At 56.0% G+C, this 115,343-nt stretch carries 102 protein-coding genes and 4 pseudogenes (2 of these 106 cut by a window edge); 72 read left to right on the top strand and 34 right to left on the bottom strand.

Annotation, left to right across the window (positions count from 1 at the left end; all coding sequences use genetic code 11):
- The 3 genes from dapF to bhsA (D4100_RS07595) all read right to left on the bottom strand — a co-directional run.
- A protein-coding gene (gene dapF / locus D4100_RS07605; RefSeq protein WP_119803879.1) for a diaminopimelate epimerase crosses the window boundary here: on the bottom strand, positions 1 to 839 show its 5' portion. 34 nt of this gene lie to the left of the window's left edge; 839 of the gene's 873 nt are visible here — the first part of the coding sequence; the start codon lies at positions 837 to 839; its stop codon lies off the left edge, out of view.
- Between the two features lie 113 nt (positions 840 to 952).
- A complete protein-coding gene (bhsA, locus tag D4100_RS07600) occupies positions 953 to 1,210 on the bottom strand; it encodes a multiple stress resistance protein BhsA (RefSeq protein ID WP_006316815.1) in 258 nt (85 codons plus the stop codon).
- Positions 1,211 to 1,412: 202 nt separating this feature from the next.
- Positions 1,413 to 1,670, bottom strand: a complete 258-nt coding sequence (bhsA, locus tag D4100_RS07595; protein ID WP_119803877.1) for a multiple stress resistance protein BhsA — start codon at positions 1,668 to 1,670, stop codon at positions 1,413 to 1,415.
- Positions 1,671 to 1,845: 175 nt separating this feature from the next.
- Here bhsA (D4100_RS07595) and D4100_RS07590 point away from each other — a divergent pair, with 175 nt between their 5' ends.
- Positions 1,846 to 2,490, top strand: coding sequence for a TetR/AcrR family transcriptional regulator (locus D4100_RS07590; RefSeq protein WP_006316813.1), 645 nt, complete (start codon positions 1,846 to 1,848; stop codon positions 2,488 to 2,490).
- Between the two features lie 51 nt (positions 2,491 to 2,541).
- On the opposite strand, the gene D4100_RS07585 is transcribed toward D4100_RS07590, so the two are convergent.
- From D4100_RS07585 to D4100_RS07565, 5 genes are all read right to left on the bottom strand, one after another.
- A complete protein-coding gene (locus D4100_RS07585; protein WP_418346463.1) occupies positions 2,542 to 3,363 on the bottom strand; it encodes a MetQ/NlpA family ABC transporter substrate-binding protein in 822 nt (273 codons plus the stop codon).
- Between the two features lie 17 nt (positions 3,364 to 3,380).
- Entirely contained in the window at positions 3,381 to 4,049 is a 669-nt protein-coding gene (locus D4100_RS07580; RefSeq protein ID WP_119803875.1) for a methionine ABC transporter permease, read from the bottom strand.
- The gene (locus D4100_RS07575) at positions 4,042 to 5,067 is read right to left on the bottom strand and encodes a methionine ABC transporter ATP-binding protein (protein ID WP_006316810.1); all 1,026 of its coding nucleotides are present in this window, start codon (positions 5,065 to 5,067) and stop codon (positions 4,042 to 4,044) included. Before D4100_RS07575 ends, D4100_RS07580 begins: the two co-directional genes overlap by 8 nt.
- A 250-nt stretch (positions 5,068 to 5,317) precedes the next feature.
- Positions 5,318 to 5,761, bottom strand: coding sequence for an acetyltransferase (locus D4100_RS07570; protein ID WP_006316809.1), 444 nt, complete (start codon positions 5,759 to 5,761; stop codon positions 5,318 to 5,320).
- 166 nt (positions 5,762 to 5,927) lie between these two features.
- Positions 5,928 to 6,818: a LysR family transcriptional regulator gene (locus D4100_RS07565; protein ID WP_119803873.1), complete on the bottom strand. Its 891-nt coding sequence runs from the start codon at positions 6,816 to 6,818 to the stop codon at positions 5,928 to 5,930.
- A gap of 121 nt (positions 6,819 to 6,939) precedes the next feature.
- On the opposite strand from D4100_RS07565, the gene D4100_RS07560 reads away from it, so the two are divergent.
- The 4 genes from D4100_RS07560 to D4100_RS07545 all read left to right on the top strand — a co-directional run bounded on the left by D4100_RS07560 (position 6,940) and on the right by D4100_RS07545 (position 10,801).
- Positions 6,940 to 7,911, top strand: a complete 972-nt coding sequence (locus D4100_RS07560) for a quinone oxidoreductase family protein (protein WP_119803871.1) — start codon at positions 6,940 to 6,942, stop codon at positions 7,909 to 7,911.
- A 49-nt stretch (positions 7,912 to 7,960) separates the two neighbouring features.
- Positions 7,961 to 8,833 (top strand): oxygenase MpaB family protein, encoded by an 873-nt coding sequence (locus D4100_RS07555; RefSeq protein ID WP_006316806.1) that lies wholly within the window; start codon positions 7,961 to 7,963, stop codon positions 8,831 to 8,833.
- Positions 8,834 to 9,142: 309 nt separating this feature from the next.
- Positions 9,143 to 10,246, top strand: coding sequence for a suppressor of fused domain protein (locus D4100_RS07550; protein WP_119803869.1), 1,104 nt, complete (start codon positions 9,143 to 9,145; stop codon positions 10,244 to 10,246).
- A 27-nt stretch (positions 10,247 to 10,273) separates the two neighbouring features.
- Positions 10,274 to 10,801, top strand: a complete 528-nt coding sequence (locus D4100_RS07545; RefSeq protein ID WP_006316804.1) for a cysteine hydrolase family protein — start codon at positions 10,274 to 10,276, stop codon at positions 10,799 to 10,801.
- Between the two features lie 131 nt (positions 10,802 to 10,932).
- On the opposite strand, the gene D4100_RS07540 is transcribed toward D4100_RS07545, so the two are convergent.
- The gene (locus tag D4100_RS07540) at positions 10,933 to 11,529 is read right to left on the bottom strand and encodes a hypothetical protein (protein ID WP_119803867.1); all 597 of its coding nucleotides are present in this window, start codon (positions 11,527 to 11,529) and stop codon (positions 10,933 to 10,935) included.
- 87 nt (positions 11,530 to 11,616) lie between these two features.
- On the opposite strand from D4100_RS07540, the gene D4100_RS07535 reads away from it, so the two are divergent.
- On the top strand, positions 11,617 to 12,294 hold the full coding sequence (locus D4100_RS07535) for a helix-turn-helix transcriptional regulator (protein WP_006316801.1): 678 nt from the start codon (positions 11,617 to 11,619) through the stop codon (positions 12,292 to 12,294).
- Positions 12,295 to 12,363: 69 nt separating this feature from the next.
- Here D4100_RS07535 and D4100_RS07530 read toward each other — a convergent pair whose 3' ends face one another.
- Complete coding sequence (locus D4100_RS07530) at positions 12,364 to 13,722, bottom strand: MFS transporter (RefSeq protein ID WP_081304004.1); 1,359 nt, start codon at positions 13,720 to 13,722, stop codon at positions 12,364 to 12,366.
- 206 nt (positions 13,723 to 13,928) lie between these two features.
- A complete protein-coding gene (locus D4100_RS07525; protein ID WP_065506061.1) occupies positions 13,929 to 14,834 on the bottom strand; it encodes a GntR family transcriptional regulator in 906 nt (301 codons plus the stop codon).
- A 140-nt stretch (positions 14,835 to 14,974) separates the two neighbouring features.
- Between D4100_RS07525 and D4100_RS07520 the strand changes: the two genes are divergently transcribed.
- The 14 genes from D4100_RS07520 to urtE all read left to right on the top strand — a co-directional run bounded on the left by D4100_RS07520 (position 14,975) and on the right by urtE (position 32,755).
- Positions 14,975 to 16,000 (top strand): zinc-binding alcohol dehydrogenase family protein, encoded by a 1,026-nt coding sequence (locus D4100_RS07520; protein ID WP_065506062.1) that lies wholly within the window; start codon positions 14,975 to 14,977, stop codon positions 15,998 to 16,000.
- Positions 16,001 to 16,140: 140 nt separating this feature from the next.
- Positions 16,141 to 16,974 carry a phosphonate ABC transporter ATP-binding protein gene (gene phnC, locus D4100_RS07515; RefSeq protein ID WP_065506063.1) on the top strand — a complete coding sequence of 278 codons (834 nt, stop codon included), beginning with the start codon at positions 16,141 to 16,143 and terminating at the stop codon, positions 16,972 to 16,974.
- Positions 16,975 to 17,009: 35 nt separating this feature from the next.
- Positions 17,010 to 17,942, top strand: coding sequence for a phosphonate ABC transporter substrate-binding protein (gene phnD, locus D4100_RS07510; RefSeq protein WP_065506064.1), 933 nt, complete (start codon positions 17,010 to 17,012; stop codon positions 17,940 to 17,942).
- Positions 17,943 to 18,000: 58 nt separating this feature from the next.
- The gene (phnE, locus tag D4100_RS07505) at positions 18,001 to 18,864 is read left to right on the top strand and encodes a phosphonate ABC transporter, permease protein PhnE (protein WP_119803865.1); all 864 of its coding nucleotides are present in this window, start codon (positions 18,001 to 18,003) and stop codon (positions 18,862 to 18,864) included.
- Complete coding sequence (phnE, locus tag D4100_RS07500; protein ID WP_119803863.1) at positions 18,861 to 19,760, top strand: phosphonate ABC transporter, permease protein PhnE; 900 nt, start codon at positions 18,861 to 18,863, stop codon at positions 19,758 to 19,760. Before phnE (D4100_RS07505) ends, phnE (D4100_RS07500) begins: the two co-directional genes overlap by 4 nt.
- Positions 19,761 to 19,980: 220 nt before the next feature.
- Positions 19,981 to 20,445, top strand: a complete 465-nt coding sequence (locus tag D4100_RS07490; protein WP_006324267.1) for a YehS family protein — start codon at positions 19,981 to 19,983, stop codon at positions 20,443 to 20,445.
- Between the two features lie 203 nt (positions 20,446 to 20,648).
- Positions 20,649 to 22,505 carry an allophanate hydrolase gene (atzF, locus tag D4100_RS07485; RefSeq protein ID WP_119803859.1) on the top strand — a complete coding sequence of 619 codons (1,857 nt, stop codon included), beginning with the start codon at positions 20,649 to 20,651 and terminating at the stop codon, positions 22,503 to 22,505.
- A 92-nt stretch (positions 22,506 to 22,597) separates the two neighbouring features.
- Positions 22,598 to 26,221: an urea carboxylase gene (gene uca, locus D4100_RS07480; protein ID WP_119803857.1), complete on the top strand. Its 3,624-nt coding sequence runs from the start codon at positions 22,598 to 22,600 to the stop codon at positions 26,219 to 26,221.
- A 73-nt stretch (positions 26,222 to 26,294) separates the two neighbouring features.
- On the top strand, positions 26,295 to 26,984 hold the full coding sequence (locus D4100_RS07475) for a GntR family transcriptional regulator (RefSeq protein WP_119803856.1): 690 nt from the start codon (positions 26,295 to 26,297) through the stop codon (positions 26,982 to 26,984).
- 247 nt (positions 26,985 to 27,231) lie between these two features.
- Entirely contained in the window at positions 27,232 to 28,500 is a 1,269-nt protein-coding gene (urtA, locus tag D4100_RS07465; RefSeq protein WP_119803852.1) for an urea ABC transporter substrate-binding protein, read from the top strand.
- An 87-nt stretch (positions 28,501 to 28,587) separates the two neighbouring features.
- Positions 28,588 to 30,168, top strand: coding sequence for an urea ABC transporter permease subunit UrtB (urtB, locus tag D4100_RS07460; RefSeq protein ID WP_065506071.1), 1,581 nt, complete (start codon positions 28,588 to 28,590; stop codon positions 30,166 to 30,168).
- Positions 30,168 to 31,244 (top strand): urea ABC transporter permease subunit UrtC, encoded by a 1,077-nt coding sequence (urtC, locus tag D4100_RS07455; RefSeq protein WP_065506072.1) that lies wholly within the window; start codon positions 30,168 to 30,170, stop codon positions 31,242 to 31,244. The genes urtB and urtC overlap by 1 nt, the downstream gene beginning before the upstream one ends.
- Positions 31,241 to 32,047 (top strand): urea ABC transporter ATP-binding protein UrtD, encoded by an 807-nt coding sequence (gene urtD / locus D4100_RS07450; protein ID WP_065506073.1) that lies wholly within the window; start codon positions 31,241 to 31,243, stop codon positions 32,045 to 32,047. The genes urtC and urtD overlap by 4 nt, the downstream gene beginning before the upstream one ends.
- Before the next feature lie 9 nt (positions 32,048 to 32,056).
- Positions 32,057 to 32,755: an urea ABC transporter ATP-binding subunit UrtE gene (gene urtE, locus D4100_RS07445; RefSeq protein WP_065506074.1), complete on the top strand. Its 699-nt coding sequence runs from the start codon at positions 32,057 to 32,059 to the stop codon at positions 32,753 to 32,755.
- Between the two features lie 48 nt (positions 32,756 to 32,803).
- Here urtE and D4100_RS07440 read toward each other — a convergent pair.
- Positions 32,804 to 33,194 (bottom strand): annotated as a pseudogene (locus D4100_RS07440) (Tn3 family transposase); the annotation flags it as partial.
- Here D4100_RS07440 and D4100_RS07435 point away from each other — a divergent pair.
- A pseudogene (locus D4100_RS07435) lies at positions 33,181 to 33,249 on the top strand (recombinase family protein); the annotation flags it as partial. The pseudogenes D4100_RS07440 and D4100_RS07435 sit on opposite strands and share 14 nt — an antisense overlap.
- Here the strand turns inward: D4100_RS07435 and D4100_RS25585 are convergent.
- Positions 33,245 to 33,658: a hypothetical protein gene (locus D4100_RS25585; protein WP_147417745.1), complete on the bottom strand. Its 414-nt coding sequence runs from the start codon at positions 33,656 to 33,658 to the stop codon at positions 33,245 to 33,247. The pseudogene D4100_RS07435 and the gene D4100_RS25585 overlap by 5 nt on opposite strands.
- Positions 33,659 to 33,980: 322 nt before the next feature.
- Between D4100_RS25585 and D4100_RS07430 the strand changes: the two genes are divergently transcribed.
- From D4100_RS07430 to D4100_RS07335, 22 genes and pseudogenes are all read left to right on the top strand, one after another.
- The gene (locus tag D4100_RS07430) at positions 33,981 to 34,157 is read left to right on the top strand and encodes a DUF2165 family protein (protein WP_119803850.1); all 177 of its coding nucleotides are present in this window, start codon (positions 33,981 to 33,983) and stop codon (positions 34,155 to 34,157) included.
- A 427-nt stretch (positions 34,158 to 34,584) separates the two neighbouring features.
- Complete coding sequence (locus D4100_RS25670; RefSeq protein ID WP_158586336.1) at positions 34,585 to 34,746, top strand: hypothetical protein; 162 nt, start codon at positions 34,585 to 34,587, stop codon at positions 34,744 to 34,746.
- 15 nt (positions 34,747 to 34,761) lie between these two features.
- Positions 34,762 to 35,829, top strand: coding sequence for a phage tail sheath family protein (locus D4100_RS07425; protein WP_119803848.1), 1,068 nt, complete (start codon positions 34,762 to 34,764; stop codon positions 35,827 to 35,829).
- Positions 35,830 to 36,094: 265 nt separating this feature from the next.
- On the top strand, positions 36,095 to 36,544 hold the full coding sequence (locus tag D4100_RS07420; RefSeq protein WP_119803847.1) for a phage tail protein: 450 nt from the start codon (positions 36,095 to 36,097) through the stop codon (positions 36,542 to 36,544).
- A 14-nt stretch (positions 36,545 to 36,558) separates the two neighbouring features.
- Positions 36,559 to 37,629: a phage tail sheath family protein gene (locus tag D4100_RS07415; protein ID WP_119803845.1), complete on the top strand. Its 1,071-nt coding sequence runs from the start codon at positions 36,559 to 36,561 to the stop codon at positions 37,627 to 37,629.
- A gap of 20 nt (positions 37,630 to 37,649) precedes the next feature.
- Complete coding sequence (locus D4100_RS07410; RefSeq protein ID WP_119803843.1) at positions 37,650 to 38,741, top strand: phage tail sheath family protein; 1,092 nt, start codon at positions 37,650 to 37,652, stop codon at positions 38,739 to 38,741.
- Positions 38,742 to 38,776: 35 nt separating this feature from the next.
- Complete coding sequence (locus D4100_RS07405) at positions 38,777 to 39,973, top strand: phage tail sheath family protein (RefSeq protein ID WP_119803841.1); 1,197 nt, start codon at positions 38,777 to 38,779, stop codon at positions 39,971 to 39,973.
- 46 nt (positions 39,974 to 40,019) lie between these two features.
- Positions 40,020 to 41,252: a phage tail sheath family protein gene (locus D4100_RS07400; protein ID WP_119803839.1), complete on the top strand. Its 1,233-nt coding sequence runs from the start codon at positions 40,020 to 40,022 to the stop codon at positions 41,250 to 41,252.
- Positions 41,252 to 41,704, top strand: a complete 453-nt coding sequence (locus tag D4100_RS07395; RefSeq protein ID WP_420876394.1) for a phage tail protein — start codon at positions 41,252 to 41,254, stop codon at positions 41,702 to 41,704. Before D4100_RS07400 ends, D4100_RS07395 begins: the two co-directional genes overlap by 1 nt.
- The gene (locus D4100_RS25665) at positions 41,701 to 41,868 is read left to right on the top strand and encodes a DUF5908 family protein (protein WP_158586335.1); all 168 of its coding nucleotides are present in this window, start codon (positions 41,701 to 41,703) and stop codon (positions 41,866 to 41,868) included. The genes D4100_RS07395 and D4100_RS25665 overlap by 4 nt, the downstream gene beginning before the upstream one ends.
- The gene (locus tag D4100_RS07390) at positions 41,865 to 42,557 is read left to right on the top strand and encodes a CIS tube protein (protein WP_119803835.1); all 693 of its coding nucleotides are present in this window, start codon (positions 41,865 to 41,867) and stop codon (positions 42,555 to 42,557) included. Before D4100_RS25665 ends, D4100_RS07390 begins: the two co-directional genes overlap by 4 nt.
- Positions 42,550 to 44,133, top strand: coding sequence for a phage baseplate assembly protein V (locus D4100_RS07385; protein WP_158586334.1), 1,584 nt, complete (start codon positions 42,550 to 42,552; stop codon positions 44,131 to 44,133). The genes D4100_RS07390 and D4100_RS07385 overlap by 8 nt, the downstream gene beginning before the upstream one ends.
- 22 nt (positions 44,134 to 44,155) lie before the next feature.
- Positions 44,156 to 44,578, top strand: a complete 423-nt coding sequence (locus D4100_RS07380; RefSeq protein ID WP_119803831.1) for a GPW/gp25 family protein — start codon at positions 44,156 to 44,158, stop codon at positions 44,576 to 44,578.
- Positions 44,575 to 44,994, top strand: a complete 420-nt coding sequence (locus D4100_RS07375) for a hypothetical protein (protein WP_119803829.1) — start codon at positions 44,575 to 44,577, stop codon at positions 44,992 to 44,994. Before D4100_RS07380 ends, D4100_RS07375 begins: the two co-directional genes overlap by 4 nt.
- A gap of 67 nt (positions 44,995 to 45,061) precedes the next feature.
- On the top strand, positions 45,062 to 47,704 hold the full coding sequence (locus D4100_RS07370; protein ID WP_119803827.1) for a baseplate J/gp47 family protein: 2,643 nt from the start codon (positions 45,062 to 45,064) through the stop codon (positions 47,702 to 47,704).
- Complete coding sequence (locus tag D4100_RS07365; protein ID WP_119803825.1) at positions 47,697 to 50,609, top strand: hypothetical protein; 2,913 nt, start codon at positions 47,697 to 47,699, stop codon at positions 50,607 to 50,609. Before D4100_RS07370 ends, D4100_RS07365 begins: the two co-directional genes overlap by 8 nt.
- A gap of 30 nt (positions 50,610 to 50,639) precedes the next feature.
- The gene (locus D4100_RS25765; RefSeq protein ID WP_199685658.1) at positions 50,640 to 52,265 is read left to right on the top strand and encodes a tail fiber protein; all 1,626 of its coding nucleotides are present in this window, start codon (positions 50,640 to 50,642) and stop codon (positions 52,263 to 52,265) included.
- Positions 52,266 to 52,295: 30 nt separating this feature from the next.
- Entirely contained in the window at positions 52,296 to 53,963 is a 1,668-nt protein-coding gene (locus tag D4100_RS07355; RefSeq protein ID WP_119803823.1) for a contractile injection system tape measure protein, read from the top strand.
- 8 nt (positions 53,964 to 53,971) lie between these two features.
- A complete protein-coding gene (locus D4100_RS07350; RefSeq protein ID WP_119803821.1) occupies positions 53,972 to 56,050 on the top strand; it encodes an ATP-binding protein in 2,079 nt (692 codons plus the stop codon).
- 47 nt (positions 56,051 to 56,097) lie between these two features.
- Positions 56,098 to 57,009: a Pvc16 family protein gene (locus D4100_RS07345; RefSeq protein ID WP_158586333.1), complete on the top strand. Its 912-nt coding sequence runs from the start codon at positions 56,098 to 56,100 to the stop codon at positions 57,007 to 57,009.
- A 303-nt stretch (positions 57,010 to 57,312) separates the two neighbouring features.
- Entirely contained in the window at positions 57,313 to 63,756 is a 6,444-nt protein-coding gene (locus D4100_RS07340; protein WP_119803817.1) for a hypothetical protein, read from the top strand.
- Between the two features lie 525 nt (positions 63,757 to 64,281).
- Positions 64,282 to 64,536, top strand: a pseudogene (locus D4100_RS07335) (transposase); the annotation flags it as partial.
- Positions 64,537 to 64,640: 104 nt separating this feature from the next.
- Here the strand turns inward: D4100_RS07335 and D4100_RS07330 are convergent.
- Positions 64,641 to 65,140: pseudogene (locus D4100_RS07330) on the bottom strand (transposase); the annotation flags it as partial.
- Positions 65,141 to 65,636: 496 nt separating this feature from the next.
- Here D4100_RS07330 and D4100_RS07325 point away from each other — a divergent pair.
- From D4100_RS07325 to acpA, 3 genes are all read left to right on the top strand, one after another.
- Positions 65,637 to 74,324, top strand: coding sequence for a hypothetical protein (locus D4100_RS07325; protein WP_119803815.1), 8,688 nt, complete (start codon positions 65,637 to 65,639; stop codon positions 74,322 to 74,324).
- 161 nt (positions 74,325 to 74,485) lie between these two features.
- Positions 74,486 to 74,863 carry a DUF2165 family protein gene (locus D4100_RS07320; RefSeq protein ID WP_244941642.1) on the top strand — a complete coding sequence of 126 codons (378 nt, stop codon included), beginning with the start codon at positions 74,486 to 74,488 and terminating at the stop codon, positions 74,861 to 74,863.
- A 170-nt stretch (positions 74,864 to 75,033) separates the two neighbouring features.
- A complete protein-coding gene (acpA, locus tag D4100_RS07315; RefSeq protein WP_119803813.1) occupies positions 75,034 to 76,746 on the top strand; it encodes an acid phosphatase in 1,713 nt (570 codons plus the stop codon).
- 22 nt (positions 76,747 to 76,768) lie between these two features.
- On the opposite strand, the gene D4100_RS07310 is transcribed toward acpA, so the two are convergent.
- The 3 genes from D4100_RS07310 to D4100_RS07300 all read right to left on the bottom strand — a co-directional run bounded on the left by D4100_RS07310 (position 76,769) and on the right by D4100_RS07300 (position 79,193).
- On the bottom strand, positions 76,769 to 77,281 hold the full coding sequence (locus D4100_RS07310) for a GNAT family N-acetyltransferase (protein ID WP_119803811.1): 513 nt from the start codon (positions 77,279 to 77,281) through the stop codon (positions 76,769 to 76,771).
- Positions 77,282 to 77,322: 41 nt separating this feature from the next.
- Positions 77,323 to 78,540 carry an FAD-dependent oxidoreductase gene (locus D4100_RS07305; RefSeq protein WP_119804121.1) on the bottom strand — a complete coding sequence of 406 codons (1,218 nt, stop codon included), beginning with the start codon at positions 78,538 to 78,540 and terminating at the stop codon, positions 77,323 to 77,325.
- 71 nt (positions 78,541 to 78,611) lie between these two features.
- The gene (locus tag D4100_RS07300) at positions 78,612 to 79,193 is read right to left on the bottom strand and encodes a DUF4865 family protein (protein WP_119803809.1); all 582 of its coding nucleotides are present in this window, start codon (positions 79,191 to 79,193) and stop codon (positions 78,612 to 78,614) included.
- Between the two features lie 105 nt (positions 79,194 to 79,298).
- On the opposite strand from D4100_RS07300, the gene D4100_RS07295 reads away from it, so the two are divergent.
- Complete coding sequence (locus D4100_RS07295; RefSeq protein WP_073439246.1) at positions 79,299 to 80,168, top strand: LysR substrate-binding domain-containing protein; 870 nt, start codon at positions 79,299 to 79,301, stop codon at positions 80,166 to 80,168.
- Here the strand turns inward: D4100_RS07295 and sseA are convergent.
- Positions 80,165 to 81,010 (bottom strand): 3-mercaptopyruvate sulfurtransferase, encoded by an 846-nt coding sequence (gene sseA, locus D4100_RS07290; protein ID WP_065506078.1) that lies wholly within the window; start codon positions 81,008 to 81,010, stop codon positions 80,165 to 80,167. The genes D4100_RS07295 and sseA overlap by 4 nt on opposite strands.
- A 102-nt stretch (positions 81,011 to 81,112) precedes the next feature.
- Between sseA and D4100_RS07285 the strand changes: the two genes are divergently transcribed.
- Positions 81,113 to 81,529 (top strand): NUDIX hydrolase, encoded by a 417-nt coding sequence (locus tag D4100_RS07285; protein WP_119803807.1) that lies wholly within the window; start codon positions 81,113 to 81,115, stop codon positions 81,527 to 81,529.
- Here D4100_RS07285 and D4100_RS07280 read toward each other — a convergent pair.
- The 4 genes from D4100_RS07280 to D4100_RS07265 all read right to left on the bottom strand — a co-directional run bounded on the left by D4100_RS07280 (position 81,526) and on the right by D4100_RS07265 (position 85,332).
- Positions 81,526 to 82,026 carry a 2-thiouracil desulfurase family protein gene (locus D4100_RS07280; protein ID WP_119803805.1) on the bottom strand — a complete coding sequence of 167 codons (501 nt, stop codon included), beginning with the start codon at positions 82,024 to 82,026 and terminating at the stop codon, positions 81,526 to 81,528. The genes D4100_RS07285 and D4100_RS07280 overlap by 4 nt on opposite strands.
- Positions 82,027 to 82,098: 72 nt before the next feature.
- Positions 82,099 to 82,773, bottom strand: a complete 675-nt coding sequence (locus D4100_RS07275) for a Rossmann-fold NAD(P)-binding domain-containing protein (RefSeq protein ID WP_199685673.1) — start codon at positions 82,771 to 82,773, stop codon at positions 82,099 to 82,101.
- Positions 82,773 to 83,795: an AraC family transcriptional regulator gene (locus D4100_RS07270; protein WP_119803801.1), complete on the bottom strand. Its 1,023-nt coding sequence runs from the start codon at positions 83,793 to 83,795 to the stop codon at positions 82,773 to 82,775. Before D4100_RS07270 ends, D4100_RS07275 begins: the two co-directional genes overlap by 1 nt.
- A gap of 82 nt (positions 83,796 to 83,877) precedes the next feature.
- Positions 83,878 to 85,332 (bottom strand): aminotransferase-like domain-containing protein, encoded by a 1,455-nt coding sequence (locus D4100_RS07265; RefSeq protein ID WP_119803799.1) that lies wholly within the window; start codon positions 85,330 to 85,332, stop codon positions 83,878 to 83,880.
- Between the two features lie 176 nt (positions 85,333 to 85,508).
- Between D4100_RS07265 and D4100_RS07260 the strand changes: the two genes are divergently transcribed.
- The 3 genes from D4100_RS07260 (at position 85,509) to D4100_RS07250 (ending at position 87,701) form a co-directional block, all read left to right on the top strand.
- Positions 85,509 to 85,697, top strand: a complete 189-nt coding sequence (locus D4100_RS07260; protein ID WP_065506825.1) for a YjiS-like domain-containing protein — start codon at positions 85,509 to 85,511, stop codon at positions 85,695 to 85,697.
- Between the two features lie 12 nt (positions 85,698 to 85,709).
- The gene (locus tag D4100_RS07255; RefSeq protein WP_065506084.1) at positions 85,710 to 86,333 is read left to right on the top strand and encodes a glutathione S-transferase family protein; all 624 of its coding nucleotides are present in this window, start codon (positions 85,710 to 85,712) and stop codon (positions 86,331 to 86,333) included.
- Between the two features lie 237 nt (positions 86,334 to 86,570).
- The gene (locus D4100_RS07250; protein ID WP_119803797.1) at positions 86,571 to 87,701 is read left to right on the top strand and encodes a Gfo/Idh/MocA family protein; all 1,131 of its coding nucleotides are present in this window, start codon (positions 86,571 to 86,573) and stop codon (positions 87,699 to 87,701) included.
- A gap of 219 nt (positions 87,702 to 87,920) precedes the next feature.
- Here D4100_RS07250 and D4100_RS07245 read toward each other — a convergent pair whose 3' ends face one another.
- A complete protein-coding gene (locus D4100_RS07245) occupies positions 87,921 to 88,466 on the bottom strand; it encodes an antibiotic biosynthesis monooxygenase (RefSeq protein WP_065506086.1) in 546 nt (181 codons plus the stop codon).
- Between the two features lie 45 nt (positions 88,467 to 88,511).
- Positions 88,512 to 89,132, bottom strand: a complete 621-nt coding sequence (locus tag D4100_RS07240) for a hydrolase (protein ID WP_119803795.1) — start codon at positions 89,130 to 89,132, stop codon at positions 88,512 to 88,514.
- Between the two features lie 139 nt (positions 89,133 to 89,271).
- Here D4100_RS07240 and D4100_RS07235 point away from each other — a divergent pair, with 139 nt between their 5' ends.
- The 8 genes from D4100_RS07235 to D4100_RS07200 all read left to right on the top strand — a co-directional run bounded on the left by D4100_RS07235 (position 89,272) and on the right by D4100_RS07200 (position 96,544).
- Positions 89,272 to 90,183, top strand: coding sequence for a LysR substrate-binding domain-containing protein (locus D4100_RS07235; RefSeq protein WP_119803793.1), 912 nt, complete (start codon positions 89,272 to 89,274; stop codon positions 90,181 to 90,183).
- Positions 90,184 to 90,222: 39 nt separating this feature from the next.
- Complete coding sequence (locus D4100_RS07230) at positions 90,223 to 90,699, top strand: OsmC family protein (RefSeq protein WP_119803791.1); 477 nt, start codon at positions 90,223 to 90,225, stop codon at positions 90,697 to 90,699.
- An 88-nt stretch (positions 90,700 to 90,787) separates the two neighbouring features.
- On the top strand, positions 90,788 to 91,855 hold the full coding sequence (locus D4100_RS07225) for a fatty acid desaturase (protein ID WP_119803789.1): 1,068 nt from the start codon (positions 90,788 to 90,790) through the stop codon (positions 91,853 to 91,855).
- A gap of 29 nt (positions 91,856 to 91,884) precedes the next feature.
- The gene (gene osmF / locus D4100_RS07220) at positions 91,885 to 92,817 is read left to right on the top strand and encodes a glycine betaine ABC transporter substrate-binding protein OsmF (RefSeq protein WP_119803787.1); all 933 of its coding nucleotides are present in this window, start codon (positions 91,885 to 91,887) and stop codon (positions 92,815 to 92,817) included.
- 73 nt (positions 92,818 to 92,890) lie between these two features.
- On the top strand, positions 92,891 to 94,051 hold the full coding sequence (locus tag D4100_RS07215; protein ID WP_065506092.1) for an ABC transporter permease: 1,161 nt from the start codon (positions 92,891 to 92,893) through the stop codon (positions 94,049 to 94,051).
- Positions 94,048 to 94,983 carry an ABC transporter ATP-binding protein gene (locus D4100_RS07210; protein ID WP_065506093.1) on the top strand — a complete coding sequence of 312 codons (936 nt, stop codon included), beginning with the start codon at positions 94,048 to 94,050 and terminating at the stop codon, positions 94,981 to 94,983. Before D4100_RS07215 ends, D4100_RS07210 begins: the two co-directional genes overlap by 4 nt.
- The gene (locus D4100_RS07205; protein WP_065506094.1) at positions 94,980 to 95,756 is read left to right on the top strand and encodes an ABC transporter permease; all 777 of its coding nucleotides are present in this window, start codon (positions 94,980 to 94,982) and stop codon (positions 95,754 to 95,756) included. The genes D4100_RS07210 and D4100_RS07205 overlap by 4 nt, the downstream gene beginning before the upstream one ends.
- A 5-nt stretch (positions 95,757 to 95,761) precedes the next feature.
- Positions 95,762 to 96,544, top strand: coding sequence for a phosphate/phosphite/phosphonate ABC transporter substrate-binding protein (locus D4100_RS07200; RefSeq protein WP_119803785.1), 783 nt, complete (start codon positions 95,762 to 95,764; stop codon positions 96,542 to 96,544).
- A gap of 28 nt (positions 96,545 to 96,572) precedes the next feature.
- Here D4100_RS07200 and D4100_RS07195 read toward each other — a convergent pair whose 3' ends face one another.
- Complete coding sequence (locus D4100_RS07195) at positions 96,573 to 97,304, bottom strand: SDR family oxidoreductase (RefSeq protein ID WP_119804120.1); 732 nt, start codon at positions 97,302 to 97,304, stop codon at positions 96,573 to 96,575.
- Positions 97,305 to 97,432: 128 nt separating this feature from the next.
- Between D4100_RS07195 and D4100_RS07190 the strand changes: the two genes are divergently transcribed.
- Positions 97,433 to 98,344: a LysR family transcriptional regulator gene (locus tag D4100_RS07190; RefSeq protein WP_065506096.1), complete on the top strand. Its 912-nt coding sequence runs from the start codon at positions 97,433 to 97,435 to the stop codon at positions 98,342 to 98,344.
- On the opposite strand, the gene D4100_RS25760 is transcribed toward D4100_RS07190, so the two are convergent.
- The 4 genes from D4100_RS25760 to D4100_RS07175 form a co-directional block, all read right to left on the bottom strand.
- A complete protein-coding gene (locus D4100_RS25760) occupies positions 98,332 to 98,508 on the bottom strand; it encodes a hypothetical protein (protein ID WP_167669653.1) in 177 nt (58 codons plus the stop codon). The genes D4100_RS07190 and D4100_RS25760 overlap by 13 nt on opposite strands.
- Positions 98,509 to 98,600: 92 nt before the next feature.
- Complete coding sequence (gene yedA / locus D4100_RS07185) at positions 98,601 to 99,512, bottom strand: drug/metabolite exporter YedA (RefSeq protein ID WP_065506097.1); 912 nt, start codon at positions 99,510 to 99,512, stop codon at positions 98,601 to 98,603.
- Positions 99,513 to 99,648: 136 nt separating this feature from the next.
- Complete coding sequence (locus D4100_RS07180) at positions 99,649 to 100,140, bottom strand: DUF2878 domain-containing protein (protein WP_065506098.1); 492 nt, start codon at positions 100,138 to 100,140, stop codon at positions 99,649 to 99,651.
- 34 nt (positions 100,141 to 100,174) lie between these two features.
- Positions 100,175 to 100,828 carry a helix-turn-helix transcriptional regulator gene (locus D4100_RS07175; protein WP_119803783.1) on the bottom strand — a complete coding sequence of 218 codons (654 nt, stop codon included), beginning with the start codon at positions 100,826 to 100,828 and terminating at the stop codon, positions 100,175 to 100,177.
- A gap of 104 nt (positions 100,829 to 100,932) precedes the next feature.
- Here D4100_RS07175 and D4100_RS07170 point away from each other — a divergent pair, with 104 nt between their 5' ends.
- The 6 genes from D4100_RS07170 (at position 100,933) to D4100_RS07145 (ending at position 105,509) form a co-directional block, all read left to right on the top strand.
- Positions 100,933 to 102,384 (top strand): MFS transporter, encoded by a 1,452-nt coding sequence (locus D4100_RS07170; RefSeq protein WP_119803781.1) that lies wholly within the window; start codon positions 100,933 to 100,935, stop codon positions 102,382 to 102,384.
- Positions 102,385 to 102,417: 33 nt separating this feature from the next.
- Positions 102,418 to 103,263 (top strand): AraC family transcriptional regulator, encoded by an 846-nt coding sequence (locus D4100_RS07165; protein ID WP_119803779.1) that lies wholly within the window; start codon positions 102,418 to 102,420, stop codon positions 103,261 to 103,263.
- A gap of 70 nt (positions 103,264 to 103,333) precedes the next feature.
- Positions 103,334 to 104,044, top strand: coding sequence for an AzlC family ABC transporter permease (locus D4100_RS07160; protein WP_119803777.1), 711 nt, complete (start codon positions 103,334 to 103,336; stop codon positions 104,042 to 104,044).
- Entirely contained in the window at positions 104,041 to 104,349 is a 309-nt protein-coding gene (locus D4100_RS07155) for an AzlD domain-containing protein (protein ID WP_119803775.1), read from the top strand. The genes D4100_RS07160 and D4100_RS07155 overlap by 4 nt, the downstream gene beginning before the upstream one ends.
- Before the next feature lie 69 nt (positions 104,350 to 104,418).
- Complete coding sequence (locus D4100_RS07150; RefSeq protein WP_065506104.1) at positions 104,419 to 104,988, top strand: helix-turn-helix domain-containing protein; 570 nt, start codon at positions 104,419 to 104,421, stop codon at positions 104,986 to 104,988.
- Between the two features lie 2 nt (positions 104,989 to 104,990).
- On the top strand, positions 104,991 to 105,509 hold the full coding sequence (locus D4100_RS07145; RefSeq protein ID WP_119803773.1) for a GNAT family N-acetyltransferase: 519 nt from the start codon (positions 104,991 to 104,993) through the stop codon (positions 105,507 to 105,509).
- A gap of 171 nt (positions 105,510 to 105,680) precedes the next feature.
- Here the strand turns inward: D4100_RS07145 and D4100_RS07140 are convergent, their stop codons facing one another.
- The 3 genes from D4100_RS07140 to ompC all read right to left on the bottom strand — a co-directional run bounded on the left by D4100_RS07140 (position 105,681) and on the right by ompC (position 108,699).
- Positions 105,681 to 106,496 carry a 5'-nucleotidase, lipoprotein e(P4) family gene (locus D4100_RS07140; RefSeq protein WP_065506107.1) on the bottom strand — a complete coding sequence of 272 codons (816 nt, stop codon included), beginning with the start codon at positions 106,494 to 106,496 and terminating at the stop codon, positions 105,681 to 105,683.
- A 36-nt stretch (positions 106,497 to 106,532) separates the two neighbouring features.
- Complete coding sequence (locus D4100_RS07135; protein WP_065506108.1) at positions 106,533 to 107,381, bottom strand: GNAT family N-acetyltransferase; 849 nt, start codon at positions 107,379 to 107,381, stop codon at positions 106,533 to 106,535.
- A 220-nt stretch (positions 107,382 to 107,601) separates the two neighbouring features.
- On the bottom strand, positions 107,602 to 108,699 hold the full coding sequence (ompC, locus tag D4100_RS07130) for a porin OmpC (RefSeq protein ID WP_065506109.1): 1,098 nt from the start codon (positions 108,697 to 108,699) through the stop codon (positions 107,602 to 107,604).
- A 392-nt stretch (positions 108,700 to 109,091) separates the two neighbouring features.
- On the opposite strand from ompC, the gene D4100_RS07125 reads away from it, so the two are divergent.
- The 3 genes from D4100_RS07125 to dinG all read left to right on the top strand — a co-directional run bounded on the left by D4100_RS07125 (position 109,092) and on the right by dinG (position 112,072).
- A complete protein-coding gene (locus D4100_RS07125; protein ID WP_004942194.1) occupies positions 109,092 to 109,409 on the top strand; it encodes a carboxymuconolactone decarboxylase family protein in 318 nt (105 codons plus the stop codon).
- A gap of 4 nt (positions 109,410 to 109,413) precedes the next feature.
- The gene (locus D4100_RS07120; RefSeq protein WP_119803771.1) at positions 109,414 to 109,806 is read left to right on the top strand and encodes a tautomerase family protein; all 393 of its coding nucleotides are present in this window, start codon (positions 109,414 to 109,416) and stop codon (positions 109,804 to 109,806) included.
- A gap of 67 nt (positions 109,807 to 109,873) precedes the next feature.
- Positions 109,874 to 112,072 (top strand): ATP-dependent DNA helicase DinG, encoded by a 2,199-nt coding sequence (dinG, locus tag D4100_RS07115; protein ID WP_065506111.1) that lies wholly within the window; start codon positions 109,874 to 109,876, stop codon positions 112,070 to 112,072.
- Here the strand turns inward: dinG and D4100_RS07110 are convergent, their stop codons facing one another.
- Positions 112,073 to 112,507 carry an Lrp/AsnC family transcriptional regulator gene (locus tag D4100_RS07110; RefSeq protein ID WP_013812106.1) on the bottom strand — a complete coding sequence of 145 codons (435 nt, stop codon included), beginning with the start codon at positions 112,505 to 112,507 and terminating at the stop codon, positions 112,073 to 112,075. It abuts the gene before it with no gap.
- 137 nt (positions 112,508 to 112,644) lie between these two features.
- Here D4100_RS07110 and D4100_RS07105 point away from each other — a divergent pair, with 137 nt between their 5' ends.
- Positions 112,645 to 113,568 carry a DMT family transporter gene (locus tag D4100_RS07105; RefSeq protein ID WP_119803769.1) on the top strand — a complete coding sequence of 308 codons (924 nt, stop codon included), beginning with the start codon at positions 112,645 to 112,647 and terminating at the stop codon, positions 113,566 to 113,568.
- 101 nt (positions 113,569 to 113,669) lie between these two features.
- Positions 113,670 to 114,299 carry a LysE family translocator gene (locus D4100_RS07100; protein WP_065506114.1) on the top strand — a complete coding sequence of 210 codons (630 nt, stop codon included), beginning with the start codon at positions 113,670 to 113,672 and terminating at the stop codon, positions 114,297 to 114,299.
- Positions 114,300 to 114,301: 2 nt separating this feature from the next.
- On the opposite strand, the gene D4100_RS07095 is transcribed toward D4100_RS07100, so the two are convergent.
- Positions 114,302 to 115,138: a helix-turn-helix transcriptional regulator gene (locus D4100_RS07095; protein ID WP_119803767.1), complete on the bottom strand. Its 837-nt coding sequence runs from the start codon at positions 115,136 to 115,138 to the stop codon at positions 114,302 to 114,304.
- Positions 115,139 to 115,236: 98 nt separating this feature from the next.
- On the opposite strand from D4100_RS07095, the gene D4100_RS07090 reads away from it, so the two are divergent.
- Positions 115,237 to 115,343 carry the 5' end (the start) of an MFS transporter gene (locus D4100_RS07090; RefSeq protein ID WP_119803765.1) on the top strand. 1,315 nt of this gene lie beyond the right edge of the window, so the window shows 107 of its 1,422 coding nt (coding positions 1-107); it begins with the start codon at positions 115,237 to 115,239; the stop codon falls past the right edge of the window.

Genomic DNA, 115,343 nt, shown 5'->3' with positions numbered 1-115,343 from the left:
CCGCCAATAAAGCAGTCTTCGTCCAGCGTCAGGCTGGCGATTTTATGCACCGGCCCGCGCATGCGGACGTGAAAATCCCCGCTAAAGCTAATCTGCAACTGGCCGCCCGGCATCCGAACGCTGACGTTGTCATCGACCCGATTCAGCTTGCGCATCACGCTGGCGGCCGCGCAGCTGCTGCTGCCGGAGGCCAGGGTAAAACCGGCGCCGCGTTCCCAAATGCCGATATGCAGCGTCTGGCGATCTATCACTTCCACCAACTGTACGTTGGTTCTTTTGGGAAACAGCGGGTGATTTTCTATCTGTGGCCCCAACCGGTGAACCTGCGCCAGATCCAGCGTGTTCACCGGCACCACGCAGTGCGGGTTACCCATGGATACCAGCGATACGCTGAGCGTTTCCTTTGCCAGCGGCAGCGGATAGTTGAGCGCTTCGGGCAAGTCGATTAGTGCCGGCAGCGCTGCCGGATTGAAATTGGCGCGGCCCATATCCACGCTGACCTGGTGTTTATCTTCATCGACCCGGCACTGCACGTCGCCGCCGGCGGTATGCACCAGAAAAGGCAGATGGCTGACGCGGCCGATATCAAACAGATAGCGGGCATAAATGCGCAGGCCGTTACCGCTTTTCTCAGCTTCCGAGCCGTCCGGGTTAATGATGCGTAGCCTGGGATTGATGCTGTCGCCGCTGTCGATCAGCAGGCCATCTGAACCTATGCCGTAATGGGGGTGACACAGTATGCGGATTTGCTCGTTGCTCAGCCGCGCAGCGACCGAACGGTGGCACACCAGGTAATCGTTACCCAGCCCGTGATATTTATGGAACAGCAGAGGAGTCATGGCGTTGTCAGATTCGCTGTAAGAGGAAACCACAGCTTACAACAGATTTTTGGCGGGGGAATAAAACAAAAGGCGGCTTAAGCCGCCTCTTTGCTCAACTACTGATTCAGCAATTAATTATAGATGATCGCAGTACCGTGCAGCTTGTTGTCGCCGGTGGTTGAGATGATCTGGAATGATTTGGCGCCGGCTTCATCCGCTTTGGCGGCCAGTTTGTTTTCCAGGCTGGTCAGGTCGGAAGCGCCGCTGACGGTGATCACGCCGGTTTTTTGCAGGTCGGACGGTTGAGCGTTAACCAGTTCGGCTGCGAAGCTACCGAAAGAAGCAGAAGCCAGTGCGATGGCTGCGAGGGTGATTTTCAGGTTTTTCATGGTCTTATTTCCTATCTCTATTCTGTACGATGTTTGTTTAGTAGCTCGTTAAATTGATTAACGATCGATAATTTAATGTTAGACGCCTGTTCGGCGTATTGCAACTATTTTTTTAATGTTCGTTAATTAATTTTCTTTTCACCGTCGTCCACGGGGGAGGAAACTGCCGTCACCGGCCCCGTAGAAAACGATTAACTTATTGTTATTTATAAATTACTGCGGTGCCGTGCAGTTGATTATCGCCACTGGCACCAATGATGCGGAATGATTTCGCACCGGCTGCGTCAGCTTTTTCCGCCAAACTGGCTTCCAGTGAGGTAATATCGGAAGCGCCGCTGACGGTGATCACGCCGGTTTTTTGCTGGCCTGTCGGTTGGCTGTTAACCAGATCGGCAGCGAAGCTCCCGAAGGAAGCAGAGGCCAGGGCGATGGCAGTAAGAGTAATTTTTAAGTTTTTCATGATATTAGTTCCTATCCGAGAAGCGTAAATTGGGTTTTCAATGTCTGTCGTCAAAGATTACTTAACGATCGATAACTAAATGTTAATCGCTTCTCGACGAGAGCGCAATATTTTTTTATAATGATCGTTAATTTAATTGTGAAGCCCTGCTGCGGGGCGGGATAAGAGAGGGTCTATGAGTATCAATGAAGAGGTCTGCACCAAAAAAACTCGCGGCAGACCGAAGCAGTTTGATCGCGACCGTGCGCTGGAAAGCGCACTCGATCTGTTCTGGCGGCACGGTTATGAGTCGACGTCGCTGGCCGATCTGGTCGAGGTGACCGGTGCCAAGGCACCCACGCTGTACGCCGAGTTCGGCAACAAAGAAGGGCTGTTCCGCGCTGCGGTGGAACGTTACCTGCAAAAATACACCACCTGCACCAATCAACTGTTGGAGCAGGATCTGCCGATTGCGGAAATCGTAGAGGCTTACGTCCGATCTTCAGCGCAGGTGTTTACCGATCCGGACACGCCGTCCGGTTGCTTTATGGTGTGTGCGTCCGCCGCGCTGTCATCTTCTTCTGACGAAGTCGCCATGATGCTGCGTAAAAAGCACCATTCGCAGGAAACCAGCCTGAAGGCCTGCTTCGACCGTAAAGTGCAGCAGGGCGAGTTGCTGGCAAAAACCGACACCGGGTTGCTGGCGAAGTACATTATTTGCACCATTGAAGGCATGTCGGTGCAGGCGCGTGAAGGGGCAAGCCGCGAGGAGTTGTTCCGTCTGCTCGATGCGCTGATGCTGGTTTGGCCGCGTCTCAGCCAGGTGGGGAATAAAGTTTAGGGAAGGTATCGGGATAAGATAAGGCCGCATCGCTGCGGCCTTGATTCTGAATTACTGATTAACCGGGATCACCGCGCCTTTGTATTTTTCGCGGATAAAGTCCTGAATTTCTTTGGAATGCAGCACTTTTACCAGCGCCACAATCTCCGGCTTGTTCACGTCGGCCTTATGCACGGTGATGATGTTGGCATAGGGGTTATTTTCACCGCTTTCGATAGCGATCGGATCCTTCGTCGGGTTCAGCCCGGCGTCAATGGCGTAGTTGGCGTTAATCACTACCGCGTCGCCCTCATCATTGTTGTACATCTGCGGCAGCAGCGCGCCTTCGACGTTAGCCAGGAATTTCAGGTGTTTCGGGTTTTCCACCACGTCGGTGATACGCGCATCCACCTTGCTCACGCCCGGCTTCAGCTTAATCACGCCTTCTTTTTCGAAGATGGACAGAATGCGGCCTTCTTCCGCCACCGCGTCACGCATGATGATTTTGCCGTTGTCCGGCAGATCTTTCAGGCTTTTATACTTCTTGGAATAAATGCCGATCGGTTCGATATGGATGGCGCCTGCGCTGACGAAGTCATAGGTCTTATCGCCGGCATGGTCCTTCAATACCGAATTCAGATACGGCACGTGCTGGAAATAGTTGGCGTCAATATCGTGGCTGGCCAGCGCCGTGTTCGGCAGAATGTAATCCTGGAAAGGTTTGATTACCAGATCGATGCCTTCCTTTGCCAGAATCGGTTTTGCCTGCTCGAGGATCTCGGCATGGGGTACGTTGGACGCGCCGACCACCAGCTTGGTTTCCGCCGCCGCACCAAAGGACGCCAACGCGGTCAGAGAGGCGAAGGCCAGCATCATCATTTGCTTTTTCATCATCATTATTCCTGAGTTATTTATCGTTTATCGAGCGTTCTTGTCATGGTGTCGCCAATGAACTGGATAACGAAAACGATCACCAGGATCGTCAGCGTCGCCGCCAGCGTCACGTCACCGTGGTTGCGTTGAAACCCTTCCAGATAGGCCAGATTGCCCAGCCCGCCGGCGCCGATCACCCCGGCCATCGCGGTGCAGCTCACCAGCGCGATCAGGGTAACGGTAATGCCGGAAACCAGCGCCGGAGAAGACTCCGGCAGCAGCACGCGGAAGATAATGGTGCTGGTTTTGGCGCCCATGGAGCGCGCCGCTTCGATCACGCCTTTGTCCACCTCGCGCAGGCCAATCTCGACCAGCCGGGCATAGAAAGGCGCGGCACCGATAATCAGCGCCGGCAGGGCGGCATCGGCCCCCAAAATAGTGCCAATCAGCGCCTTGGTGAACGGGATCAGCAATACGATCAGAATGATGAAGGGTATGGAGCGGAACACGTTGACCAGCACCGAAATCAACGAATAGACCGCGCGGTTCTGCAACAGTTGGCCCCGGGAGGTCAGAAACAGAATCACCCCCAACAAAATGCCGAGCACCAGCGTTGCCAGCCCGGCGATACCCGTCATATAAAGGGTTTCCCAGGTGGCGTTCAGCAACTGATCAATACGCAGGTGAGGGAACAGTGACTCAATCATGTTTGATGACCTCAACGGCGATATCGCGTTCTTTCAATAATTTCAGCATGTTGTCGATTTGCAGGTCGTTGCCTTCCGCGTGGATATACAGCTCGCCGAACGACCCGTTAAGGGTGTGGCTGATCTTGCCGTGCAGGATATTGATGGTCACCCGATAGCGCTGGATCACATCGGAAATTACCGCCTGATGGGTTTGCATGCCGACAAAGGTCAGCTTGAAAATGGCGCCCGGCAGATGTTGGGCCAGCAGCGGATTGAAACTTTCCTCGGTTTCCTGATACCGGGAAACCTGCTTGACGAACTGCCGGGTAATCGGCTGTTGCGGCTGGGTAAAGACGTCAATCACCGGGCCTTCCTCCACGATGCGGCCGTTTTCCATCACCGCCACCCGGTGGCAGATTTTGCGCACCACGTGCATTTCATGGGTGATCAGCACAATGGTCAGGTTCAGCTTGCGGTTGATATCCAGCAGCAGCTCGAGAATCGAATCGGTGGTCTGGGGATCGAGCGCCGAGGTGGCTTCATCGCACAGCAGTACGCCAGGGTTATTGGCCAGTGCGCGGGCAATGCCGACGCGCTGCTTCTGCCCACCGCTGAGCTGCGAAGGATAGGCATCTTCGCGGCCCTGCAGGCCAACCAGCGCGACCAGCTCCGCCACCCGCTGCTTGATTTGCGCCTTGGGCACGCCGGCGATTTGCATGGAGAAGGCAATATTTTGGCTGACGGTGCGCGACCACAGCAGGTTGAAGTGCTGGAACACCATGCTGATTTTCAGCCGCGCCTGGCGCAGTTGATCGCCTTTGGCGCGCGCGATATCGAAGCCATCGACCTGAATACTGCCGCTGGTAGGGGTTTCCAACCCGTTAAGCAAACGAATCAGGGTGCTTTTACCGGCACCGCTGTAGCCGATGATGCCGTAGATTTGCCCGGCCTCCACGGCCAGGTTGACATCATCAACCGCGACAACGCGGCCTTGCGCGCTGTCAAAAGTTTTGCAAACGTTCGAAAGAACGATCATAGAACAGCCAATCCTTATCAAAACATCACAGCATTCCGCCCGGAGCGAGTCACGCCGGACAGGGGCGGCTTCTGGGGATAAAAGGCAGGCGGAACTTCTGTTTCTGGTGAGTACGGGCCAATCCTACCGGGGGTTTATAGTGACAGGAAGAATGTAAAATCTATTAGTTATTCTGATTCGGTATATCAAATCATGAGAGGAAGTGATGACAAAAAATCGACCAAGGTAAACCTCGGTCGATTTGTTTTATTTAACGTTTGTCGAGCTTCATATGAAGCAGCGGGAAGGGATTGCCCTGGCCGTCTAGCGCGGAACGGCCGGTGATCTCAAAACCGTAGTGGCGGTAAAATCCACTGGCCTGCGGGTTTTGCTCATTAACGTCCAGCAACAGCTCATCGTGCAGCGTTTCAGCGTGCGCCAGCAGCGCTTTGCCGACCCCTTTGCCGCGTTGTTCCGCATCGATAAACAGCATTTCCACCTTGTTGCCGCTCAGCCCGATAAAACCGCAAGGGTGGCCGGGGCGATCTTCCGCCACCCAAACGTCGACCGCCGGCAGGTAATGGTTCAACACCAGCGGGAACAGTTGGGCAATGTTATCTTCGGTAAGAAAGTGGTGGGTGGCGCGTACCGAACGCTGCCAAATCTCTGCCAGTTGCGCGTTGTCTTCCGCCGCGCGTGCTCTGAGGATAATCATCGAAGTCTCTGCTATCTAAGTTGAAGAAAAACAAAAATTAGATAGAGGTTTTGTGGGGTTAATGCCGAATTAACGTGGGTTAACGCCCTGCAAAAACGCCTCTGCAGTGAGTCGGACAGAAAATGTAATTCAGTGCGGTGTCAGTTACAACCGCCACATTGCGCATTTATGCGCGCCCCCACAGTCTGGCAACGGTCAGGGCGATAAAGGCTTCCAGCTTGGGCGATTGCCGCCGTTCGGGCAAATAGACCAGATGCATCGGCCGCGGCAGCGGCGAATAGTCCGGAAGCACGCGCAGCAGCCGGCCGGCGGCGATATCCTCATCCAACAGCATAGCGGCATGCAGCGCAATGCCGAAACCGGCCAGCGCCGCACGGCGCACCCCTTCGCCGGAGTCCATCCGCAGCCGTGGCCTGACCGGCACGCTGATTTCCCCCAGAGCGCCTTGCAGCCGCCAAAAATGATTGCCATCCCACTGACTAAAGCCAAAGCAGTTGTGCTCGCGGAGCTGTTCCGGCCGCGTTGGGGCGCCATGCTGCGCCAGATAGGCGGGAGAGGCCGCCAGCGTCATGCGGTAATCGGGCAGGGCACGCGCCACCAGGCCGTCATCCGCTACCGGCCCGATGCGAAACGCGGCTTCGTACCTTTCTTCAATCAAATCCACCTTGCGATCCGACAGCACCACCTCCGCTTCTACGTCCGGGTGTTGTTGCAGGAATTCGGTGAGGATCGGCGTCAAAACGCGATTCCCGAAGGTGACCGGCGCGCTGATGCGCAACAGCCCGCTGGGCGAGCTCAACAGCGCCCTTGCGCTGGCTTCGGCGGCGTCGGCATCGGCCAGCAGGCGACGGCAGCGTTCGTAAAATACCCGGCCGGCTTCGGTCAATCCTTGCCTGCGGGTGGTACGGTTCAGCAATGGCGCGTTCAGCCGCTGCTCCAGATAGCGAATATGCTTGCCGACCATCGTGGGGGAAATCGCCATCTCTTCGGCGGCGGCGACAAAACTGCCTTTTTCCACCACTCGTACAAACACCGCCATGCTGGTTAAACGATCCATTATAAACCCCTGGTGTTTTCTGAACGCCCTTTTGGCTACTTTTCGGCAGTATAACGCTCTGGGATACTGGATAGTAACGACCATCAGTGCGTTATTGGCGAAAAATTACCGGAGTAACACCATGCAGGCATTAACCTTTGAACGATTTGGCGGGCCAGAGGTGCTCGAATACCTTGAGCTGCCGACACCACCGGTACCGGCAGGCTCAGTGCAGGTACGGATGGGGGCGGCCGGGCTGAACTTCGCAGATATCTACCGCCGCAAGGGCAATTATGTGCTGCACGGCAAGCCGCCGCATATCGGCGGTTACGAAGGCGTGGGCACCATCATCGCCGTGGGCGAGGGCGTTAACGGTTGGCAGGTGGGGGATCGGATTGGTTTTGCCGACGTGCCTTTCTGCCACGCCACGCGCATCAACGTGCCGGTGGATCACGCGTTGCGGCTGCCGCAGGCGTTGAGCGACGTCGAGGCCGCCTCGATTTTATTGCAGGGGTTGACGGCGCAGTACCTGATTAACGACAGCGTGCAGGTGCAGGCGGGCGATCGTGCGCTGGTGCATGCGGCCGCCGGCGGCGTCGGGCAAATATTGACCCGTATGTTGGTGGCGCGTGGCGCGCAAGTCTATGCGCTGGTGTCTTCGGCGCATAAACAGCAGATTGCGCTGAAGAATGGCGCGGCGGCGGCCTTTACCTATCAGCAGGACTGGGTGGCGCAAATCGCCGCGTTGACCGACGGCGGTGTCGAGTACGCTTTTGATTCGGTTGGCATCACGCTACAACAAAGTATTGACGCGCTGCGCCCCGGCGGCCGGGTGGTGACTTTCGGCATGGCCGGGGGTGAGGCACCGGCGATCTCGGCTTATCACCTGATGATGGATTCCAAGGGCGTGGTGGGCGGCGATCTCTGGACCTACCTCAATAGCGGCGAGGCGCGCCGCGAGCGGGCAGAACGTTTGTTCGCCAGTTGGCAGAACGGCGAATTTACTCTGCCGCATATCGAGACTTTCCCGTTGAGCGAAGGCGCGGCTGCCCACCGCCGGTTGGAGGATCGCAGCTTTGCCGGCAAGATTGTTTTGCTCAACGATCGGGACTAAAACCGCCGCGTGATACACTGGCCACCGGATAATAAAGGGGCCGGGCAGGATGGAAGCACTACGCGCAGCGATAGAAAAACAGGTGATCGGCCTGACCGGGCTGGCGCTCGGTGGCATAGATTTCGAAAATCCGGCGGGTGACCCCGGCCTGTTTGGCCCGCAGTCGGTCATTTGGCGGGTACACTGCGATTTCACCTCAATGCTGTGCGGCGGCGTCAGCGCCTTGCTGTTGCAAATGCTGCACCCGCTGGCGTTGGCCGGGGTGTGGGATCACTCCAATTTTCGCGAAGACATGCTTGGCCGCCTGCGCCGCACCAGCCAGTTTGTCTCCGTCACCACCTTTGGCCCCACCGCAGAAGCCGAACGGCTGATCGACAAAGTGCGGGCTATTCATTTGCGGGTCACCGGGGTCAGCAATGACGGCAGGCCCTATGCCGCCAGCGATCCCGATTTGCTCACCTGGGTACACGTGGTGGAAAGCAGCTGTTTCCTGGCGAGCCACCTGCGCTACCGCAACCCGCATCTTTCCCCCGAACTGCAAGATCGCTATTACCAGGAGACGGCGCGTGTTGCCGCCGCTCTGGGCGCGCGCGATATTCCCACTTCCTGCGCGGCGGTGGCCGACTATCTGCAACGGATGCGGCCGCAACTGGTGTGCGATGAACGCACGCGGGAAGTGGCGCGCATTCTGCTGGCCGCTCCGGCACCGAGCGCATTGGCACGGCCCTTTGGTTGGCTGGTGATGCAGGCGGGCATCGATCTGCTGCCCGACTGGGCGCAGCAGCAGTTTGATTTTTATCCCGGCAGGCTGCGGCGGCGCCTGGTGAGAGTGGGCGCAGGTGGCGTCGGTAAAGTGTTGCGCGCGTCGATGCGCAACGGCTCCTATCAGCGTGCCGTACGGCGAATTAACAAACCGGCGTAAGCCTCTGCCGCCACAAGCGCTATACCCAAAATAATTGGAGTTGCATCTAGGCGGCAAGGCCGTTCATCCCCGGAAGCTTAGTAAACTAAGTGACTGGGGTGCACGGGTGCAGCCAACACAGATGCAGCTTCAAGTATGACGGGTATATAGTTATTACCAATAACCCAATGTTTTATCCCCGTTTATGGCCATTTTTGAGACTTTTACGGGTGATCCGGCCACGGATGCGCTTTACACTTGGGAAAAGCCGAATTCCAATTTATTAGTGCGCAGCATTATTCTGCGCCGTGACCCCATTATTGAGGTGATATGAACGAGTCATACGTACTTGCTGAAGTCAGTAATGAGAATCAGACGCTGGTGGCGGTGGTTCAGCAAGGGAGCCGGGCAGCTTATTTTTATATTTACCCTGCGGAAGAAAACGGCGAGCGTTTTCAGGTGCGTGCCTGCTGGCTGCGTAATTTGGTCGCTGCGCCCTTGCAGGAAGATCGCGCCGCACTTGAACTGGGCCAACCGCCCATGCTGGCGGCCGAGTTTTGCCGCAATCTGGAAGGGGAAGCGCCGCTGAATCCGGATGGGTTGACGGTGGTCTGGACCGAAAGCGACGACGGCGCGGCGCTGTGGTATTACGGCCAATTGCTGGCGGTGATCCCCGGCTGGAGCCTGTATATCGACCATTCGGTGTGCTATTCCGCCAGTTGCATCAAAGAGAGCCCGCTGGCTTATCCACTGGGTTCCGCCTCCACCAACACCCAGTACGCGCTGGCGGAAAACACCCGCCAGTTTTGGCGCAGTTGGCAGCGGGAGGAAGGCAACCCGTGGCCAAAAATGCAGAGCGATTATCAGGCGCGTTATGAACAGCACTTTGGCCCTTCGGTAAAATACTACGCCATCGATCAAGGCAAATGGCCGCCGATGGCGATTACCCAGCACGAACGCGACGGTATTTATTATTTTCTCACCATGGGCGTCAGCATTCGGCCGATGCCCTGGGTAGAAATTCTGTTTAACGACGATGCCAGCCGTTATCGCCGCATGGAGATGGGCATCGCCATCGACGGCCAGTACATGACCGAAGAGAACGCGGTGCAGATGGCCAGCGCGCTGGCCGGCTTCGCGCACGTGCCATGGGCTAAAATCACCTGGTTTGGCGAAGGGCATACGCTGGAATCGGAAGTGGCGCCGCTGGGTTATGAAGGCTATGTGCTGTCCTCGGCGTTTTATCCTTACAACGAACATCTGACGCTGCCGAAGCAGTACGGCGACCCGGTGAACATTTTCTGGGCCAGCCCGGTCTTTGAAGCCGAACGCCTGTTAGCGCACGCCACGCCGAACGGCGGCCACGATCTGGTGAACAAGCTGCGCGAGCAGGGCGTTGACCATATCTTCCGCCCACGCCAACCGGTATGCTGAGACGGAATTTTTCTCGGGGGATCAATCATGAAGTCAGCGTTGTTGATTATCGATGTGCAGAAAGGGTTGTTTACGCCACCGCCGGCGGATGCCGAAGCGACGCTTGGCCGGATTAACCAACTGAGCGACCGCGCTCGCCTGGCCGGCGTGCCGGTGATTTTTATCCAGCATCGCACGGCTGACGAAGAGCTGGCGCACGGCAGCGACGCCTGGCAGATTGACCCCGCATTGCAGGTGAAAACCGGCGATCATCGGGTGGAGAAAACCACGCCGGATTCGTTCCTGCGCACCGGATTGGGGCCGCTGTTGATCGCCAACGGCGTAACGCACCTGGTGATTTGCGGTTATTCCACCGAGTTCTGCGTGGATACCACCACCCGCCGCGCCGCCGCGCTTGGCTACCCGGTCACGCTGGCGGCCGATGCCCACACCAGCCATGACAAGCCGCACGCGACGGGCCTGCAAATTCGTGCCCACCACAATGCCACGCTGTCGAATATCGAGAGCTTCGGCGTACCGATCGACGCGCTGCCGGCGGCAGAGATCCACTTCTGATCGCCAGAGAAAAGGCCCGGAATCTGCGTTCCGGGCCGTACGCTTTTTTCCGCGTAAGCGGGTTTTGCCTCAGGCAGGTGGCGGCAATAGATTTGTTACTTCTGCGATACAGGTTTGCCCCTCTTCAGGGCTTAGCATAACGAACCAAATTCCATGCTCTCCGGTTCAATCATGTCCAAAAAGGCATCGCAGACAGCCTGCCCCTGCCAGGATGCGCAAATCGCTTCTGCATGCTGCCGGTCGTCGGCAAAGGCGAGATCGACAAATACCCCATTGCCCAGACTGACCAGATACTGGCTTTTCCATCCAGGCTGAAGCGCAAGATGATTTTCTACCATTCGATTATAAACTTTACGCATGTCACTCTCGCCGATACCCGGTTTCAAGCGAAATCTCCCTATTTCGATGCCATGTCCTGTTTTCAACGACGGCGTTTTCTCCATCTGTCCGGCATAGTGCCCCATGCTGTGCAAACAGCTGACCGAAGATCTGAAACTGGAGAATTCAGGTTGATTGCCAACGGCTTTTGCTGCCGCCAGGGCGTCTTCTGGGCTATTCCAGACGACGAGGTCAACGCGTTCGTCAGTCATATCCCTCCCTGAAAATGCAATCCAGTCGACAAATCCAGGAAAATGCTTCAGCAGGCTCTGCGCAAGCGCTCTGGCCGAATCCGCAGCTTTTGGGTTTTTCACCTTATAGGTGACTATTTCGTAACAGGGGGTCGTCATTATTAACTCCGTTATCAGGATGATATGAAGTCTTGATCCTATGACACCCCACTGACAGTTCTTGTCAGGGTGATGTAAGCTCTTGTGATGAAAACTATTCGGCTCTTCACTTTACTTGAGCATCTTCGCTGTCGCGTACACCCGGTATCGGCTGAGGTATTGGCTCAGGCTTTAGATGTGTCTGTGAGAACTGTCTACAGGGACATGGCAACGCTACAGGCGATCGGGGCTCCCGTGCGTGGCGAATCGGGTTTGGGTTATTTGCTTGAAAAAGATTACTTTCTCCCGCCGCTTAATTTTGATGCCGATGAACTGGACGCGATTATGCTCGGAATGCGGCTGATAGGGGCGCGGGGCGATGACCTACTTTCCGCAGCGGCAACCCGGGTTTCAGCGAAGATCGGTTCAGTCATCGATGTCAAAAAAATAGATACTTATAAGCGACTCCCTCTCAGAGCCGTCTCTCGGCCTACTGAGGAAAGTGAGAAAGCGATGAAACACCTCGCGTTTCTCCGCCAGGCGATTCGCAAGAAGCTTCAACTGAACATCCATTATGTCGATCTGCAAGGAAGAGAGAGCGACCGGATAGTTCGCCCTCTTGGTTTGACGGTATTCGACTCTGTGTGGTTATTGACGGTCTGGTGCGAAAAACGCGCCGATTTTCGTAATCTGCGGGTAGATAACATAACGTCTGTTGCGGGAACTGGCCTCTGTTTCAGGCCCGAGAATGGAAAGCTGTTTGAAGATTATCTCAAAACGCTTTAAGCGGGAGAAAAGCCCGCTCGAAGGCGGCTTGCAACGCCGCCGGTACCGGCGGCATTGCAAGGACGGAAGTCAGGCCGCGTTGTCGACAATCGGGTGTTTGACCACGAACAGATACGATAGCGCGCCGATGACGGTGAAGCAGGCGCAAAGGATAAGCGCCAGTTTAAACGAGTGGGTGGTGTCCAGGATAAAGCCGGTGATCACCGGGGCGAACGAGGCGAAAATAAAGCTGGCGAAGTTCTGAATGCTGCCGACCGAGGCGGTCATGCGCGAGGTCACCGCCACGTGGATCAGGCCCCAGCAGGAGGTACCGGCAAAGTGGATGCAAAACAGCGCCATGCCGATCAGCACTACGGCGCTGTAGGTGGTGGTGGCCTGCGGCACAATGGCGGTGAAGGACGCGGACAGCAACATGCCGGCCACGATGCAGATTTTGCGGCTTTTCAGCGGGACCATGCCACGGCGCACCAGGAAGTCGGTGACAAAGCCGTTCGACAACATGCCGGCGGCGCCGAACAGGAACGGAATGGCGCTCATCAGCCCGGTGCTTTTCAGATCCAGATGATAGGTGGTTTGCAGATAGCCCGGCAGCCAGGCCAGATACAACCACGCAGTGTAGTTGATGCCGCTAAAACCGATCATCATGCCCCACATGGTGCGGTTCCTGAATAACGAGCGCCACTCGCGGAAGTTCATCGGTTCGCGCCGCGCGCTGACGCTGCCGGCATTCAGATAGGCCTGCTCCTGGGCGCTCAGGTCGATGTCCTGGCGGTTGCGATACAGCATATACCACCCGAGTGACAGCGCGATCCCCAGCACGCCGATGGTGATGAACATCCCGCGCCAACCGAAAGCCAGCATCATGGCGGTGAGGATCGGCGGGCTGATCGCCAGGCCAATGGTGGATGCCGCATTGAAGATCCCCATCGGCATGCCACGGTGTTTGATATTGAACCAGTCGTTGATCACCTTCACGCCGCACGGGTTCATCGGCGCTTCGCCGATCCCCAGCCCGATGCGTACCCAGATAAACTGGGTGAAATTGTGGATCATGCCGGACAGCGTCTGGAACACTGACCAGACGAACATTCCCACCCCCAGCATAATGCGCGGGCCCTTGCGATCCAGCAGCAATCCGCAGGGCAGTTGGGCGATGCCGTAAGCCAATGAAAACGCCGAAAGCAGCAGGCCGATTTCGGTGCCGCTCAGGCCCATTTCTTCCCGGATGGTGGAGTTCGCGACCGAAAGCGAACTGCGGTCAAGGAAGTTGATGATGGCGGCGAAAAACAACAACAGCATGGCGGTGGTCTGGATTTTTTTAATTCTCGCCGAACGTACCAGCAGACCGTTTGGCGGCATCGGAATGATGTGGTCTGAATAAGGGTCAATCTGTTCTTTTCCGCTGTCAACGGTGGTGGTTCTTTCCATCTTTGCCTCCAGAATTTCGCATTAATAATATTTATTATTCCGGGTATTCCCCTGGGTGGTGCATTAGCAGGCGGTCGGCAGTAAGCCTAGATGGAGGGATATTTTAGCGATGCGTTTTTGTCGCGGTTCCGTGCGGCAGTTACTATTTTGCTGCTCTTTATCGGTTTTAAATGCCGCCTTCGGTGTTTTTTATCGATAAAAAACGATCAGGCGGCATCCTGATTGATGGAGCGGATCATCGATTGCTTGGCGGTGTCCAAGTGGCGATGCAACGCGTTAATCGCCTCCTGGTCATTGCGGCAGATCAACGCGCTGAGGATGATCATATGTTCTTCAATGGCAAGGATATTGCGCTGTTTCAGGTCGGTTTCATCCCACTGGTAGTGGAAGTGGAAAATCACTGAAATGATCTCCAGCGACTGGTTGAAAAACGGATTATTGGCGGCGGAGAGGATCAGCCCGTGGAAGTCGCGATCCAGCTGGGAGAACAGGCGATAGCTGTCGCTGATGCTTTCCCGCAGCTGACGGTGACGGCTCAACAGCTCCCTGGCCTGCAACCAGCGTTCATCGTCGGCGGGCAAGTTGATAAAGCGCGACAGGGCATGGGTTTCCAGCATCTGGCGCAGTTCAAACAGCTGTTCGGCATAGTTTTGATCAAACTTTTTCATGCGCCACTGGCCGCGCTTGACGGTTTCGATCAGATTATAACGGCTGAAGTGCAACAGGAATTCCCGCACCACCAGCGGGCTGACGTTGGCGATGCGCGACAGTTGCAGCTCGCTGAAGCTGTCGCCGGCGCGCAGCTGCTTCTGGTTAATCATCTGATAGAAGGCTTTCTTGAACTGTTTGTCCTGCTCTTCCAGCGAATGGCTCACGCACTCGAAGCCGTCCTCCGCCTGCGGCGGCCGTACAATCACATAGTCGTCCCCGACCTTTTCCAACACCCCGCGCCGGTCGAAGTGAGCCAGCGTGTGGCGTACCGTGGTGCGGCTGATGTTATACATTTCGGCCAGCGCCGCCTGTGAAGGCAGCGGTGAACGGAGATGGCCGCCGTGAATACCCTCAATCATCTGGTTAACCACGTTGTGCCGCAGGTTCTGGGTTCTGCTCATGTGCTGTCTCTGGTGTTTTTTATGCATTTAAAACCAATTTAAATCGGTTTATTTAGTGCTGCCTCACAGATCTGCTCAATGGCATAACCGGTCGCCGCGTTTTTATTGAATAACCTTCTCACCTGACTGGAGGAAAGACGATGACGACAATGAAAACATTAGTGTGCGAGCAGCCGACGAAATTGGTTTATCAACAACGCCCGGTGCCTTTGCCCGCAGACCAGGAGGCGGTGATCAAAATAATCACCGTCGGCATTTGCGGAACGGATATTCACGCCTGGTCCGGTCATCAGCCTTTCTTTAGTTATCCCCGCGTATTGGGCCATGAAATATGCGGCGAGATTGTCAGCATCGGCAATAATGTCAGCGGCTGGCGGGTGGGCCAGCGCGTGACGGTGATGCCGTATATTTCTTGCCGGCGTTGCGGTGCCTGCCAAAGCGGCAAAACCAACTGCTGCGAGAATATTTCGGTGATTGGCGTTCATCAGGATGGCGGTTTCTGCGAGTTCCTGAGCGTGCCGGCCGACAACCTGCTGGCGGTGGACGGCCTGCCGCCGGAAACGGCGGCGCTGATTGAACCCTTCGCCATCAGCGCCCACGCGGTGCGCCGGGCGGCGGTGGCACCGGACGATCACCTGCTGGTGGTGGGGGCCGGGCCGATCGGGCTGGGCGTAGCGGCGATAGCCGCCGCCGACGGCGCACAGGTGGTGGTCGCCGATACCAGCGCCGAGCGGCGGGCGCATATTGAAAAGGCCCTGGGGCTACCGACGCTCAACCCGGCGGATGAGCAATTTGACGCGGCGCTGCGCGTTCGGTTCGGCGGCATGCTGGCGGCCAAGGTGATTGATGCCACCGGCAACCCGCACGCGATGAATAATAGCCTGAACCTGATCCGCCACGGCGGCAGCATCGTCTTCGTCGGGCTGTTCAAGGGGGATATTCAGTTCTCCGATCCGGAGTTCCATAAAAAAGAAACCACTCTGATGGGCAGCCGCAATGCGACCCATGAGGATTTCGCCAAGGTGGGCCGTTTGATGGCGGCAGGGCAAATTACCGCGCAGATGATGCTCTCCCACCATTTTGATTTCGACACCCTGGCGGAACATTACGAACAGCAGGTGATTAATAATAAGCAGCTGATCAAAGGCGTTATCCATTTCAATTAGCCCCGACGCCGCTCCTCAATGCGTTATGTTGAGCGGGCGGCATGCGTCACTTCCCAGCCATAAAACCATCATCCCGCTGTCATAAATTTATTCGTTAATAGGTGCCCATAATGATTAGCCACTGAAACCAGAGAAATCATATGGCTCAGGCACAGTTAAAACTTGCACCAACCGATTTTCCAGGGCAGCAACCGATATCTTCACGCAAGGTGTTGTCGGTGAAAGGCTTGGGCAAAGCCTATAAATCCCAGCAGCTGGTGCTGGATGACATCAATTTCGATCTGCACGCAGGCGAGTTCGTGGCGGTGATTGGGCGTTCGGGCGCAGGCAAATCCACCTTGCTGCACACCCTGAACGGCACCATTCCTTCGAGCTGCGGCGAGATGCTGCATTTTGAAGATGACGGCGTGGCGCAGGATATCGCCCAACTTTCCGCCCGCCAGATGCGCCAGTGGCGTTCCCGCTGCGGCATGATCTTCCAGGACTTCTGCCTGGTGCCGCGGCTGGACGTCATGACCAACGTACTGTTGGGCCGCCTGAGCCACACTTCTACCCTGAAATCCTTCTTCAAACTGTTTGACGACGCCGACCGCGGGCGCGCCATCGAGCTGCTGCAGTGGCTCAATATGCTGCCGCACGCCCTGCAGCGCGCCGAAAACCTGTCGGGTGGTCAAATGCAGCGGGTGGCGATCTGCCGTGCGCTGATGCAAAACCCTAAAATCTTGCTGGCCGACGAGCCGGTAGCCTCCCTCGATCCGAAAAACACCCGCCGCATTATGGATGCGCTGCAAAAAGTCAGCGAGAACGACATCGCGGTGATGGTGAACCTGCACTCGGTTGAACTGGTGAAAGAATATTGCACCCGGGTCATCGGCATCGCCCAGGGCAAAATCGTGTTTGACGGGCATCCGTCGCAACTGAACGAACGGATACTGCACCAGCTGTACGGCGAGGAAGCCAATCAGATCCATTGATTCACTTTTACCTTTACACACACAGGGCACACGTAATGAAAAAAGTATTGAGTCTGACCACAGTGATGGCCGGCGCGATGATGGTATTTAATGCTGCCGCAGCGGACGCACCTAAAGAACTGAACCTGGGCATTCTCGGCGGCCAAAACGCCACCCAGCAGATCGGCGATAACCAGTGCGTGAAGCAGTTCCTGGACAAAGAGCTGAACGTGGACACCAAGATGCGCAACTCTTCCGACTATTCCGGGGTGATCCAGGGCCTGCTGGGCGGCAAGATCGATCTGGTGCTGAGCATGTCGCCATCGTCGTTCGCCTCGGTGTACATCAAGGATCCGAAAGCGGTGGACATCGTCGGTATTGCGGTTGATGACGTTGACCAATCCCGCGGTTACCACTCGGTGGTGGTGGTCAAAGCCGGTAGCCCGTATAAAAAGCTGGAAGATCTGAAGGGTAAAGCCGTCGGTTTCGCCGATCCTGATTCCACTTCCGGCTTCCTGATCCCGAACCAGGCGTTCAAAAAACTGTTCGGCGGCACGGTGGACAACAAATACAACAACGCCTTCTCCAGCGTCACCTTCTCCGGTGGCCATGAGCAGGACATTCTCGGCGTGCTGAACGGCCAGTTCGAAGGCGCGGTGACCTGGGCTTCGATGATCGGCGATTACAACACCGGTTACACCAGCGGTGCCTTCACCCGCATGATCCGCATGGATCACCCGGACCTGATGAAACAGATCCGCATTATCTGGCAGTCGCCGCTGATCCCGAATGGCCCAATCCTGGTGAGCAACTCGCTGCCGGCCGATTTCAAAGCCAAAGTCGTGACCGCCATCAAAAAGCTGGATAAGGACGATCACCAGTGCTTTATCAAGGCGATGGGCGGCAAACAGCACATCGGCGACACCACCCTGGCGGAATACCAGAACATCATCGATATGAAGCGTGAGCTGACCAAAGGCGACCGTTAATGCTGCCGGGGCTTGGCCAGGCTGAGCCCCGCTGATTTCCACACGTCGGAAACCTATTTTGAATACAGATTTTGCGCACTACTACCAACAGATCCGCAGCAAGCAAAAGCGCGAGACGCTGTTCTGGTCGCTCGGTCTGGTGGCGCTCTACCTGGGCGCCGGCAACATCGCCGAGTTCAACCTGCATATCGTGTGGGTGTCCATTCCCCACTTCTTCGATTACCTGGCGGAAACCGTCCCGACGCTGCACTGGAAGCTGCTGTTCGCCGATGGCCATACCGAAGGGTCATTGGCCTACTGGGGTTATCGGCTCAACATTCAGCTGCCGCTGATCTGGGAAACGCTGCAACTGGCGCTGGCGGCGACCCTTCTTTCGGTGCTGGTGGCGGGGGGGCTGGCGTTTCTGGCGGCTAACAATACCCACAGCCCGGCGTCGCTGCGCCTGGCGATCCGCACGCTGGTGGCTTTTTTGCGCACCATGCCGGAGCTGGCGTGGGCGGTGATGTTTGTGATGGCGTTCGGCATTGGCGCCACCCCCGGCTTTTTGGCGCTGGCGCTGCACACTATCGGCAGCCTGACAAAACTGTTTTATGAGTCGATCGAAACCGCCTCCAACAAGCCGGTGCGCGGGCTGGCGGCCTGCGGCGCGACGCCGTTGCAACGCATGCGTTTCGGCCTGTGGCCGCAGGTGAAGCCGGTGTTTCTGTCGTACAGCTTTATGCGGCTGGAAATCAACTTCCGCCAGTCGACCATTCTGGGGCTGGTGGGGGCGGGCGGCATCGGCCAGGAGCTGATGACCAATATCAAGCTCGATCGCTACGATCAGGTCAGCATGACGCTGTTGCTGATTATCCTGGTGGTTTCGCTGCTGGATTACACCTCCGGCGAACTGCGCAAACGGGTCGTGGAGGGGAAAAAATGATCACCGCGCCAACGCTCACGGCACAAAGGCTGCAAACGCTCAAACAGCAGCACCCGGAAATATTCTCGCAGCAGCGCCGCTATCTGCGTACCCTCGGTATTATCGCCGTGGCGATCGCGCTGTATTATCTGTTCTTCTTCCAGTTCTTCGGCATCTCCTGGCCGCAGTTCGTTAACGGCTGCCAGCAACTGGGCCGTTACTTTGTGCGCATGTTCGTCTGGCACGATTTCGTCAACTGGCCGTTTATGTATTACTTCCAGCAGATCTTCATCACCATCGGCATCGTATTTGCCGGCACCATCACCGCTTCGCTTATCGCCTTGCCGCTGTCGTTCTTCGCCGCGCGCAACGTGATGTCGACGCCGCTGCTGCGGCCGATCTCGGTGGCGGTACGGCGGTTGCTGGATATTTTACGCGGCATCGATATGGCGATCTGGGGGCTGATCTTCGTGCGCGCCGTCGGCATGGGGCCGTTGGCCGGGGTGCTGGCGATTGTGATGCAGGACGTCGGGCTGCTCGGCAAGCTGTATGCCGAAGGGCACGAAGCGGTGGATAAATCCCCCAGCCGCGGCTTGACGGCGGTGGGTGCCAACGGCTTGCAAAAGCACCGTTACGGTATTTTCACCCAGTCGTTTCCCACCTTCCTGGCGCTGAGCCTGTACCAGATTGAATCCAACACCCGCTCTGCGGCGGTGCTGGGCTTCGTCGGCGCCGGCGGTATCGGCCTGGTCTATGCGGAGAACATGCGGCTGTGGAACTGGGACGTGGTGATGTTCATCACCCTGATCCTGGTGGTGGTAGTGATGGTGATGGATAAGGTGTCGTCTCTCCTGCGCAACAAATACATTATTGGCGAAGATATCCCGCTGTATCGGCAAAAAAGCCAAATCGATTGAGAAACCCTTCACCGATCCCTATACTGCCGCACATATTCAAGGTGTGCGGCCATACCCGTCGTCTTTCAAGCCGCAGCGTTGTTACCTGCACTCGCCCACCCCAGTGACTTACCTGAGTAAGCGCCTGGGATGAGCGAGCTGGGCGCCTAGCTGCAACTTGAAAGCCATAGGGTATATATCAAATGCGTACCTCCCCGGTTTACAAGCTAAAGGCAACTCCATGATCAACAACGATGTGCTGCGCAGCGTGCGCTACATGCTGAGTCTTAACGACGCCAAAATGACCGAGATTATCAAACTGGATAATTTCGACGTTGAGGTCTCTGCGATGCGCGCTTACGTCATCAAAGAAGGCGAGCCGGGTTTCGAAAACTGCCCGGACGAAGTGATGGCGCACTTCCTGAACGGCCTGGTGTTCCTCAAGCGCGGCAAGGACGACAAGTTCCCGGCACCGGAAGTGGAACTGCCGATCACCAACAATCTGGTGTTGAAAAAGCTGCGCGTGGCGTTCGAACTGAAAGACACCGACATGCACCAGATCTTCACCGCCGTGGAGTTCCGCATCTCCAAGCCGGAGCTGAGCGCGCTGTTCCGTAAAGAAGGCACCAAAAACTTCCGCCCGTGCGGCGATCAGATGCTGCGTTATTTCCTCAAAGGTTTGGCGCAACGCATTCGCGGCGAGTAAACCGCAGGAAAAATCATCAGGCGCCGTCGCAAGACGGCGCTTTTTTTGCACCTTTTTTGTCCGACGATTGCGCGCCGCTGGTGCAGGTTTTTTACTCTCCCGTCATAAGTTTTAATTATAATTTATTGAAATCAGTGGATTAAAAATTGGCACGCCGGTTGCTCTATTGAATCCCATCTTGTGTACTAGATGGAATTCAGACGATGACCCAGCCAGTTAAACAACGCGGTTTCACCCTCAGCGAATGGCAGCACCATTACCACACCCGGCCGGCCGGTGAGCGAATGGCCTGCGTGCGCGCTACCCTGGCGGCGCTGACGTCGGGCCTGAGCCTGGACGACAACGCCTGGCTTTACCTGGCCACCGCCGCGCAGCTGGAAGCGCAATACCAACAGCTGGCGCAGCAGCTGGACGCGGTCGCCGGGGATATCAGCCGCCTGCCGCTGTTCGGCGTGCCCTTTGCGGTTAAAGACAATATCGACGTCGGCGGCTGGCCGACCAGCGCCGCCTGCCCGGAATTCACCTACCAGGCCGCAGAGGATGCCAGGGTCGTCGCCAATCTGCGCGCCGCCGGCGCCATCGTTATCGGTAAAACCAACCTCGATCAGTTCGCCACCGGCCTGGTCGGCACCCGCTCACCGCACGGTGCGGTGGTCAACAGCTTTGACTGCCGCTACGTCAGCGGCGGCTCCAGTTCCGGTTCGGCCTCGGTGGTGGCGCGCGGCCTGACGCCGTTCTCGCTGGGTACCGATACTGCAGGCTCCGGGCGCGTTCCTGCGGGGTTCAACAATATCGTCGGTCTCAAACCGACCAAAGGTTGGCTGTCGAACCGTGGCGTGGTGCCCGCATGTCGCCTGAACGACAGCGTCTCGGTATTTGCCCTGACGGTGGCGGATGCCGCTCTGGTAGCCGAGATGGCCGGCGGCTATGACGCGGCCGACGCCTATTCGCGCATCAACCCCCGCACCGCCCCGGCGGATTTGCCCGCAGCGCCGCGTTTTGCGGTGCCCGCGCAGCCCGAGTTTTTCGGCGACACACAGGCCGAGCAGGCGTTTCAACGGGCGCTGGCGCAGTTGCAACGCTGCGGTGTCGCGCTTGAACCCATAGATTTCACCCCCTTTCACCAACTGGCCGAGCAGCTCTATTACGGCCCCTGGGTCGCGGAGCGCACCGTGGCGGTCGAGAAAATGCTGAACAGCGATCCTCAGGCCATCAACCCGGTGGTGCGCGGCATCCTCAATAATGGCCTTAAGTACAGCGCCTGCGATGCCTACAAGGCGGAATACCTGCGTGCCGAGCTGGCACGGGAAATTGGCCAGCAACTGGCGCAGTACGACGCGCTGGTGGTGCCGACTTCGCCGACGCTGCGCACCTTGGCGGAAATGGAGCAGGAGCCGGTGTTGTTCAATTCGCAATTCGGTACCTACACCAACTTTACCAACCTGGCCGATCTGAGCGCGCTGGCCTTGCCTGCGCCGATGCGCGACGACGGCCTGCCTGCCGGCATCACGCTGATCGCGCCGGCCTGGCACGATCGTGCGTTGGCGGTCTTCGGCCTGCGCTGGCAACAGGCTCAGAACCTGCCGCTTGGCGCCACCGGTCGCGCGCTGCCGCCGCCGGCGCCGCTGACGCCATCGGTGGAACATGTGCGGGTGGCGGTGGTGGGCGCTCACCTCAGCGGTATGCCGCTCAATGCCCAGCTTACCCAGCGCAACGCGGTATGGGTGGAGCAAACCGCCACCGCGCCGTGCTACCGGCTATACGCCCTGGCCAATACTCAGCCGCCCAAACCGGGGCTGGTCAAAACCGGGCAGGGGGCCGCCATCAGCGTTGAGCTGTGGGACATCCCGCTGGCGCGTTTCGGCGAGTTTGTCGCGGAGATCCCGGCGCCGCTGGGCATCGGCACGCTGCTGCTGGCGGATGGCCGCCGGGTAAAAGGCTTTATCTGCGAACCCTGGGCGCTGGAAGGCGCATCAGACATCACTGAGTTTGGCGGCTGGCGCAACTATACCCGTCATCTTTCCGACCCTGGCGTTGTTGGCTGCACAGACTCACCCTAGTCACTTACCTGAGTAAGCTCCTGGGGATGTGTCTGCTTGCCGCCTGGCCACAGCCTGAAAGCTATTGGGTATCGTTCTATGAGGATTGCATAATGTTTACCACTGTATTGATAGCCAACCGCGGCGAAATTGCCTGCCGCGCGATCCGTACCCTGAAACGTCTGGGGGTGACCAGCGTGGCGGTCTATTCCGATGCCGACCGCAATGCGCCACATGTCACCGAGGCCGATCTGGCGGTGGCGATCGGCGGCGAAAAGGCCGCCGACAGTTACCTGTGCATTGATAAAATCCTCGCTGCCGCAGCGGAAACCGGCGCGCAGGCGATCTATCCCGGCTACGGTTTTCTCTCCGAGAGCGCCGAATTCGCCGATGCCTGCGAAGCGGCGGGCATCGCCTTTATCGGGCCGACGGCGGCGCAGATCCGCGAATTCGGCCTGAAGCACCGGGCGCGTGAACTGGCGGCGGTGGCGCAGGTGCCGATGACGCCGGGTACCGGCCTGCTGGACAGCATTGAGGACGCGGTCACTGCCGCCGCGCGGATTGGCTATCCGGTCATGTTGAAAAGCACCGCCGGCGGTGGCGGCATTGGTCTGACGCGCTGTGACGACGAAGCGGCGCTGCGCGAAGCTTACGACAGCGTAAAGCGGCTGGGCGAGCAGTTCTTCCGCGACTCCGGGGCCTTTATCGAGCGCTTTGTCGATCAGGCGCGCCATGTGGAAGTGCAAATCTTTGGCGATGGCCAGGGCCGGGTGGTGGCGCTCGGCGAGCGCGATTGTTCGTTGCAGCGCCGTAACCAGAAGGTGGTGGAAGAAACCCCGGCGCCGAACCTGCCGGCGGCGACCCGTCAGGCGCTGCATCGGGCAGCGGTAGCGCTGGGTGAATCGGTGAATTACCGCAGCGCCGGCACCGTGGAGTTTATCTACGACGGCGCGCGCGACGAGTTCTATTTCCTTGAGGTAAACACTCGCTTGCAGGTGGAACATCCGGTGACCGAGATGGTGACCGGCTTGGATCTGATCGAATGCATGTTGCAGGTGGCGGCGGGCGATGCGCTGGACTGGGCGGCGCTGCAACGCGCACCGCAGGGGGCTTCGATCGAGGTGCGCATCTATGCCGAAGATCCGCTGAAGAATTTCCAGCCCAGCCCCGGCGTGCTGACCGAGGTGCATTTCCCGGATAACGTGCGCGTCGACGGCTGGGTGGCGACTGGCAGTGAAGTGTCGGCATTTTACGACCCGATGATCGCCAAACTGATCGTCCACGGCGAAGATCGCCAACAGGCGCTGGCGAAAATGCGCACGGTGCTCGGCGCTACCCGTTTGCACGGCATCGCCACCAACCTCGATTACCTGCGCCAGGTGATCGCCACGGCGCAATTCCAGAGCGGCGAAGTCTGGACCCGCATGCTGGACAGCTTCCGTTTCCAGCCCAGCAGCATTGAAGTGCTGCAACCGGGCACCTACAGCAGCGTGCAGGATTACCCGGGCCGCCTTGGCTATTGGGATATCGGCGTGCCGCCTTCCGGGCCGATGGATGATTTCGCTTTCCGGCTGGCCAACCGCATTGTCGGCAACCACCCGAGCGCCGCCGGGCTGGAGTTTACCTTGCAGGGGCCGACCTTGCGCTTCCACTGCGACGCGATCATCGCCCTGACCGGCGCCGACTGCCCGGCGAACCTGGATGGGGAAGCGGTGGCCTATTGGCAGCCGGTGGCGGTTCGCGCCGGGCAGGTTCTGAGCTTGGGCCGCGCCACGCACGGTTGCCGCACCTATCTGGCGGTGCGTAATGGGTTCGACGTGCCGGTGTATTTGGGCAGCCGCTCGACCTTCGCCCTCGGGCAGTTTGGCGGCCACGCCGGGCGCACCCTGCGGGTCGCCGATATGCTGGCGGTAGCCCAGCCTGCGCTGGCGGCCAGCACCACCCCGGCACCCATCGCGGCGCCGCAGGCGGTGGACGACAGCCTGATCCCGCAATACGGTAACCTGTGGAACATCGGCGTGCTCTATGGCCCGCACGGTGCGCCGGATTTCTTTACCCCGGAGTCGATCGACACCTTCTTTGCCGCCGAATGGCAGGTGCACTACAACTCCAACCGGCTGGGCGTGCGCCTGTCGGGGCCGAAACCTGGCTGGGCGCGGCAGGACGGCGGCGAAGCCGGGCTGCACCCTTCTAACGTACACGACTGCGAGTACGCTATCGGCTCGATTAATTTCACTGGCGATTTCCCGGTGATCCTCACCCGCGACGGGCCGAGCCTCGGCGGTTTTGTCTGCCCGGTAACCATCGCCAAAGCCGAACTGTGGAAGGTGGGCCAGGTGAAGCCGGGCGACCGCATCCGCTTCCATCCTATCGGTTTCAAACAGGCGCAATCGCTGGAGCAGGCGCAGCTTGGCAGCATCGAAGCGCTGGCGGCGGTGAAGGCGATAACCCTGCCGACGCCGGATCTGACGCCGGGCGCCACGGCTTCTGCCGCTATCGTCGCCGCGTTGCCGGCCGGAGACGGCCGCCCCTCGGTGGTCTATCGCCAGGCCGGGGACGGCTACATTTTGATGGAGTACGGCGACAACCTGCTCGATCTGGCGTTGCGCTTGCGTATTCATCTGCTGATGCAGTCGCTCAAACAGGACGCGATCCCCGGTGTCGAGGAACTGGCTCCGGGCGTGCGTTCGCTGCAGATCCGTTACGACAGCCGCACTATCGGCCAGGCCGATTTGCTCCAGCGCCTGCTGGCGCGTGAACAGGCGCTGGGCGACGTCAGCCGCCTGAAGGTGCCGACGCGCACGGTTTATCTGCCGATGGCGTTTGAAGACTCCGCCACCCTGGGCGCGGTGGAGCGCTATAGCCAAACGGTACGCAGCTCTGCGCCCTGGCTGCCGAACAACGTCGATTTTATCCAGCGCATCAATGGCCTCAGCCACCGCGAACAGGTGCGCGACATTATCTTCGACGCCAGTTATTTGATCCTCGGGTTGGGCGATGTCTATCTCGGCGCGCCATGCGCGGTGCCGATTGATCCGCGCCACCGGTTGCTCAGCTCCAAATACAACCCGGCACGCACCCACACCGCCGAAGGCACGGTCGGTATCGGGGGCATGTACATGTGCATTTATGGCATGGATTCGCCGGGTGGTTATCAGCTGGTTGGGCGCACGCTGCCGATCTGGAACAAATTCCTCAAAAACCCGCAGTTCAACGCCGGTGAACCCTGGTTACTGCACTTCTTCGATCAGGTGCGTTTCTATCCGGTCAGCGAGCAGGAACTGGATGAGCAGCGCGAGGCGTTCCGTGAAGGGCGTGCGCAGGTCCGCATCGAGAACAGCGAATTCGACTTTGCCGAGTACACCCGTTTTCTGGCGGACAACGCCGCAGACATCGCCGCATTCCAGCAGCGCCAGCAACAGGCATTCAACCATGAAGTGACGCTCTGGCAGGCGCAAGAGAGCGAGGCCGAGGCGCAATTGCTGCCGCCGCAGAATGATGAAGAAGAGGTCGACGGCTATCTGGTCAGTGCCGATCTGAACGGCAACGTGTGGAAGATCCTGGTGGAACCGGGACAGGCGGTGGAAGCCGGCCAGCCGCTGATTGTGGTCGAGGCGATGAAAATGGAACTGGCGGTCACCGCGCCGCGCGCCGGGATCATCAAACGCATCGGTTGCCGGCAAGGGCGGCCGGTAGGGCCAGGCGATGCTTTGCTGTGGCTGGAACACGCCGGTTGAGCATCGTGGGGTCAGCCTGTATCAGGATTTAACGCACAGGGCGCCGCATGCCGCGCCCGGCAAGAGGAACACTATGCAAATCACCAATAACCGCAGCAAGGCGCGGCCGGAGGGGCTGGCGGAGCGTATCTACCTCCAGCTCAAGGATGACATCTTTGATTTTCATCTGCTGCCGGGCGATCGCTTCAGCGAAAACGAGGTGGCGCTGCGTATGGACGTCAGCCGTACGCCGGTGCGTCAGGCCCTGTTCTGGCTGGAGCGCGAGGGGTACGTCGAAGTGCATTTCCGCAGCGGCTGGCAGGTGCGACCCTTCGATTTCGACTACTTCGAGCAACTCTACGATCTGCGTATCGTGCTGGAGTGCGAAGCGGTCAAACGGCTGTGCGCTCGCCCGGCGGGAGAGGTGCCGCCGCCACTGGCGGCGCTCAACGGCTTCTGGATCGACGAGCCGCGGCTGGAGGACGGCAAAACCGTCTCGCTGCACGACGAGCAGTTCCATATGACGCTGGTGGAGGCGGTGGGCAACGGGGAAATGGCGCGCATTCATCGCGACCTGACCGAGAAGATCCGCATCATCCGCCGGCTGGACTTCACCCAGGGAACCCGGGTCGAGGCCACCTATAACGAACACGCCGCCATTCTGCGGGCGATCCTGCAACACCAGACCGAGGAGGCGCAAAGGCTGCTAAGTAACCACATTGCCGTCAGTAAGGCGGAAGTACGGAAAATAACCTTGCATATGCTGCACCAGGCAAGGCTTTAGCAATAACCCGTCGTCTTTCGAGCTGCAGAGTTGTTGGCTGCGGGCGCTCACCCCGGTCACTTACTTGAGTAAGCTCCCGGGGACTCCCGCCCTTGCCGCCTAGCTGCAACTCGAAATCCATAGGGTTAGTTTTTCTTAACGTTAGCAATAACCTGTCGTCTTTCGAGCCGCAGCGTTGTTGGCTGCGATTCGAAATCCATAGGGTTAGTTTTGGTTGGTTTCCTAACATTCACCGGGAGTTTGAATTATGCAACGTCGTCACTTTATAAAAGCTTTTGCGTTGTCCGCCACCGTGATCGGCATGGGTATGGCCTGGAGCGCGCAGGCGGCCGATACCATTAAAATCGGTATCCTGAGCTCGCTGTCAGGCACCATGGCGATCTCTGAAACGCCGCTGAAGGATGTGGCGCTGATGACCATCGATGACATCAACGCCAAGGGCGGCGTACTGGGTAAAAAACTCGAGCCGGTGGTGGTGGATCCCGCTTCCAACTGGCCGCTGTTCGCCGAGAAAGCGCGCCAGTTGCTGACCCAGGACAAAGTGGCGGCGGTGTTCGGTTGCTGGACGTCGGTGTCGCGCAAATCGGTACTGCCGGTGTTTGAAGAGCTGAACGGGTTGCTGTTCTATCCGGTGCAATACGAAGGGGAAGAGATGTCGCCAAACGTGTTCTACACCGGCGCCGCCCCTAACCAACAGGCGATCCCGGCGGTGGAATACCTGCTGAGCGAAGACGGCGGATCGGCCAAGCGCTTCTTCCTGCTGGGCACCGATTATGTGTATCCGCGCACCACCAACAAGATCCTGCGCGCCTTCCTGCACTCTAAAGGGATCCAGGACAAGGACATCGAAGAGGTCTATACGCCGTTCGGCTACAGCGATTATCAGACCATTGTCGCCAACATCAAGAAATTCTCTGCCGACGGCAAAACCGCAGTGATCTCCACCATCAACGGCGACTCCAACGTGCCGTTCTACAAAGAGCTGGCCAATCAGGGCATCAAGGCGACCGACGTGCCGGTGATCGCCTTCTCGGTGGGTGAAGAAGAGCTGCGCGGCATCGACACCACACCGCTGGTGGGCAACCTGGCGGCCTGGAACTACTTCGAGTCGGTGGATAACCCAACCAACAAGCAGTTCGTCAGCGAATGGAAAGCCTACGCCAAGGCGCACAACCTGCCGAACTACGCCACTGCCGTGACCAACGATCCGATGGAAGCCACCTATGTCGGCATCCACATGTGGGCGCAGGCGGTCGAGAAAGCCGGCACCACCGACGTCGACAAGGTGCGCGCGGCGATGGCGGGGCAGACCTTTGCCGCGCCGTCGGGCTTCACGCTCACCATGGACGCCACCAACCACCACCTGCACAAACCGGTGATGATCGGCGAGATTGAAGGCAACGGCCAGTTCAACGTGGTGTGGCAGACCGACGCCCCGGTGCGTGCGCAGCCGTGGAGCCCGTTCATCGCCGGCAACGACAAAAAGCCGGATCACCCGGTAAAAGGCGGCAAGTAACCGTCGTCATCCCGCAGGGCGCCGCAGGCTGCGCCCGTCGTAACGGTAGGGGCCGGGCATGCCCGGCCCCTGCAGAGGAGGCAGCTGATGCAATCCCCATTCTTGTTCCCTTTCCGCTTCTGGCTAGGGTTGCTGTGTTGCCTGCCGATGTTCGCGCAGGCTGGGCCGGCCGATGACTTTGCCGCGGCCAATCGCACGCAGCAGGCCAAATTGTTGCAGGCATGGGCGACCGCGCCGGACGCTGCGCGCCTGCCGTTATTGCAGGGGCTGAAGCAGGAAAACGTGGTGATCGACGAGGCCAAACATGCCTTTATCCAGCGGGGCGAAGCTTATCACCCGCTGGATGGCGTAGCCCCGCCGGTCGGCACGCCGAAAAAAGTGTGGTTGAACAACCGGCTGCGCATTCTGATCGCCAACGCGCTGTCGGCGCATCGGCTGGTCAGTGACGATCCTGCGGTACGTTTACAGGCGGCGCAGGCCCTGCAACGCGAGGCGCAAAGCGATCAGTTGCCGCTGCTGGCCCAGCGGCTGGCGCAGGAAAAAAACGCCCGGGTGCATGATGCGCTGAGCATCGCGCTGGCGAATCTGCAACTGAGCGACGCCAATCCGCAGGTGCGCCTCAACGCCGTGCGGCTGCTGGGCAGCTCGGGGGCGCCGGAGACGCAGCCAAGGTTACAGGCATTGACCGACGCCGCCCACGAGCCGGACGCCGCAGTGCGTGCCGAAGCCTTGAAAAGCCTGACCAGCGTGAAACACCGGCTGATGATTGGCGATCTGATCGGCCAGGCGTTTACCGGCCTTTCGCTCGGTTCGATCCTGCTGCTGGCGGCGCTCGGGTTGGCGATTACCTATGGGCTGCTGGGGGTGATTAACATGGCGCACGGCGAAATGCTGATGCTGGGCGCCTACTCGGCCTACCTGGTTCAGGGGCTGTTTCAACAGTTCGCACCGCAGTGGCTGGCGTTGTATCCGCTGGTGGCGCTGCCGGTGGCGTTCGCCATTACCGCCGGCATCGGCATGGCGCTGGAGCGCACGGTGATCCGTCACCTGTACGGCCGGCCGCTGGAAACCTTGCTGGCGACCTGGGGCATCAGCCTGGTGCTGATCCAGGGGGTGCGGGTGCTGTTCGGCGCACAAAACCTGGAGGTCGCCAACCCGGCCTGGCTGTCGGGCGGCATTCAACTGCTGCCTAACCTGGTGCTGCCGTGGAACCGCATTGCGGTGATCGTATTTGTGGTGCTGGTGCTGGCGCTCACCTGGTTGCTGCTGAACAAAACCCGTCTTGGCATGAACGTGCGCGCCGTGACGCAGAACCGTGCGATGGCCGCCTGCTGCGGCGTGCCCACCGGGCGCGTCGATATGCTGGCGTTCGGTCTGGGATCCGGCATTGCCGGGTTGGGCGGGGTGGCGCTGTCGCAGCTGGGTAACGTGGGGCCGGAACTGGGCCAGGGCTATATCATCGACTCGTTCCTGGTGGTGGTGCTCGGCGGCGTGGGTCAACTGGCCGGCACCGTGGTGGCGGCCTTTGGCCTTGGCATCGTCAACAAAATTCTTGAACCGCAGATTGGCGCCGTGCTGGGTAAAATCCTGATCCTGGCGCTGATTGTCCTGTTTATTCAAAAACGTCCTCAGGGGCTGTTTGCCTTCAAGGGCAGGGTGATCGACTGATGAGCCAACCATTAACTCTCACTGGCGTGCAGAAAGCCCCCCGGCTGGCGCTGAGTATCGGCGGGCTGGCGTTGCTGGCGCTGTTAATCATGCCGTTTTTGGCCCTGTTGCCGGCGGACCACCCGTTGGCGATCTCCACCTATACCCTGACGCTGGCGGGCAAAATCCTGTGCTACGCCGTGGTGGCGGTGGCGCTCGATTTGGTGTGGGGCTATGCCGGGCTGCTGTCGCTGGGGCACGGGCTGTTTTTCGCTCTCGGCGGCTATGCGATGGGCATGTATCTGATGCGACAGGCGGCGGGAGACGGCTTGCCGGCGTTTATGTCATTTCTGTCGTGGAGCGAGCTGCCCTGGTTCTGGAGCGGCACCCAGTATTTCGCCTGGGCGCTGTGCCTGATGATATTGGTGCCCGGCGTGCTGGCCTTTGTCTTTGGCTATTTCGCCTTCCGTTCAAAAATCAAGGGCGTCTATTTCTCGATCATGACCCAGGCGTTGACCTACGCCGGCATGCTGCTGTTCTTCCGTAACGAAACCGGTTTTGGCGGCAACAACGGCTTTACCGGTTTCACCACGCTCTTGGGGTTCCCGATTACCGCCACCGGCACGCGGGTGGCGCTGTTTCTGGCCACGGTACTGCTGCTGGCCGCCAGCCTGGCTATCGGCTTCGCCCTGGCGCGCAGCAAGTTCGGCCGGGTGCTGACCGCCGTGCGCGATGCGGAAAACCGCCTGACGTTCTGCGGTTACGATCCCAAAGGCTTCAAGCTGTTTGTCTGGACGCTCTCTGCGGTGTTGTGCGGGCTGGCCGGGGCGCTGTATGTGCCGCAGGTGGGCATTATCAACCCGGGCGAGATGTCGCCGACCAACTCGATCGAGGCCGCTATCTGGGTGGCGCTGGGCGGCCGCGGCACGCTGGTGGGCCCGCTGCTCGGCGCCGGTATCGTTAACGGCGCCAAGAGCTGGTTCACCGTGGCGATCCCGGAATACTGGCAATTCTTCCTTGGCCTGATGTTTATCATCGTCACGCTGTTCCTGCCGAAAGGGGTTATCGGCCTGCTGCGCAGGGGGAAATCGCAATGAATTCGCTGCAAATGACCGACGATCTGTTTACCCAACCGCTGCCTGCCGACAAGCACCGTCAACAAACCGATCCGGTGCTGGTGCTCGATAACATCAACGTCAGCTTCGACGGCTTTCGCGCGCTGAGCGATCTTTCGCTGCAGATTGGCGTCGGTGAGCTGCGCTGCGTGATCGGGCCCAATGGCGCGGGCAAAACCACCTTGATGGATGTGATCACCGGCAAAACCCGGCCGGACAGCGGCAGCGTGTTTTACGATCAAACCGTCGATCTGACCGCGCTGGACCCGATGCAGATAGCCCAGGCCGGCATTGGCCGCAAGTTCCAGAAGCCGACGGTGTTTGAGGCGTTGACGGTGTTCGAGAACCTGGAGATCGCGCAGAAAACCCAGAAGTCGGTGTGGGCCTGTCTGCGCGCCAGGCTGAGCGGCGAACAGCGCGATCGTATCGATGAAATGCTGCAAACCCTGCGGCTGAGCCACGAACGGCACCGGCCGGCCGGGTTGCTGTCCCACGGGCAAAAGCAGTTTCTGGAGATCGGCATGCTGCTGGTGCAGGAGCCGCATTTGCTGCTGCTCGACGAGCCAGCGGCCGGCATGACCGATGCGGAAACCGAGTACACCGCCGAGCTGTTTCGCTCGCTGGCGGGCAAGCATTCGCTGATGGTGGTGGAGCACGATATGGGGTTTGTCGAAACCATCGCCGACCACGTCACCGTGCTGCATCAGGGCCAGGTGCTGGCGGAAGGTTCACTGGCGCAGGTGCAGGCCAATGAGCAGGTGATCGACGTCTATCTGGGACGCTAAGGAGCCACTATGTTGCAAGTAAACGAACTGAATCAGTATTACGGCGGCAGCCACATTCTGCGCGGCCTGTCGTTTGAGGCCAATATCGGCGAAGTGACCTGCCTGCTGGGGCGCAACGGCGTGGGCAAAACCACGCTGCTGAAATGCCTGATGGGGCTGATCCCGGCCAAGAGCGGCACCCTCCATTGGCAGGGCAACCTGATCAACGGCAGAAAACCGCATCAGCGGGTGCAGGCGGGCATTGCCTATGTGCCGCAGGGGCGGGAGATCTTTCCGCGCCTGACGGTGGAGGAAAATCTGCTGATGGGATTGGCGCGCTTTTCCGGCGCCGAAGCACGCAGCGTGCCGGAGAATATCTATGAGCTGTTCCCGGTACTGCGGCAGATGAAGGATCGGCGTGGCGGCGATCTCTCCGGCGGGCAGCAACAGCAATTGGCGATTGGCCGCGCATTGGCCTGCCGGCCGCAACTGTTGATCCTCGATGAGCCGACGGAGGGGATCCAACCTTCGGTGATCAAAGAGATTGGCGCGGTGATCAAACAACTGGCGGCGCGCGGCGATATGGCGATCCTGCTGGTGGAACAATTCTATGACTTCGCCGCCGAGCTGGCGGACAGCTATCTGGTGATGTCGCGCGGCAGCATCGTGCAGCGCGGCGCCGGCAGCGCGATGGAGCAGGATGGGGTGCGCGGGCTGGTGGCGATCTGAGTTTTGTTAACGGGTTGGGGGGGGACTTTGAGGCTGGACGTTGAGAATAACATACAGGGTATTCCACAGGGAGATCGCAGCCGTCAGCAGCGTCAGTCCACTGGCGGGATAGCTCTGATTCTCTGGTTTTCGGTCCCTGATTTCTCTCAGTCGGTGCATGAATACCGCACGCGCCAGCGCATTACGGGCTTCTCTTTATTCAGCCCCGCCGACGCAGTGCAGGATCGCGGAACCAGTCGAGCATAAACAGCGTTCGCTCAATACGACCAATCTCTCTCAGTGCTTTGGCAAGTCCATTTTGTTTGGGGTAGCTGGCCAGTTTTTTCAGCATCAGAGATGCCGTTACAGTCCCCTGTTTTATCGAGGTTGCCAGGCGGAGAATTTCACGCCAGTGTATTTCGATCTCTTTGATATTCGGGCGGGTTGAGGATATCAGCGGAACAAAACTTGACCGCCCGGAGCTGGGACGCTTACTGATGGACAGTCACACTAATTAAAAGGGTTTTTACCATCATATATGATGTTTATTTGATGAAAATGTATATCATCCAATGAAATCACCTCTGTTACATGACTCCCAGAAGTGACGGGAGCTGAGCGCAGGTAACGAGGACTATTGAAGACAAAAATAATGCAATACATAGCACTTAACGCGTATCTTTCTTCACCAAGAAACAAATAGTTATGTGCATTCATGCCATTCATAGCATCTTTAGCTAAGGTGATATACACCCCTTTTTTGGCATTTTTTCCCCTCCGTTCACGATTTGGATTTGCTGATATTTTTCTTTGCATTTTTATCGCATTGAGTCCTTCCTTGGAAGTGTAATGAATGTAAACAATTTTCCCGTTAAACAAACCATTGTTGATGTGCATATTAATACGATGGTCTTTACTGAACACTGTAGCTACTCCCATAAATCACAAGAAAATTTAATCGGCTTAGGATGGTTAATATAATGAATAGATTCCATATTTATAATCAGTTATGGGTTATCCGGCATGACTAACAGATAGCTGTGGGAAAACTACATTGCTCTTAATACCGGGGAAGCCCTTATAGTACAATAATTTTCGATATCCAAACTGACCCCGTTAAGGGTGTCTGCCGTTGTAAGATTAGTTCTTACAATATATTCGTCAAGATACTCCAGGAGGTTACCGACTGTAAACCGCAGTCATCTCGGGGAATCGGATATTCACATAATAATAATTAAGGATAATTATGAACGAAATCGCTGCGTCACACCTGTCTTGCATCGTCCTGTCGCTGTTCCCGGCCCTGTGGGGCCTTGGCTTTATGGTGATAGCCGGCGACTGGTTTATGGCCTGGCAGGCCAGGGACAACCCGCCTGTGTCATGGCTGCTCTCTGTATTGCCATTGAAGAAAATATGTCCCTGAATGTTTCAATCAGCCCGGTGACCTGCCTGCAACTGACAGCCATCAAAGGTTTTTTCATGCAAAAAATGGAACTGCAACATTAATTATTTTTAATTATGCAATTAAAAATAATTAATGTTATTTGTACTTAAACTGAATTATTTTTATTGCGAGTAATTTTTATTTATGTAACACGTTGTTTTTATTTAATTAAATGAAAAAACAATATTTAATGTTGAATTGATTCGTTTTTGAGCTTAGGTTTTAATCAGGACGGCATTGATTATTGTGGCTTATGATTTTGTTTGATTTTCTCGCTTTCCCGCTGTTTCAGAAGATAACGCCATCCATATATAAAGGAGCAGGCGCCTCTTTATGGTCAAGTGACACATTTTTTTAATAAAATCCTGGCGTATGCCAGTGGCGGTAGCGTGGTTTTTATTAAAGGTTGAACAACGTTAAATTTAATCTGGAAGCCAGGTTCCTGATAGTGATACAGGGCAACCATCAACTGCAATCAGAGAAGGTAAATATGGCCACGACCGCTGAAGAGATCGCCGTACAGCAGGTGACGTTGATGGCCGATCGGGTCACCATTCAACCAGTCTGATCACGGGGGTTTATTATGGCTATTGTCACCAGTTATCCCGGCGTATATTCAAGTGAAGACGCATTGCCGAATTTTTCAATAACCGGCGGCGCTATGCCAGTACCGGCTTTTTTAACGACTCTTTCAGAGAGTGGTGCCCCAAAAAATAAAATCTGTTATTTCCAATCATGGAGCGATTTTAAAAAAGTTGTTCCCGGCGAACATTGGAATGCAAAATACTACAATACATTATATTTGTGGTTCAGTAATGGTGGTGGCGGCTGCTATCTGATCGATTATCCGGAAGTCAAAAAAATTTCGGCTATGGATGATGTGACTTTGGTTGTTGCACATGGGCGCAATAAGAATCTTATTCCCAACATAGCGGCGCTATGCGGCCCAGGAAAAAACCGTTTTGTCTTGCTTGATGGGCCGATGGAAAGAATCACTCCAGACGCCGTTCCTGCCGAGGTGACTACCGATCTGCCTGAGTCACCTTATGCGGCAGCCTGGTATCCAGGGGTTTATTCAGACAAATCAGGCACCACTGTTCCCCCCAGCGCCATTGCCGCCATCAGCATCGCCAAAACCGAGCGCACCCGCGGCGTGTGGAAGGCACCCGCCAATGTCGTCATTAACGGCATCACCCCCCGCTTTCCGGTCAGTGACGATTTACAGGGCCGTTTTACCCAGGGCAAGGCGCTGAATATGATCCGCACTTTCCCGGGTATGGGTACGGTGATGTGGGGGAGCCGCACCCTGGATGACAGCGACAACTGGCGCTATATCCCGGTGCGGCGCCTGTTCAGCATGGTGGAGCAGGATGTCAAGGCGGCGCTGAACAAATTGGTGTTTGAAGCCAATAGCCAACCGACCTGGCTGCGGGTGAAAGCGGCGGTGGATAGCTATCTTTACCGCTTGTGGCAGCAGGGCGCGTTGCTTGGCAATAAAGAAGACGAAGCCTGGTTTGTGCAGATTGGCAAGGATATCACCATGACGGACGAGGATATCAGGCAGGGGAAAATGGTGGTTAACGTGGGGCTTGCCGCCGTCCGGCCCGCTGAATTTATTCTTCTGCAGTTCCGACAGGATATTGCCCGCTAGTTTATTGAAGGAAAATAACCTTGCTTACAGCTATCGCCGCTGCCGGTAATTCCATTGAGAATAAGCGTCTCTGGAAATATCAACCGGCGAGGGTAGCGGCAGAGGTGAAAAATAACGAGGTCAAATACCCGTAGCGAGGGACGGTAGCGTGATTTTTCGCTTACCTGAATAAGCTCATCGGGACACGTTCAGTTGCCGCCTTCCCGCAACTCGAATTATTTAGGTATAGAACAACCATTAACCGCAATCAAAAAAGGTAAAGAATATGGCCACGACCGCTGAAGAGATCGCCGTACAGTATCCTATCCCCACCTACCGTTTTGTTGTCATCCTGGGGGACGAGCAGGTTCCCTTTACCAGCGCCTCCGGCCTGGACATCGCTTACGACACTATCGAATACCGCGATGGCACCGGTAACTGGTTCAAAATGCCGGGGCAGCGTCAGGTTCCCAGCATCACCCTGAGCAAAGGCGTTTTCCCGGGTGAAAATGCGCTTTATAGCTGGATTAACGCCATCCAGCTTAATCAGGTGGAAAAGAAAGACATCATGATTAACCTGACCAACGATGCCGGCACAGAGGTGCTGATGAGCTGGAACGTCGCCAATGCGTTTCCCACTTCTCTGACGTCCCCTTCTTTTGACGCCACCAGTAATGAAATTGCCGTACAGCAGGTAACGTTGATGGCCGATCGGATCACCATTCAACCAGTCTGATCACGGGGGTTATAATGGCGATTATCACCAGTTATCCCGGCGTGTATTCAAGTGAAGACGCATTGCCGAATTTTTCAATATCCCATAGCGCTACGGTCGTGCCTGTTTTTTTTACTTCCCGTAACGAAGACGGCGTGCCCAAGGATAAGGCAGTTCAGCATTATCAGTCATGGGCGGATGTTAAGAAAGCCGTTCCAGAAGATTACTGGAATATGCGGTACTACAACGTGTTGTATCTGTGGTTCAGCCATGGCGGCGGCGAGTGTTATCTCGTCGATTATTCCAATGTAAAAGACGTTGCAGCATTGGATGATGTCACGCTGATAGTTTCTACATATAGAAATGAGTTTGTTATTCCGCAAATACCACTATTAACCGGCCCCGGGAAAAACCGGTTTGTCTTGCTTGATGGGCCGGAGAAAAGGATCACCCCAGACTCCGTCCCTGCCGAGGTGACTGCCGATCTGCCTGAGTCCCCTTATGCGGCAGCCTGGTATCCAGGGGTTTATTCAGACAAATCAACCATCGTCATACCGCCCAGCGTCATTGCCGCCATTAGCATCGCCAAAACCGACCGCACCCGCGGCGTGTGGAAGGCACCCGCCAATGTCGCCGTTAACGGCGTTACTCCCCGGTTTCCGGTCAGTGACGATTTACAGGGCCGTTTTACCCAGGGCAAGGCGCTGAATATGATCCGCACCTTCCCGGGTATGGGTACGGTGATGTGGGGGAGCCGCACCCTGGATGACAGCGACAACTGGCGCTATATCCCGGTGCGGCGCCTGTTCAGCATGGTGGAGCAGGATGTCAAGGCGGCGCTGAACAAATTGGTGTTTGAAGCCAATAGCCAACCGACCTGGCTGCGGGTGAAAGCGGCGGTGGATAGCTATCTTTACCGCTTGTGGCAGCAGGGTGCGTTGCTTGGCAATAAAGAAGACGAAGCCTGGTTTGTGCAGATTGGCAAGGATATCACCATGACGGACGAGGATATCAGGCAGGGGAAAATGGTGGTTAACGTGGGGCTTGCCGCTGTCCGGCCCGCTGAATTTATTCTTCTGCAATTCCGACAGGATATTGCTCAATAATTCATTGAAGGAAAATAACCATGCCTACAGTTACCTCAACTCCAGGGGTTTATATTGAAGAGGACGCGTCTCCGGCAATTTCAGTCAGCCAGGGCGCGACCGCCGTTCCGTTATTTATTACCCCGTTGACAGCTATCGATGCAGGAAGTCTCGACGTTATTATCCGCGTCAGCAGTTGGCTCAGTTTTACGCAGCTGTTTTCTGCCGGAACCGACAAGAAGCAAGCAACCGCATATCAGGCGATTCGGCTCTATTTTCAGAATGGCGGCGGTGCATGCTATGTGCTGGCGTTGAAGGATGAGAAAGCTGGAGCTCTCAATACGTTGCTCGCTCAGATTGAAGCCGTGGGGGAGATCACGTTATTTTCTGCGCCTTACAATGTTGCAGCATTTCGCAAGATCGTCTACGAGGCATTAGCCCCATTGCTGAATAAAAATCAGGGCTATTTCCTGTTGGCCGACAGTGCCGATGGCAAGGTGCCTGCCGGGATCGACGAATCCTCTCATGCCGCGGTTTATTACCCCACTCTGCTGCCTGTCGGCGACAATGCCGAGGCTGTGATGCCCTCTGCGCTGATGGCTGCCGTGTATTGCAAAACCGACCGTGAACGCGGCGTCTGGAAAGCGCCGGCCAATGTGGTGTTGAGCGGTATCAGCGATGTCAGCGTGCGGGTCACGGATAACGCTCAGGGAGCGATGAATAAACTGGGCATTAATGTGATCCGTTATTTCAGTGGCCGCGGCGTGGTGGTGTGGGGGGCGCGCACGCAGCAGAACGATGATAACTGGCGTTATATCCCGGTGCGCAGGCTGTTTGACGCCGCAGAGCGGGACATCAAAAAGGCGATGAGGAGCCTGGTGTTTGAACCGAACCACCAACTGACCTGGCAGCGGGTGCAAACGGCGATTGAAAACTACCTCCACAGCCTGTGGCGGCAGGGGGGCTTAAGCGGCAACAAAGCCAGCGAGGCCTACTTTGTGCGCATCGGTAAAGATCTCACCATGACAACGGATGACATCAATCAGGGCAAAATGATTGTTCAAGTGGGCATGGCTGCGGTGCGGCCGGCGGAGTTCATTATCCTGCAATTTACCCAGGATATGCCGCAGTAATTCCCCTGTGTTTAATTGACCGAAGGAAAATAACCATGCCTACCGTGACCTCAGTTCCAGGTGTTTATATTGAAGAAGACGCCTCTCCGGCAATTTCAGTCAGCCAGGGCGCGACCGCCGTTCCGTTATTTATTACCCTGTTGACACCTATCGATAAGGGAAATCTCGACGTTATTATCCGCATCAGCAGTTGGCTCAGTTTTACGCAGCTGTTTTCCGCCGAAACCGCCGAAACCGCCGAAACCGCCGAAACCGCCGAAACCGCCGAAACCGCCGAAACCGCCGAAACCACCGAAACCACCGAAACCACCGAAACCACCGAAACCGGCAACCAGGCGCAGCAGGCTGCCTCATATCAGGCGATCAGACTCTATTTTCAGAATGGCGGCGGCGCATGTTATGTACTGGCAACGGCAGCGGGAGACGACGACGCTTTCAAGGCATTGCCTGAACAGATTGAAGCCGTGGGGGAGATCACCCTGATTTCTGTACCTGAAAATGACGCAGCATTTCGCGAGAAGGTCTACGCAGGATTAAAAGAATTGCTGAATAAAAATCAGGGCTATTTCCTGTTGGCCGACAGTGCTGATGGCGAGGTATCTGACAGTCTCAAAAATTCCTCTCATGTCGCGGTTTATTACCCCGCTCTGCTGCCTGTCGGCGACAGCGCCGAGGCTGTGATGCCCTCTGCGCTGATGGCCGCCGTGTATTGCAAAACCGACCGTGAACGCGGCGTCTGGAAAGCGCCGGCCAATGTGGTGCTGAGCGGCGTCAGTGACGTCAGCGTGCGGCTCACGGATGACGATCAGGGCGCGCTGAATCTCGCAGGTATTAATGTGATCCGTTATTTCCGTGACCGCGGAGCGGTGGTGTGGGGGGCGCGCACGCTGCAGAACGATGATAACTGGCGCTATATCCCGGTACGCAGGTTGTTTGACGCCGCAGAGCGGGACATCAAAAAGGCGATTCTCCCCATGGTATTCGAACCGAACCACCAACTGACCTGGCAGCGGGTGCACACGGCGATTGAAAACTACCTCCATAGCCTGTGGCGCCAGGGGGGCTTAAGCGGCAACAAAGCCAGCGAGGCTTACTTTGTGCGCATCGGCAAGGATGTCACCATGACCACGGATGACATCAATCAGGGAAAAATGATCGTTCAGGTGGGCATGGCCGCGGTGCGGCCGGCGGAGTTCATTATCCTGCAATTTACCCAGGATATGTCGCAGTAACGCCTCCGAGCCGTTCGTTTCTTCATGCAAATAAAAGGACACCCTGATGGCAATGGTCAATCCCGGGGTTTCGATCGACGAAACCCTGTTAACCCCCGCGCCGGCAGGCGACCCGGTAACGGTGCCGCTGTTTATTGGTTATACCCTTGAGGCTCAGGGCGTAACACGCATTGAAACTATGGTGCCGCATAGCGTGGGTTCTCTGACTGAGGCGATATCCCTCTTTGGCCGGCATGGAACGCTGGCATTGGCTTTGCGTCACTTCTTTGATAATGAGGGGCAGGGGTGTTATGTGCTCTCTCTGGGGGCAGGTGCGGCGGAGGACACCCAGCGTTTAAAGGCGCTGGTTACCGCATTGCAGAGTGCGCAAATGCGCGAGGCGATAGCCGCAGATAACCATACCGGTTTATTGCTGGCTCCAGAGATCAGCGAATTAAACGATCTCGCGCTGGTTTCCGGTTTCGACGCTGCGGCGCTTTGGTATGAAAGTTGGCAGGCGTTGCTGCAATTATGCAACCTGGGGCAGCAACGCTTTGCGCTGCTTGAACTGCCGGATGAACCTTCTCAGGCCATTGAGCTGGCAAACGGCCTGTTTTCCGCCGAACTGTGTCAAAACGGCGCAGCCTGGTGGCCACGCCTGGAAACCCGCTATGTGGCCGATACGGGGGAGGATAATGCCTATCGTCTGCTGTCGCCACTGCCGGCGGTAGCCGCGGCCATTCAGCGCAATGCCGTTGAACGCGGTGTTTGGCAGGCGCCCGCCAATATTCCCCTGGCGAAGACCCTCCGGCCTGCCCGAAATATTCTTCAGTCTCAGACATTGCTGAATCAACAAGGCGTTTCCTGCAACCTGATCCGCAGTTTCCCGGGGAAAGGGGTTCGTCTGTGGGGGTGTCGAACGCTCTTAAACGATCGGACGACCCCCTGGCGCTATATTCAGACCCGGTTACTGGCAAACAGCGTGGAGAGTCAGATTGGCCGGCTGGCACGCGCTTTTATGTTTGAGCCGAATAATGCGCTGACCTGGATGAAACTGAAAGGTCAAGTCTGGACATGGCTACGCCAGCAATGGCTGGCCGGCATGTTTTACGGTGCGACGGAGGAAGAGGCTTTTACGCTCGGTATCGGGTTGAACGAAACCATGTCCGCCGAAGATATAAGCGCCGGCAAAATGATCCTCAGGGTTCAATTGGCCCTGTTGGCGCCGGCGGAGTTCATTGATATCAACCTGACGCTGGACATGCGTGACGGCGCAGAAACAGCATTAAATGGGAGTTGATGATGGATACGCCGGTTGTTGCTCATCGTTTTATGGTCAATTTTTTATTCAACAATATCCCGAGCCCGTTGGATATCGCTTTTCAGCGCGTGTCGGGTTTATCGCGCGAGCTGGCGGTGAGCCAGCACCGTGAAGGCGGGGAGAATGCGCGCAACCTTTGGCTGGCTGAACAGGTCAATCACGGCAGCCTGGTGTTGGAGCGTGGCGTGATGAACGCTTCGGTGCTGACGCAGCAGTTTGACCGCGTTCTGCGTCGGGAAAGCACGCTGTGGGCGAACGTGGTGATCATGCTGTTGAACGAATCCTCTTTGCCGGTGACAACCTGGACGCTGAGTCATGCACTGCCGGTGCGCTGGCAAATGGGCGATTTGGATGCCGCCAGCAATACCGTATTGATTAACACGCTTGAACTCCGTTATCAGGACATGCGCATGCTGGGGATAAAACTATGACTATCGAGATCCGGGAACTGGTGATTCAGGTTCAGGTGACGGAACCGACACCATCGGCCGCGCCGTTGTGGGCCACAGGCCCCACGCCATGGGATGAGCAGCGGTTACTCGAAAAGCTCAAGCAGGAAATCCTGGAGCATCTGTTGGAAAGGGGGCACCTGTGAGCCTGCTCGAACGCGGCCTGGCAAGGCTGACCATCAGCGCCTGGAAAGATCGGGAAGGGAAAATCCCTGCGGGTAGTATGAAGGTAATGTATAACCCGGAAAGTATTCACCTGGATTATCAAACTCGTTACCGGACGGAAGATACCATCAATAAATCTTCTCAAAGTAATCGCTTTGTGATCTCCGAACCGCTCGGCCTCAGCCTCAACCTGCTGTTCGACGGCCAGATGCCGGGAAACTCCACGCCGGTGGAGGCCCAACTGGCGATGCTGAAATCACTTTGCGCGGTGGATGCCGGCACTGACTCCCCCTGTTTCCTGCGTATCACCTGGGGGAAAATGCGTTGGGAAAACAAAGGGTGGTTTGCCGGGCGAGCCAGCGCTCTGTCCGTTACTTATACCCTGTTTGATCGTGACGCCACGCCGCTGCGCGCTACGGTGCACCTTAGCCTGGTGGCAGATGAAAGCTTTGTCATTCAGCAGACGGAAAAGAATCAGAAAGCCCCCTCCAGTGCGCTGGTCAGCGTAACGGATCTGGCCTCTTTGTCTCAGGTGGCCATCAGCGCCGGCAGTACGCTGGCCGGCAGCGTGGATTACCTGTCGCTGGCCTGGGAGAACGATCTGGATAACCTGGATGACCTTGCGGCTGGGGACTATCTGCAGGCGACGAAAGGGGAGGGGTATGAATAATATCGTCCTGAAAATAGCCGGGAAGATTTGCCGGATTGGCATTACCCGGCTGCGGGTGCAGCAACAGATTAATGAGATCCCTTCCGCGCAGCTGGAACTGCAGATCCCAACAGACAGCAATGACGCAGACGAGACGCAGACGTTGAACGCGGTAGGCAGTTTTACCACCGGGGCAAGCGTGGTGATTGAACTGGATAATGCCACGCTGTTCAGTGGTTATCTCACGCAAAAGAAAATGTCCCTGCGGGGTAAGCTGTGGTCCGTCAGGCTGGAGGCGCGCCATGCTCTGCAAACGCTGACGTTTTTCCCCCGCAGCCGGGTATTTCGGCAACAAGACGACGGCGCAATACTGAACACGCTGTTTCGGCAGGCCGAGGTGACGATGGCCCGAACGGCGGCGAAGCAACTGAGTCGTCAACACGAACAACTGGTGCAGTTTCGTGTTAGCGATTGGCATTTCATGCGCAGCCGGCTGCTGTCCACAAACTGCTGGATGTTGCCCGATGCCGCGTCAAACAATGTCAGGGTCGTTCCTCTGGCAAAGCCGGAGAGGCAGCCCCATAGACTTGATCGCCATAGCGATCGCGCTGGGTACAGCCTGTATGACATTGACCTGACGTTTGATAATCGCTTCACGCCCGATAGCCTCTCGTTGCAGGGGTGGGATATTGCTACGCAGCAACTCAGCCCGGCATTCAAAAGCGGCACATCCCAATTTGATCCCTGGAAAACGACATCCGGCATCGGTCCGGCGACGCCTTCCTGGCGGCGGCAGGCTTATCTTCAGGCGTTCAGCTGCCTGCCGGAAACCTCGCTCGATACCCTTGCGCGCTCCTGGATGAACCACCTGCAGCTGACCGGGGTGCAGGGGCGTATTGAATTGGACGGAACGCGGGATTTTAAACTGGGGGAGAGCATCGAACTGAACAAATTCGGTGCCGGCCTGGATGGCACCGCCATACTGACCGGGGTGAATCAGCGGTTTGATACGGCGCAGGGGTGGCGGAGTGAGTTATTGATTGGCATGCCGGGTGCCTTGCTTGAGCCGGTTCCCCCGGTTCAGTCTCTGCATATTGCGACGGTGGCGGAATTTACCGCCGATCCGCAGCAGTTGGACAGAATCCCCATTTATCTGCCGGCGCTTAATCTGCCTGGGGAATCTATTTTTGCCCGTTTGGGCAAACCCTGGGCCAGCCATGGCAGCGGTTTCTGTTTTTACCCTGAGCCCGGCGACGAAGTGGTGGTGGGATTTATTGAGAACGATCCGCGCTACCCGATTATTTTAGACGCCATGCATAACCCGAAAAACAACGCGCCATTCCCGCCGGATAAAAAAAATAATCGCAAGGGCCTGGTTATGAATAGTGCCGATGCCAAGGCGTCACTGCTGATTGACAGTGAAAATAACACGCTGACGCTCTCTGAAGGCAAGAGCAGCATCACCCTCACTGGCAAGGGTGCCGAAAGCCTGCAGCTCAGGGCGGATGCCATTATTCAGCAGGCGGAAAAGGGGCTGTCGCTTCATGGGAAAACGCAGGTGGAAATTACCAGCGCCAGTATCAATATGAAAAAATAATATCGCAGCAGCGGGGCTAATCATGAATGACGATATATTAGTTAATACCCTGGGACGATGCTGGGCTTTTCCGCCAAAATTTTCCCCTGAAACGGGGGTGAAAATGGCGGGTGGCACGGACGCCGTATTACAGAGCCTTCAGGTCCTGTTCATGACCGAACCCGGCGAGCGGATTATGCGCGAAAGCTGGGGGGGCGGTATGAATGACTTTCTGTTTGAAAACATTTCCGATGAGCTGTTGGCGAGAATACAGAGTCGGGTTGAAGAGAGTATTTTGCGCTACGAGCCGCGGGTGGTATTGAAAGCCGTCACCATTCAGCCGGCAAGTGATGAGGCGAGCCGGTTACGGGTACAAATTAGCGTCTCTCTTTCCGGAAGCGATATTACTGAAACCCTCGAGGGGACGTTTAATCTCAATGAAGGCCAGACGCTGAGGTTATTATGAGCAATATTGTCATTGTGGATGGTGACCAACTGATTTTTGAAAAAATATTTGGCGCATATACGGTGATACCCATCGGCGCTACGTTAATTAATGGCAGTGGTGAAGCCAGCATCAATAATAAAAAAATATGTATTCTGGGCGACGAGAAAAAGGTCTCGATTAAGGCAGCCTATACCAGTCCCGGTTTCCCCATTTCGGGAGACGGCACCATTACCATCGCCGCGCTGGCGCCGGATCAACAGGCACCCTTTGCCACAGCCACGACGCCGGTGATTGTGGTGGGCAGCCGGTTTACGGCGCTGTTTACGCCCGGTAAACCCGCCGGCAACGCGCAGTCAGGCCTGGAACCGGCCCCGGTACCGAGCACGGGAAGCGGGCAATTTACGCACAGCCAGTCTTTTGTTACGGCGGGGTAGATCCTGTCTTGTGGCTCTGTAGCCAGGGTTGCCTATTTTCCGTCATCAGAATATGAGTGAAATAATTATGTCTGACCTGGAAGAACTGAAAAAAAAGCTGGCTGTCGCGGTGGCAGAAAGCACCTTTGAATTGGAGCCGCGCACGGCGGCGGCAGTGCTGAAAAATATCGAGGAATATACCCGGCTTATTCCCTTTGCCGGCGATAAAAATGCCACCTGGGACCGTTTTTGGCTGGCTGAACGGACGCCGGATAAACTGGGTGAGATTTATCGGGATGTTTCTCTGGCGGGCAGAGCATTGCCGCCGCATCAGGCTTTTTTACTGGCATTACTGCGGTTGCTGGAAACGCCCAGGCTGTTGATGAATACCCTGCCGGCGCGGCACCGCTCGCTTTACTACCAGAATTTGCTGGGTTTTTCCCCGCGAGACAATCAGCCGGATCGGGTGGTGGTCAGCTTTGCGTTGCAGAGGGATATCGCGCAATACCTGTTGCCGATCGGTACGCCGCTGGATGCGGGCCAGGACGGCGCGGGGAATGCGATCCTTTACCGCACCGACGAGGCGCTGTTGATCACCCGGCAGCGGCTTAGCCAGCTGTGCTGGACGCGTCAGGAGAAGCCCGGTGAGGTGGGCAGTGAATGGTGGATCTGCACTGCGCTGGATCAGGATAACAATATCGATCTGCCAGCGGACGGTATTCGGCTGTTTTCCGCCACGGACAATGAACAAAAACTGAATCAGAACATTTTTCTGACCTTGCCGCCTGGGCTATTGAATGCCGACGTGCAACTGGAGGCGCGTTGGGAAACCGAGGATACGCGCGGGCCGCTTTTTTCGTTGGTGGGCGATAACGCGTATCTCGATTTCCGGCCGGCCGGCACTGATGGGCAACGGACAGTGTATGTTTTATCTTCCGCAACCTTGCGCAGGGAGCGGGAAGAAGCCCCACAGGCGTGGAAAACCCCGCATCTAGCGCTGCGGTTTCCTGCGGGAGAAGCGGTTGTATTACCCGCTTCACTGACTCTGACGGTCAGCAATGATCCGGCAGTCAGTTATCTTTCCCACAACAGGGACGGCCATATCCATGCTTTCAGCTTTCCTTTCGGTTTGCAGCCTCAGTTGGGCAATGCGTTTGAGCTTGCGCTGCCTGCGGCGTTTTTACGCACCGGCGGTGAGCTGACCATTGAGCCACGGTGGCACGACGTGCCGCAGGAGAGTTTCCCCCGCTGGTATGCCGATTATCCCGAGCCGCCGGCGGATAATGCGGTCTTCAAGGTGCGGATTCATCTGCTTACCCCGGAAGGAGGGCTGTGGCAAAGCGAAGAGCAAGCGCTGTTTTCCGGTGAGGGGGTGCCACAGGGGGCGGCCTTGCGCGTCATGCTGCCGGCGTTAGCCGCCGCTGTTTCTGGTTGCACTGTCAGGGTGGAACTGTGCAGTTCTGATTTTTTACACGCAGCCTGGCGGCAGGCGCCCGCCGGCAAAAATGCCCCCTGGACGCCGCAGGTGAGCGGTATCGACACCCATTTTCACTGTGCGTTGCCCCTGCCCACGATGGCAAAAGCGCAGAGATCGACGCAGATTGGACAGGCGTTATACCTCGGATTCAGCGAGGTCGCTCCCGGCGACTCGCTGTCGGTCTATTGGTCGCTGAGTGCGTCGGAGGCGCTGGCGCTTTCGTGGTTCTATTACAGCCAGCAAGAGGTCTGGTTGCCGCTGGAAGCGGAGCTTCTGGACGGCACCGGCGGGTTGTCCGCCAGCGCGCTCTGGCAGGCGACCTTGCCGGCGGATTGCGCCCCGGGCGGTGATGGCCGCGCAGCCGAGTGCTATTGGATAAAAGCGATCCCGGCCGGGGGGGCAACCCTTTCCACCGACAGGGCGCCGATGCTGCGGGCGGTGATGGCCGGGGCTATGACCGCAACTCTGGATAACACGACCGACATTGATGACAGCCATTTTGTTCAGGCATTGCCGGCAGGCACCATTAGCCAGTTAGTCAGCCCGATAGCGGAAATCAGCCGCGTCAGCCAGCCGCTGCCGTCCACTGGCGGGAAGGTTCGCGAAACGGAGGAAAAGATGTTTGCGCGGGCAGCCGCCCGAATTACCCACCGCCGGCGCGGCATCACCTGGGGAGACATGCGCAGCCTGTTAATGGAGCAATACCCCCAGCTGTTTGATGTGCAAACGCCCGGGGTGGCCCAACTCAACCGGATCCCCGCCCCGAAGACCCAGCAGTTGCTGGTGATCCCCGACAGCCGCTACCGGGACAACGATGACGCGCTGCGCCCGGCGTTAAGCCCCGGGCGCCTGGTAACCATGGCCGAGTGGCTGGCGCAGTACGTCAGCCTGTGGGTCACCCCAGAATTGGTTAATCCGGTATATATCGATATCACCGCGCGCTATCGGGTGACGTTTACCGCCGGGATCAGCGCCGGGTACGGCTACCAACAGTTGGCCGGCTGGCTGCAACGGCGGTATATGCCCTGGGGGGAAAACCAACAGCTGGCGGTTACGCCCGGCAATCAACTGGATTATTACCAACTGTTGGCGACGATCCAGCAATTCCCTCTGGTGCAGCGGGTACTCGCCCTGACGCTGACGGACCAGGACGGGGTGGATCAGCAGCAGACTATTATCGCCGGCGACAATGAAGTCCTCATTCTACTTCCGGAACCTGAGGCAACCAGCCTGAACGGAGAGCACCATGTCTAAAGAAAACGCGTTGTTTCAGCGGGTAAGAGACGATATTTCCTTTGACACGCTTTGGCGGCAGGTCACGGAGATCATCGAGCCGCTCAGTGGGAACCTCTGGACGGATACCGGCGATCACGATCCCGGCATGACATTGTTGCAAGCCCTCACCTGGAACAGCGCCGATCTCAGTTACCGGGCCAGCTTGTCGCTCAATGATCTGCTCACCCGCGCAGGGCAAGAAAATCTGTTTCCGGCGGACTTTGGCCCGCATCAGGTACTGACCTGCAATACGGTGACGGAGGAAGATTACCGTCGGGCGCTGCGCGATCTGCACGGCAGGGACGTGGCGATTGCCGGCGGCGCGCCCGATTTTCTTTTCCAGGATGCTCGCCTGATTAAAGAGCCGCAGGAGAGCCGTTTCCACTGGTGGTATGACGCCGAAAAGCGGGAGTACAGCTTTGCAGAGCCGACGAAGGTCGGCAGTGAGGGTCAGCAAGAGATGACATTGCGCGGGAATTATTGGCTTTACCTTCTGCCAACCCGCTATACCCTGACGCTGTCATCGGATGAGCGCACCAAGGTGGAACGGTATCTTGCCGATTTTCTGGCTAATCACCGTAACCTGGGGGAGAAGGTCTCGCGGATCCTCTGGCTGGAACCGGCGGCGTTCAGCCCGCAGATAACCCTTGAGCTGTCTGATGACGTAAGGGATGTGAATCAGATCGTGGCGCAGGTTTTCCAGGTAACCGGCGAGCTGTTGCTGCCCCCGGCCAGGCGTTATACCGGCGAAGAGCTGGGCAAACTGGGTTACGGTAGCGAGGAGATCTTTGAAGGCCCGTTTTTACAGTATGGCTGGCAACGGGATTCGGCAGCGCTGATCTCGGATAAGGGAATAACCCTTAATCTCAGCTTGCTGTTTAACCGGTTGCTGGACATTGATGGTGTGGCCGGCGTCATGCGGTTTTCCGCCGGCAGTTTGCCTGCGCAGATCACGGCCGAGGGCGGTGACGCCTGGTCGTGGCAGGTGGCCTCCGGTTTTTTCCCGCAGTTATGGGGGGATGATCCGCTGACGCTGCTGACCTCTCAAAGCAGCCCGTTGACCCTGATTGCCAAAGGCGGGATCAACGAAAGGGCGGAGCACGATAAAGTGGCCGCCTATCTGAGCACGCCGCCACCGCAACCCACGGCCCCGGTTGTGATGCCGGCCGGGCGGCTGCGCGATCTGGCCGCTTATACGCCCGCCGGACAGCGCCTGCCGGAGTGCTATCAATTGCAACGGCCCGACGAGGTCATTGACGATCGCGTACGCGAATTGCACCAGTTCCTGCTGCCTGCCGATCAGCAATTGGCCGATGGCTGCGCGGAGCTGGCGCTGCTGCCCCATTTGCTGGCGTTTACCGAGCGGGATAAAACCAACCTGATCCGCGGCACCCTCTGGCCTTATGCCAAAGACTCGGTGAATCAGCAGGTGCATCAGGACTATGCCGCTGAACTGACCCAATTTCAGCAGCAGGATGCCGCCATCTTTTCCGATGACGGCGGCGCACTGAACAGCGAAAACTTTTACCGTGAGCTGGATTATCTGCAATACCTGCTGGGGTATTTCGGCACCCGCCGGGCGCCCAGACCGCTGACGCTGGATCTGGCGGATTTTCTCGCCACCCAGCGCGCTTATCTGGCGCAGCAGCCGTCGCTGGGCTATGACCGGATCAATATTCGCGTTGACCGGGTATCCGCGCTGCAAAAACGCATCGCGGCGCGCATTGGCCTGAACAGCGAATGCTTCGCCGATAACCCGGACCTCAGCCAACTGCCTTTTTATCTGATTGAGCATCGCCAATTGCTGCCGCTGATGCCGGATGCCGCTTTTACGGATGAAAAGACACCGGATAATTTCAGTATTGCAGGGCAACAGGTGACCCTCACGCAAAAAGGCAGCGCGGGTAAAATCGTTCAGGGGCAATTGGTTGATCTGATCCTGATCGAAGAGAGCAGCAAACGGAATGTGAGCCGGCAGTTGGTTATCGCCACCAGCGGGGACAGTTTTACGCTGAGCACCGCCAACAGTAAGCAGTTGGCGAATAACCTGCATAACTTACAGGCCGCCTGGGCCGGCAAGAACCTGCGTTGGCGAAACAGCGATGTCTGGCTGCAGGACATGGATTACCGGCTGAATTATGCGCAGAAAGATAGCCAGCCGACGGATAAAAATCAGCGTCTGCTGGCCAGCAACGATCAGAGCCCTTACCCCGCAATGGCCGAGGTTGGCGACAGCATTGTCATTCGCCCGGCGACGCTTTCACTGACGATGAATGGCCAGGCAGAAAAAACGCCGCAGGTTTCGGGCGACAGCGACGACTGGCTGCTGAAAGCCACCGTGAAAGCGCGGGATCCGGTGACCGGGACAGTGCTGGTGGAGAAAGAACAGGGCAGCCAGCAGGACTTCCCGCCAGAACAGGATGCCTGGCGTTTTCAATGGAGTTTTAGCGGCTCAGGGCATGCCATCAGCGACCGTTTTTCCTTTGTCGTCAGCCTGGTACACAACCGCGGGCTGTTCGAGGGCGGCAATATTGATGCAGACGGGCTGATTAACTGGGTGCAACAGACCACGATGGCCGAATTCCCGGCGCATGTCGCGCTGGTTAACCATTGGCTGAGTGACTCGGCATTCAACAACTTTGCCCAGACCTATCAGCGCTGGCAGAACGACGGCAACCCCTTGGGTGACGACGCCTACGCGATCATGCAGCTATTGACGTTGGGGCACCTGCCGGTCAGCGAGCTGGGTATTGGGCTGATGCGTATCGCCACGGAAGATCAACGTGAGGCAGTGACAGGCAGCGACGGCAGTGAATGGCATACCGATGTCATTCTCAGTGAAGAATTGTTTTATATACCGCAAGACGTCCCGGGCACCAAATAAGCGCTGAAAACGAATCTGGAGAGAGGAAAAATGACTGATATTAATAACGGAAAGAAAACACCGGTGAGCAAAGCAAAGAAAAGCACGGCGGTGAAAAAAGAACCGGTGGTGGCGAAGACCGAGCGGATGCTGCGCGCTTTACCCAACGCGGAGGCGTTAAAAGCGCGTTTTAAAGCCGGGAGTATTCCTTTGCAAAGCGATTTTTCTGATTTGATTGATATGGCGGATATTGGCGTCAAGGCAGTAGGGAGCGAAGAGACTGGTTGGGGGTTAAGAAAAGACCATAAGGAACGTCTGGCATGGGACCCCAAGTTTATTTTTAATACTTATTATGATTTATCTGCGTCAAAAGATAATAAGAGACTCTCGCTTAACAATGTTTATGCCGGCGAAATGTCGATGCACAAAAAAACGGCCATCCTTGCATTCGAACCTGCGTCTGGTCCTCATAAAGCAACAAATGAGAAAGTCGGGGATAACACACTCTTTATGGTTCCGGCGGTTAAAATAGAATCGAATGGAACGAGAGAATACATAAAAGTGCGTATTATTGCTGAAAAAGCAATAGGGGAAGGGAGTGGGGCGGTTCCGTTCGAATATGTGAATGGTGGAACTAATACCGATCTTAATATGTGGTACAGGTTTACACTGGACCCCGGAGCAGATGATTTCACTGACAGTACATTGGTAATAGATCCTCTTATGCTTGGGGTTTATTATATTCCAGATTTCGCCAACGACCCTAAGGGAGAGATTATTTCTCTTTTAAATGTAAACTTTATCTATACCAGCACCATACAGATTATAAAACCGTCAAACGGTATCGCCATGGTTGAAAGCGGCCTGGCGATAAAACTGGCGAAAGGTAGTCATAACAATGGCGGCGGCGGTCAGGGGACGGATGGCGCAACTGACGGGAGCGCCGGCGGGTTGAATTTGAGCTCGAATGGATTGTCGATAGACGCCGGGATCGGGATTCAAATTGATGAGAAAGGGCTGGGTGTTAAGCTGACGGCCAACAGTGGGTTGAGTGTAGACGAGAGCAAAGGCTTAAAAGTGCAATCTGGCGCTGGGCTTCAGGTCAATGGGGACGGTATCGGTCTGCTTCCTGAACAAACCTTCCAGAAAGGCATGATTATGATGTTTTCTGGTTCTGCTACTCCTGCGGGCTGGGCCTTATGTGATGGCAATAACGGTACGCCTGATTTGGTTGACCGCTTTATTATGGGGGGTAATCTTAGTGGCATTAATGGCGTTTCATCAGCGAAATTTACGGGAGATAAAAATAACAAAAAATTTTCAACCAGTACGAACAATAACAATTCACAAAATATTACGGTAAAGGTGGGGGGAACGGCATTGACGGTTGATCAAATGCCTTCCCATAGCCATGAAACTGGGCAGAGGTATTCTACAATTAATGCTGTTGATAAATATGGATTTGTTGTAGATAAAGTTCCATTTTCTGGCTATTATATTGTGAACAACTCACCAGTGATTGCATACGGTACTAGTCGTTACGTCTATCCTTATACCCAACCTATAGGGGCAGGGAAATCACATACCCATAGTTCCAGCGCTACATTGCCTGCGCATCAGCACGCCATAGATATCACGCCACCCTACTATATCTTGGCCTTTATTATAAAGCTGTGACGATTTTCCCGCGGACCCTTGGGGTTTTATATGGCTGATAATGCTTTAATGATAAATAAAGTCCAATATCAGATTCAGGCCGATAACCCATCTGCGGGGCGGCTATTGCTGCAATCTGATTTTTTTACGGGCGATAATCTAAAGAACGTGCTGTTGGATATCGTGACAGCCCTGGATAGTGAAACGGAAATAAGCCTGGCTAAAGTGGTCATTAACCTTGGCGCCATTCAGAGGGAACTGCTTGACGCACAGTTTAATCCGCGTCTGGCTCAGGCGCTGAAAGATTATCTTAAGCCCTATGTTGAAAAAAACGGCCGGCAGCGGTTGGATGCTCCTTCCTTACCCGCTCTGGCCAGCCCCACCGCGTTATTGTCCGGGTTCGGTCGCGATACCGTATCACTTTATCCGCTGGCGCTGTGCTGCCTGCAACCGGCAAATCTGCAAGAGTTGTTGCACCACCCGCAGCCGGGCCGGTTGCAGCAACTGTTAAAGCGGCTGCTGCAAGAGGCGGCGCAAGGTCGGGATGCCTTACCCGCCGCTTATTACCGCCGGGTCACCGCCAGCCGGTTGGCGGTAGCGGCACTGAGCTATTTGCTGAATGACAGCCGGGGGCTTCGCTGGCTGCAGGCTAATCACCCGGCCCACAGCCAGTTGAATGAATGGTGCGACGCCATCACCCAGGGTGAAATCCCCACAATGCAGGCGGTGCGGTTGCTGAGTGGCCCTGACCGGCCGGCGCCCCCCACACAGCTGGCCGCGATTGCCCGCCGCTGGCTGCTGCCGTTATGGCAGCGAAAGCCCGTGCGCAACGTCATCGCCAGGCAGGTGGGCAAAGGGAACGTGGAGGAGATTAGCGCTTATCTTGATCGGCTTTTACCACAACCAGACCGACAACTGTGGGAGCACCTTGATGCCGGGCATCAACAGTGGCCGCGGGGACACTCAGATACCGAGCCAGGACAGCAGCGGAGCCACTCTGATAGCGAGCCACGACAGCAGCGGAAACTCTCTGATGGCGAGCCACGACAGCAGCGGAGACTCTCTGATAGCGAGTCAGGGCAGCCGCGGAAACTCTCTGATGCCGAGCCACGACAGCAGCGGAGCCACTCTGATGCCGAGCCACAACAGCAGCGAAGCCACTCTGATAGCGAGTCAGGACAGCAGCGGAGACTCTCGGGTACTGAATCGCAACAACCGGTCAGCAACGCCGGCCTGGTGCTGCTGTGGCCGCTGCTGCCGCAGCTGTTTTCCCTGCTGGAATTCTGCCGGGAGGGGCGATTTATCAGTGATGAAGCTCGCCGCCTGGCTGCCGTAAGCCTGGACTGGCTGGCGTGGGCTGCAGAGACGCCGGCCGCCGAACGGCTGAAGGTCAATCATTTACTGTGCGGTATCCCGCTCGGTGAGCCACTGTCGGAGATAGCCCCGTTAAGCGAGCCTCTGTGCCGGCAGATTGACGAATGGCTGACGGCGGTGGGCCGGCAGCTTCCTGCCTGGCAAAAACTGGGCCTGGCGGATATCCGGGCGCTGTTTCTGCAACGCCCGGGCGCAATCAACGATGAAACCTCACCGGCGCAGATTGCGGTAAAACCCGAATCCTTCGATCTGCTGTTGGGCGACTGGCCCTGGCCGCTGACGCTGGCGCCGCTCCCCTGGTTGGAACTGCCGCTGGCGATCAACTGGCCGCTTCATAATTTTTAGGGTAAACCATGAACTTCCTGTCTGAACCCGCCTATGTATACCGCCCGGATACCGGGCCTGAAGATAACGATTTCTGTCTCTGCCTGGAGCGCATCGATCTGTTGTTCCAGCAGGACTATTTGCTGCGAATGGATGAACCGCCTGCCGGCCTGCAAGACTTTTTCCTGCCGGAAGAGGCCATTAGGCTGCGCCTCGGCTTTCCGCACGGCGTCCCGTACTTCACCGAGGTTCCGGGCGCTTACTTGCCAGATACCGGCGATGCGCTGACCCAGCGTCTGCGCGCTGTGGTGGCCGCTTTTGATTTAACCGACGTAGAGCGCGATATTCTGCTGACCGGAATGTTGCCCCGGCTGAGTGGCCATTACGCCATGCTGCCAAACGGCGACTTGAAGGAGGGGATAGGCCAGCCACTGCTGTACCGCCTGTTTGCCGGGACGCAAATGGCGTATCGGCAGCTGCAATCGGCATTGCATCCTTCTTCGCCGCTGTTTCGCTTTCATCTGATGTCTGAGGAGAAAAATGCCGGCAAAAAAGCGGGAGGGCCGGTTTATAGGGTGAGCGCATCGGTTTGGCATTATTTCTGCGGTGACGGCGCGCCGGTAACCGACCAGCACCCGTACACGCGTTGGGCCGTACCGGGCAGCTCCGCATGGTACCCGCAGTCGCTGTGTGAAAATATCTCCCGTCTGTGTCTGCGGCATAGCGCTGAAGTGGTGCCGATGGTGGTGGTGGAAGGACAGGAGTTGGACGGTCGTGAACTGGCGTTAGCCACCATAGTGGCGGAATACGGTTACGCGATGCTGTGTATTGACGTGGAGTCACTGCCTGACGTGGCGGAAACGCAACAGGGGAAGATCATGGCGGAAATTATCCGCGATGCTCTGTTGTCACACGCAGTTTTGTTGCTGGAGAACGGCGAACCACTGGCGAGCGAGAAAAACGGCTATCTGCGCGAGATGGAACGGCTGCTGCCACAGGTGAAACTGCCGGTGTTGATAATGTCGGACGCCGCCGCTCATGTGCCCGTTTTCAGGGGCCTGACCACGGTCCATCTTTCCATGCCGCCGTTGGCTGCAGAAGAGAAAGCGCAACTGTTGCAAGGGGCGTGGCCGGCTTCACCCAATGAGGAAGAGAAACGCGCGCTGTTTGCGCTGGCGCAGCGATACGCCTTTAATCCCGCCGATGCGCCTTTGCTGATGCAGGAAGCCGATTATTATCGGCAGATCAGAGATGAAAACGCTCCGCTTATTGCGGAGGATTTACGCCAGACGCTGGCCAGGCGTTCACGTAAAAACTTCGGCAAACTGGCGCAACGTATTGCCCCGGTGCGCACCTTCGACGACATGATCTTGTCGCCGGCGCTGCAAAAGCAGCTAAACGAAATTCTGGCGACCATCCGGCTGCGGGAAAGCGTCACGGAAAAACACTTCAGCCGTAAAACGGCAGGGAAAATCGGCATCAGCGCGCTGTTTTATGGTGATTCCGGTACCGGTAAAACGCTGGCGGCAGAGGTGTTGGCGCAGCATCTTGGGGTGGATCTGATCAAAGTGGATCTCTCTACGGTGGTGAACAAATATATCGGTGAGACGGAAAAAAATCTGGCGCGTATTTTCGACCTGGCGCAGGCGGACAGCGGCGTGCTGTTCTTTGATGAGGCCGATGCGCTGTTCGGCAAACGCAGCGAAACAAAAGATGCGCACGATCGCCATGCCAACATCGAAGTCTCTTATCTGTTGCAGCGGCTGGAAAATTATCCCGGCCTGGTGATCCTGGCCACCAACAACCGCAATCATCTCGACAGCGCCTTTAACCGGCGTTTTACCTTTATCACCCGCTTTACTTATCCGGACGTCTCTTTGCGTACGCAACTGTGGCGCTCGGTATGGCCAGAGACGCTGGAGCTTGCCGAGGATGTGGACTTTTCCGCGTTGGCCGCCCGCAGCGAACTGACCGGCGCCAATATCCGTAATGTGGCTCTTCTGGCCGCAGTGCTGGCTGCGGAGGGGGAAAACGACAGGATTCACCTGCACCATATAGAAAAAGCGATCGCCCGGGAACTGGGGAAGTTGGGGCGCGTGGCGCTCTGATCTCCTTCCCTTCATCCAGAATAACTCAGTGAGGTTTTATGTCGGCTATGACCACATCTTCCAACGTTATCGTGGCAGTCAATGAGGCGCTGTACGCCGCGTTAAATACCTATATCAATCCCAAGCCGGAAGATCCGGAAAACGAGGAACCCTCGGCAGGCGTTGATATCCGTTTTGATTTGCCGCAGGTTGACAGTACGCAATCGTCACCCACCGTAAGCGTGTTTCTGTATGACGTGCATGAAGACCTGCAATTGCGGCAGAGTCAACCCGCACGGCTGAACGCCGGCAGCGGTATGCTGCGGGCGGGGTGGGTCAATCTGAACTGCAATTACCTGATCACCTACTGGGAGACGCAAAGCGCCGGCAGCGACGGCAATGGGCCGGACAGCAGCCCGGATAATCAGGCTGTCAGGGTAATGACCCGGGCGCTGCAGGCGTTGCTGAATAACCGCGAACTCGACGGCATTGCCGGTTCCTATAGCCGTATTATCCCGCCGCAGGAAAATCTCAACAGCCTGGGTAATTTCTGGCAGTCGTTGGGCAACCGTCCGCGGCTGTCGTTGATGTATTCCGTTACCGTGCCGATTTTGCTGGATAACAGCCTGCCGCAGACGCTGGTGAAAAGCGTCAGCAACGAGATTGTGCAGGCCGCCGCCGTGGATATGAACGCGCTGGGCAGCCTGCTGTGGAAAACGCTGTGTGAACAGATGGGAACGGGAGCCGAACAAAAACTGGCGCGAGTGACGCTGAAATGTCGGCAAAAGGCGGCCGACGAGGGGGGAGCCTTTGCCGTAACCATTAATCTGGCACTGGCCGGCATGATGGATAAAGACAACCAGAGCAACCTTGAGGCCATTCTAAAACGGTGGGAAAGCAGTCAAGAAGCGGTGACGGAAATAAACGGGGGGAGCGTTTATATCTCGGAAATAAATAGGGATAAGATAGTCTTTATTTAATCGTCTGACTCGAACTTGTTTTACTCCGGCAGGAAAGATCCCTGCCGAGTCAGGGTCGGCTCTGTAGTTAACTGCACGAGCTGATGGATGAACGTGGTTTATCTGCATAAATACTGCACCCGAGAATTTATTAATCTCTTCTCTTTGTTGTTCTCTGCAAAGGATATCCGCACTGCCAATATTTCCCCAGGTCGATAAAGATGAAGTTTTCCCCGGCCCGGGGCGTCGGCCACGCGTCTTTATTTCGGAATAAAAGCCCTGTTTAGAACGGCATCCTTAATTATCTCTGCTAAAGGTATTTTTATGAGTTTATACGATGAATTTAAAGAGGAGGCGGCAAGCAGCCAGCATGCAAGCCCTTTGGGGCGCTATGATATTGAAGGACTGCAAGAACTCATCGGGGAGGGCGATTTAGACGACGATTTGCACGATTTGGGTTTTTCATTGGGGGATAAATGGCCTGTTTTGGCTAAGGAAAATAACAACAGCGCTGAGGTATTTTCACATTTACAGGGGGAGGATGATTTCGACAATCTGAAAAAAGTCATCAGCGACGCTTTTATCGGGAAGCTTCCACTGCTGATGGAGTATCAGGATAAGGGCTATAACATCTCGGGGCTTTATCTTGATAAGGAAGGCATAGCAAAACTGGCCGGTGTGCTGTGGGGAAGCAATATACCCAAGGCGCTGCATCCCCTTTTGCTTCCCGTACGGCAATTTCTGGACACCCTGGAAACCGTGTTAAACGCCGGGCAGAAGACCTCACCTGACGTTCAGGCGATTATACCGCAGGCAAATGCAGTAATCAGAAACATCAATGCCGCATTGGAAGCCCTGCAAGCCGCCGGAAAAGTTGGCCAGTTGAATTGGGCGGAAGAAGTTGACAAAACGACCAGAGAACAGCGGGAAGCGCTGGTTGCGGCAATAGAGCTGCCGCCCTTGCATGGCTTGCGGCTTAGTGGCGAACAGGAAAGACAACGGGCAGAAGGCTTGCTCTTTTCAGACAGTAACAGGTACACGGCAGAATACGCCAGGTTCAAACAGCTGGAGGTGTCGTTGCTGGCGGAGAGCCGGCTGGCAAGGCAAAAGCTGGCGGTATATCTGGAAGTCGCCTCTGCCGGGATATTAACGGGCACCAGGGAGGCCCGGCAGCTTGCTATGAAAACGTTGCTGGTGTCGGTTAACCTGCCAACCTTGGTGAGCGTAACGCCACTCATTCACTGGAGCCTGAATTTTAATCAGTACGCCCGGCGTATCCCCGCCATTGACGGGAAGATTGCAGGTGTCACTGAATCAGGTAATCCCCTGATTCAGGAGGCCATCAAAACTGCGAACTCAGCCTCAGCCTCAGCCGATGTCCGCCTTGCCTGCGCCATTATTGAGGTATCTGACGCTCTGGGCTGCGTTGTTGCTGCGCTCAGGCAAGAGAAGGTGCGGGTTGAGCCTTTGGGAAAAGACACGGATATACCGAATAGCGAATTTTGGCCGGATATCAAAAACAAAGTTGTCCAGACGAAAAGACATGTCTTTCATTTATCCAATAAAGCGGTCAGTAAAACCCGTAAAACAGGCCACAGGATATCGCATGCTCTCTTGGGGGGAGGCAGTGCCGACTCTGAAAAGGTCAATGGGGCGATTAAAGCTGCGGCGCTGTTGTTGCTGGATGAAATCCAGCAGGCGGAGCAGCGGATAAAACAGATGCCGGCACTTGCCGGGATGTTGCAGGAGGCGAGTGAGCAGCAACAAAGATTGGCCGTGAAGCCTGTCTTGCCCGAGGAGATGCCGGCGCTGAGCAAGCCGCTTGATCAACTGCTGGAACATGAAGCGGCGCGCTGGCAGGCTGACGAGCAGCAATTCCGGGGCCAACTGCAGGCTCTGCTGGCACCGATAACCCGCTTGCAGGAGGGGAAAGAGGTGCGGGCGTTTATTTCCCGGCAGAGAGAGGAACTAAGAGCGGTGTTGCACGATGACGGACATATTGCCCGCTTTGATGACATCATCACTGCGGCCGTTGGGCACTTTGTCGAGCTTGCCGGTGAAATCGAAAATGTTGCCGTACGTCTGGCTGAGCATGGACATCAGGGCGGCGAGGAATTGCGTAAAATAGCGATTGGGTGGCTGCTGGGCCTGAGTGAGCTTAAAGCAGACGTCAAAGCCGGCGTTGCCGAGACGACCGGGACGTCGTTGAACAATTACTCCCGCGGCGGCATGTTGTCGCGCGGAATAGGCGAATGGGCGCATGAGTTAAGGCAAGGTTACCTGCAGCATAAGCACCCGGGAGACAAAGCCGCCGCAGGGGCGTTATTTGAGCGCGCGCTGACGGCCGTTTTGACAGAAAATCGTTCACATTTCGCCAAAGAGGCCGATCCTGACGGTGAGGGATTCCTGAAAAGAGTCATGCTGGCGGTAAAACACGCTGCCGAGAATAGCACTGTCTATCCGCCGACGCCGGAAGAGATCCTCGCGGGGGCTCGCAGCCTGCCGGAGGATATTCGCCACTGGGCAGAGCGAAGAGTGGCGAGCGGCGCGCTCTATGCGCTATTCAACGGCGGTTTTAAACTGATTACAGGACCCATTTCATTCCCCCTGCGCGTTGCTATTCGAGGCGTCAGAACCGGCGTAACCCTGTATAACGGTATTCGGGCCATGAACCGGGCGAGGCTGGGGCAAGGCCCTGTCGGGCAGGAAAAAAACAGATTTATCAATCAGGAGCTTGTCAAAATAACATTCCGATTGACTCTGTCTCTCTCGCCCGCGCTGGCGTTGAGTATGGCTGCGCCAATAATCGCTGGGCGCCTATATGATGAAGAGGGTTACGCTAAAGAGATAACAAAAAAAATCGCGTTTGACTTGCCGGAGGCGTTGTTCTGGAGCGGGGGATATGCCGGGGTAAAAGCGGCAATCAGAACCTATTCTGAGCAGGCCATACAAGAAATGCTGGCCAAAGCGGCAATGGAAACGGCGGGAGGCCGTACCGGCGCTGAATTTAACGTCGTCGCTGTACAGGAAAGTGCTGCCTCGACATCCGCTCAAATTGATACGGCCGTGCAGGCTTTATCATCGTCTGGTTCATTTGCGGAACAAACCAAAATACCCAGTACGCCCTCGCGGCAGGACAACGCCCCACCGGAGCATGAAATCTCCTCTCAGCGATCAAAACGCGCTATTGATTCTGACGGCGGGATGACGGTGGAAAGCAGGCCGCCATCGACCTCGGCAGAGCGCCTTTCCGGCTCGTCCCACTCCAATCATGAGGATAAGGCCGTTTGGTTAACACAGGTGCTGGCAGAGAGGCTGGGTGGGAACCGTGACGTAACGCCGGCAGACCTGAGGGAGGCATTGACGGATTTATTCGTTCAGCACCATCAGGATATGGAGAAGGGATTGGAGATTCTGCTGGCGGCAAATGGGGCGGCGCTGATGGAGGACTCTGCAGCGGGGGAGAGTATCCTGGGCGAACAGGCAGCAAATATCGACTTTTCCCTGATGTCTGCCTATCAACAGAGTGTCCCTGATCACCTGAGTGACACTGCGTTGTTTACTGCGGCACATGGCTGGGTGATTAACGGGGTAAAAGACAGTATAACGCTGGAAAGAGAATCAAAAGAAAAAGTCATAGCCCAGAAAGAAAGAGAGCGTGGCAAGGCGATCTTCGATCTGAATAACATGCCCGGAATACAGCAGATGAATGATACTCATGAACTCTTTTTTTCGTCTGGGATAGCGAAGCGGGAAATATCAGCTCAGTCGAGTTGGGAAAGGGATTATTATGCGCGGGATAAAGGTTATAGGGATAAAATTAAGCAACTGAACGATGATATCGCCGAATTGAAGGCAGCACTGACGGCGTTTAATTTACGCCACTTTCAGCAGACTGCATACCAGGACGGGATTACCTCAGCGCGAGAGTCACTGAGAGAACATGCTCCCGGTTTTCTGAATGACGGTGTTGACCACACTGAATTTATGACTGTCAACCGGCTGTATTTTTCCCTTATCGGGGAAGCAATGCAGATTTATAATAAACAGAGAACCGGTTTTAGCCCGGATGAAATGACCCGGCTGTACCAGATTGAAGCCGGTAAACGATATCTGCGTAGCATCATTGATAAACAGCAAATACTGAGTCATTTAGTGCCTGAATTAGAACAGCGCAGGATTGAGGTTAGAAAACACAATGACTACCGGGATATTGCTGTTGCACAGGTGGAGGCGCAGAAAATACTGCAAAACAACGCTCTTATCTCCTCGTTAGGTAGCGGAAGGGACGAAGATGAAGATGAAGATAATGTCGCCCTGATGCATGAGTTGCTGAGCGCAATGATTTACCGTCAGCTCAAAGAAGGCGCCGGCCTGGAAGAGATGAAAAAATACTCTGTCGTGAAAACAATAGAGTTGTTTGCCGCAGACAGCATGAGATTAGATCCGCTCCGTAAGACGCTGTCCCGGCCGGAAGGTTTTATCTCTTTTGGCGAGTTCAGGAAAAACAGCGAATTTGAATGGCAGCATGATTACAACGAACAGTTTAACCGTTATAAACAGCAGTACAGCCAGTATGAAGCGCAGGAAAGTGCCCATTTGTTACTGTTGACGCAATGGAATGAGATTCCTATGGAGAGTTTTGTTACACACCCGCGGCGTGTCTTGTATTTCAAAGCAGCAAACAAGCCTGGAAATTTCGCGATGATTGAGCTGAAAAACCGTAACTGGGTGGCGTTATCTACCCTGAATGGGCGGCTGAAAATGCAGCTTGTCAGGAAGAGGATGGTAGCTCAAAAACCATATCTGCAGATAATGACCCAGCCAGAAGAAAAGTTTGGGTATCTTCAGGAATATATGCCTCATTATAAGCTGCGATACACCCCCTATTATGATCATGTTCCTCTGATTTCCAGCACTGAACGAGTTTACCCTTATGTAATAAATGCGGAGAAAAAAAGTGTCTCCAGCTATGCCACAGAGAGGGATTATAAAGGTTTTTGGCGGGGTTTTGATGATAAAGGCGATGTCCCTACACTCCTTTTTATTCAAGGCCAGGTGGACCAGCCGGTCGCGAAAGATCTTGCCGGGACGGTCAGTGATATTTTGAAGAAAAGTTTTGACGGCATTGCCGATGAAAATAAGAAGGGATTACAGGAGCATGGTTTTGCACAGAGGGCGGCAAACTTCATCGTTCCTTATTATGAGGTTGTCTATAAATTTATGAACGATTCTCAATACCAACTGACGCCGGAGGATACCACATCGGTGGTAATGGATACGCTGAATCTCTTGACGGTACTCACTACTGCCGGGATAAAAGTCACGAAAAAAGCAGCAACGCAATTGGCCTCTTTAGTCACTGAAAAACGTTTGGCGGGGTTAGTTGGCCCTAAGCTGATAGCCGCCGTGGCGGCTGAATCTCCCCATATGCTGCGCAAGATCCTTATCAGCCGTTACGGCGCTAAACTTTTGGGGAGTACTGTGCTGGATATCGTGGAACCGGTGCCGATAAGGGCGGCTGCGGGGTGGCTGAAAAGAGGATTCAATCATTTACATGATGGGCAACGGAAGTATGGTCAACTCAACGCGGAGTGGCAACAACAGGTTGATCTGTCAAGCGCTATGCCGGGCGAAGCCGGCAGCAGGTGGGAGGGTATCTACAGTGTGACCCCGCAAAATGCCGTCAGTCGGGGTGAGAAAAATTACTACATCCGCGAAGCGGGACAAAATTTTCAGGTCAGGTGGGATGAATATGCGCAGAGCTGGCGAGCGATTGATCCCGCACGTCCCGGGCAGTTTAATTACGCCTCTCCGGTGAAACAGAATGCGGAAGGGCGTTGGGTAACCCACATGGATCTGCCGGGCTTGGGGGGAATGAGGCCGACAGCGACAACTCCGGCAGTCAGGAATAGAGTGATGAGGGAATTTGTTGCTGAAAATCATATGGAGGCATTGGAGGAGGCTTCACGGATGTATAGGTATGCGGTGAGCTTCAGGCTGGCAGGAAGGCCAACCTTGAAGGCGCTTGGCTTTGGGGCCGGAGCCAAGGGACATGACATTCTCGAAAAAACAATAAAAAGCAGTTCTATTACCAATGTTTATCCGGGTAATAGCGAAGAAATGTTGAAAAAGGTCCAGGCGGCGCAAATAGAAGGATATGTGGGGAACTGGGAGAATAATCAGTTGAGCGGTATTTATGTTACGCCAAATCATGGGCTGGGCGATATTGTTAAAAATGGCATTTATCCCATCGACATGAATAACCTGGAAGAATCTCTGCAAAGGCTTAAACAGCAGGATAACTGGCAGGCTATTCCTTATACTGGTGATTATGATATGCATTGTATGATTACTTTCAGGTCGGGCCGGCCAAGAACCGTGCATGATGACTCTAAAGAAGAAAAAGCAATCATAGACAGCCTAAATCAAGCCATCGCTAAAGTTGATACGCATCGCTCTTTTGGAGATATTCAACACAATGTCATCCGTCATGGTGCCCAAGTGAATTATCCCAGCCATATGTTGGCGTCTGAGCGTAATACAGTAAAAAATAATCGAGGCTTGGTATTGGATGTAGCTAATCCTGGGCCATTTCCTATTGCAATGCTGGATCGGGGCGTCTGGTCCATCATCAATAATATCGATGAATTGGACGCCTACTATACAAGTGTTGGGGCCGTGATGAAAGAAGCCTGGAAGCCTGGCGGATTAATTGTGTATACCAATACGGGTATTCAACGCCGATTGAATCCTAATAGACACTAAGCGTTATAATATAACCCTGTCAAACTTTTATTGATGAAGTACCTTATAACAATAAAATTAGCGAAGAATAATGTTTATTTAACCAAGACATCTGCCTTTATGGGGCAGTTTGTACAGTCCCTCTGTCAGCGTATTCTGCAAAGAACGGGTGCTGAGAATTTAGTTATCCGATGATATGTGGACGAGTTTTTACCAGCGGAGGCATTATCCCCGTTGCAGAAGGTTGAGAGCGCTCAGGGTATATTTTTCTCGTTTAGGGTCGTGACTATGTAAAAGAGGCCAACATGAATTACGCAGATCTTACCAACGAAGCGAGTAAAAAATGCTGATAGCATGGAGTCGCAGGATATATCAGATTCCATCACAGAATGCCAAGCTTATTCAGATGATGTGCTGAGGGATTGCCTGAATAATACCATCAGTGATTACCTGCCTAGACTGGCCCCGTGAATCTCCAGACAGTTGGTATCACTTAAGTTAGTGATAGTCTTAATACTAGTTTTTAGACTAGTCGTTGGAGTACGGATGATTGATGTTTTAGGTCCAGAGAAGCGCAGGCGGCGCAGCGTTCAGGAAAAAATCACCATTGTTCAGAAGAGCTTTGAACCCGGCATGACGGTGTCGCTGGTTGCCCGTCAGCACGGCGTAGCTGCAAGCCAGGTGTTCCTCTGGCGCAAGCAGTATCAGGAAGGCAGCCTCACCGCTGTTGCCGCAGGTGAACAGGTCGTACCCGCGTCGGGGCTGGCTTCGGCAATGAAGCAAATTAAAGAGTTTCAGCGCCCACACGCGGCGATAACCATACGTGGGAAGGGGCGCTACTAACCCCGGCGAGTTTCCTATCGCAATGCTGGATCGAAGCGTCTTGCCAATCGTTAGGGATGTTAATGGTTTGAATGACTACCCTGCCTGCGCAGCAACTGGAACAGCTTCTTAAAGCCGTATCGCGGATAGCGCTCCGCCAGTTCAGTCAGCGCCTGGATCACCGGCTCATCGCGCCGGGTATCGGACTGGTAAAAATACACCGTCCTGCTCAGAGATAATGTCCTGCATGCCTGGCGTACGCTCATCGAAAACATCTCTTTCACATAGCTGACGAGCTCACGCTTTATCGCTGGTTTTAAAGCTTTTTTTCAATGACGTCTTTTAACGCACGATTTTCCAGACTCAGATCGGCAAACATCTGTTTGAGACGGCGGTTTTCGTCCTCAAGATCCTTCATCTTTTTGATATCAGAGGCTTCCATGCCGCCAAACTTCGCTTTCCAGTTATAGTCCGAAGCCTCAGATATGCCCGCTTCGCGGCAGACATCTTTGACGGTACGTCCGGCTTCAACAGACTTCAGAACAGTGATGATCTGGTGCTCGGTAAATCGGGTTTTACGCATGGTGATCTCCTCAGGGACATAATCAGTATGTCGGAAGATCTCTAAAAGTGAATGGTTCGTTTTGCAGGGATGCTTACAGTACCAATGGAAAAGTCACTTGATGGGAAATATCTCTTGGCTGAGAAAAAGGCAAAGTGGCCTTAATCTGAGTAGCACCTGAATAGATAACCGTTAACTATCATGGCAGATCTGAAATAATATATAGCAGCACTTTAATTAGCAGGGGCGGCCTGTTTACTAATAACAATACTAAATTGGCATGCAAGATATCAGGCCTTATGGAAGCAGCTTATACATCAGAGTGGGCTGCCGAAAATCACGGAGCGCTGAATTCAGCTAGCACTCCGTGCTTTCAGTACTTCGTCCAGTGTGCTGACGAAATGGCTCCTCTGAACGTATTAGCTTGCAGATATTTGTAATAGTTCTGATGAATACGCTCTCGAAAAACTGCGGCGGTTTACTAAATAATAAATTCAATTGAGTAAAAGGAAGCGTTATGCCTTATTTTTATGATAGCGAAAATCCTGAGAGAGAAAAAAAACACCATTATGGCAAAGGGGTACTCGATGAGGAAAATGCAGAATTCGAGGAGGAAATTTATATTGACGCCGAGGATGTACTGTATTTCGATGCGCTGGACTTTTTCTCTGATCCTGCGGCGATTTTGCCATCGTCTGAAGGCCAGCGCATAGGCGATACTTCAGAGCCCCAAAGCACAGTAATTGCCCTCGTCAGGCATATTGTGGGTAAAACGCTGTTCAGTATCCAGCTGCGATTATTTTACCGTATGGCAGGCTTGGACGACCTTTATATCGATCTCCGTCGACTGGCGCAGAGTCATGAATCCTTCCCCGTTCGCCTGAAAAAACTCAGCGAGCTACTGGGTGAGCATAAGAACATTGTGCCTGAGCGCTATCGTCCCTTACTGCAACAATCCACTGAACTGACTCGTCTGGGTATCAACCTTTACCAAATTCTGGCTGCACGATCGGAAAATTTTTTTAGTGAGATGCGCAATTTTGCTGACAGGGCTGAAGATATGCTTTCTCTTGAGGTAGTCAGAGCACAGCTCGCAGCCCCGGTCCTCGACAAGCTGGCATTCGTCCCAGGGCAGTTGCGCAATGTGGCCAGCATTCTGAGTCTGTTGCAACTGATGCCTGCCGGGGCGTCTTTTGACGAATGGCTGCGGATGTTTGAACGGCAGACCATCCTGCCGGAATCAGTACGGCTACTGTTGTCAGAATACAGGGCGCTCTCAGATCAGCTGCAGGAATTGAGCGCAGATATCAGCGTAATTGGCGAACGCTATCCTTTCTCTGCAGAAGATAACTGGGGTCAGCGCATCAGTTGGGTACATCGGGTACTGAATGATCCGATAACAGCCGGCTATCTGGTCCCTCATCTGCCATCCGGTATTACGGAGACGGTAAATCTCAGCGTGCCGTTGATTCAGTTGGGCAGTCGCTTTCCTGCAGGCAGCTCGCTGGCTCAGCAACTGAGCTGGCTAGGACGGCAGGCCACCACGCCTGCTCCAGAACTGAGTCAGCTGCTGGCGCAGCGTCCGTTTAGTGAATTTATCGCCCCCCTTCGCGACCAACTTAGCGAGAGGATTGTCAATCCTGTCCTGTTTAATGCGCTGCTGACCCTGGCGGACCCGGCGCAGTCGCTTTGGGTTAAATCCATTAACATTACCTCTGTTTTTTTGAGCGGGGTCAACGCCCGTCAGGCCCTTTCTTATGCCGTGCGCACCAGCGTCAGTTCGTTTCCTGGGGGAACGCTGTTACTCAGCGGCTGGGACTGGTATCAGAGTCTGCCGGCAGGTCTGAGTTGGCAGGACACCCTGGCACGGTTTACCGGTGATCTTGTGGATGAAGTCAACAGGGATCCGCAGCGGCTCCGGGGCTTGCTTCCTCTACTCCCTGTTGGTATCAAGCAAAGCGCGGATGCGCTGTCAGCACTTATTACCTTGCCAGTGGGCAAGCCATGGCAAGAAGTACTGCGTTGGGCTTGCGGACAGCTAGGTGTGGGTAATGAGTACAACTGGTTCTATCAGCGCTTCGTTGATATCTGTCTGATTCGCGGCGTGTATGAAACATTGCAACAGGGTGATGCAATGCAGCGTGAGGGTATGTTGCGCGAATTGTCAGCCGGCCTGAAAGATTATCTGGCACTTCAGCCTGACTCGGCGTTAGTGGGCATGCTTGATATGCTGCCTTACCTGCCGCTGCTGGCCAGCATGCGTGAGGAAATGAGTACCATGCCGGCGACAAACAGTTGGTTCGGCTGGGCCACCAACCTGCTGTCGGTAGTGGAAAATCACCCACATCCGGTATTGAATGAGTTGCGGGAGAAACTGGAGGCGCAGACAGTCAATTATCTCAGCGACAGTTTGGTCGAGGGTATTGATACACTGTGGGCACAGTTGCCGGAGTTCAGCGACCCATTGCGTTTTCCAGAGGCGAGTGCGGTTGTCATTCCTGACGGCAGAACCGCGAGGATGCCCGCCTCCCGGCTGGAACCAGAAGGGCCGGAAAGTGCTGTGGAAGCGGTTCCCGATGACTTACGTCTCTATGTAGAAGGCGCAGGGATTGCCGCCATGTGGGTAGGCATTATTTATTTTTTATATAGAAGTTTGCAGAGTGAAAAGGGAATAAACGCAAGAAATGATCGGACGGGTATTCCAATCGACGATATAGAATTGAGTCAATTGTTCACAAATGCCGAAAATAACATTAAGACGGATAACCCAAGCGATGATACAGAGTTTGTTCAACTGGTCATAAATGCTGAAGATAATATCCCTGATGTACCTGGGAATCCTGGAAATCATAGAGTAATGAGATATGTTATTCCTGCGCTTGTTACTGTCGCAGGTATGGGGCTAACCGCGGGCTGGGTTTATAAAAATATCTTCTCCTCTGAGGAGGGAAATGAAACGGATCTACCAGGCCATTCTCTGGATGAAATCAGACTTTCTCCGGCCATGCTGATTTATATGTCAGAAGACATTGGAATCGATAATGGCGAAGGAATGGAAAATAGTGAAATTAGTAAGTCTGAGATTGATGAAATAGTCCATTCTTATAAAGAGTTTATTTCATCTCCAGAATTCGTGAAAAATAATATAATTGGATACGAAACAACCGCTGATACCGCAGTGAGAGAAAAAAGAGAAATCAGGAGTGGTGCTCAATCTTTGGGGCTTGAGGTTGCAAAACCGGATAGCAAAATTTCTAACGAAATAGTGAATTTTTTAGAGTTTCACTGGTATCAGACCAATGGTGACTTAACATTGACCGATAACCAAGTCACCTATAAAAGTAATGAATGGCTTTATAACTATGGAACCTATGCACTCCTAAAAATAAATCATCGCTATTGGATGGTAGAGAAATTATATTCATCACCAAACAAACCGAAAAAGATAATCTTGGTTAATAACGTAAATAATGAAAAGTTACCATTAAGTCTTAATAGAAATCATGTTTGGGAGTTAGATGAAGAAAGTGGAGATATTAAGGAAATAAACGATTTTATAAATAACCTACTGACATGGGAATTTTACCCTGAGTCTTTTTCAAAGATGATGAAGGATTTAATGAAAGGAATTGCTTTGTCCTCAATGGGAAACGATTTAAAACCGACCTTCAAAGACTTGAAAAAGATTTTATTTAAGATGATTGAATCTATTGTTTTAAAAAGAAAATATGCTGATGTAGCGCATGCTAATGAGTTTATTCAAGCGCTTTTTGAATTAAAAATTCAGCTCGGTGATGATATAGGATTTATAAATAAAGGCAATGTACATCATCAGGAAAATGGCAATGGCTCGATACTCGATTTGGTAATAACAGCTTATAATATTAATGATGTCAATGAAGATATTTATAACGAAATGATTATGCATTTTTTGTATGGACAAAGTAGTTATGATGATGTTTGTAGAACACTTGCTGAGGATATTTTAAATAAAGAAAAACTACGCGCCATGTATCAGGGATATATAGACAAAAATGAAAAAGATATAATTTCAATAACCAGGGAGTTAAACGGGATCGACAGTAAGTTTTCTGATATGGGATTAGGTAATTCTATGATGCAAAATTATAGGAAGCATGAAAAGACCAAACAGGAAAATTTGCTAAAAGAAAAAATTAACGCTCTAAAAGAAGATAAAACTGCAGCAGATTATAAGCTTCTACTGCCTTTGAACAATGCCAAGCTAGAAAAACTAACTGAAAAAAAGGAAGGGCTTCTGCTCTTTTGGAAGGACAACAGAGAATCACATAACAATTACTTAACAGGTATAGCAGCAGCATATGATAAAATGAAAAAGGAAGTTCCGGAAATGTTATCCCGGACAGGTAAAAAACGTTCTTTGAATAAAGCCTATTTGGTTTATTTATATTTTGTTATGGAGGAGTTAAAAGTTTATGAGTTAGCAGGAGAAAACTTGATTGATATAGATGTAACTGACCTAAAACAAATACAGGCTATGAAAAAATTCGTCTATACTAGTATTAGTCAGCAATTTTTTGCTGACGAGTTGGCGAAAAAAATACCTTATAACATTAATGAGATAATATGGCATAATGATCTGCGCGATATTACATCGGTGCATAATTATGCAACTAACATGATGTCAACACCTTGGCAGAAAATGCATGTTGATTTTCATTCTGACGTTGAGGAAAAACATACTGAAGAGCAAAGCTATACGTTTCTTTGCGCAATGCTATATTTTCTTAAAGAAAATAAAAAAACGACAAGTGAGCTTTCCTATACACCAATAATATATATCCTTAAGAGATATATTGAAGCAACGAAGGAATTAAATATCTTTAGTAAGGATAATAATCCTGAACCAGAAGGTTATTACACTCTTTCAGATATGAAATCACGGGATTTTTTTTCGAGTCAATATTATTATAATGAGCAGTTCAATATTTATAAAGATAGATTCCTTAATTACGATGCTGATAAATATGTTATAGATAGTTTGTTTATAAACGGGGTTTCCGTCAACTCAGCGCTGTCAAAATGTAAAAATTATTATTATTATTCTATCTCTGACGATGCATATAATTCCTACATTAATGTTGAGCAAAACCCATTGCGCTTTGGTCGTTTAGTAATGATACAACTTGACAATGATGACTGGATTTTCTTTGCCGATTTAGATGGGGCGATTGCATTTAAAAAATATACTCAACAAGATGTAACAAACAATATAACGCTTCGCGATCTCACTACTCCTCAGCAAAGCATGGGAGCCCGATACGTTGGCAGTAATAACGGGTATACAGAATTATATTCTAATAGATATTATCCTTATGATGAATTGGGGAATGTTGAAGAGACGTTTTCAGATAAGAAAATATCTTCATTTGATAAATTGTGGAAAAGTTTTTTTGGAAATGAAGTAATAGAGCCGCAATTAGAATACCGTTCAAATAAAAAGATAAATGGTAAAAATTCTTTCGAAGTTATGACTAGCGTTATGAAAGAAAACTTAACCGAGTTAAATGATGTTTATAAAAATGGGTTAGATAAGAAAAGCGGATGGCATATAACTGCGGAAATTCTCGTTCCTTTTTATCAGGTCATTTACAATGCCGTTACTGACAGGTATTACTCCCCTTCGGTATCGGATATAGCTTCGATAACCACTGATGTTATTTCAGTAGTGTCAATACTTCACAGTGTTGCTTCAAAATTAATTAAAGTTACAGATGATATAGTAAGAAAAATTACATATAAAATGGCCACTCTTAATGCAACAGGCATTAGTGGCAAGAATGCAATAAAGATTATTATTGCTGATCTACCCATTATACTAGGCAGAAAAATAGCACCCGAACTAGTGAAAATCCTGCTTTCTGCTGCGTTAGATGTTATTGACCCTCTGCCATACCCTACGCGAGAAATAATAAAAACCATTCATCGCTCGATTAAAAAATTTAGTTTGTACGATGCAAATGATTTTGTTAAAAATCGTATTTTTAGCATTAGAACTGACCAGGGTAGCAGTCGCACTGCTAAATTAAGTGAAAAATATGCGATCAAAAACTCCTCGGTGAAACTGGATGAAATGATATTTCATGATGAAAAAGGGAAATATAAAAATATTTATGAACTGCGAGAAATTAATGATAGACATTACTTTATTCGCCAGGATGAAGCTACTTATCAGGTTCGCTGGGACGATTATGCACATACATGGCGAGTAATAAATCCGGATAACCCGGGGCGTTTCATTTATGCTGTTCCGGTTATGCAGAAAAACGGTGCCTGGGTTACTCATTCTTATCTTCCAGGTTTAGGTGGCGGTAAAAACACCGACGATATATTTTCAGGTGCAAAAAAAGAATTCGTGATTGAAAATACACCTCAGGGGATAAATAATATCAGAGCCGCAAAGGAAGATTCATTAGTTAAGACTTTTGACATTGAAAAAGGCTATTATCTGCCAAATGCTAAATTTGATGTTGTTCCTGTTGGAACAGCGTTAAGAACTCATGAGTTAAATATCTCTGAGAAAGAAGCAATCAACGCCCTTACCACCATGATTAAAAAAGGGGTGAGTGTGCTTGAATTACTCAAGAAATATAATGGGAAAGATAAATTAAATCTTCAGGAAAAGATTAATCTCATGATTAGCTTTGCTGAAAATTCCGCTTCTACAATTAAAAATCCTGCTCTGGATAATATAGATGAACTACTTTCATATTTCGTATTGGTCGAGAAAACAGATGGAGGGGTAATAAAAGAAGAACAGGTTTATGGTTATATTTCACTGGGATATAGTACCGAAGAGGTATTGGATTTGCGATATCTTTTTGGTCACCCCTACACTATATTAAATAGCTCCATTGAATTTCGAGAGTTTGTTATTTCTGAGGGGTATCTTACGGACAGTGAGCTTGAGAGGTACAGAGTGAGGTCTATCTCTTCGCAGCTTACTCAGGGTTCTTTAGCTCAGTTGTTGGATTTTTATGGTCGACAGGAATTATCGGTGAAATTATTCAAAACGGATACGGTAACTCCGGTTACAGAAAAACTTGCTACCAGCTTCCAGAAAAAACTGGCGGACGTACTTCCTGACGAAATGACGGGTAATCAAACTCTGCTTGATGAAACCAGAAAAATGATAGCTGGCGTATCAGGGAAAAAAGTTCAACGGGATACTATATTCAATATTCTTAATGAAAATAAAAAAATAAAAATGGAACTTGCTGGATACACAAGAGATCCCGAGGGAAAGTGTAATTTAGCCACTGAAATAATTATTGAAGGATTAAAAAATAAAGGGTATGACACTCAGGTTGCCGGCGTTCTTTTTTATAAGTCACCTAGCGATCCGGCCCCAGGAAACCACTATGCAGTCATCGCTAGAAAAGGGAATGAATATCTTGTTATTGATGCGACCATTGAGCAGTTTATGAAAAGAGAAAATAGAGGGTATGAGTGGTTAATAAGCTCTTATGAAGAATGGTATAATAAATTGCGTTCTTCTGATAAATTGAAAAATAAAATAATTGTATCAAGTGAATACAGTTCTGTTATAAGTGCATCTTCTGATCTGGAGCGGCCAGGCGATCTGTCATGGCTAAATAGCAGATATATAAAAGACTCTAAATACAAGTTGATTAACCTGCCCGAGAAGTTTGCGCCTTTGATTCGTGATACTTATAAGAAAGACATGGAGTTTTTAAATAGCAAAAAAGGATTTAGCACCATAAATAATCTTGAGAAAGAGATGGTTGAAATTGAAAATAAAAAGAGAGTGCTTTTGAAAAGAGAAAAAGATCTCACTGATCAGGATAAACTAGTACCCAATAAAATTAAGGATGACATCATAAAATTTGAAGAAGAAATAGTTGATCTGCAAGACAAAGAGGATGTTTTTCAACGCGTGGAAAATATTATGTTTTTAGCTAGGAATCATACAGAGATAGCAATTTCTGATTTCACATTCAAGACACCAATCAGCAAGGGGCTTGTTTCAAAAATAAAAAATGTAAAAATAGGTAAAGATATTGTTCTTAATGATTTCGATTCAATTGATCATAACGGTATCGTAATGAAAGAGGGTGGGTGTTATTTGTCATTAGGAGGGAGTGGAAAACCTCTTGAAAATTATGATCCTGATGAAGGAACGGCAAAAATACTATTTGGAAGTGAAAGGGGTGATATTTATTTTAAAGAATCGAGTTGGGTGGAAGGTAGGAAACCAAGATCCGAAAATCTTCTTAAAAACATAAGTAAGGCCAATCCTGTTGCTGCATTTGAAGAGGGTTATATCGCAATTAATCATAATGAAATGCCTAAAAATACGCGATTGTCTCAAATATCTATGCTGGGTAGTCATGATGCGGGGACCTATGCATTCAGAAGAAAAAAAGGTATTCCTGGCAGCTTGGGAGAAGCTTTTCCATTTGCATTCAAAACCCAAAATCTGAACCTGAGAGAGCAGGCAGAGGCCGGTGCCAGATATTTCGATATTAGAGTTGCAGTGCGAAGTGACGGTTCTTTTGGCTTCTTTCACGGCCCCAGCGTAGCAAACGGAGATGCGGTTGCCGATATCAGGGAGTTATTAGCGTATGCAAAAAGTGATTCGAAAAACTTCTATTTAATAAAGTTTGTTTTTAAAAATGAAATACGTAAGAAAGGAACTATTACACCGGATTCAGACATTTTTTTAAACAAGGTTTTACAAGGTTATCGTGACAACATGATTACATTTAAAGATACATCAAGCTTGGCTATGGCGCAGGTTGGCTTGTTGGAAAAAGGGAAGTACTTGGGGGTTATGGTCAATGAATATCATGGTAATGAATGGCATTGGCAATACAAGGAACAGACCTATACTAGCTGGGCAAACAGTCCTGATGCAAAAAAAACGGCGGACTTTATCACTGCATTTCATGCCAATGCGTCACCTGAGGATAAATTGACAATTATCCAATCTAATATGCCGTTTGCTCATGTCGGAACCGGGGAGTTATCTCTGGGAGTGGAAAACAATTTGGGCAGGAGTTCAGAAACATTAGCTTCGGCTGTTGATAATATAAAACAACCTGGAATCATTAGCGCTGATTTCATCGGTGAAGAAAAAAGTGCCACGAAAAGATTTAATACGAAAGTGGTCTTAAATAATACAAAATTGTTAAGGCGGGTTTGATGGCGCTGATGCAAATAAACACATTTTATTTAAACAGGGTGAGCTATCACCCTTATCTGTAAAACGGAAATAATTCACCAAGGGGGTTATGATGTACTGAAATAGCACCGGCGTCATAGGTTATCTACAGCAGCTAGTAAAGATGCGCGGTCATTATATAAATGCGTAAACAGCTTATTGGGGTGCCTGGGCTGATGTGGCGCGCCATCACCGAGCCTTGGGCCGGGATGGTCGGGTTGGCGCTTATTACGCTGCTGGAATCCCTGGCCGGCATAACGGCAGCCTTTGGCATCGTGTTGATGGTGAAACATCTGAGCCACCCTTATGCGGCGTTTGCCAAAGGCAAAGCCTGGGCGATGCTGGGCGCGCTTTGCGCGATCGCGGTGTGGGGCCTCGGTTTTATGGTGGTGGCCGGCGACTGGTTTATGGCCTGGCAGGCCAGGGACAACCCGCTGGCGGTACAGTTGGGTGCGCTGCTGTATATGCTGCCCAACGCGCTGACGTTAATGCTATTGATGGTGCAACGCGACGCTCGCTAGCCGGCAGCCAGGTGGGAGAGTGATTAAACTGCGGCAATCCTCGCGAAATTGTTGCCAAATGCTAACCTGTCGCCCACTGTCACATTTCGTTCATAACTGTGCCCTAGCATAATGTCTCTTAAATAAATTTATAACAAATCAACAAGTTAAAAATTTTAGAGGGAAGGCACATGAGCGATAAACCGTATAACGATCTGCCGCCGTCCGCGGGCGACAACGAACAACAACCCGCTAACCCGGCGCGCCGCCGTTTTCTGGCGGGGGCGACGGTGCTGAGCGTCGGCGCCACCCTTGCGCCGCTGGCCAATGCTGCCGGTGATGGCAATAAGAAACTGTTGTTGAGCGGCCTGCCGGACGGTGCGCAAAATCCGCTGCTGCGCCGCCATGTGAAAAACGTGGTAGTGATCTACGCCGAGAACCGCAGCTTCAATAACCTGTTCGCCAATTTCCCCGGCGTGGAAAAACCGCTGTCGGCGCTCAAGCCCGAAGAGTACCAGCAGCGCGATCGCGACGATCGGCTGCTGGATACGCTGCCGCCAATCTGGAAAGGGTTGGTGCCGAAGGCGCAGGAAGTCGGGCACGTGAATTACAGCATTGGCGAGGATGCGGTATTCACCAATCAGTTGCCGAATCAGCCGTTTGTCTTGACCGGGCCGCAAGGGGAGAACCTGCCGCACGGCGTGGTAACGCGTGACCTGTGGCATGTGTTCTATCAAAACCAGATGCAGATCAACGGCGGTAAAAACGACAAGTTCGTCGCTTGGGCGGATTCCGGTGCGCTGACCATGGGCTACTACGGTGACGGCGCCTATAACCTGCGGCTGTGGACGTTGGCGCAGGAATTCACCCTGTGCGACAACTTTTTCCAGGGCGCCTTTGGTGGCTCCTTCCTCAATCATCAGTATCTGATCTGCGCCCGCCCGCCGTTTTACCCCGACGTACAAAACTCCATCGCCAAAGAGGGCATTTCCCAGCTTGAAAGCGATGACGCAGCCGACCCGCGTCTGAAGCCACTGGGCGATTCGCCGGCCAGCGCTTCATTCGGCATCCCGCTGTTTGGCAAAAGCTTGCTGACGCCGGACGGTTATGCGGTAAACACCATGGCGCCGCCGTACTGGCCGTCGTGGACCCGGGATGAAAAAGACCCCGCGATGGCGGATGCCACCCAGCCCAATGTATTGCTGCCGCAAAAGCACACGCACATCGGTGACCTGCTTAATCAGAAAGGTGTCGACTGGGCGTGGTACGCCGGCGGCTGGCAGTATGCGCTGGACAACCGCAAGGATCAGGGCGATTTTCCCGGCGCGCCGGACTTCCAGTATCACCATCAGCCGTTCAATTACTTCGAAAATCTGGGGCCGGGCAACCCACAGGCCCGCGAAGCCCATTTGCGCGACGGCGGCATTGGCGACTCACCGGCCACCAACGCATTTTTGGCGGCGGTAGAGGCAGGCACACTGCCGCCGGTGACTTTCTACAAGCCGCAGGGCAACCTTAATATGCATGCCGGTTATTCCGATGTGGAAGCCGGCGATCGTCATATCGCCCACATCATCAACAGCCTGCGCAATGGCCCGCAGTGGAGCAACAGCGTGGTGGTGATCACCTTCGACGAAAACGGCGGCTGGTGGGATCACGTTGCGCCGCCGCAGGGCGATCGTTGGGGGCCGGGATCGCGCATTCCGGCGTTGGTTGTCTCGCCGTTTGCCCGTAAAGGCTATGTCGATCACAAGGTATACGATACCGGCTCGATCCTGCGCTTGATCAGTCGGGTATTCGATCTGCCGACGCTGGAAGGGGTGGCCGAGCGCGATAAAGCGATGGCGGAACGCGGTCAAAAACCGCTGGGGGATTTGACCGACGCGCTGGAGTTTCCGGCCTGATAGGGCGGGGCAAGCGCTGCGATTACAGCGCCTTGTTCATGTACCACAGGTCGATCGTGCCTTGCGCACTGGTGTAGCAGGTTTCGCCGCAGATCTTCAGCCCCTGACGCTGGTAAAAACGCTGAGCGCTGGTATTGCGTTGCAACACCTCCAGCCACAGCATGGGTTGTTGCCGTTCAACCGCCCGTTGTTGTACCTGTTCAAAGAAAAGTTGGCCGTAACCCCGGCCGGCGTATTCCGGCAGGAAATAGATTTTCTGCAGCTCTGCGCCGGCGGTTTGCGTCGGCGCCAGCAGGCTGTTGAAATTCAGCCGCGCATAGCCCACCAGATCCTCGCCTTCATAGCCCAGCAGCCAGCAAATGCCCGCATCCGGCAGCGTTTTTTCTAACGCCTCAACCGCAAAGTCTTTCGCCAAAAAAGCGTCCAGTTCCTCTTTAGAGTGCCAAAGCTCGCCGAAATGCGCTTGATAGGTGCGAATACCGACATCGCGAACCAGCAACAAATCACCGATCAAAGCCTGACGAACAGTGAACATAGGGAGCCTCATGGTAAGTGGAGAGCGATAAGTATAGCGCGTTAGTTTTCAAGATGTTTAGGCGTTTCCCGGCGAAACCCCAGGCCGATAATGCGGCCGAACAGGTGCGGCAGCCAGCGGCTGTTGCCGACGCGGCTCATCAGGCTGGAGCCACCGCCGGCACGCCGTTTTTTCGGCCTGCGCTGGCTCATCTTGATCTGCAGAAACTGGGTGGCTTTGGTAGGGAAATTACGTCGGCGCTGCACGCGGTGCAGGTGTTTCAGCTGCAGGCAATGGCTGCGCAGCGGCGGAATAATACTGTTGGCGGTGGCGACCGCATCCTGAATCGCCAGATTTACCCCGACGCCGCCAATCGGCGACATGGCGTGTGCGGCGTCGCCGATGCACAGCACGCCGGGTTTGGCCCAGCGCTCGAGTCTGTCGATGCGAATACTCAACAGCTTTACCTGTTGCCAGCTTTGGATGTCCTGCAGGCGATCGTCCTGAAACGGTGCCACTTCGGCGATGTGCAGTAAAAACTTCTCCAGGCCGTCTTGCTGAATTTCCGCAAAGCTGCCCTTATCGATAGAATATCCGCACTGCCAATATTCGCCCCGGTCGATCATGATGAAGTTCTGCTTCGGGCCGGTGTGGCCCATCGACCAGGCCGGATCGCCGGGTTTTTTATCGAGTTTCAGCCACAGCACATCGCGCGGCGAGCCAAACGCGCGGCTGCTGAATGCCGCCTGTTCGCGCACCACCGAGTTGCGCCCGTCGGTACCGACCACCAACTGACAGCGCACGCGGATCGGGCCTTCGGGCGTATCCGCCAGCACGCCGCATACCTGACCGCGATCGTACAGCAACTGGTGCGCCTGCGCCGATTTGATCAGCGTGAATTCAGGAAAGGCCGCCGCCTTTTCTGCCAGAAAGTTGAGGAACTCCCACTGCGGCATGAACGCGATAAATTTGCAGCGCGTCGGCAGCCGGGTGAAGTCTGCCAGCGTGATATCGCGTCCGGCGATCTCGGCCTGCAGCCTTTCTGCGCGTTGGTGCGGCAACGCCAGCAACTCATCGAGCAGGCCAAGCTGATGCATGATGTCCAGCGTGGAAGGGTGAAGGGTATCGCCGCGAAAATCGCGCAGGAAATCGGCGTGCTTTTCCAGCACCGTTACGTTAATGCCCGCCCGTGCCAGCAGGTAGCCGAGCATCAGCCCGGCGGGGCCACCACCGACGATACAGCAAGAGGTGGCGTAAGGTGTGACAGGCGACTGTGACATAGCGGTGGCCCTGACGATCGGCATCCTGCGGATCCTGGTTGAATGACTTTATTTGATAATGATTATCAATATCAAGTCTGGCTGTCAACCCGCGGTACTGTGTGGTCAAAGGGGACGGAAAGGTGGCCAACCCGGTAGCACTGGGTGCCGGGTTCCGGTGTCAGCGGCAATTCCCGCCACAGGTGCAGCCGCACCAACTGCCAGGCGGCGGGATCAAACGCCACTATGCTGGCCACGGCATTGCAGTCCAGGGTGGATAAGTCGACCTGCTGCCGGCGCAGCGCAGCCAGATCGCTGTAAGGTGCAATCGGCAGCGTTTGGCGCGTGGCGCAGGTGGCTTCGGCGAGCCTTTGGCGGTCAAAATGCGTCAACCACGGCAGCCAATGGGTCACCTGCGGCCAGCCAAAGGCCTGGCTTACGCCCCTGAAGCCGTCGCCGGTCAGAAAATCGCTCATGCCGGCACTGCTGTTCCACAGATAAAACGGCGCATAGAGATTTTCGCCGCTGTGCTCACCTTTCTGTGCATAGAGATAGGCTTTAATCAATAACTGCGGACAGTTATCCAGCAGGTGGCCAAAACGGCTGATGCGGTCGCGGATAATCGCCATATCGTAATCGGCGGGCAGAGAAAAGTTGTATTGCATGGCAAGCATGATGATTCTCCTGAAAGGCATTGACCCGGCGAGCATGACACGCCATCTTTATCAGTAAAATCGGCATTATTTTGACTAATGGTTCTTGAAAACGGGATGGTCAGCATGGGGCGAGTCACCTTCGATCTCGACGATCTGCGCAGTTACGTTACCGGCATTGAGTTGGGCAGCTTCGCCAGGGCGGCGGAGCGGCTGGGGCGTTCGACCTCGGCGGTTAGCGCGCACCTGAAAAAACTGGAGCAGCAGATCGGTGCGCCGATCTTGCGTAAATCCGGGCGCGGTATGGTGATGACCGAGGCCGGTGAAACGCTGCTGGGCTATGCCCGGCGGTTGCTGGAACTGAACGACGAGGCTGCCGCTGCGGTGCGCGGGCTGGATTTACAAGGCACCGTGCGGCTTGGGTTGCAGGAAGACTTCGGTGAAACCTTTTTACCTCAGGTGCTGGGTAGCTTCACCCGCGCCCATCCGAAGGTGCGCATAGAGGCGCGCATCGCCCGCAACGCGGAGCTGATCGACTGGGTGCTGAAAGGGCAACTGGATTTATCGCTGGCGTGGGACGGCGGCATCAGCACGCCATTTCAGCAGGATTTGGGCCGCCGGATGATGCATTGGATCGCCTCGCCGAACTTCGATCTGAGCCAGTGGCAGGGCGGTGATGAACCCTTGCCGCTGGTGATGTTCGACGCCCCTTGCCTGATGCGCAGTGCGGCGACCAACGCGCTGGATCGCGCCGGTATCGCGTGGCGCATCGCCTTCACCAGCCGCAGCCTGAACGGCGTGTGGGCGGCGGTCAGCGCCGGGCTGGGGGTCACGGTACGCACCGATGCCGGGTTGCCATCGGGATTACTCCGCCTGGCACCCGGTGCCTTGCCGGCGCTCAGCCACATCGGCGTGGTGCTGCACCGCGCCGAAGAAAACCCCTCTGCGGCTATTGGGCGGTTGGCGCAGATCGTGGCCGAACGGATCGACGGTTAGTCCTGTTCGATCGGTTGGTTGCCGCTCAGCGCACCCCATTCGGTCCAGGCACCGTCATACAGCTTCACCTGCGGTGCATCGAGCGACAGCAGGCCAAACGCCAGCACCGCGGCGGTGACGCCGGAGCCGCAGCTGGTGACGATCGGCCCGTTGATGTCCACCCCTTTATCGCTGAAGGTTTTCTTCAGCGCTTCCAGCGATTTGAAGCGGCCGTTTTCCAGCAGTTCGCCGTACGGAATATTGATGCTGCCGGGGATATGGCCGCGATGCAGTCCTGGGCGTGGCTCCGGCGCTTCGGCGTAAAAACGCGGTGCGGCGCGGGCGTCCAAAATCTGCACCTCCGTGTTCAACGCCTGTTCCACCTGTTGCATATTCACTACTGCATCGGCGTTGAAGCGGGCGTTAAAGGTTTGGGGGTCAGGCTGTGCCGGGCCGGTTTCCAGTGCCTGGCCCAATGCGGCCCAACCGTTCAGGCCTTCGTCCAGCACGTAAACCTGCTGCGCGCCAAAGTTGCGGAAGGTCCACCAGCCACGCGGTGCGGAAAACTGATTGCCCTCGTCATAAAACACGATGGTGTGCTTATCGTTGATACCCAGCTTGCCCGCTGCCGCGCTGAATGCTTCCGCCGTCGGCAACATGTGCGGCAGGGCGGTGTTTTTGTCGGCTACGTCGTCGATATCAAAGTACACCGCGCCCGGTATATGGCCGCGTTCAAACTCGGCGAGCATATCCTTTTTCGGCACCAGGCCGACCGGGGACATCCTGACATCGACCACCACCAGATCTTCATCGTTGATATGCTGTGCAAGCCATTGTGGGGTAACCAGAAACGGAGAGTTCATCGCTATTGTTCGCCTGTCGTGAAAACGGATTTTCACTATACACCAGCGGGCAGAAGGATGAGGTAATATGATTGGCAAACGGGCGGAGAATCATGAGGCGTAATGGACAACGACAGCTTCGGCGGCGCCAAAATCGCGCTGCTGTGCGGCGATAGCCTGCTGACCTATCGGCGTGATGACAAAATCGGTATCCCCTGGCCCGGCTGCTGGGATCTGCCCGGCGGCGGGCGCGAAGGCGATGAAACGCCGCTGCAATGCGTGCAACGCGAAACCTTCGAGGAATTTGGCCTGCGTATTGCCGCTCGGCAGGTGAGCCGGCAACAGCGCCATGAGGGTATTCTGGCCGGCTACCCAGCCACCTGGTTTATGGTGGGCGAAATCACGCCGGCGCAAATTGCCGCCATTCGCTTTGGCGATGAGGGACAATGCTGGCAGATGATGGCCATCGACCGCTTTATCGCCCATCCACAGGGCATTTCGCACTTGCAGCAGCGGCTGGCGGCGTATCTGCGCCGCTAGCTCCGTTCCGTCGCCTCAATCCGGGCGATCAGCGCCGTAAGCTGGCGATCGGAAAACACTTCTATGCCATGCCGGCGCAGCAACTCGGCGGTAACGCCGCTGCCGGGTTTGGTCTGGCCGCTGAACGAACCGTCATAGATAAACTGGCTGCCGCAGGATGGGCTGCCGTCGGTGAGCAGCGCAAAGCGGCAGCCGTGCCGCCGCGCGGTTTCCAGAGCCAGATGGGCGCCAAGCAGATAGCTGTCGGTGACGTCGCCGCCGCCGGCCTCCATCACCCGCGCCTGCTGGGCGAGTACGCTGGCGCCATTGGCGGCCGGGGTGATTTCTGCGCTGGGGCGCGGGGTGGAAAAACCGGCGGCCAGTTCCGGGCAGCAAACCACCAGGCGGCCTTCGCGCTGCCAGCGTTGCAGGGTCGCGTTGACCAGCGGTTTGTCGGAGCCGTTATAGCGAACTTTAAATCCGGCCAGGCAGGCGCTGAATAAAATCTTTTGCGGCATGATAACTGTCTTCTGTCACAGGGGCGAAAGCGCGGGCAAACAGCCCGCACGCGCGGCTTTAACATAGCAGAGTCATACTGCCGATGGCAGCGCCAACCGGTTAATTTCTGCCTGTTCGATGATTAGCAGCGGCGTCGTATGTCGCGCAACCGCCAGCATCGCCAGCCCGATCCTTTCGGTCGTGGTGACCTGATTGGGGAACAGCCGCAAGGCACCCAGCCACAGCGGTTTAAACAGCGTATACAGCAAATGGTAAGCACGGGTTTTGGAACGGATGCCGTGTAACGGCAGGATAGCGCCGGGGCGGAACATCACCGCATGGAACGGTAGCGCCAGCAGGGCGTTTTCGGTCGCCCCCTTGACTCTGGCCCACATGCTGCGGCCGTGCTCGCTGCTGTCGGTACCGGCGCCGGAAACGTAGATAAAAGTCATGGCCGGATTTAACTGCGCCAGTGGACGGGCGGCGGCCAGCGTCAGATCGTAGGTCACCGCGCGATAGTCGGCTTCGCTCATGCCGAAGGACGACACGCCGAGGCAAAATAAACAGGTGTCATAGCCGGCGAACTGCGGCTCCAGCGCCGACAGGTCGTTGAGGGCAGGCGTCGTCAACTGCCTGAGTTTGGCGTGGCTTTGCGCCAGCGGGCTGCGGCCGACGCTGAGCACTTCTGTGACCTGCGGGTCGAGCAGGCATTCGCGCAACGCACCTTGGCCGACCATACCGCTGGCCCCGAAGATTATCACTCTCATCATCTGTTCTCCTGACGGGCGGTCACGCGTCGGTTGCGCCAACGGTTCGGCGTTTGCGATTCCCATTGCATAAAGGCGCGGCTGAACGAGTTCAACTCTTCAAATCCCAGCACGAAGGCAATTTCACCCGGCTCCAGATCGGTGTTTGACAGCAGATGACAGGCCGTGCGGTGGCGGGTTTTATCCAGCAATTGCTGATAGCTGTAACCCTGTTGTTGCAGCCGACGTTGCAGGGTGCGCGGGCTGACGTACAACTCGGCGGCCACGCTGTTCACGCTGGGCCGTTGCCCGCGCATGCTGCGAGCGAGAATTTCCATCACCTGGGCGGGCAGGCTGTCATCCTGCCGCGCCCTGGCCAGCTCGGCTTCCAGCCCGGGCAGCAACCCGGCCAACCTGTCCTGGTTATAGGTAATAAAAGGTAGCTTCATCAGTGCGCGGTCGAACACCAACACGTCCAGCGGCGCGTTGAAATGGATCGGGCAGGAAAAATAGCGCAGCAGCGGGGAGGCGGGATCCTGACTGCGCGTCAGCTCGATCGCCCGGGGTTGGATCGCCATGCCGGTGCCGCGGCGGCACAGGGCAGTGATGTAGGCGAACATGGTATCAATCAGCAGGTCGGGAGCGTGGCCTTCGGCCATAAGCCAGCGGGTATGCAGCCGCACGCCGTTGCCGTCTTCCGTCAGCATCAACTCCTCCGGGCATACCAGCCGCTTATAGCGGGCCACCTTTTGCAAGGCTTCCCCCAAGGTGGCGGAATGCAGCGCCGCGACCGAGGCGATATCGTAGTGTTCCTGCGCCGCGTCGCCGCCGAGGCGCAGACCGAATGCGGCGTCATCGGTCAACCTGGCGAGCGCGCGCCAGATGTCAAAATACTGGCGGGTGGAAAGCCTGGCTTTTTCGCGTCCGTCGCTGAGCAACCCGCCGGGAAGGCCGGCCAGTTGGCTAACCTGTTCAATATCCACCCCCAGCGCCGCGAAGCGAACCGCCAGCGCGCCGGAAACCGGAATTTGATCGCTGCTCATGATGATTCCTTTGGCTGCCTGTTGAGAAAGGCTCCAGTGTAAAAGGTTAGGGCAGGCGCGGATAATCCGATTGCGACAAGCTTTAACCCCGCTGCGCCAGGGCGCTTTCAATGCCGGCTACCGGCGCCAACAGGAGGCTTTGGATGGTCTCGCCGACCCGGCGAACCGCCTGCTCAATTTCTGACGTCAGTTTCGGCGCGTAGTTGATGCGCAGGCAGTTACGGTATTTGCCGGAGGCGGAAAAAATGCTGCCGACGGCGATCTGCACACCTTGTCGCTCCAGATAGCGGTTCAGCCGCAGGGTATCAAATTCGTCGTCCAGCTCAATCCACAGCATGAAACCGCCGCGCGGCTGGCTGACGCGGGTGCCGGGTGGGAAGTATTTCATGATCCAACCGGTCATCAGATCGCGGTTTTGTTGATAGCGGGTACGCATGCGCCGCAGATGCTGCAGATAGTGGCCGTGGCGGATAAAGTCGGCAATCGCCAATTGCGGTTGGGTGGCGGTGGAGCCGGTGCCGATATATTTCATGTGCAGCACGCGCTCCAGATAACGACCGGGGGCAATCCAGCCGATGCGCAGGCCGGGAGCCAGCGTTTTGGAAAAGGAGCTGCACAGCAGCACGCGGCCATCGTCGTCGAAGGATTTAATGGTGCGCGGCCGCGGATACTGGTAGGCGATATCGCCGTAGACGTCATCTTCGATGATCGCCACATCATGGCGCTGCGCCAGCGTCAGTAAACGCTGCTTGCGCGCCTCGGGCATGATGTAACCCAGCGGATTATTGCAGTTGGGCGTCAGCAGAATTGCCTTGATGGGCCACTGGTCCAGCGCCATTTCCAGCGCTTCCAGGCTGATGCCGGTCAGCGGATCTGTGGGGACCTCCAGCGCCTTCATGCCCAGCCCCTTCAGCGTTTGCATGGTGCCGTGAAAACAGGGGGAGTCCACCGCCACGATGTCCCCCGGCTGGCACACGGCGCGCAGCCCGGCGGACAGCGCCTCATGACAACCGGTGGTGATCACCAACTGATCGGCGCTTATCTGGCAACCGGAATCCAGCAGCAGGCGGGCAATTTGCTCACGCAAGCCCATCACGCCCTGAATATTGTCGTAATACAGGCTGCGCAGATCGCCGTGGCGGCCCATATGCCCCAGCGCCTTAATCAGCGGTTTCAGCGTCGGCTCGCTGATATCCGGCATGCCACGCCCCAGCTGTACCAAATCTTCACGCGGTTTGGTGCGGATCAGTTCCAGCACCTGTTCCCATTGCGAAATGTCCACCGGCCGCTGCACCGGGCGGGTGACGGCAGGCAGCTCGGCCAATGTACGCACCCCTCGCACGAAATAGCCCGATTTCGGCCGCGCTTCCACCAGTTGGCTCTCTTCCAGCAGGCGATAAGCCTGTTGCACCGTGCTGATGCTGACGCCGTGTTCCTGGCTCAGCGTACGTACCGACGGCAGGCGCTGACCGGTCGGATAAAGCCCCTGTTCGATGCGTTGGCTAAGGATGGCGGCCAGCGTGGCGTAGCGTGTCATACAGATACCCAAAATGAGAGTGAATGGGAAAATAACCGGCACAGATGGGATTAAATTAGACCATTCAGATACGCAGAGACAGCTTTTGTATGGAAAAAATACCCATGACTTGAATCTGTACCGTTTTTCACCCGCACCGCATCATGAACGTCGAGGCTAAACCGAAGGAGAACGCAATAATGACCCTGTTTGCAGATAGCGCGCCGGCGCGAAGCCGGTTACTCTTTTTCCGTTGGCGTTTATACCTGCAACGCCACCGCACGCGTAAATCGCTGTTGCTGCTGGACGACGCGCAGTTGGCGGATGTCGGTCTGACGCGCGCCGATGCGCAACGGGAAGGGCGCAAACCTTTTTGGCTGGGATAATAAGGAAACGGCATGCTCAAGTTATTGGGTAAGGCGTCATCGATTAACGTGCGCAAGGTGTTGTGGACCTGCCATGAACTGGATGTGGCATTGCAGCGGGAGGATTGGGGCAGCGGTTTTCGCTCCACCCAGGAACCGGCGTTTTTGGCGCTTAACCCCAACGGGCTGGTGCCGGTACTGATCGACGGCGAGCGGGTGCTGTGGGAATCCAATACGATTTGCCGCTACCTGGTGGGCCGTGAAGGGCGTCAGGATCTGCTGCCGCTGGAGCCGGGCGCGCGGGCCGGGGTCGAGATGTGGATGGACTGGCAGGCCACCGATCTGAACAACGCCTGGCGCTATGTGTTCATGTCGCGGGTGCGTCAGGATGCCGCTTATCAGGATCAGGCCCGGTTGGCGGACGCCGAAAGGGAGTGGAACCGGCTGATGGGCATACTGGAGCAGCATCTGGCGCAGGGCCAGGCTTATATGGCCGGTGCGGCTTTTAGCCTGGCGGACGTGGTGATCGGGCTGTCGCTGAACCGCTGGTTGATGACGCCGTTCTCGCGTCCGGATTACCCAGAGCTGAATGCGTATCTGCAGCGGCTTAAACAGCGGCCGGGGTTCTTGCTGTATGGTGCCAACGGTTTGCCGTGATATGAAATAAAATATCCATTTTATTCGCTCGTTCTTCACCGCCGGGTGCAGCGTATCGCGATCATCGCACCGTTGCATCATGGTCTGCAGGGTTTCATGAACGGCATCACGGATATGAGTTTTATTTTTCCTTTGGCTTGTCATTGAAATTTATATTCCATATAACCTTGTCTCAGATGGCGCGTTTCATTAAGCGGCGCGCCGGCCACATTACGGATATCGGCAGGGGAGAAGGTGATGAAACAGGTACGCGTTGGGTTAATTGGCACCGGCTACATTGGGCGTTGCCACGCTATTGCTTATGCGCAGGCAGCCACGGTATTTCCACTGAAAGGCGAACTGGTGCTGGAAATGCTGGCGGAGGTGACGCCGGAGCTGGCGCAACAGCGCGCCGCCGAATTTGGTTTCTCACGTTCTACCGGCGACTGGCGGCAGTTGGTGGCGGATCCGGCTATTGATGTGGTGGATATCTGCGCGCCAAACTTCCTGCACAAGGAGATGGCGCTGGAGGCGATCCGCCACGGCAAGCACGTTTATTCCGAAAAACCGCTGGCGCTGGACGCCAACGATGCCGCCGAAATGGTGCGGGCCGCCCGCGCCAAAGGGGTTAAAACGCTGGTGGGTTTCAACTACATGAAAAACCCGACCAGCCAGCTGGCGCGCGAAATCATCGCCAACGGCGAGATTGGCGAGGTGGTGCATTTCTATGGCACCCACAATGAGGATTATCTCGCCGATCCGCGCACCCCGATAGACTGGCATTGCCGCAAGGCCAGCGCCGGATTGGGCGCGCTGGGGGATCTGGCGGCGCATATCGTTAACATGGCGCATTACCTGGTGGGCGATATCGTGGCGGTCTCCGGCGACATGCAGACCATTATCAAACAGCGGCCGGATGCCAAAGACCCGACGGTGATGCACGAAGTGGAAAATGAAGATCAGGCCAGTGCGCTGGTGCGTTTTGCCGGCGGCGCCATGGGCACCATCGAAACTTCGCGCATTGCCTGCGGGCGCAAGATGGGGCTGACCTACGTAGTGACCGGCACCAAAGGCACGCTCAGCTATACCCAGGAGCGGATGGCGGAACTGAAGCTGTATCGTCATGACGAACCGGCTGAGCGGCAGGGCTTCAAAACGCTGCTGGTGGGGCCGAAGCACCCGGACTACGCGGCGTTTTGCATCAGCGCCGGGCACGGTATCGGTTTTAACGATCAGAAGACGGTGGAGATCCGCGATCTGGTCAACGGCATTGCCGCCGGCGATCGCATGTGGCCGGATTTTGAAGAGGGCTGGAAAGTCTCCTGCGTGCTGGATGCGATAGCCGCCTCCGCCGAGCAGCGCCGCTGGCTGGATATCAATCGCGACTAGAGGCGGCCGGCTATGGCGCGCTCAGGCTGAGAACGCCATAGCTCAGAACGTTAATCAGCTACCGGCTTAATAAGTTATCAAGTTGGTAGCTTAATATGATTAAAACGCACCGCATGAACAACCGAGCGTGCCCCAAGCCGCCGGTGGCATAAACCCTTTCCCTGTCAACCCCCGTAATCGCCCATTCAATCCCTGTGAACTGCTCTCCTGGCAAACCGCTTAGTGGCGGATGAGCCATTGATGGAATACGCGGGTCACGATCGGCATCCAGAGGAAAACCACCAGCGCGACCACGGTAGCGTCATTGAGAAAATGGCCGGGCAGCGTGCCGCCCAATTGCGGCAGCAGCTTGCCCCAGAACCAGGGCACCAGATTGGTGGAGGGGAAGATCACCAGCAGGGTGATCAAAAACTGTTTCCACTTGGCGGGTGGCCGGGTAGTGGCGCTCGGCGGCGTGAACCAGAATTCCGCCCCCGGGCGAATATCAACGTGGTCGTCTTCCAGCAGCATCGGCGCCACTTCTGCGATGTACTTCTTGCGCAGCGGCGAGTTGTTCCACCGGTTCAAATTGTCGATGCTGTCGAAACGCACCAATATCGTATAGGCCTGCTCGCTGCCGGTGGGGCGGATCACGTTAACGCCCAGGTGGCCGGTGAAGCCGGCGGCCTCCGGCATAATACGTTTCAGCCAGGCCTCATAGGCCTGTTCCTGACCCGGTGCCAGACGATGAGTGATCACTAACGTGACATGTTGCTGATGAACCATTAAGTCAACTCCCAAAAAAACCTGGCGTGCAGCCGGGGCAACAGATTATTTTGCCGTGCGTGCCGGAGCAGGAGGCACCAGCGCGTCAGTGTTGCGGTGTTCGCGTATCAGCGCCATCACCGCGTCGTAGGTTTCTTTACTTGCCCAGTTACGTTGGTATTCCAACAAGACCTGCTGCCAGGTCACCGGAGCGGCCCCGGCCTGGATCAGAGGTGCGATAGCGCGCTCATGCACATCGTCCGGGGTGCCGCCGGAGGCATCGGTAACCAGGTAAACTTCGTAACCGGCTTCCAGCGCCATCAATGCCGGGAAGGTCAAACCCGTTTCGGCCCACAGTGCGGAAATCACCAGTTTCTTGCGGCCGGTGGCCGCAATGGCTTTTATGAAGGCGGCGTCTTCCCAGGCGTTCATTGAAGCGCGTTTAAGGGGGACGATGTCAGGGCGAACCGCCAGCAGTTCCGGCCAGATATCGCCGCTGAAACGCTCGGTTTCGACCGCGCTGAACACGGTGGGAACGTTAAAAATCTTGCCGGCTTTGGCCAAACCGACAGCGTTGTTTTTCAGTAGCCGGCGATCAATATTAGTCACACCAAAGGCCATCTGCGGCTGGTGGTCGATAAAAATCAGTGCGGAGTTATCTTTATCAAGTAATTGAAATTCAGACATGATTTACTTTCCCAATCCTACTGCGAATTAACCGCCGTAATGCAAAGCCGATAAAATGCAGGGTAGACAGGGGCTGATTTCAAAGATAGCGCAGAATTTTTGCCATCTTGTTGAGTTTTTTTATACACGGGGGAATACGGTGAGACTAAACCTGGAAGCGTTACTGATTCTGGATGCGCTGGATCGGCACGGCTCGTTCGCCGCTGCGGCTTCGGCACTGTTCAAAACGCCATCGGCGCTGAGCTATATGGTGCAAAAATTGGAGAGCGACCTCGAGATTACTTTGCTTGACCGTTCCGGCCACCGGGCGAAATTCACCGATACCGGCAAACTGATGTTGGAAAAGGGCCGGGTGCTGCTGCGGGCGGCGCAGGATCTGGAACAGCAGGCGCGCTATGTGGAAAACGGCTGGGAGAGCGAGATCACGCTGGGTATTGACGCGTCTTTCCCGTTCGAACGGCTGTTGCCGCTGATTGAAGAGTTTTATCAGCGTCATCATCATACCCGCCTGAGCTTTAGCCATGAGGTGCTGGCCGGTTCCTGGGAGTCGCTGGTGTATGGCTGCGCGGACATTATTATCGGCGCTATTTGTGAACCGCCGTCGCGCGTCGGCTATGCTTTCAGCCAATTGGGCCGGCTGGATTACGTGTTTGCCGTGGCCCCGCAGCACCCGCTGGCGGCGCTGGCCGAGCCCTTGCTGAAGGCCGATATCCGGCAGCACCGGGCCGTAGTGGTGCGGGATACCTCGCGAGTGAATGCCCCGCAGAACCTGAATATCCTCGAGGAACAAGATCAACTGACGGTCTTTGGGTTTGACGCCAAATTGCGGGCGCAGCTCCGTGGTCTTGGCTGCGGTTATCTGCCGCGCTACCTGGCTGAACCTTACCTTAACAGCGGCGAGTTGGTGGCGAAAAAGGTCGAAGCGGAACGTTGCAGCGATATCGCCTATTTTGGCTGGCGTGAAAGCGCCACCGGCCTGGCGGCAAAATGGTGGCGCGAACGGTTGCAGCAGTATGCCGATGCCGGGGATGTCTACCCGGCTCATCTCTGAATAGCGTTTTTTGATGCATGACAAAAGGAACATCGGGCAATGAAAGGTGAACATCGGTACGACGTGGCAGTGAACTGGGAAGGTAACCTGGGCGCCAGTACGCCGGATTACAAATCTTATGGTCGCGATCATCGCATCAGCGCGGCGGGCAAGGCGGATATTGCCGGTTCCGCCGACCCGGCCTTTCGCGGCGACGCCGCCCGCTGGAACCCGGAGGATCTGCTGGTGGCCTCGCTCAGCGCCTGCCACAAACTTTGGTATCTGCACCTGTGCGCCACCTCGGGGATTTCGGTGCTGGCCTATCAGGACAACGCCGTCGGTATCATGCGCGAAGATGCCCAGCGCGGCGGGTTCTTTACTGCGGTTACGCTGCGCCCGCGGGTAACGCTCCGTGACGGCGACGATCTGCAACTGGCGCAGCAACTGCATGAAAAAGCGCACCACCTGTGCTTTATCGCCAACTCGGTCAATTTCCCTATCGAATGTCAACCGCAGGCCGTTTACGCAAATAGCTGATTTTTAACTTTGCTTTACCGCTTTCGTTATTTTGAGCGCCCATGCGGCTCGCAGATACTGGGGAAAATTCCCTACAGCGAGCCGCAGCATGTCCTCACCCCAAAGCCACAGCCACTATCTGCATTCTGCCCAGCATAACTGGATCCGGCAGCTTAAACGGCGCTGGTACTGGCGCCTGGAGCTGCCGACCTGGGGCATTATGGCGGCGGTCTACGGCGGCTGGTTTGGCGTGGCGCAGTATTGGCAGACGCTGGGGCCGTGGCTTGGCACGCCGCTGCTGATCTTGCTGACCACCTGGTATATGTCACTGCAACATGAACTTATCCATGGCCACCCAACGCGCTGGCCGCGAGTCAATCAGCTGTTTGGCCTGTTGCCGCTGGCGGTCTGGTATCCCTATGGCCTGTATCGCGATTCGCATATTCAGCACCACCGTAACGAACACCTGACCGATCCGCATGAAGATCCCGAAAGCTATTATTTCAGCCAGGCCCAATGGCAGCGTTTCCCACGGCTGTTTCCGCTGTTGGCGAAGGTTCGCAATACGCTGGTCGGGCGGGTACTGCTTGGCCCGGCGCTGGATATCGCCGCCACGCTGGCCAACGCACTGAAGGCTATTGTCGCCGGCGAACTGCGCACGCTGGCGATGTGGCTGGTGCATCTGCTGCTGTTGGTAGCGGTGCTGGGTTGGTTGCAACAGCAGGGCATTGGCGTGGCATTTTATCTGTTGGCCGTCAGCTACCCGGCGCTGGCGCTGACCAAGGTGAGATCGTTTTTTGAGCATCGCGCCGTTGAAGCTCCGCAGGCACGTTCTATTATTAATGAGGCGGCGTGGCCGTGGCGGCTGCTGTTTCTCAATCTGAACTATCATTTAGTTCACCATGACCTGCCCGGCCTGCCGTGGTACGGTTTACGGGAAGTGTATCTGGCGGAGCGCGGCGCGTACCGGCAGCGCAGCCAGGGATTTGTGGTGCAGGGCTATGGCCAATGGATGAGCGACTACGCGTTGACTCCGGTTGCCGTTGAGGTTCACCCTTTCAACGGCGGTGAGAGGCCGGCGGCGCACCAGGGCGAATATGACGCCTGGCCGGCAGAGACATTGATTGCGCGATGGAAGCGCGCTTCTCAGGATTTTCCAATCGATCTGGCCAAATAGCCGGAAAACACACAACAAGAGGAAAAAGTATGGCTATCACCCCATCACGTGGACGTTTCTTTGCTCTGGCGTTGACCTTGCTCGCCGCGAGCGTCGGCGTGGCGCAGGCGGCCGATACGGTGCGCGTCGGGTCCAAAATCGACACCGAAGGCTCGCTGCTCGGCAACATCATTGTGCAGGTGCTGGAATCCAACGGCATCAAAACCACCAACAAATTGCAGCTCGGCACCACCAAGGTGCTGCGCGGGGCGATCACCTCCGGCGAGATTGACGTCTACCCGGAATACACCGGCAACGGCGCATTTTTCTTCTCCGACGAAAAGGACCCGGCATGGAAAAATGCCCAGGCCGGTTTCGAGAAGGTGAAGAAGCTCGATTATGACAAGAACAAAATCGTCTGGCTGGATGCCTCGCCGGCCAATAATACCTGGACTATCGCCATCCGTCAGGACGTGGCGGACGCCAACCACCTGAAAACCCTGGCCGACCTGGGCAAGTGGATCAACGGCGGCGGCAAGTTCAAGCTGGCGGCTTCGGCGGAGTTTATCGAACGCCCGGATGCACTGCCGGCGTTCCAAAATGCTTACGGCTTTAAACTGAATCAGGATCAACTGCTGTCGCTGGCCGGCGGCGATACCGCCGTGACCATCAAGGCGGCGGCGGAGCAAACCTCCGGCGTGAATGCGGCGATGGCCTATGGCACCGACGGCCCGGTGGCGGCGCTGGGGCTGCAAACGCTGGAAGATCCAAAAGGCGTGCAGCCGATTTACGCGCCGGCGCCAATTATCCGCGAGGCGGCGCTAAAACAGCACGCCAATATCGCCGAATTGCTGAAGCCGGTATTTGCCTCACTGGATGGCCCGACGTTGCAGAAACTCAATGCGCAGATCGCGGTGGAAGGCCAGGATGCCAAACAGGTTGCGGCCGCTTATCTGAAAGAGAAAGGATTTGTTAAGGGATAACGCCGATCTTCCCCCTCTCCCTTTGGGAGAGGGGCGGGATACGGCCCACCAGACATGGAGCCGGAGAGTTTCTTTGATTATTGCCGTAAAAAACCGCGTTTTACTGACATTGCTTATCCTGTTGCTGCTGGCCGCATTTGGCCTGCCGTTTCTCAGTTATGCCCCCAATCGCCTGTTGTCGGGCAAGCCCATTTCCTTGATCTCCCTGCTGCACGGCCCGGCGCTGTGGCTGTTGGCCCCGATGCTGGTGCTGGCGGCGCTTAGCCTGCTGGCGCCGAACCGGCGTAATGCGTTGCTCACCGCGTTGGCCGCTTCGGCGCTGCTGACGCTGGCCTTCTGGCTGAGCGGCCATGCCGCGCAACAACTGGCGCAGGACGGGTCCAAACTGGCGCGCACCTCCTGGGGTAGCGGCTGCTGGCTGATATTGGCGTTGAGCCTGCTGATGGCCGCGGACGCCATGACCCGCCTCACCGCCTCGCATCTGTGGCGCATCCTCGGCAATCTGCTGGTGGTGCTGCCTGCGGTGGCGCTGCTGTTTGGGCATCAGTTGGATCAGCTTTCGTTGCTTAAGGAGTACTACAACCGGCAGGACGTATTTGACGCCGCGCTGTTGCAGCACCTGACCATTCTGCTGGCGACGCTGGTGCCGGCGCTGTTGATTGGCGTGCCGCTCGGGGTGCTGTGTTTCCGTTCCCGCCGCTGGCAAACGCCGATCTTCTCGACCCTGAACATTATCCAGACCGTGCCCTCGATTGCGCTGTTTGGCCTGCTGATAGCGCCTTTGGCCGGGTTGGCGACGGCGGTGCCGTGGCTGGCGGAGCACGGCGTCAGCGGCATCGGCATGGCGCCGGCGATCGTTGCGCTGGTGCTGTACGCCCTGTTGCCGCTGGTGCGCAGCGTGGTGGCCGGGCTGCAAAGCGTGCCGGCCAGCGTGATCGAGTCCGCCCGCGGCATGGGTCTGACGCGCGGGCAGATTTTCTTCCGTGTGCAGTTGCCGCTGGCGTTACCGCTGTTTTTGACCGGCGTGCGCATTCTGGCGGTGCAAACCGTCGGCATGGCGGTGGTGGCGGCGCTGATCGGTGCCGGGGGTTTTGGCGCCATTGTCTTCCAGGGCCTGCTCAGCAGCGCGCTGGATCTGGTGCTGCTGGGGGTGATCCCGGTGATCGTGATGGCGGTAATCGTCGATTCGCTGTTTAAATTTATGGTTTCATTATTGGAAGTCTCACGCCGATGATTCACTTTACTCAGGTCAGCAAGATTTTTCAGGGCAAGCCGGCGGTGGACGACCTTACGCTGCAGATTGCCGAGGGCGAATTTGCCGTACTGATCGGCACCTCGGGTTCCGGTAAATCCACGACGTTAAAAATGATCAACCGGCTGATCGAACACGATCAGGGCAAGATTTATTTTGCCGGCGAAGAGATCCAGAAATTCAAACCGCAGGATCTGCGCCGCCGGATGGGTTATGCCATTCAGTCGATCGGGCTGTTTCCGCACTGGACTGTGGAGGAGAACATCGCCACCGTGCCGCAACTGCTGAAATGGCCGCGAGCGCGCATCCGCGACCGGGTGACCGAACTGCTGGAGCTGCTGCATCTGGAACCGGATCTGTTCCGCCGCCGCTACCCGCACCAGCTTTCCGGCGGGCAGCAGCAGCGGGTTGGGGTGGCACGCGCGCTGGCCGCCGATCCTGAGGTGCTGCTGATGGATGAACCTTTCGGGGCACTGGATCCGGTGACGCGCGCGGCGCTGCAAACGGAGATCGCGCGCATTCATCATCTTTCCGGGCGCACCATAGTGCTGGTGACGCACGACATCGACGAAGCGCTGGCGCTGGCGGACCGCATCGTATTGCTCGATCAGGGGCGCATTGTGCAGCAGGGCACGCCGCTGGAACTGCTGACCGCGCCGGCCAACGATTTTGTCCGCGATTTCTTCGGCCGCAGCGATCGCGGCATCAAGCTGCTGTCGCTGGCAACGGTGGCGGAACGCGTGCGCCCCGGCAGTGCCGACGGCGAGCCGATCGCTGCCGCCATGAGCCTGCGCGAAGCTCTGTCGGTGTTTGTGGCACGCGGCAGTGAAAGTTTACCGGTGGTAGGCGAACAGGGCGAAGCGCTCGGCGTGCTGCATTTCAACGATCTGATTAGCCAACAGGCGCTGTCATGAGTGCGCCGCGTTTCACGCGCTGGCTGCGCGATCCGCTGCCCTGGACCTTCGCTTTGCTGCTGGCGCTGGTGTTTGGCATGAATCATTTGCACGGGCTGTTCGCTGCCTGGTTCCCCGATCTGGACCGGCCGATCTACCAGCAAGACAGCTTTATCTCGCTGGTGTGGGCGCACCTGTTGCTGGTGGCGGTTTCCAGCCTGATCGCCGTGGTGATTGGCGTAGCGGCAGGGATCGGCGTGACCCGCCGGGCCGGCAAGGAATTCCGTTCGCTGGTGGAAACCCTGGTGGCGGTCGGTCAGACCTTCCCGCCGGTGGCGGTGCTGGCGATTGCTGTGCCGGTGATGGGCTTTAGCGAGCAACCGGCGATTATTGCCCTGGTGCTGTATGGCCTGCTGCCCATCTTGCAGGGGACTCTGGCGGGGATTGAATCGGTGCCCAGCGCCACGCGCGAGATTGCGCAGGGGGTGGGGATGAACGCCAGGCAGATCCTGTGGCGCGTCGAGCTGCCGCTGGCGGCGCCGGTGATTGTCGCCGGCATCCGCACGTCGGTCATCATTAACATCGGCACGGCGGCGATCGCCTCCACCGTCGGCACCAAAACGCTGGGTTCGCCGATTATCATCGGCCTGAGCGGTTTCAATACCGCCTATGTCATTCAGGGGGCGGCGGTGGTGGCCTTGCTGGCGATCATCACCGATATGCTGTTTGAGCGCTGGGTGCGCTATCTCACCGCCTGGCGTCAGCAGACGCCGGTGGGTTCTTCTGCGGGGTAAGGGACATGAAGCAGGTATCTTTGCCGATGTACGGCGTTACGCATCAACCGGCCGAGGCCTTTTGGCAGGTGCTGCGCGAAAAACTTCAAGATTTGGGGCTGGCGGATTTGCCGCCGCAACTGAGTTGGCCGCAAGATTTGGCGCGGCATTGGCAGCAGGGCGATGTCCTGCTCAGCCAGACTTGCGGTTATCCGCTGGTCAGCAGCCTGCCGCAGGTACAACTGGTCGGCACTTACCACTATCGCGTCGAGGGTTGCGAGGGGCCGGACTACAGTAGCTGGTTGGTGGTGCGCGATGATGAACCGGGAGAAAGCCTGGCGGATTTTCGCGGCCGGGTAGCGGCCTATAACAGCACAGATTCGCAGTCTGGCCATAACAGCCTGCGCGCACTGATCGCGCCTTTGGCGCAAGACGGAAAATTCTTCCGCGCCGCCATCGCCTCCGGCGCGCATTATCAATCGCTCAGGCTAATCCAAAGCCGCGAAGCGGACATTGCGGCCATCGACTGCGTCAGCCTGGAATTGCTCAAGCGGGCGCAACCGCAGGCGCTGGCGGGGTTGAAAATTATTGGCCGTACGGCCGTCGTTCCGGGGCTGCCGCTGATTACTTCTGCACATACGCCGCCGGAACAGCTGGAAATATTGCGCGCCGGAGCGAAGGCGATGGTGGGGGAGGCGGTGAGCGACAGCCTGCTGATCGGCGATTTCACGCTGGTACCCCGTTCGGCGTACCAAAAAATCACCGTACTGGAACAACAGGCCGCCGCGCTGGGGGTGACGGCGCTGTAGGCGTTCCCCCAGGCGGCGCTTGCCAAATTTACAGCAGGCCGCCGCCGTCGATGTCAATCACGCTGCCGGTGATAAAGCCGTTTTCCATTGCCAGCAGATACCCTGCCGCCACGTCCGCCGCCTGGCCGACGCGCCCGACCGGCAGCCCGGCGCCGATTTTGGCGAACATCGCCTGACGCTGTTCGGCGCCCAGGGCATCGTAAGCTTCGGTGACGGTAATGCCGGGGCTGACCACGTTGACCCGTCGCGGCGCCAGCTCTTTCGCCAACTGTTTGCCCATCGCCTCCAGCGCCGCATTGATGCCGGTTTTAATTAACTGCCCGCTGAGGTATTTGCGCGACAGCTGGCCAGAGGTCAGGGTGATGGAGCCCTGCGGCGACAAGGTAGGCAGCGCAGCCTGAATGGCGCGCAGTGCGCCCCACAATTTGACGTCAAAACTGGCCTGCGCTTCGTCAAAATCCGTATCCGCCAGCAGTTTGGCCTGTACGACCGGCCCGGCGGTGAACACCAGATGATCGAACTCGCCGACCTCGGCGAACAGCGCCCGCAGCGAAGCTTGGTCGGTGACGTCCGCCTGCATCACCCGCAGGTTGCCACCGTCGGCAGGATGATAGTGTTGCATACACCCGGTACGGCGTGAGGCCAGCACTACGCTGGCGCCGTTTGCCACGGCGGCGTAAGCCACCGCCGCACCGATACCGCTGTTACCGCCGATAATCACCAGCTTTTGCCGGTGCAGGGGAGAAGAAGAGAGGGTCATGATAGGGCCTCGATTGCCATGAATGTCGATGTTATCTATCATCAATCATTGAAAATCCGCGAACAATCAGCCTAAATGGCAAACACTTATAAATTATTTTTAATAATAGGCGTAGCGCCAGGATCCCCATGACATCCTTTATCGATCTCGAGGTGTTCGTTCGTACGGTTGACGGCGGCAGTTTTTCAGAGGCGGCACGAGCGCTGGATATCACCCCTGCGGCGGCCAGCATTGCGGTTAAAAGGCTGGAGCAGCGGTTGGGGGTACGGCTGTTGGTGCGTTCCACCCGCAGCCTGCGCTTGACGGAGGAAGGGCGGCGTTATCTTGATAGCGCCCGGCTGGCGTTAGGCGCGTTGGCGGAAGGGGAGCAGGCGATACGCGAGAAACATCAGGGGCTCTCCGGCGTGCTGCAAATTTCTGCGCCGTCGGATTTTGGCCGCAACCTGCTGTTGGGCTGGCTGGACGAATTCAAACTACAGCACCCGCATATTCAGCTGCAATTGCTGATTAACGATCGCCAGGCCGATCTGTTCCGCGAGCCGGTAGATATTGCGCTGCGTTTTGGCCAACTGGCGGATTCTTCGCTGGTGGCACTGCCCATTTTACCGCAGCACCGGCGCTTAATCTGCGCCAGCCCGGCTTACCTGCAACGGTATGGCGTGCCGCAGACGCCGGCAGAACTGGCGCAACACGGCATTCTGATTTATCAGCCCAGCGGGCGCAGGCAGGCAGAATGGCGCTTGTGGCGTGGGGATGAGTGCATTGAAGTGCCGTTGAACGGCCATTATTTTACCGACGACGGCGAGGTGGCGCGGCGCTGGGCGCTGGCCGGGCACGGTATTGTCCGTAAATCGGCCATCGATGTGGTGGCGGATATTCACGCAGGGCGCCTGGTACAGCTATTGCCGGAATGGCAAAGCGACGCAGTGCCCATCAGCCTGGTGTGCCCGCACCGTTCGCAGGTATCGGAGCGCGTCAGGCTGTTGCAACGCTTTTTACAGCAGCGTTGCCAGGGCTGGATGGAGCATCACTTGGCCTGAATGCCGTCTGCCGGAGCCGTGCTGACGGCGGCATCGCTGGTGGTGGTGCTCTCTTCGAGCGGCGTGGTGGAACGGGTGTACATATTCAGCCCGGCCAGGAATACGCCGCCCAGTGAACCAAAGGCGGCCAGGGCGATAACGATGATAAAGGCTTTTTTCAGCATAGGAATAATTTCGCAGGTTGTTCGGAACAGTGGGAATTATAGACCCTTTGTCGGCGGCGGCATAGGGGCGAATATCTTCGCCCCGAATCATACTATTTTCTGTTTATACGGCTTGCCGGACGGGTGAACAGGTATTTTCCCAGCGTCACCAGCACCACCGCAGCGACGATAATCACCAGCGCGGCCCATTCGCGTGGCGCCAGCGACTCGCCGGCAAAGCCGATGCCGAGCAGCACCGCTACCACCGGGTTGACGTAGGCATAGCTGGTCGCCACCGCCGGGCGCACGTTTTTCAGCAAAAACATGTAGGCGCTGATCGCCAGCATGGAGCCGAAGACGATCAGGTAACCCAGCGCGAAGAAGCCTTTGGCGGTGGGCATCTGGGTCAGGCGCTCGCCGCTCAGTTGGCTGACCGCCAGCAACACCACGCCGGCGACCAGCATTTCCGCCGCACCGGCCATCGGCCCGGCGGGGAGTGAGATGCGCGATCCCAGCACCGATCCAAACGCCCAACTGGCGGAAGCCAGCAGGATCAGCAGCGCGCCGGTCGGGTTGCCGACCAGGTTATTGCCGGTATTCAGCAGCACAATCCCCACCAGGCCCAGCGCAATGCCCGCCCATTCCAGTTTGGTATTGCGCATGCCCCACAGCAGGCTAAAGCACAGGGTAAACAGCGGCACCGTCGCCACCATCACCGCGGCAATGCCGGAAGGCACGTTCTGATGCTCCGCCACGGTCACCAGGCCGTTGCCCACCGCCAACAGCAAAATGCCGATGGTGCCGGCGGCCAGCCACTGTTTTGGCGTTGGCAGAGCATGGCCGCGCAGTGCCAGGAAACTGAACAGCACGATCCCGGCGACCAGAAAGCGGATACCGGCCATCATCAACGGCGGCCAGCTCTCTACCCCCAGACGAATAACGAAGTAGGTCGACCCCCAAACAATATATAACGTGAACAGCGCCCCGATTAACGGCAGGACGTTACGGCTATTTTGGCTAAGCATGGGTTTTTATTCTGTAGGGAAGGTTATTATTAGAGGACTCAGTAAACCCGATCGGGTGGCGGATAAGCAACGCTTTTCAGCACTTTTTAATGGAAAAAAGGCCGGTGAAAAAGGAATGGCAGGCAAGCCTGCGCCGTTACGGGGCCGGCTTGTTCAGACGCGGCCAGCTCACCGCGGGCAGAAAGGCGGCCCAACCGACAGAAAGCAGCAACAGCATGATTTCCGGCGCGATGCCCGGCTGTATTGCTCCCAACTTCCAACCGATAATGCCCGCCAGCGGCCCGGCGATGGAACCCAGGACTGCCAGCGGCCAGAGGGCGGCCTTTATCAGGTCCAACAGCCAAAACCACCAGCAGCCAAAGGCCAGCCACAGGGCAATCATCCATAACGGCAACAGGCTATGGCCGCTGAAATGCAGCACGCCGGCATAGCTCCACAGGCTGTCCATCAGGATACCGGTCAGGGCGGCCAACAGCGCCCATCGCCGCCGGTGCGCCGGGGTAAAGATAAGCGCCAGCACCGCGCCGGCCAGCAGTACGGCATTGACCCGATCGTGGCCCAGGATCGCCAACAGCCAGGCGGCGTTGATCCCCAGTGTCGCCAGCCAGAATCCGGCATGCGTTTTCATTGCGGTTGCGCCCGGTGCATGGGGGAGTGCCTGCTTACAGCAACGAGATGCGATAAGCGCAACGGCGCGCGCCGGCCAGGATATGCTCGGAGCGCTCGACCTGCGCCTGCAACACTTCGGTGAAAATACTCAGTTCAGCGCGGCAGAATCCCTGGCAGACGGTGGCGGCGGCGCAGATCGGGCAGTGATTTTCCACCAACAGAAACGAGCCGTCTTCCTGGGCGCGCCATTCGGCCATGTAACCTTCGCGGGTGCGGATGGCCGTCAGGCGCGCGACGCGTTCTTGCAAGTCGGTCGCACCGATCATCGCCTGTTTGTAGTTAATGCGCGTTTCCTGTTCACGGGTGTCGATCAGCAAGTCGATCGCCTGTTCGCCCAGTTTGTCGCGTACGGTGCGCAGCAGTTGCACCGTCAATTCGGAGTGGGTATCCGGAAAACGCGCATTGCCGGCGGCGGTCAGGTGCCACAACTGCACCGGGCGACCGACGCCGCGCGTTTCCGCCACCGCTTCAACCAAACCCTCTTTTGCCAGCTTGACGAACTGCTGGCGCGCAGCTTCACCGGTGGTGCCAAGGACTCTCCCTGCATCAGACGCCTGTTGTGGGCCGCGGGTTTTCAATAGCGTCAGCAAACGGTCACTGACCGACTGCGTGGTGTTACCGCTATTTTCCAAGTTTATTCTTGACATATTTCTCCGCCTCGCCCTACCATTATTCCAAGTTAACACTTGTTAAAATTAACGCATTATCACCCGCAACTCAATGCCATTACTCTGAAAACAGGACGACAACCGTGATAACTAACGATGATAGCCGTTGGGGCGATCTTTTCTCCGGCAAAAATGGTGCCAGTGCGATCGCGCTCTCGCTCGGCGTAGCGCTGCACGCCATCAATATTCTGGTCGCCACCACCATTTTGCCCTCGGTGGTGCAGGATATTGGCGGCCTGAATCTCTATGCCTGGAACACCACGCTGTTTGTGGTGGCGTCCATTCTCGGTTCTGCGTTATCCGCGCGGTTGCTCAGCGGTTATGGCGCACGCAGTGCCTATCTGGTGGCGTCGCTGTTCTTTATCGCCGGGGCGATGCTGTGCGCGTTGGCACCGTCGATGCCGGTCATGCTGATCGGCCGAACGGTACAGGGGTTTGGCGGTGGTCTGATCTTTGCGTTGTCCTACGCCATGATCAATCTGGTCTTTGAGCAAAAGCTGTGGCCGCGCGCGATGGCATTGGTGTCGGCGATGTGGGGTATTGCGACGCTGGTAGGGCCGGCGGTGGGCGGAGTTTTTGCCGAACTGAACGCCTGGCGCTGGGCATTCGGCATCCTGCTGCCGATCATGGTGCTGTACGCCGGCTTCACTTTCCTGATCCTGCCCAAGGGCAAACCCCAGCAACAGGCGGCGCCGTTGCCGGCGGCTCAGTTGCTGCTGTTGGCGACGGCGGTGCTGGTGGTTTCCGCCGGTAGCCTGGCGGACAGCGCGTGGATCAACCTGGGCGGCATTGCTCTGGCGCTGCTGTTGATGGCCTGGCTGATCCAGCGTGAGGCGCACTCTCGTGCACGGCTGTTACCGCATGGCGCTCTGCGTCGCGGCTCGCAACTGGCCTCGCTGTATATCACCGTCTCCCTGCTGGTGATAGGCATGACCAGCGAAATTTTCGTGCCTTACTTCCTGCAAACCCTGCATGGTCAGTCGCCGCTGATCTCCGGCTACATTGCGGCCACCATGGCGGCGGGGTGGACGCTGTCGGAAATCCTCAGTTCCGGCTGGCGCAGTGCGGGCATCCGCCGGGCGATCATCAGCGGGCCGCTGTTCGTGCTGGTGGGGTTATTGGCGCTGGGTATTTTGATGCCGACACCTTCCGGCGGCCACTGGTTGGCGCTGACGCCGATTGTGATCGCGCTGACGCTGGTGGGATTCGGCATCGGTTTCGGCTGGCCGCATCTGTTGACGCGTATCTTGCAGGTCGCCCCTGAAGCGGATAAGGATATCGCCGGCGCATCCATCACCACGGTGCAGCTGTTTGCCACCGCCTTTGGCGCGGCGCTGGCCGGGATGATCGCGAATCTGGCCGGGCTGAACGAGCCGGGTGGTGCGGCGGGGGCGGCCAATGCCGCGCGTTGGCTGTTCCTGCTGTTTGCCCTGGCGCCGTTGCTGGCGGTGTTTAGCGCCTGGCGCTGTGCGGCAATCGCGCCGCCGGCCGACGAAACGGGCAATTTTGTACAAAACCATCCGTCCACTGAATGATAGAATAAACTTCATTCAGCGGAGGCGGATATTATGGTGGAAAGCGCAGGGCGTAACCTTCGCCGGGAGCAGGCCAGCTTCATGCACGTCGACGAACTCGGTGGGTTGGGGGTGCTGCAGGCCACCTATCGCCGCCAGACTTTCTCGCGCCATAGCCACGAAGGCTTCTGCGTAGGGGTAATCGACGACGGCGCCCAGCGTTTTTACCGGACCGGCGGCGAGCACGTGGCGCCGCTGGGCAGCATCATTCTGGTCAACGCCGACGATATTCATACCGGCAGCGCCGCCAGCGAAGACGGCTGGTCCTATCAGGCGATGTATCCCACCCCGGAACTGCTGGCGTTTCTCTCGCGAGACTTGAAAACCGGTGCCGGGGCAACGCCTTATTTCCCCAGTCCGGTGGTTCACGACGTCGGCCTTGCCGGCCAACTGCGGTTGGCGTTCAGCCTGCTGCACAGCGATGAAAACCGTCTGCTGAAAGAAACCATGGTGTTTTCTGCGCTCACCTGGCTGATGTTGCGGCACGGTAAAAGCCGCATCGACCCCGCGCCGCAGAGTAAGGCGCAGCGCCAGGTCACGCAGGTAAAGGCTTTTCTGGATGATTTCCCCGAGGCAGACATTTCGTTGCTGGAGCTGGCGGAACGGGTAGCGCTCAGTCCTTACTATCTGCTGCGTCAGTTTCAATTGGCTACCGGTTTGCCGCCGCATGCTTACCAAATCCAGGCCCGGTTGCGCAAGGCACGCCAAATGCTGAAGGCCGGCCACGGCGTGCTGGACAGTGCGCTGAGCAGCGGTTTTCACGATCAAAGCCATTTCCACCGCCATTTCCGCAAATCTATGGGCATCACGCCCGGCGACTATGTTAAGTCGCTGAAATAGCCGCGCAATCCTGTGCAATACCCCAGAGTAATCCTGCCGTAGGCTGTGCCTTCAAACCAAGGAGAACAGCATGACGCACTTATCAATCCTCACCGAGCCGCCGGTGTCCCGGCTGCGCCCGGCGCTGCAAGGGGCGGCGGCGATCCTGCCGCTGTGTCTGGCGGTGTTGCCCTGGGGCATCCTGGCGGGGTCGATGGCCATCCAGAGTGGCCTGACGGCGGCGCAGGGGCTGGGCATGTCGGCCATTGTCTTTGCCGGTGCCTCGCAACTGGTGGCGATGGGCATGATCAAAGGCGGTGCGGGGTTGCTGGCTATTTTGGTCTCGACCTTTTTTGTCACCGCCCAACATTTTCTGTATGGCCTGCGGCTGCGGGAAAGCGTAGCGCCGCTCCCTTTGCGCTGGCGTTTGCTGTTGGGGTTTCTGTTGACCGATGAGCTGTTTGCCCTCACCGGCAACCAGGCCCCGGCGCGGTTTAACCGCTGGTACGCGCTGGGTGCCGGGCTGACCTTTTACCTGAGCTGGATTTTTTTCACCCTGTTGGGCGTGTTGGCCGCCGGCAGTGCCGAGGATCTGGACTCTTATGGCCTGGATTTCTCCATTGCCGCCACTTTTATCGCCATCGTGGTACCGATGATCCGTAGCCTGCCGGTGCTGGCGTGCGTACTGACCGCGTTGCCGCTGTCGGTAGCGCTGCATTATTTTCAGGTACCGGGCGCGTTGATTATCACCACCCTCGCGGCGATGGGCGTCGGCATGCTGTGCAGCAAGGAGTGCGCATGATTTGGCTGACGATAGTGCTGATGGGCCTGGTGGTGTTTTTTAACCGTTACTGTTTTCTGGCACCGGGCCTGCCGGTGCGGCTGTCGCCACGCTTCAGACGCTTGCTGAGTTTTTCCGTGCCGGCGGTGCTGACGGCGATCTGCGGGCCGATCCTGGCGTTCAGCGGCGATACCTTGCGCGCGGTGCCGGATAATCCTTATCTGTGGGGCGCGCTGTTTGCGGTGATCTTGGCGTTTTTCTTGCGCAATATGTTGGCGGTGCTGCTGAGCATGCTGTTTTTTATCGCCCTGTGCGGCCTGTTTTAAAATCCGATTGACTAATCCCTAATTTGAGATTATTTCTCTTATATGGGATTTATCATCAGGAGCACGAGAATGGATAACGGATTGGAAAGCGCCGATCTCCGCTTGGCCCAGCGGCTGTCTGATTTGCGTCAGCGGCAGAGTTGGTCGCTCGAGGAGTTGGCGCAGCAAACCGGCATCAGCCGGGCGACGCTGTCGCGGGTGGAGCGTGCGGAAACCAGCCCGACCGCTTCGCTGCTGAACAAGCTGTGCTCGGCGTATGGGCTGACCATGTCACGCCTGCTGAGCGAGGTCGAGGATGAACCGCCGGAGCTGCTGCGCCGCGAGCAGCAACCGGTATGGATCGACAGCGCCAGCGGTTTTCATCGCCGCTCGGTATCGCCGCCTGCCGCGCTGTTCAAGGCGGAGTTTATCGAAGGCCGGCTTGAAGCTGGCGCAGAGATTGCCTATGACGCGCCTTCGGTACATGCGCTCGAGCACCATCTTTGGCTGCTGGAAGGCCGGCTCGAGCTGACGCTCGAGGACCGCACCTTCCAGCTTGAGCCTGGCGACTGTCTGCGCTACCGGCTATTCGGCGCTTCCAGGTTTGCTGTGCCCGGCACCGAGCCGGCCCATTACACCCTTGTCATCTGCAGGCCCTAATCATGATTGAGATACAGCAACTGAACGCCGGCGCGGTACAAAACACCCTTCCTGAGCTGGCCGATATGCTGCATGCCAGCGTATCGCAAGGCGCGAGCATTGGTTTTGTGATGCCTTTCACCCTGGAACAGGCGCAGGCGTTCTGGCGCCGTCTGCTGCCGGCGATTGAGCGAGAAGAACGGATCCTGTTGGTCGCCCGGCAAGCGGGGCGAGTGGTCGGCACGGTGCAACTGCTGCTGGACATGCCTGACAACGGCCGCCACCGCGCCGAAGTAGTGAAATTGATGGTGCATCCGCAGGCCCGCCGCCAGGGCATCGCCCGTGAGCTGATGCTGCAAATTCAGCAAAAGGCGATTCAGCATCAGCGGCATTTATTGGTGCTGGATACCCTGACCGGCGACACGGCCGAGGGTATGTATCGCCAACTGGGGTTTCAGCTGGCGGGAAGTATTCCGCAGTACGCGCGGGCCAGCAACGGCAGCGCGCTGGATGCCACCAGTTATATGTACAAACTATTGTAAGTATACCCGTCGTCTTTCAAGCTACAGCGTTGTTGGCCGCGCCCGTTCACCCCAGTCACTTACTTGAGTAAGCTCCTGGGGATGAACGAGCTTGCCGCCTAGCTGTAACTTGAAATCCATAGGGTATACGCAGAGCGCGACTGTACTGGAAAGTACTCTGTTTGTAGGCGATTACTGCCCGTTCCAGGCCTTGATGGCCTGTTGGCGGATTTGCAGCTTCTGCTCCGGCGTCAGCTTGTTGTAATCGCGGGCCATACCGCTTTCCCAGTCGCCGTACAGCGGGTTAGGCAGCACGATAAATTCGGTGCCGAACCTGCTTTGATTATCGCTGACGAATGCCCGACGTTGCGCATTATCCTTGTGATAGGTTGCCGCGCCGAAGTCGTTCAGGTTGTCGCCGGCGTACACCACGATGTCATAACCTGCCTGTTTGATGGCGTCAAAGCGCGCCTGCTTGTTGGACGTGTCGCTGCTGAGCAGCACGGTTTTTTCCGACATGCCGGTAAAACCCAGTTTCTGCATATTGGCGACCGTAGCGGCGTATTCGGACACTTTGCGATTGGAGACGTAGAACATCGTGCCCTGATGGCTGTTGACGTAACGGGCAAACTGCACCGCGCCCGGTACCGCACCGGCCTGCTCGGCCTGCGACCATTTCGCCCAGGTGGCGGCGGCGAACGGCTTGCCTTGCTGCGCCTGCCAGCCTGAATACGGGCTATTGTCCAGCAGGGTTTCGTCCAGATCGACCACCACGGCTTTCTTCTTGCCCGGCGCGGCCCTGGCCTGATCGAAGGCGCGTTTGCCGCTGTTGAATGCCTGGTGCGCCAACGCCTGGTATTCACCGGACTGTTGGAACCAGTTCAGCGCCAGCACCGACTGGTCCGCCAGCCGCTGCTGAGCCTGCAGATCGGTTTTCGGCGGCTGCGCGCAGCCGGTCAGCGTCAATAGCGCAATGCCGATCGCTGCGCCAAGGGTCATTTTTTGCATGTTTTCTCCTGCCATAAAAGAATAACTTACGGGTTGTTATGGTGCGGTATTCAACGTCATCGCCATCTCAAACTGGCGTAGCGCGTCTTGCCGCCAGCCAAGGCGGTCAAAGAAGGGTGCCGCTACCTCGGGAACGTAAACGTTGGCCGCCAGCGGCAGCGGCGAAAACTGCACCTGTAACGCGGCCAGCAGCGCCCGGGCATGCCCTTTGCCACGGTGCTGCGGCGGCACGTAAATCATGCGCAGGAAGCACTTCTCGGCCCCGGCCTGCACCACCGCATAGGCCTGGCGGTCAAGGGTAAAGGCGTGCGGTTTACCGGGCAGTTTGTAGAGCGATTCCGGTGCGATCAGCCAAGGCTGGTCGGTGGCGCCTTCGGCCGTCAGGCGGTGCGAGACGGTCAAGGGGTCAATCTCCTGCAGCATTGCCACTTCGGCGGTTGTCGGTGCGTCGGTCTGGTGGCCGGTCAGGGTGCGGACGATGCGCAGGCCGGCCTGATGATAGAGCGCCAGCGCGGCGTCATTGCCTTCGATCACCTCAAGAGACAGCCGACGATCGCCACGACTACGCGCGTCGGCGACGATACGCTGCATCAGCGCTTTTCCCAGCCCTTTGCCGCGCATTTCCGGGCGGATGGACAGCGCCGCCACCCGGCTGTGCAGGCCACGGCGGCTGATCAGCGCCAGCGCTACCGGTTGTTGCTGGTGGGTGACGATAATGCTGTCGTTCAGGCTGAGATCTTCGGCGCCAAAGCGGCTGGCGAAAGTGGCGCCGTCAATGACAAAACGCACAATGTAGTTTTCAAAACAGTGGCAGAGGATCTGCGCCAATTGGTCGCTGCTGTAGCGCAGGGCGCTTTGATACTCAAACTGTCCATCGCTATGCATGCTTTGCTCCGTTCGGAAAGGGAATCTACAGGGTATTACATCTAGACCCGATTGTTTTACAAGGCAAGTTTCTGCGTGCGGTTACGGGATGCAGAGCGGGAATCGGGCAGGGGCCTGGGGGCAGAAAGCGTAAATGAAAAAAACCGGGCGCAGCCGCCCGGCGAAATAAACCTTTTCAAGTAGCCGAAGCTAAAGATTGCAGTGGTGGTTATTCGTCACATCAGAACTGATAAGTCAGGGCGACGGCTACAACGTCGTCGGTTTTCAGGCCCAGCTTATTGTTGTCGTCGAGTTGGTTGATTTTATAATCGATATAGGTCGACATGTTCTTGTTGAAATAATAGTAAGCGCCGACGTCAAAATATTTCACCAGGTCGGCATCGCCGACGCCTTCGATATTTTTACCTTTCGACTGAACATAACCCAGCGATGGGCGCAGGCCGAAGTCGAACAGATATTGCGCAACCAATTCCACGCCTTCTGCCTTGTTGGCAAAGCCGCTAACGGAGGTGGAGTTGTTATTGATGGTTGCGGTGCCGGAAATAGGCACGATATTACGGCTCTGCGAATAGGTCGCGGCCAGGTAAACATTATTGTTGTCGTATTTCAGACCGCCGGCCCAGATATCGGCTTTATCGCCTTTACCGAAGGTGCCCGCTTTTTGGCCTGCGGTGCGGTTGGAAGAGGCATAGGCACCGCCCAGGCTCAGACCGTCGATGATTTCGTAGCTGGAAGACAGGCCCCAACCGTCGCCGTTCGCCTTGCTGTTGGCGCGGCCATCGTTTTCGTTTTTGCCCTGATACTGTACCGCGAACTTCAGGCCGTCGACCAGGCCGAAGAAATCGTTGTTACGGTAGGTTGCCACGCCGTTGGCGCGGCCGTTCATAAAGTTGTCGGTTTTGACATAAGCGTCATCGCCGAACTCAGGCAGCATATCGGTCCAGGCGCCCACGTCATAAATAACGCCGTAGTTGCGGCCGTAGTCGAACGAGCCGAGATCTTTGTATTTCAGACCGGCGAAGCCCAGACGGGTTTTGGTGTCTTTCGCGCCGTCGGATTCGGCATGGTTAGCTGAAATCTGATATTCCCACTGGCCGTAGCCGGTCAGCATATCGTTAATTTGAGTCGCGCCTTTAAAACCGATACGCACGTAGGTTTTATCGCCATCATTACCGGTATCGTCAGAGAAATAGTGCAGTGCTTTTACGCGGCCGTAAAAATCGAGTTTGTTGCCGTCTTTATTGTAGATTTCTGCTGCCTGTGCTGTCTGCGCAATTAAAAGTGCCGGAATAATAACGGCCAGAAGATTAGGTTTCATGATTTACCCTGCTTTATTCGATTGAAAGACGCTTATCATTAGATGCATTGCTGTTTTGCTTCGCTGCCTAAATGTTTGCAGCGAGGATTTTTTACCTCAGTTATGTGATCTATTTATGACAAAATATTCATTTCCATATCGAACGATTAAAAAAGTTGCATAAAGAGTGAATTTCTTCAACGGACAGGTGTCTGCGGCCACTTTACCGCTAACAATCTCTCTCCTGGTTTCCGGAAGAATCATGCGCGAGATTTATGCACCGGGCAGTCCCGCGCGCCGTTCAATGATCCAACTGTTCTGATTTTGTGGATTAAGACTGTCAAAAATCCCGATTTTCACCTGCGATGACGGCGAGTAGCTTAAGGCTATCCGTTAAACAGCAGGAGAAAATGATGCAACCTTCCCAACAGGCCGGCCAACAGGCGTTCGGCGATATTGCCCCCAAGCTGGCGCAGCTCAGCGACAGCGTATTATTCGACGATGTGTGGCAACGGCCGGAGCTTGGCCCGCGCGAACGCAGCCTGATTACCGTCGCCGCGCTGGTGGCGCTGAACCGCGTAGAGCAGTTGCCGTTTCACTTGCAACTGGCGCAACGCAACGGCGTGAGCCGCGAGCAGCTTGCCGAGTTGATCACCCATCTGGCGTTCTATGCCGGCTGGCCGGCGGCGGCCAGCGCCGTGGCGCGCCTGCGTGAATTGGAACAGGAGTAACGTTATGCCTTTCAGCCGCATTGCCTTGCATCAGGGAAAATCAGCGCAATATCTGCAAACGCTGTCCGACAGCCTGCATCAGGCGCTGGTCGAAACCTTCAACGTACCGCCGGCCGACAAGTTTCAGGCCATCGATCAATACCGCCCCGGCGAGTTGATTTACGACCGCGATTACCTTGGCGGGCCACGTTCGGTGGATTATGTGCTGTTTTACATCACCATCGGCCGCCCGCGCGATACCGCCACCAAACAGCGTTTTTATCAACGCTTGGCGGCGCTGCTGGGGGAGAACCTGCAACTGCGTCCGGAAGATGTGATGATCGTCATCACCACCACTCAACTGGATGAGTGGTCGTTCAGTGCGGGCCGTGCCTCAATGATTGAAAGCCAGCCATAACTCGGGCTGACTCGGCCGGCGGTCTGTGGGACAATAGCGCCATCATTTCGTTTAGATATAGAGTTGAATGGCGCTCTCCCCCGCAGTAAAAGATCAGATTGGCCAGTGGTACAAAGCCCTGCAGCAACAAATACCGGATTTTATTTCCCGTGCGCCGCAACGGCAGATGATCGCCGAAGTCGCCAAGACGCTGGCCGGCGATTACCCGCGCCACCTGGCGATTGAGGCGCCGACCGGCGTCGGCAAAACGCTGTCGTATTTGATCCCGGGGATCGCCGTCGGCCGCGCGGAGAGCAAACCGCTGGTGGTCAGCACCGCCAACGTGGCGCTGCAGGATCAGATCTACAGCAAAGACTTGCCGCTGCTGAAAAAGATCATCCCCGATCTGAAATTTACCGGTGCCTTTGGCCGTGGGCGCTACGTTTGCCCGCGCAATCTGGCGGCGCTGAGCACCGACGTCAGCGAGCAGGGTGACCTTACGCTGTTTCTCGATGACGAACTGGCGCCGTCCAGCGGCGAAGAGCAGGCGCTGTGCCAAAAGTTGACCAAGGCGCTCAGCCGCCATGAATGGGACGGGCTGCGCGACCATTATCAGCTGTCGATCGACGATCCGCTGTGGAGCAAACTGAGCACCGACAAAGCCAACTGCCTGGGGCGCAACTGCCATTACATCCGCGAATGCCCGTTTTATATCGCCCGCAAAGAGATTGAAACCGCTGACGTGGTGGTGGCCAACCATGCCCTGGTGATGGCGGCGCTGGAGACCGAATCGGTGCTGCCGAACCCGAAGGAGCTGCTGCTGGTGCTGGACGAAGGCCATCATTTGCCGGAGGTGGCGCGCGACGCGCTGGAGATTGACGGCGAAATCACCGCACTGTCGACCAATCTGCAATTGGATATGATCGTGCGCCACGTCGAACAGTGCATGACGCAATACCGGCCGAAAAACCCGCCGGGGCTGGCAAATGACGAACGATTGAAAAACCACTGCGAAGAGCTGCGCGAGCTGATCCAGATCTTCGAACGTCAGGTCAGCGCCTATCTGCCTACCGACAGCGCTCCCGCCGAACACCGGTTTGAAATGGGCGAGCTGCCGGCGGAGATGGTGGAGACCAGTGCAAGGCTATTTAAGCTGACCGATGCCTTGCGTGGGGTGGCGGAGTTCATATTGAACGATCTCACCGAACAGACCGGCAAGCACGATATCGTGCGCCTGCACCGTTCGATCATTCAGATGAGCCGCACGCTGGGCTACCTGGAGGCAATGAGCAAACTGTGGCGGCTGGCGGCGCTGGATAAATCCTCCAACGCGCCGATCTCCAAATGGGTCACGCGCGACCTGCGCGATAACGTGACGCACCTGTATCTGCACTGCGTTGGCATTCGCGTCAGCGATCAACTGGAAAAGTTGCTGTGGCGCAAGGTGCCGCACGTGGTGATCACCTCGGCGACGCTGCGTTCGCTCAACAGCTTTGCGCGCCTGCAGGAAATGAGCGGGCTGAGCGAAAAGGCCGGTGATCGCTTCGAAACCCTGTCTTCGCCGTTCAATCACGTTGAACAGGGCAAAATTGTCATTCCGAACATGCGCTTTGAGCCTGCGATGGCCAACGAAGCGGAACACCTGGAAGAGATGGCGCGCTTCTTTCGCGCCGAGCAGGCCAGCGGCAAACACAAGGGCATGCTGATCCTGTTCAGCAGCCACCGGGCGATGCAAACCTTCCTCAGCTACGTCACCGATCTGCGCCTGATGCTGCTGGTGCAGGGGGATCAGCCGCGCTACCGGCTGGTGGAGGAACACCGCAAACGGGTCGAGAAGGGCACGGCCAGCGTGTTGATTGGCCTGCAGTCGTTTGCCGAAGGGCTGGATCTGAAAGGTGAACTGCTGACCCAGGTGCATATTCACAAAATCGCGTTCCCGCCGATCGACAGCCCGGTGATCCTCACCGAGGGCGAATGGCTGAAATCGCTCAAACGTTATCCGTTTGAAGTACAGAGCCTGCCCAGCGCTTCGTTCAACCTGATCCAACAGGTTGGCCGGTTGATCCGCAGCAATGAGTGCCACGGCGAGATCGTGATTTACGATCGCCGCCTGCTGACCAAAAGCTACGGTTCGCGGCTGCTGGCGGCGTTGCCGGTGTTTCCGATCGAGCAGCGCGAGGTGCCGGAAGCGGACAAGGCCCACAAGGCCGCGCTCAAGTCTGCCGCCGAAGCGGAGAAAAAAGACAAAAAGCGCAAGACTCCCTTTACTCGCCGGCGTACGCGTTAATCAAAGCAGCGGCGGCAAGCGGCGTTTCACCGGTGTGGTTTTGACGATCGAGGTGTTGCTCTGCGCCCGCTCGGCCAGCTTGTCGAGGATGTGGTCGAGCTGCTCCATCGAATGCGCCACCAGGCGCACGATAAAGCAGTCCTCGCCGGTCACCTTGTCGCACTCAATCACTTCGGGGATTTCCTGAATCATCTGTTCGACCTTCTTCAGCATGCCCGGCAGTGGCTTGATGCGCACCAGCGACTGAAAAGCGTAACCCAGCGCCTGCAGATTGACGTTCAGGGTGTAGCCCTGGATCACGCCGCTTTCCTCCAGCCGCCGCAGCCGCTCTGAGGTACTGGGCGACGACAGCCCGGCCCTGGCGCTCAGGGTTTTCAGCGACGCTCGCGCGTCCTCCGCCAGAATGGTCAGGATCTGGCGATCTATATCATCCATAAGCTCTCCATTAGGTATTTTGTTTATTATGCCTGCGATAAAAAGGCAGTTAAGCATATTAGCCTTTTTTATGCGATGGAAACCTGTGCGGAAAAACCTCAAGCTAAGGGCATAGGCTTAACCTTGAGGAAATAACCATGAATGCAGAGATAAAGCGTGGTTCGCTGGAGATGATCGCCGCGATGCTGATTTCCGGTACCATTGGCTGGTTTGTGCTGATGTCCGGCCAGCCGGTGATTAATGTGGTGTTCTGGCGCTGTGCGGTGGGCGCGCTGGTACTGTTGGCTATCTGCGGGGCGCTGGGCCAGCTGCGGCGCGATTGCCTGACGCGCGCCACTTTGTTGCTGGCGATTGCCGGCGGCGTGGCGCTGGTGATCAACTGGCTGCTGCTGTTCGCCGCCTACTCTTATGCGTCTATTTCCATTGCCACCGCGGTGTACAACACCCAGCCGTTTATGTTGGTCGCGTTGGGAGCGCTGTTCCTCGGCGAAAAGCTGACCGCCCGCAAGCTGCTGTGGCTGGTGTTGGCGTTCGTCGGCATGATGCTGGTGGTGCTGGCTCAGCCCAAACAGGCGGGCGATCAGAGCAACTACCTGCTGGGCATTCTGCTGTCGCTCGGTGCGGCATTTTTCTATGCGCTGATGGCGTTAGCGGCCAAACGGCTGAAAGGCACGCCGCCGCATCTGATCGCACTGATTCAGGTGACGGTTGGCGTGGTGATGCTGTTGCCGCTGGTGGATTTCCACGCGCCGGCGACGGCCGGGCAATGGGGCATGCTGGCCACGCTTGGCGTGCTGCATACCGGGTTGATGTACGTGCTGCTGTACGGCGCGATCCAAAAACTGCCGACCAACCTGATCGGATCGCTGTCGTTTATTTATCCGATCGCCGCCATGCTGGTGGACCGGTTGGCGTTCGGTCACCGGCTGGTCGCGCTGCAGTTTGCCGGCGCCGCCATCATCCTGTTGGCTGCGGCGGGCATGAACCTGCTGGGAGAGCGCCGGGGCGAACCAAGGGCAGAGCGGGACGCCAGGCCGACACCCGAACCGCACAAGTTATAGCAAGAGAATGACATCGCCGCGGCCATGATTTGGCGCTGGTAAAAGCCGATGGGGCGACTATGATAAAGCTTCGCTCCCGCTACGTTCCGCTCAGGTGATTTATGGTTGACGCTTCCACGCTTTTATTGTTTTCCGGCGCCTGTCTGGCGTTAACGCTAACCCCAGGTCCGGATATGCTGCTAATCGCTTCGCGCAGCGTCAGCCAGGGGCGCCGCGCCGGTTTCGCTTCACTGGCGGGCATCCAGCTCGGCACTTACTGCCACGCGTTGGCGGCGGCGTTGGGCCTGTCGCAGCTGTTTGTCGCGGTGCCGCTGGCCTATGATGCGGTGAGAGTGCTGGGTGCGGCATACTTGCTGTATCTGGCGTGGAAAACGCTGCGATCCGGCAGCAGTCTGCAAGCATCTGCCGGGTTAGCCGCAGTGCCGACGGTACGCATTTTCCGCCAGGGGCTGTTCACCAACCTACTCAATCCGAAAATGGCGCTGTTCGTTCTGGCGTTGTTCCCGCAGTTTCTCGATCCGCATGCCGGTTCGGTGGTGGTGCAGATGCTGCTGCTGGCGACGGTACTTAATCTGGTGGGCCTGCTGATTAACGGCGGGGTGATCCTGGCGGCCAGCAGCATGAAAAGCCGTTTTGTCGGCCACCGATTCAGCGCGCGTTGGCCGAACTACCTGCTGAGCGGCGTATTCGCCGGCTTGGCCTGCAAGCTGCTTTTTGACAGCCGCAAATAGCCTCACGCCTGCAACAACGCCTCAAACGCCGCGCTGGCCGGGCATTGCGCCAGCGCGCTGTACATCACCAGCCGCAAATGATTTTCCTCATCGACGATAAACGACGCATGCTCAAAGGTCACCTGGCCGGCACCCGGTATGTTGAAGGTGCGTTGCCCGTGGCAACGGCCGTGAATGTCATGCTGTTGCCACAGTTGGCGGAACTGCGGTGATACCTGTTCCAGCGCCTGTATCCGTTGCTGCATGGTGGCGTCATCTGGCGCGCGGGCATAGTCGCGGCGAAAGCTGGCGAGGATTTGCGGCGCCTGCGCCTGCCATTCCACCAGCCGCTGGTTGAGTTGCGGATCGGCGAACAACATCCACAGCATGTTACGCTGTTCCGCCGGGCGATCGCCGATGGCAAACAGCCTTTCCGCCGCCGGATTCCAGGCGATGATGTCCCAACTCAGGTTCATCACGTAAGCCGGGCGCAACTGCAGGTCGTCCAGCAGGCGGCGTACCAGCGGTGAAACCTGGCACCACTGATGGCCGACCGGTACCGGCGGGCGCTGGTGCGCCAGCAAAAACAGATGGTAACGCCCGGTTGCATCCAGCTTTAACACCCGTGCCAGATTCTCCAGAAAATCCACCGAGACGTTGATTTCCCGCCCTTGTTCCAGCCAGGTGTACCAGGTGAGGCCCACGCCCGCCAGCGCCGCAACCTCTTCGCGCCGCAGCCCCGGCGTACGGCGTCGGTTACCGCTCGGCAAGCCGACAGCCTGCGGCGACAGTTTCTCGCGCTTCTGACGCAGAAAGTCCGCCAGATCCTGACGGGTTCGGTTGAGGGTGCGTGGCGGCATACGGCAGTCCTGTTGTTCTCAGTAATAGTATAAACGGCTATATAGTAACAGTTTAAGACATGTTCCATACTGCCGCCATCGTAATCTTGGAGGGTGTTATGGAGCAGACATTATCTTGTGGCGATCGGGGTTTACCTGGATTGCCGGTGTTGCTGTTGGGGGGATTTGTGACGGTGTTTGACCTGTTTGTCGTGAACGTGGCGGC

This window comes from Serratia inhibens, assembly GCF_003591175.1.
Lineage (GTDB): Bacteria > Pseudomonadota > Gammaproteobacteria > Enterobacterales > Enterobacteriaceae > Serratia > Serratia inhibens.
Note: the sequence above shows the minus strand (reverse complement) of the source record. Positions and strands in the feature narration are given on the sequence as shown.

Bases quoted from the DNA above. Each gene is read 5' to 3' on its own strand.
- bhsA (WP_006316815.1), bottom strand. From the start codon at position 1,210: ATGAAAAACCTGAAAATCACCCTCGCAGCCATCGCACTGGCTTCTGCT.
- bhsA (WP_119803877.1), bottom strand. From the start codon at position 1,670: ATGAAAAACTTAAAAATTACTCTTACTGCCATCGCCCTGGCCTCTGCT.
- D4100_RS07590 (WP_006316813.1), top strand. From the start codon at position 1,846: ATGAGTATCAATGAAGAGGTCTGCACCAAAAAAACTCGCGGCAGACCG.
- D4100_RS07585 (WP_418346463.1), bottom strand. From the start codon at position 3,363: ATGATGAAAAAGCAAATGATGATGCTGGCCTTCGCCTCTCTGACCGCG.
- D4100_RS07580 (WP_119803875.1), bottom strand. From the start codon at position 4,049: ATGATTGAGTCACTGTTCCCTCACCTGCGTATTGATCAGTTGCTGAAC.
- D4100_RS07575 (WP_006316810.1), bottom strand. From the start codon at position 5,067: ATGATCGTTCTTTCGAACGTTTGCAAAACTTTTGACAGCGCGCAAGGC.
- D4100_RS07570 (WP_006316809.1), bottom strand. From the start codon at position 5,761: ATGATTATCCTCAGAGCACGCGCGGCGGAAGACAACGCGCAACTGGCA.
- D4100_RS07565 (WP_119803873.1), bottom strand. From the start codon at position 6,818: ATGGATCGTTTAACCAGCATGGCGGTGTTTGTACGAGTGGTGGAAAAA.
- D4100_RS07560 (WP_119803871.1), top strand. From the start codon at position 6,940: ATGCAGGCATTAACCTTTGAACGATTTGGCGGGCCAGAGGTGCTCGAA.
- D4100_RS07555 (WP_006316806.1), top strand. From the start codon at position 7,961: ATGGAAGCACTACGCGCAGCGATAGAAAAACAGGTGATCGGCCTGACC.
- D4100_RS07550 (WP_119803869.1), top strand. From the start codon at position 9,143: ATGAACGAGTCATACGTACTTGCTGAAGTCAGTAATGAGAATCAGACG.
- D4100_RS07545 (WP_006316804.1), top strand. From the start codon at position 10,274: ATGAAGTCAGCGTTGTTGATTATCGATGTGCAGAAAGGGTTGTTTACG.
- D4100_RS07540 (WP_119803867.1), bottom strand. From the start codon at position 11,529: ATGACGACCCCCTGTTACGAAATAGTCACCTATAAGGTGAAAAACCCA.
- D4100_RS07535 (WP_006316801.1), top strand. From the start codon at position 11,617: ATGAAAACTATTCGGCTCTTCACTTTACTTGAGCATCTTCGCTGTCGC.
- D4100_RS07530 (WP_081304004.1), bottom strand. From the start codon at position 13,722: ATGGAAAGAACCACCACCGTTGACAGCGGAAAAGAACAGATTGACCCT.
- D4100_RS07525 (WP_065506061.1), bottom strand. From the start codon at position 14,834: ATGAGCAGAACCCAGAACCTGCGGCACAACGTGGTTAACCAGATGATT.
- D4100_RS07520 (WP_065506062.1), top strand. From the start codon at position 14,975: ATGACGACAATGAAAACATTAGTGTGCGAGCAGCCGACGAAATTGGTT.
- phnC (WP_065506063.1), top strand. From the start codon at position 16,141: ATGGCTCAGGCACAGTTAAAACTTGCACCAACCGATTTTCCAGGGCAG.
- phnD (WP_065506064.1), top strand. From the start codon at position 17,010: ATGAAAAAAGTATTGAGTCTGACCACAGTGATGGCCGGCGCGATGATG.
- phnE (WP_119803863.1), top strand. From the start codon at position 18,861: ATGATCACCGCGCCAACGCTCACGGCACAAAGGCTGCAAACGCTCAAA.
- D4100_RS07490 (WP_006324267.1), top strand. From the start codon at position 19,981: ATGATCAACAACGATGTGCTGCGCAGCGTGCGCTACATGCTGAGTCTT.
- atzF (WP_119803859.1), top strand. From the start codon at position 20,649: ATGACCCAGCCAGTTAAACAACGCGGTTTCACCCTCAGCGAATGGCAG.
- uca (WP_119803857.1), top strand. From the start codon at position 22,598: ATGTTTACCACTGTATTGATAGCCAACCGCGGCGAAATTGCCTGCCGC.
- D4100_RS07475 (WP_119803856.1), top strand. From the start codon at position 26,295: ATGCAAATCACCAATAACCGCAGCAAGGCGCGGCCGGAGGGGCTGGCG.
- urtA (WP_119803852.1), top strand. From the start codon at position 27,232: ATGCAACGTCGTCACTTTATAAAAGCTTTTGCGTTGTCCGCCACCGTG.
- urtB (WP_065506071.1), top strand. From the start codon at position 28,588: ATGCAATCCCCATTCTTGTTCCCTTTCCGCTTCTGGCTAGGGTTGCTG.
- urtC (WP_065506072.1), top strand. From the start codon at position 30,168: ATGAGCCAACCATTAACTCTCACTGGCGTGCAGAAAGCCCCCCGGCTG.
- urtD (WP_065506073.1), top strand. From the start codon at position 31,241: ATGAATTCGCTGCAAATGACCGACGATCTGTTTACCCAACCGCTGCCT.
- urtE (WP_065506074.1), top strand. From the start codon at position 32,057: ATGTTGCAAGTAAACGAACTGAATCAGTATTACGGCGGCAGCCACATT.
- D4100_RS07430 (WP_119803850.1), top strand. From the start codon at position 33,981: ATGAACGAAATCGCTGCGTCACACCTGTCTTGCATCGTCCTGTCGCTG.
- D4100_RS07425 (WP_119803848.1), top strand. From the start codon at position 34,762: ATGGCTATTGTCACCAGTTATCCCGGCGTATATTCAAGTGAAGACGCA.
- D4100_RS07420 (WP_119803847.1), top strand. From the start codon at position 36,095: ATGGCCACGACCGCTGAAGAGATCGCCGTACAGTATCCTATCCCCACC.
- D4100_RS07415 (WP_119803845.1), top strand. From the start codon at position 36,559: ATGGCGATTATCACCAGTTATCCCGGCGTGTATTCAAGTGAAGACGCA.
- D4100_RS07410 (WP_119803843.1), top strand. From the start codon at position 37,650: ATGCCTACAGTTACCTCAACTCCAGGGGTTTATATTGAAGAGGACGCG.
- D4100_RS07405 (WP_119803841.1), top strand. From the start codon at position 38,777: ATGCCTACCGTGACCTCAGTTCCAGGTGTTTATATTGAAGAAGACGCC.
- D4100_RS07400 (WP_119803839.1), top strand. From the start codon at position 40,020: ATGGCAATGGTCAATCCCGGGGTTTCGATCGACGAAACCCTGTTAACC.
- D4100_RS07395 (WP_420876394.1), top strand. From the start codon at position 41,252: ATGATGGATACGCCGGTTGTTGCTCATCGTTTTATGGTCAATTTTTTA.
- D4100_RS25665 (WP_158586335.1), top strand. From the start codon at position 41,701: ATGACTATCGAGATCCGGGAACTGGTGATTCAGGTTCAGGTGACGGAA.
- D4100_RS07385 (WP_158586334.1), top strand. From the start codon at position 42,550: ATGAATAATATCGTCCTGAAAATAGCCGGGAAGATTTGCCGGATTGGC.
- D4100_RS07380 (WP_119803831.1), top strand. From the start codon at position 44,156: ATGAATGACGATATATTAGTTAATACCCTGGGACGATGCTGGGCTTTT.
- D4100_RS07375 (WP_119803829.1), top strand. From the start codon at position 44,575: ATGAGCAATATTGTCATTGTGGATGGTGACCAACTGATTTTTGAAAAA.
- D4100_RS07370 (WP_119803827.1), top strand. From the start codon at position 45,062: ATGTCTGACCTGGAAGAACTGAAAAAAAAGCTGGCTGTCGCGGTGGCA.
- D4100_RS07365 (WP_119803825.1), top strand. From the start codon at position 47,697: ATGTCTAAAGAAAACGCGTTGTTTCAGCGGGTAAGAGACGATATTTCC.
- D4100_RS25765 (WP_199685658.1), top strand. From the start codon at position 50,640: ATGACTGATATTAATAACGGAAAGAAAACACCGGTGAGCAAAGCAAAG.
- D4100_RS07355 (WP_119803823.1), top strand. From the start codon at position 52,296: ATGGCTGATAATGCTTTAATGATAAATAAAGTCCAATATCAGATTCAG.
- D4100_RS07350 (WP_119803821.1), top strand. From the start codon at position 53,972: ATGAACTTCCTGTCTGAACCCGCCTATGTATACCGCCCGGATACCGGG.
- D4100_RS07345 (WP_158586333.1), top strand. From the start codon at position 56,098: ATGACCACATCTTCCAACGTTATCGTGGCAGTCAATGAGGCGCTGTAC.
- D4100_RS07340 (WP_119803817.1), top strand. From the start codon at position 57,313: ATGAGTTTATACGATGAATTTAAAGAGGAGGCGGCAAGCAGCCAGCAT.
- D4100_RS07325 (WP_119803815.1), top strand. From the start codon at position 65,637: ATGCCTTATTTTTATGATAGCGAAAATCCTGAGAGAGAAAAAAAACAC.
- D4100_RS07320 (WP_244941642.1), top strand. From the start codon at position 74,486: ATGCGTAAACAGCTTATTGGGGTGCCTGGGCTGATGTGGCGCGCCATC.
- acpA (WP_119803813.1), top strand. From the start codon at position 75,034: ATGAGCGATAAACCGTATAACGATCTGCCGCCGTCCGCGGGCGACAAC.
- D4100_RS07310 (WP_119803811.1), bottom strand. From the start codon at position 77,281: ATGTTCACTGTTCGTCAGGCTTTGATCGGTGATTTGTTGCTGGTTCGC.
- D4100_RS07305 (WP_119804121.1), bottom strand. From the start codon at position 78,540: ATGTCACAGTCGCCTGTCACACCTTACGCCACCTCTTGCTGTATCGTC.
- D4100_RS07300 (WP_119803809.1), bottom strand. From the start codon at position 79,193: ATGCTTGCCATGCAATACAACTTTTCTCTGCCCGCCGATTACGATATG.
- D4100_RS07295 (WP_073439246.1), top strand. From the start codon at position 79,299: ATGGGGCGAGTCACCTTCGATCTCGACGATCTGCGCAGTTACGTTACC.
- sseA (WP_065506078.1), bottom strand. From the start codon at position 81,010: ATGAACTCTCCGTTTCTGGTTACCCCACAATGGCTTGCACAGCATATC.
- D4100_RS07285 (WP_119803807.1), top strand. From the start codon at position 81,113: ATGGACAACGACAGCTTCGGCGGCGCCAAAATCGCGCTGCTGTGCGGC.
- D4100_RS07280 (WP_119803805.1), bottom strand. From the start codon at position 82,026: ATGCCGCAAAAGATTTTATTCAGCGCCTGCCTGGCCGGATTTAAAGTT.
- D4100_RS07275 (WP_199685673.1), bottom strand. From the start codon at position 82,773: ATGAGAGTGATAATCTTCGGGGCCAGCGGTATGGTCGGCCAAGGTGCG.
- D4100_RS07270 (WP_119803801.1), bottom strand. From the start codon at position 83,795: ATGAGCAGCGATCAAATTCCGGTTTCCGGCGCGCTGGCGGTTCGCTTC.
- D4100_RS07265 (WP_119803799.1), bottom strand. From the start codon at position 85,332: ATGACACGCTACGCCACGCTGGCCGCCATCCTTAGCCAACGCATCGAA.
- D4100_RS07255 (WP_065506084.1), top strand. From the start codon at position 85,710: ATGCTCAAGTTATTGGGTAAGGCGTCATCGATTAACGTGCGCAAGGTG.
- D4100_RS07250 (WP_119803797.1), top strand. From the start codon at position 86,571: ATGAAACAGGTACGCGTTGGGTTAATTGGCACCGGCTACATTGGGCGT.
- D4100_RS07245 (WP_065506086.1), bottom strand. From the start codon at position 88,466: ATGGTTCATCAGCAACATGTCACGTTAGTGATCACTCATCGTCTGGCA.
- D4100_RS07240 (WP_119803795.1), bottom strand. From the start codon at position 89,132: ATGTCTGAATTTCAATTACTTGATAAAGATAACTCCGCACTGATTTTT.
- D4100_RS07230 (WP_119803791.1), top strand. From the start codon at position 90,223: ATGAAAGGTGAACATCGGTACGACGTGGCAGTGAACTGGGAAGGTAAC.
- D4100_RS07225 (WP_119803789.1), top strand. From the start codon at position 90,788: ATGTCCTCACCCCAAAGCCACAGCCACTATCTGCATTCTGCCCAGCAT.
- osmF (WP_119803787.1), top strand. From the start codon at position 91,885: ATGGCTATCACCCCATCACGTGGACGTTTCTTTGCTCTGGCGTTGACC.
- D4100_RS07210 (WP_065506093.1), top strand. From the start codon at position 94,048: ATGATTCACTTTACTCAGGTCAGCAAGATTTTTCAGGGCAAGCCGGCG.
- D4100_RS07205 (WP_065506094.1), top strand. From the start codon at position 94,980: ATGAGTGCGCCGCGTTTCACGCGCTGGCTGCGCGATCCGCTGCCCTGG.
- D4100_RS07200 (WP_119803785.1), top strand. From the start codon at position 95,762: ATGAAGCAGGTATCTTTGCCGATGTACGGCGTTACGCATCAACCGGCC.
- D4100_RS07195 (WP_119804120.1), bottom strand. From the start codon at position 97,304: ATGACCCTCTCTTCTTCTCCCCTGCACCGGCAAAAGCTGGTGATTATC.
- D4100_RS07190 (WP_065506096.1), top strand. From the start codon at position 97,433: ATGACATCCTTTATCGATCTCGAGGTGTTCGTTCGTACGGTTGACGGC.
- D4100_RS25760 (WP_167669653.1), bottom strand. From the start codon at position 98,508: ATGCTGAAAAAAGCCTTTATCATCGTTATCGCCCTGGCCGCCTTTGGT.
- yedA (WP_065506097.1), bottom strand. From the start codon at position 99,512: ATGCTTAGCCAAAATAGCCGTAACGTCCTGCCGTTAATCGGGGCGCTG.
- D4100_RS07180 (WP_065506098.1), bottom strand. From the start codon at position 100,140: ATGAAAACGCATGCCGGATTCTGGCTGGCGACACTGGGGATCAACGCC.
- D4100_RS07175 (WP_119803783.1), bottom strand. From the start codon at position 100,828: ATGTCAAGAATAAACTTGGAAAATAGCGGTAACACCACGCAGTCGGTC.
- D4100_RS07165 (WP_119803779.1), top strand. From the start codon at position 102,418: ATGGTGGAAAGCGCAGGGCGTAACCTTCGCCGGGAGCAGGCCAGCTTC.
- D4100_RS07160 (WP_119803777.1), top strand. From the start codon at position 103,334: ATGACGCACTTATCAATCCTCACCGAGCCGCCGGTGTCCCGGCTGCGC.
- D4100_RS07155 (WP_119803775.1), top strand. From the start codon at position 104,041: ATGATTTGGCTGACGATAGTGCTGATGGGCCTGGTGGTGTTTTTTAAC.
- D4100_RS07150 (WP_065506104.1), top strand. From the start codon at position 104,419: ATGGATAACGGATTGGAAAGCGCCGATCTCCGCTTGGCCCAGCGGCTG.
- D4100_RS07145 (WP_119803773.1), top strand. From the start codon at position 104,991: ATGATTGAGATACAGCAACTGAACGCCGGCGCGGTACAAAACACCCTT.
- D4100_RS07140 (WP_065506107.1), bottom strand. From the start codon at position 106,496: ATGCAAAAAATGACCCTTGGCGCAGCGATCGGCATTGCGCTATTGACG.
- D4100_RS07135 (WP_065506108.1), bottom strand. From the start codon at position 107,381: ATGCATAGCGATGGACAGTTTGAGTATCAAAGCGCCCTGCGCTACAGC.
- ompC (WP_065506109.1), bottom strand. From the start codon at position 108,699: ATGAAACCTAATCTTCTGGCCGTTATTATTCCGGCACTTTTAATTGCG.
- D4100_RS07125 (WP_004942194.1), top strand. From the start codon at position 109,092: ATGCAACCTTCCCAACAGGCCGGCCAACAGGCGTTCGGCGATATTGCC.
- D4100_RS07120 (WP_119803771.1), top strand. From the start codon at position 109,414: ATGCCTTTCAGCCGCATTGCCTTGCATCAGGGAAAATCAGCGCAATAT.
- dinG (WP_065506111.1), top strand. From the start codon at position 109,874: ATGGCGCTCTCCCCCGCAGTAAAAGATCAGATTGGCCAGTGGTACAAA.
- D4100_RS07110 (WP_013812106.1), bottom strand. From the start codon at position 112,507: ATGGATGATATAGATCGCCAGATCCTGACCATTCTGGCGGAGGACGCG.
- D4100_RS07105 (WP_119803769.1), top strand. From the start codon at position 112,645: ATGAATGCAGAGATAAAGCGTGGTTCGCTGGAGATGATCGCCGCGATG.
- D4100_RS07100 (WP_065506114.1), top strand. From the start codon at position 113,670: ATGGTTGACGCTTCCACGCTTTTATTGTTTTCCGGCGCCTGTCTGGCG.
- D4100_RS07095 (WP_119803767.1), bottom strand. From the start codon at position 115,138: ATGCCGCCACGCACCCTCAACCGAACCCGTCAGGATCTGGCGGACTTT.